The organism is Micromonospora sp. A200 (assembly GCF_029893845.1).
Classification (GTDB): Bacteria; Actinomycetota; Actinomycetes; order Mycobacteriales; family Micromonosporaceae; genus Micromonospora; species Micromonospora purpureochromogenes.
The window spans coordinates 1-112795 of the sequence record NZ_JARXXY010000005.1; the positions used below are offsets into that span (position 1 = coordinate 1).

A 112795-nucleotide genomic window follows, 5' to 3' on the forward strand; every position below is an offset into this window, starting at 1 on the left:
GGAATTCAGCAGGCCGGCCGCTGCGGTCTCCCGCACGCTCGCCCGGTTCCCTACCGGCGATGAACCATACCCGGTCGGCTCCGCCTCACCAAATCGACCCTCAGGCCAATCCGGGGCACCGCCCGGTCCAAGCTCACATGGGACTCAACCCATCCGACCCCGGAGTCATTCCCGCACTCCCACCGGCTTTCACAAACACCGGGAGAGCCCGGTCCAGGACCGTACCGGATAGCAACCCGGCCGACCCCCAGACCATTCCCGCGCCCGGCCTACCAGGTCTTTCGCCTGTTTCGTCCGTTCCGCGCTGGCAGAGAGAAAGTTACGCGCCCGGCGAGTTGATCGTCAACTCGGCCGGGCGCGTCCCCCGTCACACCATCAAGCGGCGACTATCCCCGCAGCTCAACCCCCGCGAACGACCGCTTGCCGCGGCGCAGCACCAGGTACCGGCCGTGCAGCAGGTCCTCCGGCGCGACCGTCGCGTCCACCTCGGTCACCCGGGTGTTGTTGACGTAGGCGCCGCCCTCGGCGATCACCCGCCTCGCCTCCTTGAGACTCGGCACCAGGCCGGAGTCGCGCAGCAGCCCGGCCACGTCGGGCAACGCGTCCAGGTGCACCAGGCCGGCCTCGGTCAGCGCGGCCCGCAGCGTCTCGGGCGTCAGCTCGTTGAGCGACCCCCGGCCGAAGAGCGCCTGGCTGGCGGCCACGGCCTGGGCCATCTCCCGCTCGCCGTGCACCAGGGTGGTCAGCTCCTCCGCGAGGGCCCGCTGGGCCGACCGGGCGGCCGGCCGCTCGGCGGTCTCCTTCTCCAGCGCCTCGATCTCCTCACGGGAGCGGAAGCTGAAGTAGCGCAGGTAGCGGGTGACGTCCCGGTCGTCGGCGTTGACCCAGAACTGGTAGAAGGCGTAGGGGCTAGTCATGTTGGGGTCGAGCCAGACCGCTCCGCCCTCGGTCTTGCCGAACTTCGTCCCGTCGGACCGGGTCACCAGCGGGGTGGTGAAGGCCTCCACCGGGCCGGCGCCCCGACGCCGCACGTAGTCGACGCCGGCGGTGATGTTGCCCCACTGGTCGGAGCCGCCGTACTGGAGCTGGCAGCCGTGCCGGCGGTGCAGTTCGAAGAAGTCGTTGGCCTGCAGCAGCTGGTAGCTGAACTCGGTGAAGCTGATGCCGGTCTCCAGCCGCGCCCGGACCACCTCCCGGGCCAGCATCTTGTTCACCGGGAAGTGCTTGCCGACGTCGCGGAGGAACTCGACCACCGACATCTCGCCGGTCCAGTCCAGGTTGTTGACCAGTTGCGCCGCGTTCTCCCCGGTGTACGACACGAAGGGCGAGAGCTGGTCGTGGATGCGCTGGACCCAGCCGGCGACCACCTCCGGCGGGTTGAGCGTCCGCTCGGCGCTCTCCTTCGGGTCGCCGATCTGCCCGGTCGCCCCGCCCACCAGCAGCAGCGGGCGGTGGCCGGCGAGCTGGAGCCGGCGGGCGGTGGTGACCTGCATGAGGTGGCCGATGTGCAGGCTGGGCGCGGTCGGATCGAAGCCCACATAGAAGGTGGCGCTCCCGCCGTCGAGCAGCTCGCGCAGCTCGTCGAGGCCGGTCGAGTCCTGGATCAGGCCCCGCCACCGCAGGTCTTCGGTCAGGGAGTCCCGCCCGTGCGGGAGGTTGCTGTCGGTCACGGTCACCGATTCTCCCCCATGCCGGGCACCGGACCGTACCGGGTTTGGTCGTTCCGGCGGTTGACTAGGCTGGCGGCTCCGCGAATCGAGGAGGAACGTCGTGGAGATGCCGGACCTGACGGGCGGGCTGGTCGCCCTGCTCGGGCTGAAGCTGGACGAGGTCGGCCCGGACCGGGTGGTCATCCGCTGGGAGGTCCGCCCCGAGCTGCACCAGCCGTTCGGCATCCAGCACGGCGGCGTGTACTGCGCGGTGGTGGAGACGGCGGCGAGCGTCGGCGGGTCGATCTGGCTCGGCGGGCGCGGCACGGTGGTCGGCGTGTCCAACCAGACGGACTTCCTCCGCGCGGTCCGCGACGGCGAGCTGACCGCCGTCGGCACCCCCGTGCACCGGGGTCGCAGCCAGCAGCTCTGGCAGGTGGAGATCACCGACGGGGAGGGCCGGCTGGTCTCGCGCGGCCAGGTCCGCCTGCAGAACCTGACCGCCGGCTGACCGACCGGGCCTGCCCGGTTTGCCGGGAAAGCGGGTCCGTGCGCCGCTATCGTCGGCCTCGATGACGCCGGCCGACGCGTACCCGAGGTGAAGAAGCTGCTGGCCGCCACGCTCGGCGTGCTGTCGGCCGTCGGCGGTTTCGTCGACATCGGCGACCTCGTGGCGGCGAGCCAGGCGGGCGCCCGCTTCGGCATGGGGCACGCCTGGGTGCTGGTGGCCGGGGTGGTCGGCATCTGCGCGTACGCGGAGATGGCCGGCCGGATCGCGGCGGTGAGCGGCCGGGCGGTGTTCGACCTGGTCCGGGAGCGGCTCGGCCCGCGCGTCGCGCTGCTCAACCTGGTCGCCTCCTACCTGGTCACGGTGCTCACCCTGGCCGCCGAGCTGGGCGGGGTGGCGCTCGCCCTGCACCTGGCCTCCCGGGTGAGCTACCTGCTGTGGGTGCCGGTGGCCGCGTTCGGGGTCTGGCTGGTGCTGTGGCGGATGCGCTTCCAGCTGATGGAGCGGGTCTTCGGGCTGGCCGGGCTGGCCCTGGTGGTGTTCGCGGTGGCGCTGTTCCGGCTGCCGACCGACTGGGGCGCGCTGGCCCGGGGCGCGCTGCACCCCGGCGCGGCCGGGCAGGGCTGGGCGGCGTACTGGTTCGTGGCGGTCGCGCTGTTCGCCTCCACGGTCAGCCCGTACGAGGTGTTCTTCTTCTCCTCGGGCGGGGTGGAGGAGAAGTGGAGCGCCGCCGACCTGGCCGACGCCCGGGCGAGCGTCCTGATCGGCTTCCCCGTGGGCGGGTTCCTCGCCCTGTCGCTGGTGGCCACCGCCGCGGTGGTCTTCCACCCGACGGGGACCACGCTGTCGACGCTCGACCAGGTGGCCGCGCCGGTGGTCATCGCGTTCGGCGGGGTGGGCCTGGCGATCGCCGCGCTGGCGTTCTTCGCGGTCACCTTCGGCGCCGCGCTGGAGACGGGGCTGTCGGCGGCGTACACGGCGGCGCAGTACTTCGGCTGGCAGTGGGGCAAGCGGGTCAGCCCCCGGGACGCGGCCCGCTTCCACAGCGTGCTGCTGGTCAGCGTGCTGCTCGGGGTGCTGGTGCTGTTCACCTCGGTCGACCCGGTGCGGCTGACCGAGTACATGCTGGTGGTGAGCGCGGTGGCGCTGCCCCTGACGTACCTGCCGATCCTGATCGTCGCCAACGACCGGACGTACCTGGGCGACCGGGTCAACGGGCCGCTGCTGAACCTGCTCGGCGCGGTGTTCCTGGTGGTGATCGTGGCGGCGTCGGTGGCCGCGATCCCGCTGGCCGTCACGACGGGGATGGGCCGATGAGGCTCCAGTTGGGCCGGCAGCTGCTGGACCGGCAGATCGTGGACCGCGACGGCCTGCTGGTCGGCAAGGTCGACGACGTGGAGTTCGCGGTCGACGCCGACAGCGTCCCGTACGTGGCCTTCCTGCTCACCGGCCAGGCAGCGCTCGCCCGGCGGATCGGCGGGCGGACGGGCCGGTTCCTGGTCGCGGTCGCCGACCGGTTCGCCGACGACCCGCCCGTGCGGCCGCTGCGGATCCCGTTCGCCCAGGTCGCCCGGATCGACAGCGCGGTACGGCTGCGCACCCGCGCGGACGAGTTGCCCCGGCCGCCGGCGGAGGCCTGGCTGCGCCGACACCTGATCGACCGGATCCCGGGAGCCGACCGTGCGAGCGGGTGAGCTGCTCGGCCGCGCCGCGTACGACCTGCACGGCCGGCGGCTCGGCCGGGTGGTGGACGTGGTGGTGCGCGGGGGCTTCCCGGACGGCCGGCTGCGGCTGACCGACGTGATCGTCACCCGGCACTGGTGGAGCCGGGTGGTGGGGCGGTTGATCGGGGCGGAGCGGCACCCGTCGGGGCCGTGGGCGATCCGGGTGGTGGCGCGGGCGCTGAGCCGCGGCAGCCGGCAGCTCCCCGCCGACCAGGTGCAGCTCCTGCCGCCGGTGCCCGGCTTCCCCTTCGGTGACCCGGCGCCCTGAGCCGGTCCGACCGGGCCCGGCCCGCGCGGGGCGGCCGTCGCCCGCGCCCCCACCCGGGTCGCCCGGCCGACGTGCTCGCGCGGCCCAGCCGGCGCCCACTCCCCGCCGTGCCGCCGGCCGGCGCGGACGGCCAGCGCGGACGGCCAGCGCGGACGGCCGGCGTGCCGGTGGACGCCCGGCCGCCGGTCGGGTCAGCTGCGGGCCTCGTCCAGGAGCTGTTCCTCCTGGTCGGTGGTCTCGTCGGCGGGCGGCGCGACGCGGCGCAGCCGGACCTGGGTGATCGCCCGGTGGTCGATCGCGCACACCTCCAGTTCCCAGGCGTCGATGGTGACGCTCTCCCCCGCGACGGTGGGAATGTGCCCGAGGCAGGCCAGCACCATGCCGGCGACGGTGGTGTAGTCGCCGGCCGGGCGGGCGGGCACCGCGACACCGATGTCGGGCAGGTCGTGCACGGGGAAGGTGCCGGGCAGCAGCAGCGCGCCGTCGGCCTCGGTGCGCACCGATCGGACGTCCCGGTCGGTCTCGTCGTAGATCTCCCCGACGATCTCCTCAAGGATGTCCTCCAGGGTGACGATCCCGTCGACGGCGCCGCGCTCGTCCACCACCAGGGCGATGTGCTGCCGCTCCGCCTTGAACTGGCGCAGCGCGTCCACCACCGGCAGCGAGTCGGGCAGCAGCATGGGCGGGCGGGCGCACTCGTCGACCGGGCGGTCGTCGGGGACGCCGACGAGGTCACGGAGGTGGATCACGCCGACGGCGTCGTCCAGGCCGCCGTGCCGGACCACCGGGGCCCGGGAGTGCCCGGTGGCGGCCAGCAGCAGCCGGGCGGCCTCCGCGGTGGTCCCGCTGTCGAGCGTGAAGACCTGCAACCGGGGTACGAGGACCGCCCGGAGCTGCCGGTCGGCGATCTCCACCGCGCCGGCGATGATGGTGCGCTGCTCCTTGGTGAAGCCGTGGTTGCCGGCGACGATGTCGCGCAGCTCGTCCGGGCCGATCTCCTCGGGCTGGTGCTTCGGGTTGAGCCCGACCAGGCGTACCACCAGGTCGCTGGTGGCGCCGAGGGCCCAGACGGCCGGCCGGGTGACGGTGGCCAGCACGTCCAGCGGGCGGGCCACCAGCAGTGCCCACCGCTCGGCGGACTGCATGGCGATCCGCTTCGGCGCCAGCTCGCCGAAGACCAGGGTGACGAAGGTCAGCGCCAGGGTGACCACCACGATGGCGACCGTCTCGGCGGCGCCGCCGAAGAACCCGAGCAGCGGCACCAGGGGCTTGGCCAGCGAGACCGCCGCGGCGGCGGAGGCCAGGAAACCGGCCAGCGTGATGCCGATCTGAATGGTGGCGAGGAACCGGTTCGGGTCCTTGGCGAGGCGGGCCAGCACCTGCCCGGCCCGGCTGGCGCGTTCCAGCCGCTGCACCTGGCTGTCGCGCAGCGACACCAGCGCCATCTCGCTGCCCGCGAAGATCGCGTTCAGGACCACCAGGACTCCGACCAGGGCCAGTTGGCTCCAGTAGCTCTGCACGCCCGGTTCTCTCCCTCACGCGACCGGCGCCGGCCGCCGTGGCCGACACCGCCGGACGGAGGACCCGACCGGCGTAGGCCTGTCAGTGCCCAGCGCGGACGCGGGTGAATCCTCCGGGCGGGTGCCGCCTACGCCGGGGTGGAGGTCGGCAGGTCCAGCACGTACGAGCCGCCCTCGGGGCGGAAACCGAGCCGGTGGTAGTAGGGGGCGACCATGCCGGGCGGGCTGACCACCCGGCGGAAGCCCCGGTCGGTGAAGAGGCTGCTGCGGCGGTAGACGAACTCCCCCGGGGTGAAGTCGCGGAACCGCTGGGTGACGTAGTCCAGGTCGATCTGGGCCACCCCGTCGGGCTCGGCGTGCGAGAGCACCACACCGACCACCTCGTCGGCGCGCACCACCAGGAACGCCGACCGCTCGGCGGCGGGCGCCGCCCACCGGAAGTCGGGGTTGAACCGGGCGATGTCGGCGGCGTGCACCCGCAGCGTGTGCGCCAGGAACTGGTCGTCCACGCCCACCTCGACCACCTGGTAGGTCTCCTCGTCGTGCCGGGTGGCCAGCATCTTCCGCAGGTACCACACGTTGATCACCGTGAGCACCACGTTCAGGCCGACCATGGGCCACACGTGCACGGCGGCGTTGTAGCCGATGAGGATCAGGCAGCCGACGAGGTTGAGCGCGCGCAGCCGCAGGATGCGCGTCTGCAGCAGGGACCAGACCAGCAGCGCGGAGCCGGCCCAGCCGACGAGTTCCAGCCAGTTCACCCCGGGGACACTAGTGGTTGCGCTGGTCAGCCGCCTCGGCGGGCAGCTCCAGCACCCATTCCTCCACCTCCGTGCCGCGGCCGGCGGCGTACCCGGAGTCCTCACCGACCACGACGAAGCCGCACTTGCGCAGCACCGCGAGGGAGGCGCGGTTGTCCTTGGCGGCGCGGGCGTGCACCGGCCGCTGCGGCAGCTCGCGCAGCAGCGCGGCGAGCGCGGCGGTGGCGTACCCCCGGCCCCAGCGGGTCGGGTCGATCCAGTAGCTGACCTCGGTGCGTTCCTCGACCGGGAAGGCGGTCACGTGCCCCACCACCTCGCCGGCGACGGTGGCGGCGCGCACCACGATCCGCGGGTCGGCGCGAATCCGCGACCAGTGCGCGTCGAAGGCCGCCCGGTCGGTCGGGTCGGCGGGGCCGAAGGCGGCCATCCAGTTCGCCTGCGGATCCTGCTGGTAACCGAAGAGCACGGGCAGGTCGTCGTCGCGCACCGGGCGCAGCTGGAGGTCGGCCGTCACGCCCCCGGACGATACGCACCCACTCCGACACTTCCGGACCGCCGGCCACACCGTCCGCTCCCACCGCCACCGCCTCCGGGGCCCCGGTGCTGGAGGCGACACTTTCCCGGACAGCGTGGCTGTCCGGGAAAGTGCACCCGGATCGGGCTGGCCCGCTCGGGGCGTTCGGCGTCCGGGGGTTCACCCGGCTGGTGGAGGTGTGGGTGGCCGCGGGGTGGCGCGGGTCGTTGGCGCGCAGGATCGGCACATGCGGGGGATGTGGGAGTGGCGGGGTCGACGGGGCGTCGCCGGTCCGCGCGTGGTCGGCGCGGTGGCGACCGGCGCGCTGGCGGTGGGTGCCCGGGCGATCGGCGCCGCGGCGATCGGTTCGCTGGCGGTGTCCGCGCTCGCCGGCGGGGCGACCGCGCTGGGCGTACTGGCGATCGGCCGGCTGGCGGTGCGCCGGGCCGTGCTCCGGGAGCTGCGCATCGGCCGGCTGGAGGTGGACGAGTTGATCGTGCACCGGCGCGCCGACCCGACGCGGGGCGGCGACGGATAACGGACAGTGCCCACCGTGGCACGCGTGGTCACCGCCCGCTACCAATGAGGCATGTCACCCAGACCCGTCGACGTCGACCGGACCGCCGCGCTCGCCCGTACCGTGGTCGCCCGCCTCGCTCCCGAGGAGCTGCCCGCCTTCGAGATCCTCGCCGCGCCGTACCTGACCGGGGTGGACACCTCCACCGACGGCGGCCGGCTGGAGTTCGGGGTGCTCGACGCGGTCGCCACCGTGACGCCGGTGGTGACGCTGGTCTGCGCGACCGTGACCGGGGCGCTGCTGCGCGGCGCGGAGGGCGAGCTGGAACAGCTCGGCGGCCGGGCCACCCGCGGCCTGTTCGGCGCGCTGCGCCGGCGACCGGCGCCGCCCCCGCCGGCCGAGTTCAGCCGGGAGCAGCTGGCCCGGGTACGGGCCGTGGCGTCCGCGCGGGCCACCGCGTTGGGGGCCGAACCGGCCCTCGCCGCGGCCATCGCCGACGCCGTGGTCGCGGCCCTGGTGCTCCACCCGGAGCCCGACCGGTGAGCGCGCCGACCCCGGTCTGGCGCGGACGGCCGGACGAGACCGGTTTCCTGCTGCTCCCGCTCGCCGCGCTGGTGTTCAGCTCGGCGGTGCTGCTCGCCGTCGTGTTCGGGCTGACCGTGCTCGCCCGGCCCGGCTGCGGCCTCGGGGACGTGCTCGATCACCCGTGCAGCGAGATGTTCGTGCGGATGTCGAACTTCTTCAACCTGCTGGCGGTACCCGGCGTGGTGCTCTTCGCCTGGCAGACCCGGCGGCAGCGGCGCCACACCCGGCCGCTGGAACCGGGCATGTTCCCCGCCGCCGAGGCGGTGATCGCCGAGGTGCTCGCCTCGGTCACCCTGCGCCGGCCGACCCCGGTGCTGCTCGGCACCCGGCTGGGACGGCGAGCCTTCACCGGCGGTACCGGCGACAGGCCGTACGTGGCGCTCGGGCCGGAGCTGCTCGCCACGGCGGCGAAGGGCCCGGAGGGCCGGGCGGTCTTCGAGGCGGTGCTCCGGCACGAGCTGGCCCACGTGCAGAACCACGACCTGCTGCGGCTGCGCTTCGCCACCGTGCTGCGGATCAGCACCCGGGCCACCGCGCTGGGCACCGGGCTGCTGATGCTCGCCCTGCTGATCTGGGTGCCGGGCTCGCCCACGGCGGGCGAGACGCTCGGGGTGCTGGTGCGGGCCACCGTGCTGGCCGTCCTCGCCGAGCTGACCACCCGGGCGTTCCTGCGGCTGCGGGAGCACCAGGCGGACGTCCGCGCCGCCGGCGGCGACCCGGACGGCATCCGGGTCGCCCTGCACCAGGGGCCCGAGGCGCCCCGGGGGCTGCCGGGCCGGCTGTGGGAGCGGCTGTGGGACCGGCACCCGAGCGTGGCCACCCGCCTCGCCGCGCTGGCCGACCCGACCGCCGCGCTGACCTTCCCGCTCGGGCAGCTCTTCGCCGGCGGCGTGTTCACCGCGGTCGCGCTGACCAACGCGCAGCTCCTCGTCGAGCTGATGGTCGCCGACGAGGTGCTGGCCGTGCCGGCCGGCGAGGAGGTGCTCTGGGGTGGGCTCGCCGTGCTGGCGCTCGCCGCGATCCAGCCGGCGATCTTCCTGGCCGACGGCGTCTGGCGCGACGTACGGGGACGGCAGCTCGCCGGGCGCCCGGAGCGGCCCGCCGCGCTCGGGGCGGTGTTCGCCGTGGGGCTGCTCGCCGGTACGTACCTCGCCCCGTACACCGGACTGGTCCACCAGCCACGGCCGGACGGTTGGCCGCTGCTGCCGAGCCTGGTCGTGCTCGCTGCGGCGGCCGTGCTGCTCTGCCGGTGGCTGACCGGGCTGGTGCGGCGTGCCGCCCCGACCACCTCCGTGGGTCGCCGGGTCCTGCTGCTGCCGGCGCTGCCGGTCGGGGTCGGCGTGCTGCTGCTGGCCTGGGAGACGCTGCTGTGGGTGGGCGGCTGGGCGTACGAGTGCGACCACTACGCGGTGGAGTGCGGACCGCTGGACACCGGGCGGCTGGCGCTGCGGGTGGCCGGCACGCCGTGGGCCGTCGCGGTGCTGTCGCTGGCCACCCTCGCGCTGCTGGTGGTGACGCCGCGCCGGAGCACCCGGCGTGCCCTGGTCACGGCGGCCGGGGCAGCGCTGTCGGGCGCGCTGCTCGTGCTGGCGCTGCCCCGGCTGGGGGTCGCCGACGCGGTGGCGCTCGGCGTCTGGACCTCGCTCGATCCCCGGCTCGGCACCCCGGTCGCCGCGCTCGCCCTCCAGGTGACGCTGTTGGTGGCGGTGCCGCTGGCGGTTCTGCTGCCCCGGGCGTCGGCCGGCCCGCTCGCCGCCGGGGCGGGGTGGCTGGTGCTGGCGGCGGGGCTGGACGCACAGTTGGCCGAGTGGGCCGACGGTCCCGTGGCGGCCCGGCCCGAGGACCTGACGTACGCGGTGGGGACCTTCCTCGGTCAGGCGCTCGCGGTCGTCCTGCTGGCCGTCGCGGTGGCGCTCGCCGCGCGTACCCTGATCGGCCGGCGGCGCGGGCGGGGGCCGGCCGGCGCGATGCCACGCGCCCGGCAGCGGAAGCGGACCTATCAGCTCGCCGACGACGTCGGGTAGCCGTACAGGTCCAGCAGCCGGCCCCGGGACGCCTGGAGCCGGTCCACCACCACGCTCATGAACCGGGTGGTGAGCTGCCGGCCGAGCGTGTCGTCGGAGTCCATCAACCGGCGCACCCCCGCGGCGGTGAACTCGACCGTCGTGGTGCGCCGCACGGCGACCGCGCCGAACTGCCAGCGGTACGGCGGGAAGAGCCAGGACCAGCCCAGCACCCCGCCCGGACCGATCAGCTCGATGCCGACGTCGCCCCGTCCGGGCACCGGGAAGTCCAGCGCCACCTCGCCGCCCCGGACCAGCCAGAACCGCTCCGCCGGCTGGCCGGCGCGGAACAGCCGGTGGCCGGGATGCCAGGCCACCGGCCGGGCGTACCCGGTCAGCCGGGGCAGCCACTCCGGCGGCAGCCCGGCCAGGAACGGGTGCTCACGCAGCATGTCCAGCGGGGTCATGGGCTGGTCCTCCTCACCTCGGCGGGGCCGGGGGACCTCGATGTCCTGACTCCATTGCACACCGCGCCGGCCGACGACGTCAGGGCCGATGGTCCCGGCCCCGGCGACCGAAAGGCCGCCACCGTCCGGCCGCCGCCTATCCACGGGCCCTGACGCCCGGGCGCCGACCATGGGTGGCGGCGCGCGGGTCGGCGCCGAATGCCCGTGCCGTGCGCCGGGTACGTCGACAATGAGTTGACGAGTCGTGGGGGTGCTGATGAACCGACCAGTCGTGGCGGGCGTCGACGGATCGCCGTCCAGCCTGGTCGCCGCCGAGCACGCGGCCCGCGCCGCCGCGCTGCGCCGCCGGCCGCTGCACCTGGTGCACGGCTACCTGCACCCGCTCGGGTACGGGGTGCCGCTCAACCCGTACGACCTGGGGTTGCCGGCGCCGACCGAGGAGTCGGGGAAGATGCTGGAGCGCACCGCTGCGGAGCTCGCCGACCGGTGGCCCGGACTGACCGTCGAGGTACGCCAGGTCGCCGGCGGCCCGGGCGCCACCCTCATCGAGGAGTCCCGCCGCGCCGAGCTGGTGGTGGTGGGCAGCCGGGGCCTGGGCGGCTTCGCCGGACTGCTGCTCGGCTCGGTCGGGGCCCAGGTCGCCGCGCACGCGCACTGCCCGGTGCTGGTGGTCCGCCCCGATGAGCAGCCGATCCCGGTGGACGGGCCGGTGGTGGTCGGGGTGGACGGCTCGGAGTCGGCCCGGCTGGCCGCCGGGTACGCCGCCGACGAGGCGGCCCGCCGCGACGTGCCGCTGGTGCTGGTGCACGTCGGCCCGCCCGACGGGGACCGTCCGGTGCCGGAGGAGGTCGAGGAGTCGCAGGCCGCGTACCAGGCGGAGGCGGTGCGGCTGCTCGCCGGGGCGTCCGCCGCCGTCCGGGCCGACCACCCGGACCTGGTGGTGCGCGAGCACCCGGTCCGGGCGGCCGGCGCGGCGCAGGGGCTCATCGAGGCGAGCGGTGCGGCCTCGATGCTGGCGATCGGCACCCGGGGCCGGGGCGGCTTCACCGGGCTGCTGCTCGGCTCCGTCAGCCAGACGGTCGTGCACCACGCGCACTGCCCGGTGCTGGTCGCCCACCCGTACGACCGGGCGGACTGACCCGCTCAGCCGTCCCGGCCGCCGAGCAGCTGCGCGAAGTCGGTGGTGAGGGCGAACGGGTCGACCGGACCGGTCGACGGCGGTCGCCGCTCCACCTGCTCGGCCAGCTCCGCGCCGGCACGCCGGATCCGGCCGCGCAGCGCGCCGTCGGCGGTGCCGCCCGACCAGTCCTCCGGGGCGGCGAAGACCGCCGTCGGGACGACCACGGCCCGCAGGTAGCTGAACATCGGGCGGAGGGCGTGCTCCAGGGCGAGCGAGTGCCGCGCGGTGCCGCCGGTGGCGGCGATCAGCACCGGCCGGTCGACCAGCGACCCGGCCTCCACCACGTCGAAGAAGGACTTGAACAGCCCGTTGTACGACGCGTTGAAGATCGGCGTGACCGCCACGACGCCGTCCGCGCCGGCCACCGTGTCCAGGGCCTCGCGCAGCGCCGCCGACGGGAACCCGGTGAGCATGTTGTTCACCACGTCGTGCGCGTGGTCGCGCAGCTCGACGGTGCGCAGCTCGACCTCGTGGCCGCGCCGGACCAGCTCGTCGCGGGCGGCCGCGGCGAGCTGGTCGGCGAGCAGTCGGGTCGAGGAGGGCTGGCCGAGGCCGGCCGAGACCACGGCCAGGGTGCGCCGGGTCATCGGGTCGTCTCCGTACCGGTCGGGCCGGCGGCGTCCCGGGCGGCGAGCAGCGAGGCGTGCGTGGGCGCCTCGGGCACACCGGCGGGGCGCAGCGCCTCGAACTCCTTGCGCAGCACCGGGACCACCTCCTCGCCGAGGATGTCGAGCTGCTCCAGGACGGTCTTCAGCGGCAGGCCCGCGTGGTCGAGAAGGAACAGCTGCCGCTGGTAGTCGCCGACGTACTCACGGAAGCCCAGGGTGCGGTCGATGACCTGCTGCGGGCTGCCCACGGTCAGCGGGGTCTCCCGACTGAACTCCTCCAGCGACGGGCCGTGCCCGTAGACCGGGGCGTTGTCGAAGTACGGCCGGAACTCCCGGACCGCGTCCTGCGAGTTCTTCCGGACGAACACCTGGCCGCCGAGGCCGACGATGGCCTGCTCCGGGCTGCCGTGCCCGTAGTGGGCGAAGCGCTGCCGGTAGAGCCCGACCATCCGCTGGGTGTGCTCCTTCGGCCAGAAGATGTGGTTGGCGAAGAAGCCGTCGCCGTAGTAGGCCGCCTGCTCGGCGATCTCCGGGCTGCGGATCGAGCCGTGCCAGACGAACGGCGGCACGCCGTCGAGCGGGCGCGGCGTCGAGGTGAACGACTGCAACGGGGTACGGAAGCGGCCCTGCCAGTCGACCACGTCCTCGCGCCAGAGCCGGCGCAGCAGGTCGTAGTTCTCGATGGCCAGCGGGATGCCGTTGCGGATGTCCTGGCCGAACCACGGGTAGACCGGCCCGGTGTTGCCGCGACCCATCATCAGGTCCACCCGGCCGTCGGCCAGGTGCTGGAGCATGGCGTAGTCCTCGGCGATCTTCACCGGGTCGTTGGTGGTGATCAGCGTGGTCGAGGTGGAGAGCAGCAGCCGCTCGGTACGGGCCGCGATGTAGCCGAGCATGGTGGTGGGCGACGACGGCACGAACGGCGGGTTGTGGTGCTCGCCGGTGGCGAAGACGTCGAGGCCGACCTCCTCGGCCTTCAGCGCGATGGCCACCATCGCCTTGATCCGCTCATGCTCGGTCGGTTCCCGACCGTTGGTCGGGTCGACCGTGACGTCACCGACGGTGAAGACTCCGAACTGCATGACCAGCTCCTCGCGTGGGAAGACCGGGGCCGCGGTGGCCACCCGGACGCTGCCCACAACATATTTGACGAGTCAACTATTCCACTGCCGAAGTGTCGTGGGGTGGCCCCGGTCACCGTGGGCGCCGCGCCTTCCGCCGGACGTCACCCGGACGCGCCGCTCGCCGGCTGCCGTTTGCGGTGTGTCGCGCCCTCCGGCGGCGAGGTCACCGCGACACGCCGCACAGCGCGCCGGCGGCGGGCCGGCGGCGGGCCGGCGGCGAGTAGTGCGACGTCAGCGGCAGTGCCCGGCTGATCGATGTTCCAGCGAGCGATATGCCGGTGAGGCATAAATATGCCGGGCAGGCATATCGCTCACCGCGAACCATCTCCCGGCGGCGACCACCCGTGCGGCGGCGTCGTGCGGCGGCCCTTGCGGACGAGCAGGACCACGCCGAGCACGACCAACCCGACGATCAGCAGCAGCGGGACGACGAGGCAGGCCAGCCGGCCCACGACGTAACCCGCCTGGTACGCGTCCATGCCGCCGCTCCCCTGTCCGTCGTCGGCGAGCGACGAATGCTAGCGGATCATGGACACGGCGGCTGCCCCGTCGGGCGTCAGCCGCCGGCCACCGAGGGCAGCACCTGCACCTCGGCCCCGTCGGCGACCGGCGCGGCCACTCCCCCGACGTGCCGGCAGTCCTCCCCGTCGACGTACACGTTGACGTACCGGCGCAGTTCGCCCCGCTCGTCGCGGATCCGACGGGCCAGTCGGGGCCAGGAGTCGGCGAGCGCGTCGAGGACGGCCCCGACCGACCCGGCGGCCTCCACGGTGAGCCGGCTCGCGCCGCCGGCCTCGCCGCGCAGCGGACCCGGCACCAGCACGGTGACCATCGTCAGACCTCCGCCGCCCGGACGCAGAGCACGTCCGGCAGGTGGGCGGCGACCAGCGACCAGGAGTCGCCGTCGTCGCGGCTGGCGTAGACCTCGCCGGAGCGGGTGCCGAAGTAGACGTCGCCCGCCCCGCCCGCGCACATCGCGTCGCGCAGCACCGAGGGGTGGAACGGCTCGTCCGGCAGGCCCACCGACAGCGGCTCCCACTTGTCGCCGGCGTCGGTCGAGCGGAACACCCGGCACCGGTGGTCGACCGGGTACCGCTGGGAGTCGGCGACCAGCGGGAACGTGAAGACCGTGCCGGGGCGCGACGGGTGGGCCACCATCGGGAAGCCGAAGTCGCTGGGTAGGCCATCGGCGATCGACGTCCAGGTGCGGCCGTCGTCGTCGGAGCGGTAGACGCCGTGGTGGTTCTGCGCGTAGAGCCGCTCCGGGTTGCCCGCGTCCCGGGCGACCTTGTGCACGCACTGGCCGAACTCGGGCCACTCGTCGGGCAGGAAGTAGGCCCGGATGCCGGTGTTGCCCGGCGACCAGCTCCGGCCGGCGTCCTCGGAGCGGTAGACCCCGCCGGTGGACATGGCGACCAGGATCCGGTCGGGGTCGCGCGGATGCGGCAGCACGGTGTGCACCGCCTGGCCGCCGAAGCCGGCGCCCCACTGCTCCCGGTGCGGGTGGTCCCAGAGCGAGCGGACCAGCGTGAAGCTGCGCCCGCCGTCGGTGGAGCGGAACAGCGCCGAGGGCTCCGTGCCCGCCCAGACCACCTCCGGCGCGTCCGCGCCGCCCGGGACGATCTGCCAGACCCGGCCGAGGCTGGCGCCGGTGTCGGCCGGGAAGGCCACCGGCGCCTGCTCCGGCTCGGCCCAGGAGGCACCGAGGTCGTCGCTGGTGGCGACGCTCGGCCCGAAGTGCGAGCTGGTCATCCCGACGAGCAGCCGGGGCGTGCCGGGGCGGGGGTCGACCGCGACCGCGTAGACCCCGGTCATCGGGAAGTGCGGGCCGCTCACCTCCCAGCCGCGCCCGCCCGGGCTGGTGGCGAGGAAGAGCCCCTTGGCGGTGCCGATCGCGAGCAGCGTGGGCATGACCGTCCTCCGATCAGTCGTGAGCGCGTGGCGTGATTATGGCCACACCCCCCGACAGAATCGCCCGGCCACGCCGGGAAGCTCAACCCCGCGCGCGCGGGACGTGCCGCCGATAGCTGCTCACCATCGGATCGCCGGTGATCCAGAATCGCCAGGGCACGTCGTGCGCCCCGGTCACCCCGACCCGGGGGCCGGCGGAGATCGCCGCCTCCGGCACCGGCGCCACCGCCGGCCGCAGCCGGACCGGGCCGTCGCCGAGCAGGTCCTGGCCATACGCCGAGCGGTCGATGCCGAGGGTCGCGCAGAGCCGTGCCGGGCCGCGTGCCAGGTCGACGTCCCGGCGTACGGCGGGTCGGCGGGCGCGGGCCGCTTCGAGGCCGTCGACCACCTCCGCGGCGCGCAGCAGCACCGCGGCGGCCTCGCCGTCGGGGCCGGTGACCACGTTCATGCACCAGTGCATGCCGTAGGTGAAGTAGACGTAGGCGTGGCCGGCCGGGCCGAACATGACCGCGTTGCGCGGGGTGCGCCCCCGGTGCGCGTGCGAGGCGGGGTCGCCGGCCGTCCCCGCGTACGCCTCGACCTCGGTGATCCGGACGGTGACGCCACCGGCGGAGAGCCGGCAGCCGAGCAGCCCGCGCGCGGCGGGCACCAGCGGCCCGGCCAGCAGGTCGGCCAGCGGCGAGAGGTCGGTGCGGGAGGAGGTCACGCGACCACGGTACCCAGCCGTGTGTCTCGCCACCTGCCCTTCTGATTAGGGTTGCCTCACCTTAGAGTGACCCCCGTGACGCACCCGCCTGACCTGCTGCCGGCCGTGCGCGCGGTGCCCTTCGCCCGCGACCTGGCCGACCACGGTGACCGCCCCGCCGTGGTCACCGCCGACGGCGTGCTGTCGTACGCCGAGCTCGCCGGCCGGGTCGCCGAGACCGCGCGCCGGCTGGGTCCGCGGCGGCGGCTGGTGCTCGTCACCGGCGCCAACACGGTCGACGCGCTGGTGGGCTACCTGGCCGGCCTGCACGGCGGGCACCCGGTCCTGCTGGTGCCCGGCGACGGCCCGGCCACGCGGGCGCTGACCGAGGCGTACGACCCGGACGTGGTGATCGGGCCGGTCGACGGGGTGTGGACGTTGCACGAGCGGCGGATCGGGTCGGCGCACGAGCTGCATCCCGACCTGGCGCTGCTGCTGAGCACGTCGGGGTCGACCGGCTCGCCGAAGCTGGTCCGGCTGTCGCACACCAACCTCCAGGCCAATGCCGAGTCGATCGCCGAGTACCTGGGGGTGCGGGAGACCGACCGGGCGGCGACCAGCCTGCCGCTGCACTACTGCTACGGCCTGTCGGTGGTGAACAGCCACCTGGCCCGGGGCGCCGCGCTGGTGCTGACCGACCGCTCGGTCGCCGACGACTGCTTCTGGGAGCTGTTCCGCCAGGCCCGGGCCACCAGTTTCGCCGGGGTGCCGTACACCTTCGACCTGCTGGACCGGGTCGGCTTCGCCGCGATGAACCTGCCGCACCTGCGCTACGTGACCGCCGCCGGCGGCCGGCTGGTGCCGGAGAAGGTGGTCCGCGTCGCCGAGCTGGGCCGGCGCAGCGGCTGGGACCTGTTCGTCATGTACGGGCAGACCGAGGCGACGGCCCGGATGGCGTACCTGCCGCCGGACCTGGCGGCCACCCGACCGGAGGCGATCGGTGTGCCGGTGCCGGGCGGCGAGTTCCGGCTCGCCGCGCTGCCGGAGCAGCCGGACGGCGTCGGCGAGCTGGTGTACGCCGGCCCGAACGTGATGCTCGGCTACGCCGAGCGCCCGGCCGACCTGGCGTCGGGGCGTACCGTGACCGAGCTGCACACCGGCGACCTGGCCCGCCGCGGCCCGGACGGCCTGTACGAGCTGGTGGGCCGGCGCAGCCGGTTCGCCAAGATCCTCGGCCTGCGGGTGGACCCGCAGCGGGTGGAGGCGCTGCTGGCCGCGCACGACGTGGACGCGGCCTGCCTGGGCGCGGACGACGAGCTGCTGGTGGCGGTGGCCGGCGAGATGGACCCGGCGCGGGTCCGCCGGCTCGTCGCCGGCGAGCTGGCCCTGCCACCCCGGGCGGTGCGGGTGCTGGCGCTGCCCCGGCTGCCCCGGCTGGCCACCGGCAAGGTGGACTACCCGGCGCTGCGCGAGTTGGCGGCCGGGCCGGTCGCCCCGCCCGCGCCGTCGGCCCCCTCCCCGGACGACGACCTGTGCCGGCTCTTCGCCGAGGTGCTGGACCGCACCGACGTGACCCCGGAACACAGCTTCGTCGACCTGGGCGGCGACTCGCTGTCGTACGTCGAGATGTCGGTCCGCCTGGAGCGGGTGCTCGGGCAGCTGCCGCCGAACTGGCACACCCTGCCGATCGGGGCGCTGCCCGCGCCGCGCGGCGGGCGGCCGCGCCGCCGGCGGGCGCTGGAGACCAGCGTGGCGCTGCGGGCCGTGGCGATCGTGCTGGTCGTCGGCTCGCACATCCCGATGTTCACCCTCACCGGCGGGGCGCACCTCCTGCTCGGGGTGGCCGGCTTCAACTTTGCCCGGTTCCTGCTCACCGACGCCGGACGGACCGACCGGCTGCGACAGGTCCGCTCCGCCCTGACCCGCATCGTGCTGCCCACCACCGCCTGGATCGCGGCGATGCTGGTCCTCACCGACCAGTACCGGTGGAGCAACCTGCTGCTGCTCAACAGCCTCGTCGGCCCGGACGACGGGCGCACCGAGTGGCACTTCTGGTTCGTCGAGGCGCTGGTCTACATCCTGGTCGCGGTGGCCGTGCTGCTGGCGGTGCCGGGGTTGGACCGGCTGGAACGCCGCCACCCGTTCGGCCTGCCGCTGACCCTCGCCGGGCTCGGGCTGCTCAGCCGCTACGACGTGTTCGGCCTGGACGCCCGGTACGACCTGCCGACGGCGATCGTGGCGTTCTGGCTGTTCGCGCTCGGGTGGGCGGCGGCCCGCGCCGACGGGGTACGGCAGCGGCTGCTGGTCACCGCCGCCGCGGCGGCCACCGTGCCGGGCTTCTTCGGCCAGCCGCAGCGGGAGGCGCTGATCGTGGCCGGGTTCGCGCTGCTGGTCTGGCTGCCGACCGTGCCGAGCCTGGGTCCGCTGAACCGGGTGGCCGGCGTGCTGGCGGGCAGCTCCCTGTACATCTACCTGACCCACTGGCAGGTCTACCCGCACCTGCGCGACCAGCCGCTGCTGGCCCTGGTGGCGTCACTGGCGCTGGGCGTCGGGTACGCCGCCCTGGTGCAGCGGGCCGGACCGATTATCAACAGGTCGTTGAAAAGATTCCGTTGACACGACGGGCTTGGTGGGGTCTGCTGGAGGCGTGACCGACGACGCCTTCACCGCTCCCGACGCGGCGCGCGCCCGCGCCCACCGCACCTACGCCGCGCTGGAACGGATCACCGCGCGGCACGCCGGCACCGAGGCGCGCCGCCGGCGCCACACCAACCCGTACCTGGCCGATCCGTACGAGGCGGTCGCGCTGGTGACCGCCCTCGCCGCCGGCGGGGCGGAGCGGGAGCCCGGCGAGGAACCGGTCGACGAGGCCGACCTGACGGCGGCGTTGACCCTCCTGCCCCACCTGCGCGCCGAGCTCGACACCCTGGAGGCCGGGCTGCTGACCCTCGCCCGCGGGCGCGGCATGACCTGGCAGGCGATCGCCTTCGGGCTGGGGCTGGGCAGCGCGCAGGCCGCCAAGCAGCGCTTCGAGCGGGTGTCCGCCCGCACCGCCGGCACCGACTGACCGGCGATCGCGCTCTCGCCGGCCCCCCGCAACGTCGAGGCGCCGGCTTCCCGACCGCCCGATCAGCGCCGCGGGGCCGGCTTCCCGACCGCCCGGTCGGCGCCGCGGGGCCGGCTTCCCGACCGCCCGGTCGGCGCGGAGGGGGCCCCGGGGCTGGACGGGTCGGAGAGACTGTGCCGGTGACCGCTGCCACCGGGAGGACGCGATGACGCGCGACGAGATGCTGGCGTACTGCCTCGGGAAGCCGGGCGCCCGGCTGGACCAGCCCTGGGAGGGCGACGAGGTGGTGAAGGTGGGGAGCCGGATCTTCGCCTTCCTCGGCTCGCCGGACGGGGACGCGCGGGTCGGCGTGAAGTGCGGCCCGAACCGGGAGGTCGCCGACGAGTGGCTCCACCGGTTCCCGGGCGACGCGAAGGCGTCGGCGTACATCGGGCGCTCGGGGTGGAACTCGCTGCGCCTCGACGGCGCGATCCCGGACGACGAGCTGATCGAGGCCGTCGACGGCTCGTACGAGGCGGTGGTGGCGAAGCTGCCGAAACGGGAGCGGCCGACGGTGTGAGGGTCGACGCGGCGTCGCGCCGCGCCGACCCGTCGACCTCAGCGGGGTACGACCCGCTCGCTGGCCCACTCCCGCCAGCCGGCCAACTTGTCGGCGGCGGCGGCGAGCTGGTCGGCCACCGGGCCGGGGCCGGTCGAGCCGGGCGTGGTCCGGGCGGCCAGCGCGGAGCGGACCGAGAGCACGTCGCGCACGCTCGGGTCCAGGTGCTCGCTGACCGTGGCGAGGTCGTCGTCGGAGACCTCGTCCAGGGCGCAGTCCCGGGCCACGCAGAGCGCGACGAGCTTGCCGGTGATCTCGTGCGCGTCGCGGAACGGCACGCCTTTGCGAACCAGCCAGTCGGCCACCTCGGTGGCCAGCGAGAAGCCCACCGGCGCGGCGGCGACCAGCCGGTCGACGCGTACCGTCATGGTGGAGATCATCCCGGCGAGCGCCGGCAGCAGCAGTTCCAGGGTGTCGACCGCGTCGAAGGCCGGCTCCTTGTCCTCCTGCATGTCCCGGTCGTAGGTCATCGGCAGGCCCTTGAGCATGGTGAGCACGGTCATCAGGCCGCCGACGAGGCGGCCGGACTTGCCTCGGGCCAGCTCGGCGATGTCCGCGTTCTTCTTCTGCGGCATGATCGACGAGCCGGTGGCGAAGGCGTCGTCGAGCTCCACCCAGCCGAACTCGTGCGAGGTCCAGAGCACCACCTCCTCGCCGAGGCGGGACAGGTGCACCCCGACCAGCGCGGTGACGAAGAGGAACTCGGCGACGAAGTCCCGGTCGGCGACGGCGTCCATCGAGTTGGCGAAGGACGTGCGGAAGCCCAGCTCCTTGGAGACGGCCACCGGGTCCAGCGGCAGGCCGGAGCCGGCCAGCGCGCCCGCCCCGAGCGGGCTGATCGCGGCCCGGTGGTCCCAGTCGCGCAGCCGCTCCAGGTCGCGCAGCAGCGGCTGCACGTGGGCGAGCAGCCAGTGCCCGAAGGTGACCGGCTGGGCGTGCTGGAGGTGGGTCATCCCGGGCGCGGCGGTGTCCACGTGCCGCTCGGCCTGCTCGACCAGCGCCTCGGCCAGCTCGACCAGCCGGCCGGCCACGCCCCGGGCGTGGTCGCGCAGGTAGAGCCGCAGGTCGGTGGCGACCTGGTCGTTGCGGGACCGCCCGGCGCGCAGCTTGCCGCCGAGGCTGCCGAGCCGCTCCAGCAGGCCGCGCTCCAGGGCGGTGTGCACGTCCTCGTCGTCGATGGTCGGGCGGAACTGCCCGGAGGCGCAGGCCGCCTCCAGGTCGTCCAGCGCGGCCAGGATGCGACCCAGCTCCTCCGGGTCGAGCAGGCCCGCGCCGGCCAGCACCCGGGCGTGCGCCCGGGAGCCGGCGATGTCGTACGGGGCGAGGCGCCAGTCGAACTGGACACTCACCGACAGCCGCGCGAGGGCTTCGGCGGGGCCGCCGGCGAACCGGCCACCCCACAGGCTCGTCCGGTTGGTGGCGGCGCTGTTCTCGGTCAGGCTCTTGTCGTCCACCGGGCCCATTGTGGCAGTGCTCACCTTTCGCTCCCGACTGCGGGACTCACTCGCTGCGCTCGTTCATTCCTCGCGCTCGCACCCACGGTTCCTAGCCGCCCAGCCGGGCGTCGCGTGCGGCGGCCATCTTGCTCGGCAGGCCCCACAGCTGCACGAAACCCTTCGCCAGGGACTGGTCGAAGGTGTCGCCGGTGTCGTAGGTGGCCATGCCGAAGTCGTAGAGGCTGGCCTCGGAGCGCCGGCCGGTGACGGTGGCCCGGCCGCCGTGCAGGGTGAGCCGCACCTCGCCGGAGACGTGCCGCTGGGCGTCGTCGATGAAGGCGTCCAGGCTGTCCTTGAGCGGCGAGAACCAGAGGCCGTCGTAGACCAGCTCGCCCCAGCGCTGGTCGACGCCGCGCTTGAACCGGGCCAGGTCGCGCTCGACGGTGACCGCCTCCAGCTCCTGGTGGGCGGTGATCAGCGCGATCGCGCCGGGGGCCTCGTACACCTCGCGGCTCTTGATGCCGACGAGGCGGTCCTCGACCATGTCGAGCCGGCCGACGCCCTGGGCGCCGGCGCGCCGGTTCAGCTCCAGGATCGCCTGGTACGGGGTGACGGTCTCGCCGTCGATGGCGACCGGGTTGCCGGCGTCGAAGGTGATCACGACCTCGTCGGCGTCGCGCGGCTCGGCCGGGTCGGCGGTGTAGGAGTACAGGTCCTCGATGGGACCGTTCCAGATGTCCTCCAGGAAGCCGGTCTCCACCGCGCGGCCCCAGAGGTTCTGGTCGATGGAGTACGGCGACTTGGCCGACACGTCGATCGGCAGGCCCTTCTCCTCGGCGAAGGCGATGGCCTTGTCCCGGGTCCAGGCGAAGTCCCGGGCCGGGGCGATGATCTTCAGGTCGGGGGCGAGGGCGCTCAGCCCGACCTCGAAGCGGACCTGGTCGTTGCCCTTGCCGGTGCAGCCGTGCGAGACGATCGTGCCGCCGTGCTTGCGGGCCGCGGCCACCAGGTGCTTGACGATCAGCGGCCGGGACAGCGCGGAGACCAGCGGGTAACGGTCCATGTAGAGGGCGTTGGCGCGCATCGCCGGCAGGCAGTAGTCGGCGGCGAACTCGTCGCGCGCGTCGACCACCTCGGACTCGACGGCGCCGCAGTCCAGCGCGCGCTGCCGGATGGCGTCGAGGTCCTCGCCGCCCTGTCCGACGTCGACGGCCACCGCGACGATCTCGGCGCCGGTCTGCTCGGCGAGGTACGGAATGGCCACGGAGGTGTCGAGACCTCCGGAGTAGGCAAGGACGACCCGCTCGGTCATGGTGTGGTGCTCCCTTCAACATTTTCTTCCCGGCGGGCCCACCCGGCGAGCTTGTCGCCGAGCGCGGCCCCGCCGACGGCCTCGCGGGCCACGACGAGGATGGTGTCGTCGCCGGCGATGGTGCCGACGATCTCGGGCAGGCCCGCTCGGTCCAACGCGCTGGCCAGGTAGTGGGCTGCGCCCGGCGGGGTGCGCAGTACGGCGATGTTGCCGCTGGCGTCGACCCCGTTGAGCAGCTCGCGCAGCAGCCGGACCAGCCGGGCCGGGGCGGCCTCGGCGTCGCGCAGCGGCCAGTGGCCATCCTCGGGGATCACGTACACGGCCCGCCCGTCACCGCCGCGGGCGGTGACCGCGCCGAGTTCCTTCAGGTCCCGCGACAGGGTGGCCTGGGTGACCTGGATCCCGTCGCTGGCGAGCAGGTCGGCCAGTTCGGTCTGCGACCGGACGGCCTTGTCGCGGATCAGCTCGACGATGCGGCCGTGCCGGGCGGCGCGGGTCAGCGGGGCGGTCATGTGGAGGCCTCCAGGAGATACGTCAGCAGCGCCTTCTGGGCGTGCAGGCGATTCTCCGCCTGGTCGAAGACCGCGCTGCGCGGTCCGTCCAGCACCTCGTCGGTGATCTCCTCGCCCCGGTGCGCGGGCAGGCAGTGCAGCACGATCACGTTGGCCGCGGCGTGGGCCAGCAACGCGTCGTTGACCTGGTACGGCAGGAACGGGGTGATCCGGTCCAGCCCGTCGTCCTCCTGGCCCATCGAGGTCCAGGTGTCGGTGGCGACCACGTCGGCCCCGCGGACCGCCTCGACCGGATCGACGAGCGCCCGGACCGATCCGCCGGTGCCGAGGGCGATCTTCTCGGCGCGGGCCACCAGGTCGGGGTCGGGCTGGAAACCGTCCGGGCCGGCGACCCGCACGTGCATCCCGGCGGTCGCCCCGGCGAGCAGGTAGGAGTGCGACAGGTTGTTGGCGGCATCCCCGACGTACGCCAGGGTCCGCCCCCGGGTGCCGCCGCAGTGCTCGCGGACGGTGAGCAGGTCGGCCAGCAGCTGGCAGGGGTGGTAGCCGTCGGTGAGGGCGTTGACCACCGGCACGGTGGCGTGCGAGGCGACCTCGGCGATCCGGTCGTCGCCGTGGGTACGCAGCACGATCGCGGCGACGTAGCGGGAGAGCACCCGCCCGGCGTCGGCGAGGGACTCGCCCCGCCCGAAGTGGGTGACCTGGGTGTCCACGACCAGGGGGTGACCGCCCAGCTCGGCGATGCCGGCGTCGAAGGAGATCCGGGTGCGCAGGCTCTGCTTGTCGAAGAGCACCGCCACCGACCGTGGCCCGGCCAGCGGCGTGTACGCGTACCGGTCGGCCTTCATCCGGGCGGCCAGGTCGAGCACGGTGGACTGCTCGGCGGGGGTCAGGTCGTCGTCGCGCAGGAAGTGCCGGATCATGCGTTGACCTCCGTGGCGCTGGTCGTGGTGGGGGCGGCGGCGGCCGGCGCGAGATCGGCGGGCGCCGCCGCGTCGAGGGCGGCGGGGAGGACGGCCAGGAAGGCGTCGACCTGGTCGGCGGTGAGGATCAGCGGCGGGGCGAGCCGGACCACGCCCGGCTGCACCGGGTTGACCAGGAAGCCAGCCTCGCGCAGCGCGGCGGTGACCGGGCCGGCGGCCGGGGCGGTGAGCACGATCCCGAGCAGCAGGCCGGCGCCCCGGACCTCGGCGACCAGCGGGTGACCGAGCGCCTCGACGCCCCGACGCAGCCGTTCGCCGGTCCGCTTGACGTGGTCGAGCAGCCCCTCGCTGGCGATGGTGGCGACCACCGCCAGGGCGGCCGCGCAGCTGACCGGGTTGCCGCCGAAGGTGGTGCCGTGCGAGCCGGGTGCGAGCAGCTCCCCGGCCCGGCCGAAGGCGAGGCAGGCCCCGATGGGCAGCCCGCCGCCCAGCCCCTTGGCCAGGGTCACCACGTCCGGCTCGATCCCGTCGGCCTGGTGGGCGAACCAGTGCCCGGTGCGGCCGATCCCGGTCTGCACCTCGTCCAGGACGAGCAGGGCGCCGTGCCGGGCGGTGATCCGCCGCGCGTCGGCCAGGTAGCCGGCGGGCGGCACGACGACGCCGTTCTCACCCTGGATCGGCTCCAGGATCACCATGGCGGTCGCGTCGCTGACGGCCGCGTCGAGGGCGGCGGTGTCGCCGTACGCCACGTGGGTGACGTCGCCGGGCAGCGGGCGGAACGGGTCGGCCTTGGCGGGCTGGCCGGTGAGCGCGAGCGCCCCCATGGTCCGGCCGTGGAAGCCGCCCCGGGCCGCCACCACGTGGCTGCGGCCGGTGAGCCGGGAGAGCTTGAACGCCGCCTCGTTGGCCTCCGCGCCGGAGTTGGCGAAGAACACCCGGCCCGGCCGGCCGGCGAGGGCCAGCAGCAGCTCCGCCAGGGCCACCGGCGGCTCGGCGACGAACAGGTTGGAGACGTGGCCCAGGGTGGCGACCTGCCGGGAGACGGCGGCCACCACGGCCGGGTGGGCGTGGCCGAGGGCGTTGACCGCGATGCCGCCGAGCAGGTCGACGTACTCCCGGCCGGCCTCGTCGACCACGACGGCGCCGGAGCCGGAGACCAGCGCCAGCGGCGGCGTGCCGTAGTTGTCCATCAGGGCCTGGCCCCAGCGTTGGACCAGCGTGCTCATGCGGGAACCGTGCCTTCCTCGTTCGCGACTGCGGGGCTCGCAAGCTCACTCCTCGCGCTCACCACCATCGTGCCGAATCCTTCCGAGGTGAAGACCTCCAGCAGCGTGGAGTGGGCGACCCGGCCGTCGACGACGTGCGCGGCGGGCACGCCCCCGCGCACCGCCCGCAGGCAGGCCTCCATCTTCGGGACCATCCCCGACTCCAGGGACGGCAGCAGCTTCGCCAGCTCGTCGTCGGTGATCTCGCTGACCAGGCTGGTGGTGTCCGGCCAGTCGGCGTAGAGGCCGGCCACGTCGGTGAGCACGACCAGCTTGCGGGCGTCGAGGGCGACGGCGAGCGCGGCGGCGGCGGTGTCGGCGTTGAGGTTGTGCAGCACGCCGTCGGCGTCCGGCGCGACGGTCGAGATGACCGGGATCCGGCCGGCCGCGATCAGGTCGGTCACCGCCGAGACGTCGACCGACTCCACGTCGCCGACCTGCCCGACGTCCACCGGCTGCCCGTCGACGTACGCGGACCGGCGGACGGCGGTGAACAGCCCGGCGTCCTCGCCGGAGAGGCCGACGGCGAACGGGCCGTGCGCGTTGATCAGCCCGACCAGTTCCCGGCCGACCTGCCCGACCAGCACCATCCGGACGACGTCCATCGCCTCGGGGGTGGTGACCCGCAGGCCGCCCCGGAACTCGCTGGCGATGCCGAGCCGCCCGAGCATGGCGGAGATCTGCGGGCCGCCGCCGTGCACGACGACCGGCTTGAGGCCGGCGTACCGGAGGAAGACCATGTCGGCGGCGAAGGCGCGCTGGAGCGCGGGTTCGACCATGGCGTTGCCGCCGTACTTGACCACGACGGTGGCGCCGGAGAAGCGGGCCAGCCAGGGCAGGGCCTCGATCAGCGTCTCGGCCTTGACCTGGGCCCGGGTGAGGTCGGCGGTGAGGCTCACGTCGAGTACGCCGAGTTCTCGTGCACGTACGCGTGCGACAGGTCGTTGGTCCAGATCGTCGCGGCCGAGGACCCGGCGTGCAGGTCGATCCGGATGGTGACGTCCCGGCCGGACAGGTCGACCTTGGCGCGGTCCTCGGCGGCGGCGCCGGAGCGGCACACCCAGATCCCGTTGACCGCGACGTCGACGCCGTCCGGTTCGAAGGCGGCGGCGGTGGTGCCCACGGCGGCGAGGATCCGCCCCCAGTTCGGGTCGTTGCCGAACAGCGCGGTCTTGACCAGGTTGTTCCGGGCCACCGACCGGCCCACCTCGACCGCGTCGGCCTCGGTGGCGGCGCCGACCACCTCGATCGCGATCTGCTTGGTCGCGCCCTCGGCGTCGGCGATGAGCTGCTGGGCCAGGTCGTGGCAGGCGGCGGTGACCGCGGCGGTCAGCTCGGCGTCGGTGGGCTCGACGCCGGAGGCGCCGCTGGAGAGCAGCAGCACGGTGTCGTTGGTCGACATGCAGCCGTCGGAGTCGATCCGGTCGAAGGTGACCCGGGTGGCGGCCCGCAGCGCGGCGTCGAGCGCCTCCGGCCCGGCGACCGCGTCGGTGGTGAGCACGCAGAGCATGGTCGCCATGGCCGGGGCGAGCATCCCCGCGCCCTTGGCCATGCCGCCGACGGTCCAGCCGCTGCCCTGGGCGACGGTGGTCTTGGGGCGGGTGTCGGTGGTCATGATCGCCTCGGCGGCCGCCGTGCCGCCGTCACGGCCGAGCCCCCGGATGGCGCTGCGCACGCCGGGCAGCAGCTTCTGCATCGGCAGCCGCTCGCCGATCAGGCCGGTGGAGCAGACCGCGACCTCGCCGGCGCCGAGCATCAGCCGGGGGCTGACCGAGGTCAGCGCGGCGGCGGTGTGCTCGGCGGTGGCGTGGGTGTCCTGGAAGCCGGCCGGGCCGGTGCAGGCGTTGGCGCCACCGGAGTTGAGCACCACGGCGCGGACCACGCCGCCCCGGACGACCTGCTGGGTCCAGAGCACCGGCGCGGCCTTGACCCGGTTGGCGGTGAAGACGCCGGCGATCCCGGCGTCGGGGCCGTCGTTGACGACGAGGGCGAGGTCGGCGGCGCCGCTGGTCTTGAGCCCGGCGGCGATCCCGGCCGCCCGGAATCCCCGTGGGGTGGTGACTGTCATGGCGCGACTCCGAAGACGGGAAGGCCGGTGGTCTCCGGCAGGCCGAGCATGAGGTTGGCGCACTGCACGGCCTGGCCGGCGGCGCCCTTGCCGAGGTTGTCGATCGCGCTGACCACGATCACCCGGCCGGAGTCGACGTCGACGCCTGCCTGGAGGTGGCAGGAGTTCGAGCCGGCCGTGGCGGCGGTGTGCGGCCAGGCGCCCTCGGGCAGGACGTGCACGAACGGCGCGTCCGCGTACGCCCGGGCCAGCACGTCGCGCGGGTCGGCGTCGCCGGTCGGCACCGCGGTGACGGTGGCGAGGATGCCGCGCGGCATGGGCGCGAGCACCGGGGTGAAGGAGAGGCTGGTCGCCCCGGTGGCCTGCTTGATCTCCGGCACGTGCTGGTGGGCGCCGACCTTGTAGGGCGACAGGTCGCCCATCACCTCGCTGCCGAGCAGGTGGGCCTTGGCGGCCCGGCCGGCGCCGGAGGTGCCGGAGGCGGCGACCACCACCACGTCGGCGGGGAAGACCGCGCCGGCGGCGATCAGCGGGGCCAGGGCGAGGGTGGTGGCCACGGCGTAGCAGCCGGTGCTGGCCACCCGGGTCGCGGCGGCGATCGCCGCCCGCTGGCCGGGCAGCTCGGGCAGGCCGTAGGTCCAGGCGCCGGCGTGCGGGCCGCCGTAGTAGCGGGCCCAGGCGTCGGCGTCGTGCAGCCGGTGGTCGGCGCCGAGATCGACCACCTTGACCGTCGCCGGCAGGGCGGCGGCGAGGGCCGCCGACTCGCCGTGCGGCAGGGCCAGGAAGACCAGGTCCGCGTCGGCCAGGGCCGCCGGGTCGGTCGCCGTGAGCGTCAGGTCGAGGCCGACGAGCTGCGGGTGTACGGCGCTGACGGGCTGACCGGCCTGGGAATGGGCGGTGGCGGCGGCGAGGTCGAGCTCGGGGTGCCCGGCGACCAGGCGCAGCAGCTCACCCCCGGCGTATCCGCTCGCCCCGGCGACCGCGACTCGGATGCCCATACTCACCTCCGCATGACTATGCAGAGAAGCCTAACGGTCCGAACCCCTCACTGCAAGTTCATACGTCCCACTGCATGGACATGTGAGCGTGACTCCGGTGACCGGGTAGCAATAGGCCCGGCCCGGGTCGCGGGACGCGAACCGGGCCGGGCGGGGCGGGGCGGGGCGGGGCGGGACGAGAATATCGACGACTAGGATGATCGACTGGCGGAAGTGTGGGCCGAGCGTTCGGCCCCGGGGGGCACACGCGGAGGGCACCCGGGCCGGGCCTTTCAGATCCTCGGTCCGGTGCGGGCACAGCGAAACGGTCGGGCGCGCGACTGCCCGCCGGGCGGCCGACGCGAGCGCGCCGGCCGCCACCAGCCATCCGAGGAGCGGCGCCGGTCAGGCGCCGCGCAGCGTGGCGCCGAACCGCTGCGCCGCGAGGGCGACGGCCGCGTCGCGGGCGGCCACCGCCTCCTCCACGGTCAGCGTCCGGTCCGGGGCCCGGAAGGTGAGCTTGTACGCCAGCGACCGGCGTCCCGCGCCGAGCTGCTCCGAGGCGTACACGTCGAAGAGCCGGACGCTCTCCAGCAGCTCGCCGGCGCCCTCGACCAGCGCCCGCTCCACCTGGGCCGCGGGCACCGACTCGTCCAGCACCAGCGCCACGTCGATCAGCGCCGGCGGGAAGCCGGACACGGTCGGCGCGGGCGCGACCGGCGGGGCCGGCAACGCGTCCAGGTCCAGCTCCATGGCGCTGGTGCGGCGGGGCAGCTCCAGTGCCGCCACCACGGCCGGGTGCAGCTCGCCGGCGTGACCGACGATCGCCCCGTCGACCAGCAGCTCCGCGCAGCGTCCCGGGTGCCAGGGCGCGTACTCGACGGCCCGCACCTCGATCCGGTCCGCGGGGATGTCGGCGGCGGCGAGCACCACCCGGCCGGCCTCGACCGCGTCCGCCCAGCCGGCCGCCCGACCCGGACCCCACCAGCCGGCCGGGTCGACGTCGCCGGCCAGCACGACCGCGACGTGCCGCGGCTGGAGCGGCACCACCGCGTCGGCGGCGGCGAACTCGGCCTCGGTGGGCCGCCGGTCCACGCCCATCGCCGGCGGGGTGCCGGCGCCGGGGCGCGGGTGGAAGACCGTCCCGATCTCGTAGATGGACAGGTCCCGCTGGCCCCGGCCCAGGTTGCGCTTGAGGATGCCGAGCAGCGGGCCGAGCAGCGTGGTCCGCAGCACCGGCTCCTCCTCGGAGAGCGGGTTGGCCAGCCGGACCGCCGCCCGGCGCGGGTCGTCGGCGAGCAGGCCGAGCTGGTCGGCGAGCTCCGGCGCGGTGAACGGGTGGGCCAGCACCTCGACGTGGCCGCGCTCGGCCAGCGCGCGGGCCACCGCCCGGCGGCGGCGCTGCTGCCAGGTGAGGCCACGCCCGGCGGGCGCGGTGGGCAGCACGGACGGCACCCGGTCGTACCCGTCGAGGCGGACCACTTCCTCGACCAGGTCGGCCGGGTCGGTGAGGTCGGGTCGCCAGGTCGGCGGGGTCACGGTGAGCACGTCGCCGGCGCCGGCCGCCACGCCGACCTCGCCCGGGTCCTCGGCCAGCCGGTCGGCGCCCCGGACGACGGTGCAGCCGACCTGCTCCAGCAGGGCGACCACCCGCTCCGGGGTGTACGCCACCCCGACCCGCCGGGACGGCAGGTCGGCCGGGAGGATGACCGGCCGCACCGGCCGGACGTGGTCGAGGTCCAGGATCTGCTCGCCGACGGTGCCACCGGCGTGCTCGGTGAGCAGCCGCACCGCCCGCTCCAGGGCGACCAGCGGCAGGGCCGGGTCGACGCCCCGCTCCCAGCGCTTCGCCGCCTCGCTGAACAGCCGGTGCCGGCGGGCGGTGCGCCCGACCATCACCGGGTCCCAGTGGGCGGCCTCGAAGAGCACGTCGGTGGTGCCGCCGATGACCTCGCTGGTCTCGCCGCCCATCACCGCGGCGAGCGAGATCGGCCCGGTGTCGTCGCAGATGACCATGTCCTCGGCGGTCAGGGTGCGGGCCACCCCGTCCAGGGTGGTCAGCTTCTCCCCCGCCTCGGCGCGGCGGACCACCAGCGGGCCGCTGATCCGCTCGGCGTCGAAGGCGTGCATCGGCTGGCCGAGTTCGAGCATCACGTAGTTGGTGATGTCGACCGGCAGCGAGATGCTGCGTACGCCGGCCACGGTGAGCCGGCGCGACATCCAGCCGGGCGTCTCGGCGGTGGGGTCGATGCCCCGCACCATCCGCGCGGCGAACCGGTCGCAGCCGACCGTGTCGCGAACCTCGACCGGGTACGCCGGCTCGGCGGTGCCGCCGGGCGCGGGCGTCAGACCCGGGTCGCGGAACGGTACGCCGAGGGCGTGCCCCAGCTCGCGGGCCAGGCCGCGCACGCTCAGCGCGTACCCCCGGTCGGGGGTGATGTCCAGCTCGACCACGACGTCGTCGAGGCCCACGACGGGGCGCGCGTCGTCGCCCGGCTTGGCCGGGGTGTCCGGCGGCAGCACGATGATGCCGGAGTGGTCGTCACCCAGGCCCAGCTCCTTCGCGGAGCAGATCATGCCGGCGGAGTTGCGCCCGTAGGTCTTGCGGGCGCCGATGACGAAGTCGCCCGGCAGCACCCCACCGGGGAGGATCACCACCACCCGGTCGCCCTGGGCGAAGTTGCGCGCCCCGCAGACGATCTCCTGCGGCTCGCCGGTGCCGTTGGCGGCGCCGACGTCGACCCGGCAGAACCGGATCGGCTTCTTGAAGCCGGTCAGCTCCTCGATCTCCAGGACCTCGCCGACCACCAGCGGACCGGTGACGGTCTCCCGCAGGTCCACCACGGAGTCGACCTCGATGCCGAGGTCGACCAGGGCCTGCTCCAGGTCGCCGGTGGGCAGGTCGGCGGGGAGGTCGACGTACTCCCGCAGCCAACTGACAGAAACTCGCATGACTTCAGACCACCGTTCCCGTGACTCGTACCCGCATCGCCTACGCCCCGACCCCGAACGCGCGGGTGAACCGCACGTCGCCCTCGGCCATGTCCCGCATGTCGCTGACCCCGTGCCGGAACATCACGGTGCGGTCGATGCCCATGCCGAACGCGAATCCGGAGTAGACCTCCGGGTCGATGCCGCAGGCGCGCAGCACCCGCGGGTTGACCATGCCGCAGCCGCCCCACTCCACCCAGCGCGGCCCGTCCCGGTGCTCCGGGAACCAGACGTCGAACTCGGCCGACGGCTCGGTGAATGGGAAGTAGTGCGGCCGGAAGCGGGTCTTCGCGCCCTCGCCGAACATCGCCCGGGCGAAGTGGTCGAGCGTGCCGCGCAGGTGCGCCATGGTGATGCCCTTGTCCACCACCAGGCCCTCGACCTGGTGGAAGACCGGCGCGTGGGTGGCGTCCAGCTCGTCGGTGCGGTAGACCCGGCCGGGCACGATCACGTAGATCGGCGGCTTGCGGGTGAGCATGGTGCGCGCCTGCACCGGCGAGGTGTGGGTGCGCAGCACCAGACCGGAGCCCTCGGCACCGGCCGGCGGTGCGATGTGGAAGGTGTCCATCAGCCCGCGGGCCGGGTGGTCGGCGGGGATGTTCAGCGCGTCGAAGTTGGTCCACTCCAGCTCGACCTCGGGACCCTCGGCCACCTCGTAGCCCATCCCGACGAACAGGTCGCTGATCTGCTCCATCAGGGTGCTCAACGGGTGGCGGGCGCCCCGGGGGTGCCGGTCGTACGGCATGGTCACGTCGACCCGCTCCTCGACCAGCACCCGGGCGGCCTGCTCGCGCTCCAGGACCTCCTGGCGGGCGGCGTAGGCGCTCTCGATCGCCCGGCGGGCCTCGTTGACCCGCTTGCCCGCGTCGGACTTCGCGGCCGGCGGCAGCGCGCCGATCTCCCGGCGCGCCAGCGAGACCGGGGCCCGGTCCCCGAGGTGCGCGGGGCGCAGCGCGGTCAGCGCGTCCGGGTCGGCGGCGGTGGCGAACGCCTTCTCGGCGGCGGCGACGGCCTCGGCCAGGGCGGCCGGGTCCAGCAGGGCGACCTGCTTCGGGTCGTACGGATCGTTGCGGTAGCTCATGGCGTACGGGCACTCCCTCACGGCGGCGCCAGCCCTCACGGGCGGCTAGGCGAGTCTACGGACGCGCGGCTGTGCCGCAGCCCGCCGGTGGGAGTTACGCGGGAGGAAGGGGTCAGGCCCGCCGCCCGCCGACACCGGCGGGCTGGCTAAACGAACGCCGTGACGCGTTCACCATGCGGACGACTCCCCTGTGCTCAGTAGCGCGCGTGACGAGGTCAGCGCAGTGCTCTGGCTGAAGCGTACAGGCAGACGGCGGCGGCCGCAGCCAGGTTCAGGCTCTCGGCGCGGCCGTGCAGCGGCACCCGGACCCGGGCGTCGGCGGCGGCGGTCAGCTCCTCGGGCAGCCCGTGCGCCTCGGAGCCGAAGATCCAGGCGGTGGGGGCGGCGAGCCGCCCGTAGTCGATGAGGTCGTCGAGGTCGCTGTCGCCGTACCCGGTGGTGGCGAGCACGGTGAGCCCGGCGGCCCGCAGCGCGGCGACCACGTCGAGGGGGTCGGCGGCGCGGACCACGTCGACGTGGAAGAGGCTGCCGGCGGAGGCCCGCACGCACTTGCCGTTGTACGGGTCGACGGCGTCGCCGGCGAAGATCACCGCGCCCGCGCCGGCCGCGTCCGCGGTGCGCAGCACGGTGCCGGCGTTGCCCGGGTCGCGGATCTCGGCGAGCACCGCGACCAGGCGCGGGCCGGCGCCCAGCGCCCGCTCCAGCGGCACGTCGAGGTGCCGGCAGACGGCGACCAGGCCCTGCGGGGCGACGGTCTCGGCGAGCGCCGCCAGGGCCTCGTCGGTCACCTCGGAGACTGCTACGTCGGCCCGGGCGGCGGCCGCCGCGAGGTCGGCGTACCGGTCGAGGGCGGCCGGCGTACCGAACAGCTCGGTGACCGTTCCGGCGCGCGCGAGGGCCTCGCGGACCGCCTGCGGGCCTTCGGCCAGGAACCGGCCGGTGGCCTCGCGGTCCCGGCGGCGGTGCAGCCGGCGGGCGGCGGCGACCCTGGGGGTACGCGGGGTGAACGGGCCGGAGACAGCGTCGAGGCGCCTCCCGCGCGATGGTGACTGCATGGGAGACGCCTCGATCTGCTGCGGGTGGATCAGGCGGCCTGGGCCGCGGCGCCACCGGTGCCCTCGGCCGCCACGGCGGCGCGGGCCAGCTCGACGATCGCGGCGAACGCCGCGGCGTCGTTGACGGCCAGGTCGGCCAGGATCTTGCGGTCGACCTCGATGCCGGCCAGGCGCAGGCCCTGGATCAGCCGGTTGTAGGTCATGCCGTTGGCCCGGGCACCAGCGTTGATGCGCTGGATCCAGAGCTGCCGGAAGTCGCCCTTGCGGTCACGACGGTCCCGGTAGGCGTACTGCATCGAGTGCAGCACCTGCTCCTTGGCCTTGCGGTACAGCCGGGAGCGCTGACCGCGGTAACCACTCGCGGTCTCCAGCAGGGTACGACGCTTCTTCTGGGCGTTCACAGCCCGCTTGACGCGTGCCATCTCAACTCCTCTTTCGGTTCAGGTGGCGCGCGTCAGCGGCCGAGCAGCTTCTTGATTCGCTTGACGTCGGCCTTGGCCAGCTCGACCGTGCCGGTCAGCCGCCGGGTCTGGCGGGAGGGCTTCTTCTCCAGGTTGTGGCGAAGGCCGGCCTGCTGGGCAACGATCTTGCCCTTGCCGGTCACCTTGACCCGCTTGCCCATACCCGTGTGGCTCTTCATCTTCGGCATGTGGAACGTCTCTCCCCTGTTACTCGCCGGTGTTGTCGGCGACTGCGCCGGTCTCGCCGGCTGCTGCGGTCTCGCCGGTCGCCGCGGCCTCACCGGCTTCCGGGGCGGACTCCTCCGCCCGATCCCGGGGCCCGCCACGGGACGCCGTGGCGGCGACCGCGGAGGCCTTGACGGCCCGGTGCGGAGCGAGAACCATGATCATGTTTCGGCCGTCCTGCTTCGGAGCGGCCTCGACGTAGCCCAGGTCCGTGATCTCGGATTCGAGCCGGCGCAGGAGCCGGTAACCCAGCTCCGGGCGGCTCTGCTCGCGACCGCGGAACATGATCGTCACCTTGACCTTGTCGCCCGCCTTGAGGAACCGCACCACGTGACCCTTCTTGGTCTCGTAGTCGTGCGGGTCGATCTTCGGCCGGAGCTTCATCTCCTTGATGACGGTCTGCTGCTGGTTACGCCGCGCTTCGCGCGCCTTCAGTGCGCTCTCGTACTTGAACTTGCCGAAGTCCATGAGCTTGCACACCGGCGGGCGCGCCATCGGCGCAACCTCGACCAGGTCCAGGTCGACGTCCGCGGCCAGCTGCAGGGCGCGCTCCAGCGGGACGATGCCCACCTGCTCACCCTCAGGGCCGACCAGTCGGACCTCACGTGCCCGGATCTGCTCGTTCACGCGTGGTTCGACGCTGATGGGGCCTCCTCGAGTCGAGTGTCCTGCGTGTGGCGACCCCGTGGGCCCCCGGGTGGGGGCCGCCGGAAAGCAGAAGGCCCTGGCGCATGCCAGGGCCCGCTCGACCGGTCGGCACGATCACATGATCGCGCATCCGGGACCGGGACGTGCCCGGAACCGGGGACCGGACCCGGCCACCGTCAGGGGCGACTCGGGTGGGAGCAGGCGCTCCGCTTCAAGACCACCCGCACGTCGGAACGGGGGCAGTCTGGTCGACTCGGCAACACTACACCCTCGCCCCAGGCACCCCCAAACCGGGCTCGCAGGTCAGCGCGGGTGTGACCGGGGGCTCAGCGGCTCGGCTGGCCGGCCGCCGACGCGGCCAGATGGGCCTGGTGCAGCCGGCGCAGCGCGCGGACGCCCTCGACCGCGATCTCCTCGTCGGCCGCCTGAAGGGCGACCATCGGGAGCAGGTCGTCGTCGTGCAGCTCCAGGCTGGCCCAGGGGGCGCCCCGGTCGAAACGCACCCTGCGGACGACCTCCCAGGGCAGCTCGTACGAGCCGATCACGTTGCGCACCCGCACGCCCCGGGCGTCCGCCTCGATCCGGGGGCGGGTGAAGAGCAGGATGGCCAGCGCGCCGAAGACGCCCAGGCCGACCATGGCGAGCTGGTCGCCGCGCTGGAAGGTGCCGTAGCCGTCGCCGGTGGAGCCGGTGAGCGAGGTCGCCACCAGGCTGAAGACCACCAGGACGGCGGCGGCCGAGGCCCAGCAGACCACCCGGATGCGACGGGGCTTGAGGCGGATCAGCTCGGTATCGCTCACCCCACCAGTCTGCCACCCGGTGGCGGGCGGTGGTCCGCCGCCACACGGCCGACGCCCACGTCGCCCGACCGCGCAGGCGGTGTCAGCCGGCCGGCGGAGCGGGCCGGTCGGCGTACGCGGAGCCCCGCCGCTGCCGTCCCGCCGGATCCTCCGGGGTCGACCGCACCACCGGCACCGACCAGCCGACGGCGGACGCCGAGGCCGTCCGGGCGGCCGGACGCCGCTGCCGGCCGGCGACCACCGACGCGACCAGCGTGAGCACCGCGCCGGCCAGGACCGGCCAGCGCAGCCCCGGCCCACCGGGCAGCAGCAGGTCCAGCAGCAGTCCCCCGCCGAGCTGGCCGGCGACCAACGCCAGACCGGTCCGCAGCACGCCCAGCGCCCGCACGCCGACCAGCAGGCTGGCCACGATGCCGACCCCGAGCAGTCCGCCGGTGTACAGGTACCAGGCGGGTGGCCAGTCGGGCCGGGCCACGGTGAACGCGCCGGCGAGCGCCGCGACGGCCAGCACGGCCGGCGTGCTGACGGCGAAGTTCATCGCGGTGCTGGCCGCGGCGGTGCCCGCCGCGGCCACCCGGCCGTTGAGCGCGGACTGCACGGCGACCGCCAGCCCGCCCACCACGGCGAGCAGGACCAGGCCGACGGCCAGTTCGCCCAGGGGCTGGCCGAGCTGGGCGAGCCCCACCGCCGCCGTGCCGAGCAGGGCGCCGGCCACCCGGGGTGGGGTGAGCGCGAGCCGGCCGACCGGGGCGAGCCCGGCCCGGTCCACCGCCAGGCCGCCGAGACTGCCCCCGGCGACCTGGGCGATGGTGAAGACGGCCACCCCGAGCACCGGCACGACGTACGTGCCGATCACGATGATCGCCGCCCCGCCGAGCCCGCCCAGGTAGCACCACCAGGGCAACCGGGACCGGCGCAGCACGGCGAGCCCGGTCCGCATCGACGGCAGCACCAGCAATCCGACCAGGACCAGCAGCGTGCCACCGGCGTTGTTGACCACCGCCCCGAGCACGGGACTGCCCACCCGGTCGCCCAGCTCGGCATTCGCCGCCCCCTGCGCGGCCGACGCCACGCCGCCGAGCACCACCAGGGCCAGCGCGGCGGTCGGCGGCAGCGGCCTCACAGCCGGCAGGCGTGGATGTTGGTGACCAGGATGGCGCGGGCGCCAAGGTCGTACAGCTCGTCCATGATCCGGTGCACGTCGTCGCGGAGCACCATCGCCTGCACGGCGACCCAGCCCTCCCGGTGCAGCGGCGACACGGTCGGCGACTCGATGCCCGGGGTCAGCGAGCTGGCCCGGTCCAGCAGGCCGGCCGGCACGTCGTAGGCGAGCATGACGTAGCGGCGGGCGACCAGCACCCCGTGCAGGCGGCGCAGCAACTGCTCGGCCTGCGGGTGGGTCGGGGCGCCGGTGCGGCGGACCAGCACCGCCGAGGAGCGCAGCAGCGGGTCACCGAAGACCACCAGGCCGGCCTGGCGCAGGGTGGCCCCGGTCTCCACCACGTCGGCGACCACGTCGGCGACGCCGAGCCGGATGGCGTTCTCCACCGCCCCGTCCAGCCGGATCACGTCGGCCTTGACCCCCAGCTCGCCGAGGTACCGATCGACCAGCCCCGGGTACGCGGTGGCGATCCGGTGCCCGCCCAACTCCTGCACGGAGTGGACGTCCTCCGGGCGGGCGGCGAAGCGGAAGGTGGCCCGGGCGAAGGCCAGGTCCATCACCTCCTCGGCCGGCGCGCCGGAGTCGATCAGCAGGTCGCGGCCGGTGATCCCGACGTCGAGGTCACCGGAGCCGACGTAGGTGGCGATGTCCTTGGGACGCAGGTAGAAGAACTCGATGTCGTTGGGCTCGTCCCGACTGACGAGGTCCTTGGGGTCGGTGCGCTGGCGGTAGCCCGCCTCGCGCAGCATCTCGGCGGCCTTCTCGGCCAGGGCGCCCTTGTTCGGTACGGCGACACGCAGCATGACGGAGTGCTCCTTCGATCAGTTGTGATCAACGACGGGGCGCACTCAGAGATGTCGGTAGACGTCCTTGAGCTCGAGACCGCTGGCGAGCATCAGCACCTGGACCTGGTAGAGCAGTTGGGAGATCTCCTCGGCGGTCCGCTCCGGCCCCTCGTGCTCGGCGGCCATCCACGACTCGGCCGCCTCCTCGACGACCTTCTTGCCGATGAAGTGCACGCCCTTCTCCAGGGCGGCGACCGTGCCCGAGCCCGGGGTGCCGGCCGCGGCCTTGGCCTGCAGCTCGGCGAACAACTCCTCGAACGTCTTCACGGGATCCGATTCTTCCAGTCATCGGGCGACACCTCGCGCACCGGGTCCGGCCGCGTCAAGTTCCGGGCAGATCCACTCCGAAACGCCGAGGTGGCGGTGTCCGAGGCATCCGGACACCGCCACCTCGGCGAAACGGAGTCGATCACGCCCGGGAGCGGGCGACGCGCGGACCAGGCCGAGGCCCGGGCGGGGGTCAGCGGCCGAAGCCGACCCGGTGGCCGTTGGCCGCTGCCACGTCCCGGATGGCCAGCGCGGCGTCGAGGGCCGCCACGGTGGCCGCCCACCCCTTGTCCTCCGCCGAGCCGGGCAGCCCGGCCCGGTCGCGGGCCTGCTCGATCGTCTCCACGGTGAGCACCCCGTGCGCCACCGGCTTCCCCTCGTCCAGGGCGACGCGGGTCAGGCCGTCGGTCACCGACCGGCAGACGTAGTCGAAGTGCGCGGTGGCACCCCGGACCACCACGCCGAGGGCGACCACCACGTCGCAGCGCCGGGCCAGGGCCTGGGCCACCACCGACAGCTCCACCGAGCCGGCCACCCGGGCGACCATCGACCGGGCGCCGCACGCCTCGGCCGCCGCCACCGCCCGGTCGAGCATGTGGTCGGTCAGGTCGGCGTGCCAGCGCGCGGCCACCACGCCCACGGTCAGCCCGGTGGCGTCCACCGTGGTCACCCCGGGCTCGCCGAATCCCGCCATGTCTACGCTCCGATCTCGTCGCCGGGGACCGGGCGGCCCATCGGGGCCTCGGTCACCTCGTCCAGTTCGTCCAGCAGGTGCCCCATCCGGTCCCGCTTGGTCCGCAGGTACCGCACGTTCTCCGGGTGCGGCCGGATCGGCAGCCCCTCGCGGCCGGTGATGGTCAGGCCGTACCCCTCCAGCCCGGCCCGCTTTGCCGGGTTGTTGGTCAGCAGCCGCATCGAGCGCACACCCAGGTCGTAGAGGATCTGCGCGCCGGTGCCGTAGTCGCGGGCGTCGGCGGGCAGCCCCAGGTCGAGGTTGGCGTCCACGGTGTCCCGGCCCAGGTCCTGGAGCTGGTACGCCTGGAGCTTGTGCAGCAGCCCGATGCCGCGCCCCTCGTGCCCGCGCACGTAGAGCACCACGCCCCGCCCCTCCCGGGCGACCCGGGCCAGGGACGCCTGGAGCTGCGGGCCGCAGTCGCAGCGCAGCGAGCCGAAGACGTCCCCGGTCAGGCACTCCGAGTGCACCCGCACCAGCACGTCCTGCCCGTCACCGATCTCCCCGTAGACCAGGGCGACGTGCTCGGCCGGGTCGTGCTCGGCGCGGTAGCCCAGCGCCCGGAACACCCCGTACGGGGTCGGCATCCGGGCGTCGGCGACCTGCTCCACCTGCTTCTCGTGCCGCCGCCGGTACGCCACGAGGTCGGCGATGGTCACCAGGGTCAGGGCATGCTCGGCGCAGAACTTCTCCAGGTCGGGCACCCGCATCATGGTGCCGTCCTCGTTGACCAGCTCGCAGAGCACGCCGGCGGGACGCAGCCCGGCCAGCCGGGTCAGGTCGACGGCCGCCTCGGTGTGCCCGGGGCGGCGCAGCACCCCGCCCTCGCGGGCGCGCAGCGGCACCACGTGCCCGGGGCGGGACAGGTCGGTCGGGTCGGTGCCCGGGTCGGCCAGCAGCCGGATGGTGTGCGACCGGTCGGCGGCCGAGATGCCGGTGCCGATCCCCTCCCGGGCGTCCACGGTCACCGTGTAGGCGGTGCCGCGCCGGTCCTGGTTGGTGTGGTGCATCGGCGGCAGGTCCAGCCGGTCGCACTCCGACTCGGTCAGCGACACGCAGATGTAGCCGGACGTCCAGCGGACCATGAACGCGACCAGCTCCGGCGTGGCCAGTTCGGCGGCGAAGATCAGGTCGCCCTCGTTCTCCCGGGACTCGTCGTCGACCACGACGACCGGCCGGCCGGCGGCGATGTCCGCCACCGCCTGCTCGATGCTGGCGAAGGTGCTCATGCGACGGCCTCCGAGTAGGTGGACGGGATCGGCGGGGCGGCCGACCGGGCGGCCCGCGAGGTCCGCCACCAGGCGGCGAGACCCCAGACGCAGAACGCGCCGTAGAACAGGTACATGGCCGCCGACGGGTAGAAGCCGCCGCGCAGCAGCAGCGGCACGCCGACGGCGTCGACGGCGATCCAGATCAGCCAGAACTCGACCCAGCCGCGGGCCATGCCGTACGTGGCGAGCAGGCTGCCGGTCAGGATCCAGGCGTCCGGCAGCGGGCCCCAGGAGCCGAGGGCGGCGAGCACCGGGTACCCGGCGGCGGTGCCGACGGCGGCGGCCAGCAGCAGGCCGAGCCGCTCCCGGCCGGTGGCCCAGCGCGGGCTGACCGCCGGGTGGTCGTCGCCCTGCCGGCGGTTGCGCGACCAGCGCCACCAGCCGTAGACGCTCACCGAGAAGAAGAAGACCTGCCGGCCGGCCTGGCCGTAGAGGTCGTGCGCCTGCGGGGTGGCGAAGACACCGCCGAGGAAGACGGTGAACAGCAGCGCGTTGCCGATCATGCCGACCGGCCAGGCCCAGAGCAGTCGGCGCAGCCCGAGCAGCGCGGAGGCCAGCCCGAAGACGTTGCCGACGATCTCGCGGACCAGCACCGGCGAGCCGGCGATCTCGAGCTGGGCCTCGAGCAGCCAGCCGAGCGGGCCCATCAGCGCCCACCCCCCGCGGGCGCGCCGGGCAGGCCGCCGCCGGCGAGGCGGTCGCCGAGCAGGCGCTCGACGTACTTGGCCAGCACGTCGACCTCCAGGTTGACCGGGTCGCCGACGCCCTTGCCGCCGAGCGTGGTCAGCTTCAGGGTGGTGGGGATCAGCCCGACGGCGAACCAGTCGTCGCCGACCGCGGCCACGGTCAGCGAGACGCCGTCGATGGTGATCGAGCCCTTCTCCACCACGTACCGGGCGAGGTCGGCGGGGAGCCGGAAGCGGACCGTCTCCCACTGCGCGGCGGGCTCCCGGGCGACGATCTCGCCCACCCCGTCGACGTGGCCCTGCACGATGTGCCCGCCGAGCCGGCTGTTCAGCGCGGCGGCCCGCTCCAGGTTGACCGGGTCGCCCACCCGCAGCGCGCCGAGCGCGGAGCGGCGCAGCGTCTCCCCCATCACGTCGGCGGTGAAGACGCCCTCCTCGACGTCGACGACCGTGAGACAGACGCCGTTGACCGCGATGGAGTCGCCGTGCCGGGCGTCGGAGGTGACCAGCGGGCCGCGGACGGCGACCAGCGCGGAGTCACCCCCGGTGTCCGTGACGCGGACGACCTCGCCCAGCTCCTCGACGATGCCGGTGAACATGTCAGGCCTCCCTCTTTCGGGGCAGCGCGGTGATCCGCAGGTCGGGACCGATCTGCGTAACGTCGGTGATCTCCAGGTCGATGGCATCGGCGATGGTCGTCACGCCGGCGTCGACCAGCGCGGTCCGGCCCGCGCCGAGCAGCTTCGGCGCGACGTACCCGACGACCTTGTCGACCAGGCCGGCGGCGAGGAACGCGCCGGCCAGCCGGGGGCCGCCCTCCAGCAGCGCGGCCCGCACGCCGCGGTGGTGCAGCTCGGCCAGCAGCGCCGGCAGGTCGACCCGGCCGTCCGGGCCGGCCCCGACCTCCGCTGCGGTGGCGATCCACGTCCGGGCGGCGCCGTCGCGGACCCGGGCCCCGGCCGGGGTACGCCCGGAGCTGTCCACCACCACCCGCAGCGGCTGCCGGATGGCCAGGGTGCCGTCGCGCAGGTTGCGGGCGGTGAGCCGGGGGTCGTCGGCGAGCACGGTGCCCACCCCGGCGAGCACCGCGTCGACCGTGCCGCGCAGCGCGTGCACGTCGATGCGGGCCGCCTCGGCGGTGATCCACATGCTGGTGCCGTCGGCCGCCGCCGACCGGCCGTCGAGCGTGGCGGCGAACTTCCAGATGACGTACGGCCAGCCGCGGCGCATCGAGGTCAGCCAGGCGACGTTGCCGGCCTCGGCCTCCTGCGCGCGTACCCCGAACTCGACCTGGATACCGGCGGCCCGCAGGGTGGCGGCGCCGCCGGTGGCGACCGGGTTGGGGTCGGGCACGGCGATCACCACCCGGGCCACGCCGGCCTGGACCAGCGCGAGGCTGCAGGGGCCGGTGCGGCCGATGTGGTCGCACGGTTCGAGGGTGACCACCGCGGTGCCGCCGCGGGCGCGCTCACCGGCCTGGGCGAGCGCGACGATCTCGGCGTGCGGTCCGCCCGCGTACGCGTGGAATCCCTCCCCGACGACCGTGCCGTCCGGATCGAGCAGGACGCAGCCGACGACCGGGTTGGGGCTGGTGGTGCCGAGGCCACGGGCCGCCAGCGTGACGGCGCGACGCATCGCGTCGTCGACGGAAACGCCGGCCATGCCTCTGCCCTCTCACTCGCCGGGCCGCGCGCGGGCGGTACGGGAGGAGCCGCGGGCAGGCGGCGGCGGATCCGGGAACGGCACGGCCGCCCCCGGGGAGCCCACGCGATGGCTGGATGCAGCGACCCACGCAGGCCCGCCCCGTCCCGCGCGCTGTCTCCCATCCGGACTTTCTGGGTGCGGAACGTTCCCCGCTCCCAACCGTCGGCCCCGGATTCTCACCAGGTCCACCGGGCGGCCTGAGCCGTCCGGGTCGCGGGCTTACCACGGTCGTACCGTGGATCACCGCCGGTTCGGAATTTCACCGAGCCCCGCCAGCGCGTGGTGGGTACATGGGAAGTCTTACACGTTCCACCGGCCGGTACGCCACTGCACGCGGGCTACCTCACACCCCGTCGGCGCGCCGCCGGTCCACCGCCACGTACGAACCGGGCTGGCTTTTGGCGACGGTTTTCATCTCCGAGGCGACCGCGATCGCGGAGAGCGGGTCGGTGAAGCGCTTCCGGGCGTCGGAGAGGGAGACCCCGATGGAGAGGGTGACCAGGTGCGCCTTGCGCACGTTGCCCCGGCGGTCCTTCAGCTCGACGTAGCCGCGCTCGGCGTCGGCCGGGTCGTAGAGCTTGTCGGCGGCCTTCTCGAAGTCCTCCACCGCGCGGAAGGTCAACGGCCGGACCTGTTCCGGGGTGCAGACGACGACGAAGTCGTCGCCGCCGACGTGGCCGAGGAAGGCCGGCGGCAGCCCGATCGAGACCACCGCCCGGTGCAGGCTGCGGGCCAGCGCGGAGATGAACTCGTCGCCGCGGACGAAGCCGTACCGGTCGTTGACGCTCTTGAACCGGTCGATGTCGATGTAGCCGACGGCGTAGTCGACGCCGCTGCGGACCCGGTCGCTGATCTCCCGGCGGATCCGGCTGTTGCCGGGCAGCCCGGTCAACGGGGAGACCTCCCGGAACTCCTTGTTGCGGCGCAGCGTGGAGCTGACCCGGGCCACCAGCTCGGCGGTGTCGAAGGGCTTGACCAGGTAGTCGTCGGCGCCGGCGCTGAGGCCGTGCACCTTGTCCACGGTCATCCCCTTGGCGGTCAACATGATCACCGGCAGGGCGGAGGTCATCGGGTCGGCGCGCAGCCGGCGGGTCAGCTCCAACCCGTCGATCCGGGGCATCATCAGGTCCACCACGGCCAGGTCGGGCCGGTGCCGCTCGATCATCTCGAGCGCCTCCTGGCCGTCGCCGGCGTGGAGCACCTCGAAGCCGTGCAGCCGCAGGTTGAACTCGACGAAGCGGGCGATGTCCTCGTCGTCGTCGACGACCAGGATGACGTCGGGTCGGTCGCCGGCCGGGTCCACGTCAGGCTCCGGGAACCGCGCGCTCCGCGAGCCCCCGCAGGCGACGCACCGCCTCGGCCGGGTCGGCCGCCCCGTAGACGGCGGTGCCGGCGACGAAGGCGTCCGCGCCGGCCGCCGCGGCCTGCTCGATGGTGTCGGCGGCGATCCCACCGTCGACCTCGATGCGCAGCTCCAGGTGGCCGGTGTCGACGTGCCGGCGGGCCGCGCGGACCTTCTCCAGCAGCTGCGGGATGAACCGCTGCCCGCCGAAGCCGGCCTTGATCGTCATGATCAGCAGGGTGTCGAAACTGGGCAGCAGCTCCAGGTACGGCTCGATCGGAGTGTCCCGGTCGATGGCCAGCCCGGCCTTGGCGCCGGCCGAGCGGAGGTCCTTGGCCAGCGCGACCGGGTCGTCGCAGGCCTCGGCGTGGAAGGTGACGTTGTACGCGCCGGCGTCGGCGTAACCAGGGGCCCACCGACGTGGATCCTCGATCATGAGGTGCACGTCGAACGGGATCCGGGTCACCGCGCGCAGGCTCTGCACCACGGGCAGGCCGATGGTCAGGTTGGGCACGAAGTGGTTGTCCATCACGTCGACGTGCAGCCAGTCCGCGGCGTTCTCCACGGCACGGACCTCGTCGGCGAGGCGGGCGAAATCGGCGGCGAGGATGCTGGGCGCGACGATCGGCGGCGGTACGGTCACGGGGTCAGTGTACGAATGCGGCCACCCGCCGCGGGCATCGCGGCCCCACGGGAACGCCCTGTGACCCAGGAGTGACCGCTGGTGCAAGATTGGGCTCCACGGAACGCAAAACCGGACGGACCGCCAGCCGCGACTGGCCGCCCGACGGAAAGGCGGCAACACTCCATCAGAGACGGTCAGCCGTGCTGCACGTCCCGCGGAACCGCAACTCCGCGCGGGCCGCAACGACCGGCCGTCATTTCCCGGAAAGGGCGGACGATGCGACGGTGGCTCGTGGCGCTGGCGCTGGCCGGCGCGGCGACGATGGCGATGAGCGGCTGCGTCCCGCAGCACCGGCCCGACGGCGACCTGGCCGACGACTGGCCGGACCTGCCCGCACCGCGGATGTTCGTGCCCGCCACGGACGCCTGCCTGCCCCGGATCACGGCGGTGGTCCAGGCGGGCACGTACGACACGGTGGACTGCGCCCGCAGCCACCTGGCCGAGGCGATCCACGTCGGGACCTTCACCGGCGACGCGGCGGCCGGGCCGCGCCCCGAGCCGGGCTCCCCGGCGCTGCGCCCCGCCCGCGCCGAGTGCGACCAGCGGGCCCGCGAGGTGCTCGGGGGCGACTGGCACTCGGCCCGGCTCACCATGAACATCGCGCTGCCCTCCGTGCCGGCGTGGAACGGCGGCGCCCGCTGGTTCCGCTGCGACCTGAGCGAGACCGACAGCATCGACAACACCCGCCCGGTCAACCGCACCGGCAGCCTGCGCGGCGCGATGATCGGCGACAACCCGCTCACCCACCGCTGCTTCGACCCCAAGCTGATCGGCGACAACCTCAACTACATGGCGCCGGTGCTCTGCTCCGAGCCGCACCGGGCCGAGTTCGTCGGGGTCTACCTCGAGCGGGACATGACCTGGGCGGAGTTCGGCCGGGCCAACCAGGAGGTGCACCGGCGCTGCATGGCACTGATCGCCAACTTCGCCGCCGTGCCGAACAACTCCGACCTGCCGTACCGGGCCGGGTCGATCTTCTACCCGCCGTCGCAGCGGGAGTGGGAGGAGGGCGACCGTGGCATCCGCTGTTTCCTGTGGAGTGACGACCGGAAGCTGACCCGCTCGATGCGCGGCGCCGGCCCGAAGGGACTCCCCGCCATCTGAGGCCCGGTGCCGTAAGCTGCCGCACCGTGACACCCGCTCGGCGGGCGCCACGGTCACGGTCGGCGAAAGGTCGGGTGCGATGCGGCGGTGGTGGACGGCGGTCGCCGTGGGCGGCGCGGCGTTGCTGGCGCTGACCGGGTGCGGCACCCCCGCCGGGGTGGACGCGGACCTCGCCGACGACTGGCCGGCCCTCGCCGCGCCGCAGGGCTTCGTCCCCGCCGCCGGGGTCTGCCACGCCGGGGTGCAGGACGTGGGCTACCTCAGCGGCTACCACCCGGTCGACTGCGCCCGGTCACACCGGGCCGAGACGATGCACGTGGGCACCGTCACCGGCGCCGACGCCCGGCGCTCCACTCCCCCGGCCGGCGGCACCGGCGCCATGCTCGCCGCCCGCGCCGAGTGTGACCGGGAGGTCCGGCGGGCGGTGGGCGCCGACTGGCGCTCCGGCCGACTCGGCCTCGCCGTCGTCTTCCCCGCACCGGAGGCCTGGACGGGAGGGGCCCGCTGGTTCCGCTGCGACCTGACCGAGGTCGAGAGCGTCGACGAGGCGCGGGCCACCCCCCGCACCGGCAGCCTGAAGGGCGCCCTGACCCGCGACACCGACCTGCGGCTGCGCTGCTTCGAACCGGAGGTCGACGGCGACGACGTCGAGGCGATGAAGCCGGTCTCCTGCACCGCCCGGCACCACGCCGAATTCGTCGGCGTCTGGCCGGCCACCGGCCTCAGCTACGCCCAGGTCACCAAGGGCGACGGGCGGGTCCACAAGGGCTGCCTCGGCGTGCTGGCGAAGTACACCGGGGTGCCGAACGACGGCAACCTGCGGTTCCGCGCCGGCTCGATCTTCTACCACCCGCTGGAGCGGGAGTGGCGCGACGGCAACCGCGGGGTGCAGTGCTTCGTGTGGGTCAGCGACCGCACCCTCACCCGCTCGCTCAAGGGCGTCGGCACCCGGGGCCTGCCGGTCCGCTGAGCCGGCGGCGGGGCGGCCCTGTGCTCCGCCCCGCCGGCGTTCCGCTGCGCTGCCCGCCGCTCAGCCGCGACGCAGCACCGCGAGGAACATCGCGTCCGTGCCGTGCCGGTGCGGCCAGAGCTGCACCGTCGGGCCGTCGCCCAGGCCGGGCATGCCGGCCGGCAGCAGCGTACGGGCGTCGACGAAGTCCGCCGGCACCTCGGCGCGCCGGGCCGCCTCGGTCACCGTCACGTGCGTCTCCACCACGTGCGGGGAGCAGGTGACGTACGCGACCAGGCCGCCGGGACGGGCCGCGCGCAGGGCCGCGGTGAGCAGTTCGCGCTGCAACCGGGTCAGCGGCGGCAGGTCCGACGGCTGACGCCGCCAGCGCGACTCCGGCCGGCGGCGCAGCGAGCCCAGGCCGGTGCACGGGGCGTCCACCAGCACCCGGTCGAAGTGCCCCTCCGGCAGCTCCGGGTCCGCGCCGACCGTGCGGCCGTCGGTGTGCAGCACGTCCACCGGCAGGCCCCGGGTGGCCTGCTCGACCAGCCGGGCGCGGTGCTCGGAGACCTCCACGGCGGTCAGCCGGGCGCCGCGCTGCGCGGCGAGCGCGCCGAGCAGGCCGGACTTGCCGCCGGGGCCGGCGCACAGGTCGAGCCAGCGCCCGTCCGGGCCGTCCAGCGGCGCGACGGCCAGCGCGTTCGCCACCAGCTGCGAGCCCTCGTCCTGCACGTGCGCGCGCCCCTGCGCCAGCGCCGGCAGGTCACCCGGCGCGCCCCCGGAGAGGTACACCGCGTACGGCGAGAAGGCGCCGGGCGCGCCGCCCACCTCGTCGGCCAGCTCCACCGGGTCGGCCAGGCCGGGCCGGGCGCACAGGTGCACCGGAGGTCGCTCGTTGTCCTCGATCAGCAGGCGGGCGGTCTCCCCGAGGTCCCCGCCGAGCGCCTCGGCGAAGGCCCGCACGATCCACTGCGGATGGCTGTACGCCAGCGCCAGGTGACCGACCGGGTCGGTCTCCATCGGCGGGGCGAGCTTGGCCACCCAGGCGTCGGCGTCCCGGCCGGCGATCTCCCGCAGCACCGCGTTGGCGAAGCCGGCGGCGCCCGGCACGACCGAGCGGACCAGGTCGACGGTCGAGGAGACCGCCGCGTGCGCCGGCACCCGGGTGTGCAGCAGCTGGTACGCCCCGAGCCGCAGGGCGTCGCGGGCCGGCGGGTCGATCCGCTCGATTTCCCGCCCGGCGGCATCGGTGATGATCGCGTCCAGGGTGCCGGTGTGGCGCAGCGTGCCGTAGGTCAGCTCGGTGGCGAAGGCGGCGTCCCGGCCGACCAGCCCCTCCTCGCGCAGGATCGACGGGAGCACCAGGTTGGCGTACGCGTCGTCCCGGTGCACGGCCGCGACGGCCTGGTAGGCGGCGTACCGGGGCAGGTCGACGGCCGGGCGGGCGGGACGGCCGCCGCGCCGGTCGAAGCCGGGACGGCCACCACCGGGGCGGTCGCCGCGGTAACCGCCGCCGGTCGGGCGGTCGCCGCGGTAACCGCCGGTCGGGCGGTCGCCGCGCGGCGCGTCGGAGCGGCGGGGTGCGGACCGGTCGAACCGGTCACTGCGGGGGCCGTCCGCGCGACCGGCGGACCGGTCGCCGCGGGGACTGTCGGAACGGGAGCTGTCGGGACGGTCCGAGGGGGTGCTCACGCGAGCACCTCGCCGGCGCCGACCCGGACGCCGCGCGCCCAGTCGGTCGCCGGCATGGCCTTCTTGCCCGCCGCGCGCACCTCACCGAGCTGCACCGGCACGGTCGCGGTGCCGGCCAGCACCCGGGACTTCTCCACCAGCAGTTCTCCCGGCCTTAACTCGGGGCCGTTGCCGACCAGGGTCACCGGGCCGAGCTTGACCCGGTCGCCGCGGAAGGTCGTCCACGGCCCGGGGGCCGGCGTGCAGGCCCGGATCCGCCGGTCGACGGCGAAGGCGGGATCGGTCCAGCGCACCCGGGCGTCCTCCACGGTCAGCTTCGGGGCCAGGGACACCCCGTCGGCCGGCTGCGGCTCGGCCCGGGCCGTCCCGGCCTCGATCGCGTCGAGGACGGCCACCAGCAGGCCCGCGCCGGACTGGGCGAGGCGCTCCAGCAGGTCGCCGGAGGTGTCGGTCGGCCGGATCTCGTCGGTGAGCGTGCCGTAGACCGGGCCGGTGTCCAGGCCCTGTTCGAGCTGGAAGACGCTCGCGCCGGTCAGCTCGTCGCCGTGCAGCACGGCCTGCTGCACCGGGGCCGCGCCACGCCAGGCGGGCAGCAGCGAGAAGTGCAGGTTGATCCAGCCGTGCCGGGGGATCTCCAGGGCCACCGGCGGCACCAGCGCGCCGTACGCGACCACGGGCACGCAGTCCGGCGCCAGCTCGCGCAGCCGGTCGAGGAACTCCGGCTCGCGGGGCTTCGCCGGGGTCAGCACCTCGATCCCGCGCTCGTCGGCCCAGGCGCCGACCGGCGAGCGGACCAGGCCGCGACCGCGCCCGGCCGGGGCGTCGGGGCGGGTGACCACGGCCAGCAGCTCGTGCCCGGAGGCGGCGACAGCGTCCAGGGCGGGAACGGCGACGGCCGGCGTGCCGGCGAAGATCAGACGCATCCGCCTCACCGCCCCAGACCGAAGGGGCTGCCGGAGGCGTGCGGGTTGAGCTTGACCGTGGGCGGCGCGGCCGGGTCGTACCACTCGGCCTGGCGGATGGCCTTCATGGCCTCCTTGCGCCCGGCCGGGTCCAGCCGGTCGACGAAGAGCACCCCGTCGAGGTGGTCGGTCTCGTGCTGCACGCAGCGGGCCATCAGCCCGGTGCCGACGATCTGCATCGGGTCGCCGTAGCCGTTGAAGCCCTTGGCGATGACGTTCTGCCGGCGCTTGGTGTCGAAGTAGAGCCCGGGGATGGACAGGCAGCCCTCCGGGCCGTCCTGCTCCTCCTCGTCGGGGAACTCCAGCACCGGGTTGACCAGGTGCCCGAGCACGTCGTCCACGTCGAAGGTGAACACCCGCAGGCCCACACCGAGCTGGGGCGCGGCCAGGCCGGCGCCGCTCTGCTCCCGCATCGTGTCGGTGAGGTCGGCGATGAGCCTACGCAGCTCGGTGTCGAAGTCGACGACCGGATCGGCCGGCGTGCGCAGCACCGGGTCCCCGAACAGACGGATGGGCTGGACGGTCACGCGGTGTGGCTCCTTCGGCTGTACGGACGGGTGCCGTACCAGTCTACGGAGTGCCGGGGGCCGCCCCGGCCGGCGTACCGCGATGCGCCGCCGCCGGCTCCGTGTCGATGATCACCGGCAGGGTCTCGTAGCCGCGCAGGGTGAGCCGGGTCCGGTGCCGGGGCCGGCCGGCCAGGGCGAGGCCGGGCAGCCGGCGCAGCAGCAGCGGGAAGGCGACCTGCGCCTCCAGCCGGGCCAGCCCGGCGCCGAGGCAGTAGTGCGGCCCGGCCCCGAACGACAGCGGGTGGACCTGCGGGCGCCACGGGTCGAACCGCTGCGGCTCCGGGTAGCGCCGGGGGTCCCGGTTGGCCGCGCCGAGCAGCAGCAACGCCCAGCTGCCCGCCGGCAGCTCGACCCCGCCGCAGCGCACCGGCGCCTCGTTGATCCGGGTGGTGAGCTGCACCGGCGAGTCGTAGCGCAGCAACTCGTCGACGTACCCGGGGGCGAAGTCGGGATGCTCGCCCAGCGCGTCGGCCGCGCGCGGGTGGTCCAGCAGCACCACGAGGCCGTTGCCGAGCAGGTTGGTGGTGGTCTCGAAGCCGGCGACCAGCAGCACCACCAGGTTGGCCAGCAGCTCCTCGCCGGAGAGCCGGTCGCCGTCGGCGTCGTGCACCTGGACCAGGGCGGTGGTCAGGTCGTCGGCGGGCGCGGCGCGGCGGGCCCGGACCAGCGCGGCGAAGTAGTCGCGCAGCTCGGTGGCGCCCCGGTCGGCGACGGCCAGCTCCTCGGTGGTGATCTCCGGCTCCAGCACCCCGGTCAGGTCGGCGGCCCACCGCCGGAACAGCGGCCGGTCGGCCGCCGGCACGCCGAGCAGCGCGCAGATCACCCGCACCGGCAGCGGGTACGCGAACTCGGCCAGGAAGTCGACGGGCTCACCGTCGCGGGCCCGCTCCAGCATCGCGTCGACCAGCTCGTCGGCCTGCGCCTCGACCACGTCGCGCATGGCGGCGATCCGGCGCGGGGTGAAGGCGCCGGCCGCGAGTCGCCGCATCCGGCTGTGGTCGGGCGGGTTGGTGCGCAGCATCGACCGGGAGATCGACGCGACGGCCGGGCTGTCCCGCCAGCCGGGGAGGAACTGGTCGCGCAGCGCGTCGTCCAGCACCCCGAAGCGGGAGTCGCGCAGGATCTCGTCGGCCTCGGCGTACCCGGTGACCACGTAGAACACCGGCCCGGCCTGGACCACCGGCCCGTACCGGCGCAGCCGCTCGTACGTGGGGTACGGGTCGATGCGCCCCTGCGGCGACATGAGCAGGGCGAGCGCCTCGGCTGCGTCCATGACCGGCCTCCCGCGTCGATGCGTCGGAGGCTCCATCATGCGCGTCCGGGCGTCGCCCGGCGACCCCGCGCGACCGACCGCCGCCACGGCGCGCGGTCGCGACGGCGGGCAGCGGGGCCGGCCCGCCGGCGATCGTGGCGACGCTCAGGCGCCGGCGCCGGGCTCCCCCGCCAGCACCGCGGCGCCGCCGAGCAGGGCGTGCTCGGGCAGCGGGAGCTGGATGCCGTGCGCGGCCTCCCAGTCGTAGACGGTGCTCGGCCGGACCTGGGCGGCGAAGAAGTCCACCGCGCTCATCCCGCCGACGACCGGCTCGTCCACCTCGGCGACCAGCTGGGCGGGAACCAGGTTGAAGCCGTTCTGCAGGGCGGCGCTGAGCCGGCGGTGGCCCTCGACGACGAAGAAGTACTCGCCGGTGTAGCCGATCCGCAGCGGCTCCAGGGCCTCGTCGCCGGCCCCGGCCACGTCGCCGACGAACTCCGAGTCCCAGAGCCCGCGCAGGGTGGTGATGTCCTCGGTCGGGTAGACCCGGGCCGGGTCGAGCAGCAGCAGCGGCGGGGCGTCGCGCAGCACCTCGGCGCCGAGCCGGCCCTCGTACGCGTCGACGATGTGCTCGATCACCTCGGGCGCCGAGGCCCGGGTGGTGTCGCAGACCATGTCGTAGTTGCGCAGCCGGGCCTTGTCCACGCCGTAGCGGAGGATGAACCGGTTCCGCTCGCTCTCGCTGCGCTCGCGGAGCTTGGCCTTGGCCTCCTCCAGCGAGGTGTAGCTCTCGGCCGGGCCGGAGGGACGCAGCAGCACCCGGCGGGCCGCCTCGCCCGGCTCGGTGATCATGTGCACCTTGAGTGCGTCGGTGAAGAAGTGCCAGGCCAGCCGGGAGTCCATGACCAGCGACTCGCCGGAGGCGGCGATGTCCCGCTGGAGCTGGTCGACGTAGCCGTCCACGGCCTGGTCCAGCTCGGCGTGCAGGTTGAGCTGGAGGGCGGTCATCTGCCGCTCCTGCGCCATCTGCCGGTAGAGGTCGCCGACGCTGACCCGGCGCAGCCCCAGCCGCTTGGCGATCTCGACGGAGACGGTGCTCTTGCCGCTGCCGAGGTCCCCGTTGAAGACGATCGATTGACGAACGGTCACGACTGGTCCACCCCTGATCACCGGCTGATTGACATCATCGATATGGCGTCGGATCGACGCGCTCCGCCATCGTCGCGCCATCCGTGCGCCCGGGCATGACGGGCGATGTTATCACTTCGCCGCCACCGGTTTGCCGGACGAGGAGTGCGACGGTACCCGCTCCGGGCCGGGTCGCGCCCGGCCGGTGCCGCGGATCACGGCCGGTCAGAAGAGGCTGAGCGGGTCGACCTGGAGGCGCACCGGGTCGGCGGCCTTGCGGGCGCTGCGCACCCCGGCGGCGGTGTGCAGCGCCTCGGCGAGGGCGGCGGCCCGGGCCCGGGGCACCCGCACCAGCATCCGCTCCCGGTCGCCGTCGGCCGGGACCGGGCCGAGCACCTCCGCACCGTCGGGCAGCCGGGCCTCCGCCAGCAGGTCGGCCACCGCGACCGCCGGGCCGGTCACGCTGGCCATCTTCGTCGCCGGCGGGAAGCCCAGCTCCCGCCGCTCGGCCAGCTCCCGGGCGGCGAACCAGGCCGGGTCCCAGCGCAGCAGGGCCTGCACCGGCGCCAGCGCGCCGTCGGCGACCACCACCACGCGCCCGCCCGCCGACGCCGGCCGGGCCAGCGCGGCCGCGCTCAGCCAGCGGCGCAGCGTCTCCTCGCCGGCGCGCAGGTCGGCCCGGGTGAGCAGGGCCCAGGAGTCCAGCAGCAGCACCGCGCCGTAGCCCCCTTCGGCCAGCGGCTCCGCGCCCGGGGTGGCGATCACCAGGCCCGCGCCGCCGGGCACGCTGGCCAGCACCTCCTCCCGGCCGGAGGTGCGTACCGGCACGCCGGGAAAGGCGCGGCCCAGCTCCTCGGCGGTGCGCCGGGCGCCGGTGACCGCCGCGCGCAGCCGCCGACCGCCGCACTCCGGGCAGGCGTACGCGGCGGCGACCCGGCCGCACCAGCGGCAGGCGGGGATGCCCTCGGCGGAGGGCAGCGCCAGCGGGCCGGCGCAGTGCGGACAGCGGGCCGGGGTGCGGCAGTCCGCGCAGGAGATCGAGGGCAGGTAGCCCCGGCGCGGCACCTGCACCAGCACCGGGGCGTCCACCCGCAGGGTGTCCCGGGCGGTGGTCCAGGCCAGGCTGGGCAGCCGGGCCGTCGCCGCGCCGGGGTCGCGGGCCAGCTGGGGGTCGTCGCCGGTCGGCGCGATGCTCGGGGTACGCGCCCGCAGGGTCGCCCGGTCGGCGACCACCTCGCGGGCCCAGCCGGTCTCCACGAGCAACTGCGCCTCGGCGGTTCGGGTGTACCCGCCGACCAGCGCGGCGGCCCCGGCGAGCTGGGCCCGGGTGAGCAGCACGTCCCGGGCGTGCGGGTACGGGGCGCGGGGCTCGGCGTGCAGGTCGTCGCCGTCGTCCCAGATCGCCACCAGGCCGAGCCGGTCGACCGGGGCGAACATCGCCGCCCGGGTGCCGATCACCACGGGTGCCGCGCCGCGCCGGGCGGTGAGGAAGGCCCGGTACCGGCGGGCCGGTCCGAGCGCGGCGGAGAGGCAGACGTGCCGGTCCGGGCCGAGCGTGCCGGTCAGCGCGGCGTCCAGCCGGTCCAGGTCCCGCGCGTCGGCGACCACGACGACGGCGCCCCGACCCCCGGCCACGGTCGCGGCGACGGCGTCGGCGTACCGGGCGGCCCAGTCCTCCCCGGCCAGCGCCGACCAGACGGCGCGGGGCGGGCGGCCCTCGGCGAGCGCGCGCAGGAACGCCGGGCCGGCCGGATAGTCCCGCCAGCCGCGCGGGTCGACGGCGGGCGGGGCCGGTGCGCCGCTCGGCTCGGACGCGTCCGGCGCGGCGCCGGCCCGGGTCGGGTCGGGTGCGGCGGCGACCCCGGCCGGCCCGGTCGGGTGCGACGCGGCGGCGACTCCGGTCGGCCCGGACGCCTCCGACGCGGCACCGACGCCGGCGGACGGGGACGGCGCGGCGGCGACCCCGTGCGTCGGCGGCGTGTCGGGGGTCGGGGACGTGCTGACCTCGTCGGGCGTCGTGGCGGTGTCGGCGGCGGAGGTGTCCGCGTCCACCGTCGCGGCCTGGGCGCGCAGGTCCTTCTCGACCCGGGCGTGGCGGGGCGGGACGGCGAGCCGGAGCACGTCGGCCAGGCTGCCGGCGTACCGGTCGGCGACGGCCCGGGCCAGCCGGGCGATCTCCGGCGCCAGCACCGGCTCCGGGGAGACCACCTTCTCCACGTACGCCAGCCGGCCGGTGTGCCCGGAGTCGTCGGCGCGGTCCAGCAGCCAGCCGTCGACCAGTTGCCCGGCGAAGCGCACCTTCACCCGCACCCCGGGCACGGCGTCAGCGTCCAGCTCGGCGGGGACCAGGTAGTCGAACGGGCGGTCGAGGTGCGGCAGCGGCACGTCGACGCAGACACGAGCGACCGGCGACCCCTCAGCGGGTCGCCGGTCGCTGCGCCTGGTGCCGGTCAGGCTCCCGCTACCGACTTGAGGTCGGCGGCCCGGTCGGTGCTCTCCCAGGTCAGGTCCGGCAGCTCGCGGCCGAAGTGGCCGTACGCGGCGGTCTGCTGGTAGATCGGGCGGAGCAGGTTGAGGTCCCGGATGATGGCGGCCGGGCGGAGGTCGAAGACCTCGGTGACGGCCTTCTCGATCGAGGCGACCGGCACGGTCTCGGTGCCGAAGGTCTCGATGAACAGGCTGACCGGGTGGGCCTTGCCGATCGCGTAGGCGACCTGCGCCTCGCAGCGCTCGGCGAGGCCGGCGGCCACCACGTTCTTGGCCACCCAGCGCATCGCGTACGCGGCCGACCGGTCCACCTTCGACGGGTCCTTGCCGGAGAACGCGCCGCCGCCGTGCCGGGCGTACCCGCCGTAGGTGTCGACGATGATCTTGCGGCCGGTGAGGCCGGCGTCGCCCATCGGGCCACCGATCTCGAACCGGCCCGTGGGGTTGACCAGCAGCCGGTAGCCCTCGGTGTCCAGGCCGAGGCTCTCCAGCTCGGGGGCGATGACGTGCTCGCGCACGTCCGGGGTGAGCAGCGAGTCCAGCGAGATGTCCGCAGCGTGCTGGCTGGACACGACCACGGTGTTGAGCCGGACCGGACGCAGGCCGTCGTACTCGATGGTGACCTGGGTCTTGCCGTCGGGCCGCAGGTAGGGGATGGTGCCGTCCTTGCGCACGGCGGCCAGCCGGCGGGCCAGCCGGTGCGCCAGCGCGATCGGCAGCGGCATCAGCTCGGGGGTCTCCGAGCAGGCGAAGCCGAACATCATGCCCTGGTCGCCGGCGCCCTGCGCGTCGAGCGCGCTCTCCGACGCACCGGTACGCAGCTCGAAGGCGTTGTCCACACCCTGGGCGATGTCGGCGGACTGGCCGCCGATCGAGACGCTGACGCCGCAGGAGGCGCCGTCGAAGCCCTTCTTCGACGAGTCGTACCCGATCCCGAGGATGGTCTCCCGGACGATCGTCGGGATGTCGGCGTACGCCTTGGTCGTCACCTCGCCCGCGACGTGCACCTGCCCGGTGGTGATCAGGGTCTCCACCGCGACACGGCTGTGCGGGTCCTTGGCCAGCAGGGCGTCCAGGATGCCGTCGCTGATCTGGTCGGCGATCTTGTCCGGGTGGCCCTCCGTGACCGATTCGGACGTGAAAAGACGTGTCACGGCACTCCTAAGCACTTGAGTCTCTCTGGAAAGGTCGCTCCGCGGCAGTTTAGTCATCCGGTTCCAGGGTGCCGCAGCCAACGCGAAAGTGACCAGCGTTCAGGACAACGCGGGCAGCCGGGTCACCACGAGGTCCCAGACCCGGTCGGCCAGGTCTTCCTTGGACTGTTCGGGAAGGGTGGTCACGCTGCCGTCCGCGCCCACCACGGTCGCCGCGTTGGTCTCGGCCCCGAAGACCTTGTCCACGCCCACCTCGTTGATGACGATCAGGTCGGCCCGCTTGCGGGCGAGCTTGGCCCGGCCGTTGGCCTCGGCGTCGCCGGTCTCGGCGGCGAAGACCACCAGCAGCTGCTCCGGGCGGCGCTGCCGCCCCAGCTCGGCGGCGATGTCGGGGTTGGTGACCAGCGCGATGGTCGGCGCGCTGCCGTCCTCCGACTTCTTGATCTTGCCGGGGGCGTAGGTCGCCGGCCGGAAGTCGGCGGGCGCGGCGGCCATCACCACCACGTCGGCGTCGGCGGCGGCCTCCAGGGTGGCCTTGCGCAGTTCTTCTGTGGTGCCCACCCGGACCAGGTCGACCCCGGCCGGGTCGGGCAGGGCGACGTTCGCGGCGATCAGGGTGACGCGGGCGCCCCGGGCGACGGCCGCGCGGGCGAAGGCGTACCCCTGCTTGCCGGAGGAGCGGTTGCCGAGGAAGCGGACCGGGTCCAGCGGTTCGCGGGTGCCGCCGGCGGTCACCACGACGTGCCGGCCGGCCAGGTCGGCGGGGGCGTCCAGGCCCCGGGCCAGGGCCCGGCGGGCGACGGCGAAGATCTCGGCCGGGTCGGGCAGCCGCCCCTTGCCGGTGTCGGCGCCGGTGAGCCGGCCGACCGCCGGTTCGATCACCCGTACGCCGCGCGAGCGCAGCGTCGCGACGTTGGCGACGGTGGCCGGGTGCTCCCACATCTCGGTGTGCATCGCCGGGGCGAGCACCACCGGGCAGCGCGCGGTGAGCAGCGTGTTGCTGAGCAGGTCGTCGGCGAGGCCGTGGGCCGCCTTGGCGAGCAGGTCGGCCGTCGCCGGGGCGACCACCACCAGGTCGGCCCGCTGGCCGAGCCGGACGTGCGGCACCTCGTGCACGTCGGACCAGACGTCGTCGGCGACCGGCTGGCCGGAGAGCGCCGCCCAGGTCGGCGCCCCGACGAAACGGAGCGCCGACGCGGTCGGCACGACCCGGACCCGGTGGCCCGACTCGGTGAAGAGCCGCAGCAGCTCACACGCCTTGTAGGCGGCGATGCCGCCGCCGACCCCGAGGACGATCTCGGCGGGCATCGGCGGAGCGGGTGTTACGGCTGGTCGGTCGGTTCGGCGGTGAGCAGGCCCGCGTTGATCTCACGCATCGCGATCGAGAGCGGCTTCTCCTGCGGGGTGGTCTCCACGAGCGGGCCGACGTACTCCAGCAGGCCCTCACCGAGCTGGCTGTAGTAGGCGTTGACCTGGCGGGCACGCTTGGCGGCGAAGATCACCAGCGCGTACTTCGAGGTGGTCTTCTCGAGGAGCTCGTCGATCGGCGGGTTGGTGATGCCCTCGGGGTTGGCGATGGATCCCACGAAATACCCTCTGCGTCTGAAGTGTCCGCGCGAGCGCGGCTGGTCGCTCAACCGCGCAGTCGCGGCTGGGCGGGAGCCAGATAGGAAGAACCGAGCAAGCCTACCAGTTCGGCCACGACCCGCTCGGTGAGGTCGTGGACCACGGTGTGTCCGACGGCCGCGAGGACCGCCGGGTCCGGACGGTGGCCCGGAGGCGTCAGCAGGACCAGCCGGATGTCCGGCAGAGCCTCCCGGACGGCCAGCGCGCCGGGCAGGTCGAGCGGGAGCAGCACCGGCCGGCCGTCGGCCAGCCGGGACCGCAGCGGCTCGCGGGGCGTGCCGCGGCGGTGCCCGCCGATCCGCGACCACTCCAGCAGCTCGCCGGCGGCGACCATCCGGTCGAAGCCGACCGGGTCCACGAAGTGCCGGTCGACGCCGTCGACCTCGTCGGGGCGACGGGGCCGGGTGGTCACCGGCACCGGCACCCACACGGACGGAGAACGCGCCCGGACCAACTCGACGACACTCTCCCGCGCGGCGCCCGAGGGCCCCGCCAGGACAGTGAGCCGAGCCGCCGGGCGCGCCTCGTCATCCGTGCTCACCGCTTGTTTCTACACGTTGCGGCGTTCAGTTGGCGGCGAACTCTCCAAGCAGAGCCTTGCGCTGCTGCTCGCCGAGCCCGCGCAGGCGACGGCTGTCGGCGATCTTGAGCTTCTCCATGATCTGGGTAGCCCGGATCTTGCCGATGCCCGGCATCGCCTGCAGGACGGCCGAAACCTTCAGCTTGCCGACGACGTCGTCGGACTCGGCCCGCTCGAGGACGGCGGCAAGGGTGGTCTTGCCCTGCTTGAGCTGCTCCTTCAGCTCAGCACGGGCCTTGCGGATCTCCGCGGCCTTCTCCAGCGCGGCAGCGCGCTGCTCGGGGGTCAGTGACGGGAGCGGCACCAGTTCTCCTCAGGTCCCTATCGCGGCGGGCGGGGCGCACCGCCGCTCTGTGAAACGTGGTGTCGCTGGCAACCAAAGGGGTCCGTGGTTCCCAGCGCGGGGAAAACTAGCGGTCGCGGGCGGTTTCGGCAACGTGGGCGCGCCAAGATCGGAAAAAGTGACCGAGCCGTCAGTCAGCCAGAACGTCCCGACAGTCGGCCAGCACGCGGTCCACGGCGGCCCGCAGAGCGGCCTCGTCCGGGCCGGCGTTCAGCACCTCGCGGGAGTACGACGGCAGCACCGACGACAGGCTGGAGCCGAAGACCGTCCGCAGGTCCGCGGCCGTCGCACCCTGGGCGCCGAGGCCCGGGGCGAGCAGCGGCCCGTTCACCTTGGACAGGTCGTGACCGGTGTCGCCGATCGTCGCGCCGACCACCAGCCCGAAGCTGCCGAGCGGCTCCGCACCGCTGTTGAGCTGGGAAATCTCGTCGATGACGGTCTGCGCGACGGTGCGCCCGTCAGCCGTCCGGGCGCGCTGGACCGCGGCACCCTCCGGGTTGGAGGTGAGCGCCAGCACGAAGACGCCGCCGCCGTGGGTGGCCGCCAGCTCGAACATCGGGGCCAGCGATCCGACCCCCAGGTAGGGGCTCGCGGTGATCGCGTCGACGTGCAGCGGACCGGACGGGTCGAGGTAGGCCGAGGCGTACGCGGCGACGGTCGAGCCGATGTCGCCGCGCTTCACATCCAGGAGAACGAGCGCGCCACAATCTCGTAACTGTCGGATAGTTGACTCAAGAATTCCGACACCTCGGGCACCGAACCGCTCGAAAAAGGCCGACTGGGGCTTGACCACGGCGACCCGGTCCGCAAGCGCTCCCACGACGGTGCGCGCGAACCGGTCCAACCCGTCGACGTCGTCCGGCAACCCCCAGCGGGCCAGCAGCCCGGGATGCGGGTCGATGCCCACACAGAGCGGCCCCCGCTCGGCGACGGCGCGGTGCAGCCGGGTCCCGAAACTCTCCATCGGCGTTCCTCTCCTCACGCTCGCGCTCGGTGGCCGGCCCGTGCCGGCCCCGTCCTGCCCGCCGGCCCGTGCCGGCCCCGTCCTGCCCGCCGACTCAGCCGGCCTTCACCGCCGCGCCGATCCCGGCCGCGATCCGGGCCAGGTCGGCGTCGTCGGTCACGTACGGCGGCATGGTGTAGACCAGGTCGCGGAACGGGCGCAGCCAGACGCCCTGCGCCACGGCGGCGGCGGTGGCCGCCGCGATGTCCACCTCGTGGTCGAGCTGCACCACGCCGATCGCGCCCAGCACCCGCACGTCGGCCACCCCGGGCGCGCCGCGCAGCGGCTCCAGGCCGGCCCGCAGGCCCGCGCCCACCCGGGCGACCTCGGTGGCCCAGTCACCGGCTCGCAGCAGCTCCAGGGACGCGTTGGCGACCGCGCAGGCCAGCGGGTTGCCCATGAAGGTGGGCCCGTGCGCCAGCACCCCGTCGGCGGAGATGCCCCGGGCGACCCGCGGGGTGCACAGCGCGGCGGCCAGGGTGAGGTACCCGCCGGTCAGCGCCTTGCCGACGCAGAGCACGTCCGGGCTCACCCCGGCGTGCTCGGCGGCGAACATGACGCCGGTACGGCCGAAGCCGGTGGCGATCTCGTCGAAGACCAGCAGCACCCCGTGCGCCCGGGTCACCTCGCGCAGCACCCGCAGGTACTCCGGGTGGTGGAAGCGCATCCCGCCCGCGCCCTGCACCACCGGCTCGACGATGACCGCGGCCAGCTCGTCGGCGTGCCGCTCCACCGCGTCGGTCAGCGCCGCCACGTACGCCGGGTCGGGCGGGTCGTCGAAGCCACCGGGCGGGACCGGCGCGAAGACCTGCCGGGGCAGCACGTCGCCCCAGAGGTGGTGCATGCCGCCCTCCGGGTCGCAGACGCTCATCGGGTGGAACGTGTCGCCGTGGTAGCCGCCCCGCCAGGTGGCCAGCCGGCGGCGTTCCGGGCGGCCGGTGGCCCGCTGGTACTGCAGGCACATCTTGACGGCGACCTCGACGCTGACCGAGCCGGAGTCGGCCAGGAAGACGTGTTCCAGCCCGTCCGGGGCCAGCTCGACCAGCGTCCGCGCCAGGCGCACGGCGGGCTCGTGGGTGAGCCCGCCGAACATCACGTGGCTCATCCGGCCGAGCTGGTCGGTGACCGCCGCGTCCAGGACCGGGTGCCGGTAGCCGTGGATCGCCGCCCACCAGGACGACATCCCGTCGACCAGTTCCCGGCCGTCGGCCAGCCGCAGCCGGACGCCCTGGGCGCTCTGGACCACGTACGGCGGGTGGGCCGGGGGCAGCGCCGCGTACGGGTGCCAGACGTGGGCCCGGTCGGCGGCCAGGATCTCCTCGGGCGTCACACGCTCTCCTTCGTACCGTCGAGGGTTGCCCGGCCGGGAGGTGTCACCCGGCCGGCACCGGCGCGGTGGCGCCCGCCGACGCGCGGGCCGCGGCCCGGACCAGGCCGGGGCCCCGGTAGATGAAGCCGGTGTAGAGCTGGATCAGGCTGGCCCCGGCGTCGAACATCCGGGCGGCGTCGTCCGGGTCGAGGATGCCGCCGACGCCGACCACCGGCAGCCGGCCGCCGGTCTCCCGGTGCACGAAGGCGACCACCTCGCGGGCCCGGGTGGCGAGCGGGCGGCCGGACAGCCCACCGGTCTCCGCGCCCCGGCCGGCGTCGGCCGGGGCGAGCCCGTCGCGGGCGAGGGTGGTGTTGGTGGCGATCACACCGGCCGCGCCGCGGGCCAGGCAGACCTCCAGCAGCTCGGCGATGGCCGGCTCGGTCAGGTCCGGGGCGATCTTCACCAGCACCGGCTTCTCCCCCACCAGCGCCGCCAGCAGCGCGTCCAGGTGCGACTTGTCCTGCAGGGAGCGCAGGCCGGGGGTGTTCGGCGAGGAGACGTTGACCGCGAAGTAGTCGCCGTGCGCCCGCAGCGCCCGGTACGAGGCCAGGTAGTCCTCGACCGCGTCGGCCAGCGGGGTCACCTTGGACTTGCCCAGCGAGATGCCCAGCGGCGCCCCGATCGGGCGGGGCAGCGCCGCCAGCCGGGCCGCCAGGGCCTCGGCGCCGGCGTTGTTGAAGCCCATCCGGTTGACCACGGCCTCGCTGTCGCGCAGCCGGAACAGCCGGGGCCGGGGGTTGCCCGGCTGGGCGTGCGCGGTGACCGTGCCGACCTCGACGAAGCCGAAGCCCAGCGCCGGCCAGGCCGGCAGGGCCACGCCGTTCTTGTCCATCCCCGCGGCCAGCCCCACCGGGTTGGGGAACTGCACCCCGAACACCGTGCGCGGCGCCCGCACCTGGTACCGGGCCCGCAGCGCCGCGAGCGCCGCCGGCCGCCGGGAGAGCGCCGCCAGCCGCCGCAACGTCCACTCGTGCGCCGCCTCGGCGTCCCCGCCCCCCACCCGGAACAGCTGAGGCCGCACCACCTTCTCGAAGATCACGCCCCGGCTCCCGCCGGCTCGGTGATCATGAAGTTGTCGCCATGTCCAGCGGCGGGTCGGGGCGACAACTTCATGATCGACGCGGGGATGGCGCGGGTCACTCGCCGGCTCGCAGGGCGGCGTGGAGCTCCTGGAGGGGGCGGACCTGCATGTCGCCGCGGATGCGGGCCTCGATGCCCATGACCGCGGCGGCGGCGCCGGGGACGGTGGTGATGCAGGGGATGTCGGCGGTCACGGCGGCGCTGCGGATCTCGTAGCCGTCCGAGCGGGCGCTCGCGCCGGAGCCCTGTGGCGTGTTCACCACCAGCGCCACGTCGCCGCCGAGGATCATCGACACCGCGTCCTCGCCCTCGCCGGACTCGTAGTGCTTGCGGATCTGCTCGCAGGCGATGCCGTGCCGGCGCAGCACCTCCGCGGTGCCGGTGGTGGCGACGATCTCGAAGCCCAGGTCCGCCAGCCGCTTGATCGGGAAGATCATGCCGCGCTTGTCCCGGTTGGCCACCGAGACGAAGATCCGGCCGCCGGTGGGCAGCGACCCGTACGCGGCCGACTGGCTCTTGGCGAAGGCGTGCCCGAAGTTGGTGTCGATGCCCATCACCTCGCCGGTGGACTTCATCTCCGGGCCGAGCAGCGAGTCGATGCCCTTGCCGGACCGGGTGCGGAACCGCTTGAACGGCAGCACCGCCTCCTTGACCGCGATCGGGGCGTCCGCCGGCATCACGCCGCCGTCCCCGGTCGGCGGCAGCAGCCCCTCGGCGCGCAGCTCGGCGATGGTGGCGCCGAGCGCGATCCGGGCCGCCGCCTTGGCCAGCGGCACCGCCGTGGCCTTGGAGACGAACGGGACCGTCCGGGACGCCCGGGGGTTGGCCTCCAGCACGTAGAGCATGTCGTCCTTGAGGGCGTACTGGACGTTGAGCAGGCCCTTGACGCCCACCCCCCGGGCGATCGCCTCGGTGTAGCGGCGCACCTGGGTCAGGTGCGAGCTGGCCAGGGTGATCGGCGGCAGCGCGCAGGACGAGTCGCCGGAGTGGATGCCAGCCTCCTCGATGTGCTCCATCACGCCGCCGAGGTAGACCTCGCCGTCGGCGTCGCAGAGCGCGTCCACGTCGATCTCGATGGCGTCGTCGAGGAAGCGGTCCACCAGCACCGGGTGGTCCGGGGAGATGTCGGTGGCCCGGCCGATGTAGTCGCGCAGCGTGGCGTCGTCGTAGACGATCTCCATGCCCCGCCCGCCCAGCACGTACGACGGCCGGACCAGCACCGGGTAGCCGATCTCGTCGGCGATCGCCTTCGCCTCGTCGTACGAGGTGGCCATACCGTGCGCCGGGGCGCGCAGCCCGGCCCGGGCCAGCACCGCGCCGAACGCGCCGCGCTCCTCGGCGAGGTGGATCGACTCCGGGGAGGTGCCGACGACCGGCACGCCGGCGTTCTTGAGCCGCTGCGCCAGCCCCAGCGGGGTCTGCCCGCCGAGCTGCACGATCACGCCGACCACACCCGGGCCGCCGGCCGCCCGGCCGGAGGAGTCCTCCGCGTGCCAGACCTCCAGCACGTCCTCGAAGGTCAGCGGCTCGAAGTAGAGCCGGTCGGCGGTGTCGTAGTCGGTGGAGACCGTCTCCGGGTTGCAGTTGACCATGACGGTCTCGTACCCGACCGCGCGCAGGGCCATCACCGCGTGCACGCAGGAGTAGTCGAACTCGATGCCCTGGCCGATCCGGTTCGGCCCGGAGCCCAGGATGAGCACCTTGGGCCGGTCCGAGGGCGCGACCTCGGTCTCGGAGTCGTAGGTGGAGTAGTGGTACGGCGTGGTCGCCTCGAACTCGGCCGCGCAGGTGTCCACCGTCTTGTAGACCGGCCGCACGTCGAGCCGGTGCCGCAGGGTGCGTACGCCGTCCTCGGCGGCCAGCTCCGGGCGCAGCGCGGCCAGCTGCCGGTCGGACAGGCCGGCCCGCTTGGCCCGGCGCAGCAGCTCGGCGTCGAGCACCGGGGCGTCCACGATCTCCGCGCGCAGCTCGACCAGGCCGGCGATCTGGTCCAGGAACCAGGGGTCCATCCCGCCGGACGCCGCGGCGGCCTCCGCGATGGTGGCGCCCAGCCGCAGCGCCCGCTCCACCGTGTAGAGCCGGCCGTCGTGCGGCATCCGCAGCGCGGCAAGGGTGTTCTCCCTGGTCGCGCCCGCCGGATCGGGCTCGGTCCAGAAGCCAGCGCCCTTCGTTTCCATCGAGCGCATCGCCTTGTTGAGCGCCTCGGTGAAGTTCCGGCCGAGGCTCATCGCCTCGCCGACCGACTTCATGGTGGTGGTCAGCTCCGGGTCGGCGCCGGGGAACTTCTCGAACGCGAACCGGGGGATCTTCACCACCACGTAGTCCAGCGTCGGCTCGAACGCCGCCGGGGTCTTCAGGGTGATGTCGTTGGGGATCTCGTCCAGGGTGTAGCCGATGGCCAGCTTCGCGGCGATCTTCGCGATCGGGAAGCCGGTGGCCTTGGAGGCCAGCGCCGAGGAGCGGGACACCCGGGGGTTCATCTCGATCACGACGATCCGGCCGTCGGCCGGGTTGACCGCGAACTGGATGTTGCAGCCGCCGGTGTCCACGCCGACCTCGCGCAGCACCGCGATGCCCAGGTCGCGCAGGCGCTGGTACTCCCGGTCGGTGAGCGTCATGGCCGGCGCGACGGTGACGCTGTCGCCGGTGTGCACGCCCATCGGGTCGACGTTCTCGATCGAGCAGACCACCACCACGTTGTCGTGGCGGTCGCGCATCAGTTCGAGTTCGTACTCCTTCCAGCCGAGCACGCTCTCCTCGATGAGCACCTCGTGCACCGGGCTGGCGGCCAGGCCGGACCCGGCGATGCGGTGCAGGTCCTCGTCGGTGTGCGCCATGCCGGAGCCCAGGCCGCCCATGGTGAACGACGGCCGGATCACCACCGGCAGGCCCAGCTCGGCGACGGTGGCCTCGACCTCGGCCATCGAGTGGCAGACCCGGGAGCGGGGCACCAGGTTGGTCGGATCCTCCAGCCCGATGCGTACGCCGGCCTTGGCGACGATGTCCTTGAACAGCTGCCGGTCCTCGCCGCGGTTGATCGCGTCGATGTTGGCACCGATCAGCTCCACGCCGTACTTGTCCAGCACGCCGGCCTCGTGCAGGGCGACCGCGGTGTTCAGCGCGGTCTGCCCGCCGAGGGTGGGCAGCAGGGCGTCCGGGCGCTCCTTGGCGATGACCAGCTCGACGAACTCCGGGGTGATCGGCTCGACGTACGTGGCGTCGGCGAACTCGGGGTCCGTCATGATCGTCGCCGGGTTGGAGTTGACCAGGCTGACCCGGATGCCCTCGCTGCGCAGCACCCGGCACGCCTGGGTGCCGGAGTAGTCGAACTCGCAGGCCTGCCCGATGACGATCGGCCCGGAGCCGATCACCAGGATGTGCTTGAGGTCGGTGCGCTTAGGCATTCTTCCCGCCTTCGATGAGCTCGGCGAAGCGGTCGAACAGGTAGTCCGCGTCGTGCGGGCCGGCCGCCGCCTCCGGGTGGTACTGGACGGTGAAGGCGGGCACGTCCCTGGCCCGCAGCCCCTCGACCACGTTGTCATTGAGGCAGACGTGCGACACCTGGACGCCCCCGAACTCGGTCTCGATCACCTGGTCGGGGACCACCGCGCCCTGCCCGGCCCCCGGCACCTGCACGGCGAAGCCGTGGTTGTGGCTGGTCACCTCGACCTTGCCGGTGGCCCGGTCGAGCACCGGCTGGTTGATGCCGCGGTGGCCGTAGCCGAGCTTGTAGGTGCCGAAGCCCAGCGCCCGGCCGAGGATCTGGCTGCCGAAGCAGATGCCGAACAGCGGCACCTCGCGGCGCAGCACCTCCCGGGCCAGCGCGACCGGCCCCTCGGCGGTGGCCGGGTCGCCCGGGCCGGGCGAGAGGAAGACCGCGTCCGCGCCGGTGGCCAGCAGGTCGTCGATGGTGGAGCCGGCCGGCAGCACGTGGGTGGTGACCCCGCGCGCGGCGAGCCGCCGCGGCACGTTGCGCTTGATGCCCAGGTCGAGCGCGGCCACGGTGAACCGGTGCGGGCCGACCGCCTCGACGACGTACGGCTCGGCGGTGGTCACCTCGGCGGAGAGGTCCGCGCCGACCATCTGCGGCGACTGGCGGACCCGGGCCAGCAGGGCGCGCGGGTCGTCGTCGACGCTGGAGATGCCGACCCGCATCGCGCCGCGCTCGCGCAGGTGCCGGGTCAGCGCCCGGGTGTCCACGCCGGCGATGCCGACCACACCCTCGGCGGCGAGCCGGTCCTCCAGCCCGCCGGTGGCGCGCCAGTTGGAGCCGATCCGGGCCGGGTCACGCACCACGTACCCGGCGACCCAGATCCGGCCGGACTCGTCGTCCTCGGCGTTGACGCCGGTGTTGCCGATGTGCGGCGCGGTCTGCACCACCACCTGCCGGTGGTACGAGGGGTCGGTCAGGGTCTCCTGGTAACCGGTCATGCCGGTGTTGAAGACCGCCTCGCCGAAGGTCTCCCCGACGCTGCCGTACGCCTCGCCGTGGAACGTGCGCCCGTCCTCGAGAACGAGGATCGCGGGCCTGCGCTTAGCCATTACTGTGCCGGCCTTTCGTTCGCGACTGCGGGACTCCGCTGCGCTGCATTCCTCGCGCTCACCTGACAGCCTTTCCGTCCAGGACCGTCGGCTCGCCGCGCAGGAAGGTCGCCACGATGCGACCCGGCAGCGTCATGCGGGCGTACGGGGTGTTACGACTGCGGCTGGCCAGCTCCGCGGGCTCGATCACCCGACGGGCGGCCGGGTCGACCAGGGTGAGGTTGGCCGGCACGCCGGGCGCCGGGTCGATGCCGTGCCCGTCGAGCCCGGCGATCCGGGCCGGGGTACGCGACATCCGCTCGGCGATCAGGTCCCACTGCGGCCCGAACACCTCCAGGGCGATCGAGAGCGCCGTCTCCAGGCCGAGCATCCCCGGCCGGGCGTACGCCCACTCGCACTCCTTGTCCTCCACCGCGTGCGGGGCGTGGTCGGTGGCGACGACGTCGATGACGCCCTCGGCCAGCGCGGCCCGCAGCGCGGCGATGTCGGTGGCCGTGCGCAGCGGCGGGTTGACCTTGTAGACCGGGTCGTACGTCTCGGCGTGCCCGTCGGTGAGCAGCAGGTGGTGCGGGGTCACCTCGGCGGTGACCCGCACCCCGCGCGCCTTGGCCTGGCGCAGCACCTCGACGCTGCCGGCGGTGGAGACGTGGCAGACGTGCAGCCGGCTGCCGACGTGCTCGGCCAGCAGCACGTCCCGGGCGATGATCGCCTCCTCGGCGACCGCCGGCCAGCCGGTGAGCCCGAGCCGGGTGGAGACCTCACCCTCGTGCATCTGCGCGCCCTCGGTGAGCCGCGGCTCCTCGGCGTGCTGGGCGACGACCCCGTCGAACGCCTTGACGTACTCCAGGGCCCGGCGCATCAGCTTGGGGTCGGCGACGCAGAACCCGTCGTCGGAGAAGATCCGGACCCGGGCGGCGGAGTCGGCCATCGCGCCCAGCTCGGCCAGCCGCTCGCCGGCCAGCCCGACGGTGACCGCGCCGATCGGCTGCACGTCGACCAGCCCGGCCTCGCGGCCCAGCCGCCAGACCTGCTCGACCACGCCGGCGGTGTCGGCGACCGGGGAGGTGTTGGCCATCGCGCAGACGGCGGTGTAGCCGCCGAGCGCGGCCGCGCGGGAACCGGACTCGACCGTCTCGGCGTCCTCCCGGCCCGGCTCGCGCAGGTGGGTGTGCAGGTCGACCAGGCCGGGCAGGGCGACCAGCCCGGTGCCGTCGACGACGGTGGCCTCCGGCGCGGTCAGCCCGGCGCCGGTCTCGGCGACGACGCCGTCGCGGATCAGCAGGTCGGTCGGCGCGGCGCCGACGACGCTCACGTTGCGGATCAGGTACGAGCTCACAGGTTGTTCCCCCCGAGCAGCAGGTAGAGGACGGCCATCCGCACGGAGACCCCGTTGGCGACCTGTTCGACGATGGTGGAGCGGGGCGAGTCGGCGACCTCGGGCGTGATCTCCATGCCCCGGTTCATCGGGCCCGGGTGCATGACGATCGCGTGCTCGGGCAGCCGGCGCATGCGCGGGCCGTCCAGGCCGTAGCGGCGGGCGTACTCGCGGGCGGAGGGGAAGTAGGAGTCGTTCATCCGCTCCCGCTGCACCCGCAGCATCATCACCACGTCCGACTGCGGCAGCACCGCGTCCAGGTCGTAGGAGACGTCGGTGCCGGGCGCGAGCGCCTGGCCGATGTGCACCGGGATCAGCGTCGGCGGGCCGACCAGGGTGACCTTGGCGCCGAGGGTGGAGAGCAGCAGCACGTTGGAGCGGGCCACCCGGGAGTGCAGCACGTCCCCGACCACCGCGACGTGCAGGCCGGCGAGCCGACCCAGCCGGGAGCGCATCGTGTACGCGTCGAGCAGCGCCTGGGTGGGGTGCTCGTGGGTGCCGTCGCCGGCGTTGACCACCGACCCGTCCACCCAGTTGGCCAGCCGGTGCGGCGCGCCCGAGGCGGGGTGGCGGACGACCACCGCGTCGGCCCCCATCGCCTGGAGGGTGAGCGCGGTGTCCTTCAGGCTCTCCCCCTTGGCCACGCTGGAGCCCTTGGCCGAGAAGTTGATCACGTCGGCGCTGAGCCGCTTGGCGGCCGCCTCGAAGGAGATCCGGGTCCGGGTGGAGTCCTCGTAGAAGAGGTTCACCACGGTCCGGCCGCGCAGCGCGGGGAGCTTCTTGACCTCCCGGCCGGCGACGGTGGCCATCTCGGCGGCGGTGTCGAGGATCTGGGTGGCGGTGGCCGCGTCCAGGTCGGCCCCGGAGAGCAGGTGCCGGATCATGAGGTAGTACCCCCGAAGAGCTTGACCTCGTCGGCACCGTCGGTCTCGGCGAGGGTGACCTTGACGCTCTCGGTGAGCGCGGTCGGGATGTTCTTGCCGACGTAGTCGGCGCGGATCGGCAGCTCGCGGTGGCCGCGGTCGACCAGGACGGCGAGCTGCACGCTGGCCGGGCGGCCGACGTCGTTGAGCGCGTCGAGCGCGGCCCGGACGGTGCGGCCGGAGAAGAGCACGTCGTCGACGAGGATGACCCGCTTGCCGTCGATGCCGCCTGGCGGGAGCTGGGTCGGGCCGACCGCGCGGGTGGCGTGCCGGCGCAGGTCGTCGCGGTAGAGTGTGATGTCGAGCACCCCGACCGGGACGTCGACGTCCTCGAAGGTGCTGATCCGGGCGGCGAGCCGCCGCGCGAGCGGGGCGCCCCGGGTGGGTATGCCGAGCAGAACGGTGTCGGCGGCGCCCTGGGTCTTCTCCAGGATCTGGTGGGCGATCCGGTCGACGACGCGCTGGACGTCGGCACTGGCGAGGATCACCTTCACCGAGGGTTGTCGCGGCGGCGACGACTGGGCAGCCGGTGGGCAGGCCACGGCGGACCTCCTTCCCCGCCTCACGGGACGGGTCGTTAAAGGACGTCTGGGAGCTCCGGTCGGATCGCGTACGGCCCGGACCGGGGCTTCGTGCCACGTTACCAGCGGTCACCGGCACGATCGCCGGCACCCACTGATCCCCGGATCAGGTCGGTGAAATGGGGATAAGTCTCCCCGCGCTCTCCAACTGTAAGGACACGACCACTTGACCGCGTGTCGCAATCCCCGTACCGTCACGCTCCGTAGCGATCGCTGGGAGAACCCCAAAGCAGCACTGGGAGTGTCCGAATGCCCTCTGAATACGCCAAGTCGCTGGGCGCCCGCCTGCGCTCCATCCGCCAGCAGCAGGGCCTGTCCCTGCAGGGTGTGGAGGAGAAGTCGAACGGGCGGTGGAAGGCCGTGGTGGTCGGCTCGTACGAGCGCGGCGACCGGGCCGTCACCGTGTCCCGCCTGGCGGAGCTGGCCGACTTCTACCGCGTTCCCGTCTCGGAGCTGCTGCCCGACGGCAGCGGGGTGCGGCACGAGCCCACCAGCAAGATTGTCCTGGACCTGGAGCGGCTCTACGACGAGGCCTCCGAGGACCTCGCCTACGTCGCCCGGTACGCCCGCGCCATCCAGCAGCAGCGTGGCGACTACAACGGCCGGGTGCTCTCCATCCGCGCCGACGACCTGCGCGCCCTCGCCATCGTGTACGACGCCTCGCCGTCGGGCCTGATCGAGCGGCTCACCGAGCACGGTGTGCTGGTCGCCGACCCGCGGGCGTTCTTCGCGTCCTGATCCACTGTTCGCAGCAGGGGCCCGTGCCGTCCGGCACGGGCCCCTGCTGCGTGAACTGGTGATCGGGTGCGGTCGGCGGCGGAGCGCCGGCGCGTCGGATCAGCGGGTGGCGTACTCGGCGATCCGGCCGAGGATGCCGTTGAGGAAGCGCGGCGAGTCGTCGGTCGACATCTGCCGGGCCAGCTCCACCGCCTCGCTGATCGCCACCGCGTCGTCGATCTCGTCGACGTAGAGCAGCTCGTAGACCGCGATGCGGGCGAGGTTGCGGTCGACCACCGGCATCCGGTCCAGCGTCCACCCCTCGGCGTAGCTGGCGATCACCTCGTCGATCCGGTCGAGGTGGGCGGCGACCCCCTCGACCAGGCCGACCGCGTAGCCCAGGTGCTCCGGCCGGGGCTTCTCGATCCGCTCGACGTAGCCGGCGAGCACCTCGACCGGGGGCCGGTCACGCAGGTCGGCCTCGTAGAGCACGTCCAGCGCCCGCTTGCGCGCCTTGCGGCGCGACGGCATCTGCTGTTTGGGACCCTCGGCCATCAGGCTCGGCCGAGGTAACGGCCGTCGCGGGTGTCGACCTTGATCTTCTCGCCGGTAGTGATGAAGAGCGGCACCGGCACGGTCGCGCCGGTCTCGACGGTGGCCGGCTTGTTGCCGCCGGTCGACCTGTCGCCCTGCAGACCCGGCTCGGTGTAGGTGACCTCGAGCACGACCGAGGTCGGCAGCTCGATGTAGAGCGGGACACCCTCGTGGGTGGCGACGGTCGCCTCGGCCTCGGGGAGGAGGTAGTTGGCCGCCTCGCCGACGGTGCCGCCGGGGACGGTGATCTGGTCGAACGTCTCCAGATCCATGAAGACGTAGTCCTCGCCGTCGGCGTACAGGTACTGCATGGTGCGCTTGTCGACGGTCGCGGTCTCGACCTTGGTGCCCGCGTTGAAGGTCTTGTCGACGACCTTGCCGGACAGCACGTTCTTCAGCGTCGTGCGGACGAACGCCCCACCCTTACCGGGCTTGACGTGCTGGAACTCGACGACGGCCCAGAGCTCCCCGTCGAGGTTGAGTACCAGGCCGTTCTTGAGGTCGTTGGTGGATGCCATTTCCTGCCTTGATCATCAATTGGCGGACAGACCTGGCAAGTCTACTAGTTGTGTCCAACCGGCGACTCCGCCTCCGGCCGGCCCGCTCCCGGCCCGACCGACGCCGCCCTCCTGATCACCGCGCGTCACCGACAGGGCCACCCCCGGGGACCTTCACCCCCTCCTTGCTCTGCTGCCCCGGACGCAACAGTCACCGAACGTGTCCGCGCCCGAAGACGGGGTCGATCGCACGACGATCCATCTGAGCAGCTCACGCCCCGTGTCGCCGGGAGGGCAGCAGAGCAAAGGCGTCAGGGGAGGCGGGCGGCGGGGAGCCGCACATCACCGAGTGTTGAAGGACTCGCCCACCACTCACGGTGATCGACTGCGACGGCACGCCGGGGCGGCGTGCCCGGCCGTCGACGGCGATCGTGCCGCCGGTCAGGCGGTGGCCCGGCACCGCGACGGTGGCGTGCGGCGCCGCTTGCCGGGGACGGCCGGCCGGTCGGGCGCCCTGCGGCGGCGACCGCTCAGCCGGTCGCGCCGAGGACGGTGGCCAGGTGGCGCAGGGCGAGGCGGTAGCCGTCGACGCCCAGGCCGCAGATCACCCCGGTCGCCACGGCGGAGACCACGGAGTGGTGCCGGAACTCCTCCCGGGCGTGAATGTTGGAGATGTGCACCTCCACCAGCGGCCCACGCAGCATCGCGCAGGCGTCCCGGACGGCGATCGAGTAGTGCGACCAGGCGGCCGGGTTGAGCACCACCGCCGCCTGCTCGTCGGCCGCCTGGTGCAGCCAGCCCAGCAGCTCGTGCTCGGCGTCGGTCTGCCGGACGACCACGTCCAGCCCCAACTCGCGACCGGTGTCCACACAGAGCGTCACCAGGTCGGCGTAGCTGGTCACGCCGTACACGTCGACCTGCCGGGTGCCGAGCCGGCCCAGGTTCGGCCCGTTCAGCACGTACACCCTCACGAGGCGATCTCCCGGTAGGCGGCGTGCAGCAGCTCGTCGTCCGGCCCCTCCAGGATCGCCGGCCGGGCCAGGGCGTCGAGCACCACGAAGCGCAGGGTGCTGCCCCGGGCCTTCTTGTCCACCCGCATCGCGGCCAGCAGGTCGGGCCAGGCGTCGGCCGGGTAGCTGGTGGGCAGGCCGAGCGCGGCCATCACCGTGCGGTGCCGTTCGGCGGTGGCGGCGTCGAGCCGGCCGGCCAGCCGGGCCAGGGCGCCGGCGAAGACGGTGCCCACCGCGACGGCGTGCCCGTGCCGCCAGCGGTAGCCCTCCACCTTCTCGATCGCGTGCGCCAGGGTGTGGCCGTAGTTGAGCACCTCGCGCACCCCGGACTCGCGCAGGTCGCCGGAGACCACGTCGGCCTTCACCCGGATCGCCCGCTCGATCAGCTCGCGGGCCACCGGGCCGGTCGGGTCGACGGCGGCGGCCGGATCCCGCTCGACCAGGTCGAGGATCACCGGGTCGGCGATGAAGCCGCACTTGACCACCTCGGCCATCCCGGCGGCCAGGTCGGCCGGGGGCAGGCTGTCCAGCGTCGCCAGGTCGCAGAGCACGCCGGCCGGTGGGTGGAACGCGCCGACCAGGTTCTTGCCGGCGGCGGTGTTCACGCCGGTCTTGCCACCGACCGCCGCGTCGACCATGCCGAGCAGCGAGGTCGCCACCGGCACCCACCGCACTCCGCGCAGCCAGCAGGCGGCGACGAAGCCGGCCAGGTCGGTCACCGCGCCCCCGCCCACGCCGACCACCGCATCGGTACGGGTGAACCCGGCCGCGCCGAGCCGCTCCCAGCAGTCGGCGGCCACCTCGATCCGCTTGCCCGCCTCGGCGTCGGGCACCTCGATCGGCAGCGGGGTCACGCCGACCGCGCGCAGCCGCTCGGCCAGCGTGTCGGCCAGCTCCTTGAGCGGCGGCGCGAACAGCAGCGCGACCCGCTCGGCGCCGGGCAGCAGCCGCGGCGGCGGATCGAGCAGGTCGCGTCCCACGAGCACGTCGTACGGCCGCTCGCCGCCGACCGGAATCCGGGTCACCTCGTCCATCGCAGGGGAGCCTAGTGCAGCGGACACCGCCGCGACGGGGCTCGTCCACCTGGTGGCAAGCGACATTGCCGGCCACGGGGTACGTTCGGCTCGTAAGGGCCGGAGGTAGGGCGAAGCGGATCGGACCCACGACGGCGGAGGTTCCCCATGGCCACCACGACCATCGACGGCGCCGACATCCGGCTGCCCGCCACCATCCTCGGCGTCGGGCTCGGCGGCTTCGCCGACGGCATCGTCCTGCACCAGGTGCTCCAGTGGCACCACCTGCTCAGCAGCACCGACACCGACAACGTCGGGATCCGCGCGTACCCGGTGGACACCGTTTCCGGGCTGCAGATGAACACCCTCTGGGACGGCATCTTCCACGTGGTCACCTGGGTGGCGGTGCTCACCGGGCTGGCCCTGCTCTACGCCCGGGTGACCCGGTCCCGCGGCCGGCTCTGGCGCTCCCCGGCGCTGTGGGGCTGGGCGCTGGTGGGCTGGGGCCTGTTCAACCTGGTCGAGGGGCTCGTCGACCACCACCTGCTGGGCATCCACCACGTGCACGGCGGCCCCCACCAGACGGCCTGGGACGTCGGCTTCCTGCTGTTCGGCGCGGCGCTGATCGCCGTGGGCTGGGCGGTGCAGCGCCGCGCCGGCACGGTGGACACCTGCGCCGACCGGCGATGACCGGGCAGCACGGCGACGGGGTCGGCCCGCTGCTGCTCGTACCGCTGCTGGTCTTCTGGGTCTACCTGGCCGCGGCGCTGCGCCAGCGCGACCCGGGGCGCGGCGGCTGGAGCCACTGTCGGACCGCGAGCTTCGGTGCGGGCACCGCGCTGCTCGCGGTGGCCGCGGTGCTGCCCGGCCACGACCTGGTCGGGCACATGTGGCGGCACCTGCTGGTCGGGATGCTGGCGCCGCTCGGGCTGGTGCTCGGCGCGCCCGCCACCCTCGCGCTGCGCACGGTACGTCGCGACGTCGGCCGGGCGGCGCTGCGGGTGCTGCGCCATCCCGTCCTGCGGGTGGCCGCCCACCCGGTCACCGGCCTGCTGTTCACCGCCGGCGGGCTCTACCTGCTGCACCTGACACCGCTCTACCGGGCCACCCTGGCCCACCCGGGGCTGCACGGCCTGGTGCTGCTGCACTTCCTGGCCAGCGGGTACCTCTTCACCTGGGCGATCGCCGGCCCCGACCCGGGGCCGCACCGCCCCGGGGTGCCGCTGCGGCTGGTCGTGCTGGGGCTGTCGGTGGCCGCGCACGCCACCCTCGCCCAGCTCATGCACGCCGGCCTGGTCGACGCGGCCGCGCCGGTGGCGCAGCTGCGGGCGGCGGCGACGCTGATGTACTACGGCGGCGACCTGGCCGAGATCCTGCTCGCCCTCGCCCTGCTGGTCACCTGGCGGCCGGCGGCCCGGCGCGCCCGGTCCGAGCCGGCGCCGTCACCCGCCTGAACCGGGAACCCGTCCGCCGGTCCCGGCCGGGGCGGCCGTCGGTCCCGGCCGCCGCCGGTCCTGCCGGCGCCACCGGTCCCGGCCGGGCGCGGGCTTCGGCGGGGCCCGGTTCGTCAGTCGGACGGTGGGGCCTCGCCGGGACGGTCGGCCCAGCCGGCCAGTCGCGTCGCGTGGGCGCGGACGGCGTCGCGCAGCGCGTCCGGGCGGAGCACGGTGAACGGCCAGCCGAGCCCGGCGAGCAGCTGCGCCATCCCGTCGAGGTGCTCGGCGCGGGTCCGCAGCAGCACCCCGTCGGCAACCTCGGTCAGCTCGCCGACGCTGGGCGGGACGCGGCGTCGGGCGGCGACCAGATCGGTCTCCAGCAGCACCTCGACGGAGTGCGCGTACGGCACGCCGGCCAGCGAGCGGGTCACCTGGGCCACCGGGTCGAAGTCGTCCGGCACGGCGAACGTCTCCGGGCCGGTGCTGACCGCCCCGATCCGGTCCAGCCGGAAGGTGCGTACCTCGTCCCGGAGGTGGTCGTAACCGGTGACGTACCAGCGGCCGGAGTGGAAGACCAGCCCGTACGGGTCGAGCTGCCGCCGCGACGGGTCACCCCGCCAGGAGCGGTAGTCCAGCGTCACCCGGCGCCGCTGCCGAGCCGCCGCGCCGAGGGCGAGCAGCGTGCCGGTCGCCGGGCGCAGCGCCGGGTCGGCGCGGCGCAGCGTGAAGCCGAGGTGGTCCTGGACGGCGGCGAGCCGCTCCGCGAGGGGAGCCGGCAGCACCCGCCGGATCTTGGCCAGGGCGGTGGCGGTGGCCGGCTCCTCGGTGCCCAGCCCCAGCCGTTCCGCCGCGACCAGGCCGAGCAGCACCGCGACCGCCTCGTCGTCGGTGAGCATCAGCGGCGGCAGCTTGTAGCCGGGGCGCAGCCGGTAGCCGCCGTACCGGCCCCGCTCGGCGGTGACCGGGATGCCGAGGTCGACCAGGGTGGCGGCGTACCGGCGCACGGTGCGCTCGTCGACCCGCAGCCGGTCGGCCAGCTCGACGCCGGTGAGCCGATGGTGGCTCTGGAGCAGTTCGAGCATCGCGAGCACCCGACCGGCAGGATGTGACACGGGCCACCTCGCAATACCGGGCGGAAACTGTCCGGATTCGAGCTTACGGTGTCCATGGACATCGAGACGAGGGAGATCCGAGATGGCGACGTTCGTGCTGGTGCCGGGGTTCTGGCTGGGCGGCTGGGCGTGGCGGGAGGTGACCGCCGACCTGCGCGGGCGCGGCCACGACGTGTACGCGGTGACGCTGACCGGGGTGGCCGACCGGGCCCACCTGGCCGGCCCGGAGGTCGGCCTGGAGACGCACACCACCGACCTCACCGCGCTCATCGAGGCGGAGGAGCTGCGCGACGTGGTGCTGGTCGGGCACTCCGGCGGCGGGATGCCGGTGACCCAGGCGGCCGACCGGATGCCGGACCGGATCGCCCGGGTGGTCTACGTGGAGAGCGGGCCGCTGCCCGACGGCATGTCCCAGTTCGACGTCAACCCGCCGGAGGAGCAGGAGCGGCTGCGCGCGCAGATCGGCGACGGGCACCTGCTGCCGCCGCCCGCCTGGGAACCGGCCGAGGACCCGCAGAACCTGGCCGGCCTGGACGACGGCGCGCTGGCGCTGCTGCGGCGCCGGTCCACCGGGCACCCGCTGGGCGCGGCGACCGAGCCGGTGCGTCGTACCGGGGGGCGGCCGGTGCCGACCGCGCTGGTGGCGTGCACCTTCCCGGTGGAGGTGGCCGCCGCGATGATCGCCGAGGGCCACCCGTTCTTCGCCGGTCTCGCCGGCGCCGAGCTGCACGGGCTGCCGACCGGCCACTGGCCGATGCTGAGCGAGCCGAAGGCCCTCGCCGACCTGCTCGACACCATCGCCCGGGGCTGACCGCCGGCCGGGTCAGGGCTTGAGCAGGGCGACGATCTCCGCGGCCAACTCCGGTGGGGTACGCCCGTCGGTCACCACCGTCGCGGTCGCCACCTCGGCGTAGAGCGGGCGGCGCTGGTCCATCAGATGCTTGAGGGTGGCCCGCGGGTTGATCGCGAGCAGCGGCCGGCCGGCGCCGAGCCCGACCCGCTTCACCGCGTCGGGCAGCTCCACCGACAGGTGCACCACGGTGTGCCCGACCAGCGCGGCGCGGTTCTCGTCGGCGAGGACCGCGCCGCCGCCGAGGGCGAGCACCCCGCCGTGCGAGGCCAGCGCCGCCGCCACCGCCGCCCGTTCGAGGGTACGGAAGTGCGCCTCCCCCTCGTCGATGAAGATCTCCGGGATCGGCTTGCCGGCCAGGCGCTCGATGTCGGCGTCGGTGTCCCGGAAGTCGACCCCGAGCAGCGCCGCCAACTCCTCGCCGACGGTGGTCTTGCCGGAGCCGGGCGCCCCGACCAGCACGCAGAGCGGCTTCGTCACCGGAGCACGCTCCGTCCCGCCGCCGCCCGGCCGGTCACCGGATCACCAGCGCGTCGAGGTACCCGGCGAGGTTGCGGCGGATCTCCGCCACCGAGTCGCCGCCGAACTTCTCGGTGGCCGCCTCGGCCAGCACCAGCGCCACCATCGCCTCGGCGACCACGGCCGCGGCCGGCACGGCGCAGACGTCGGAGCGCTGGTTGATGGCGGTGGCCGGCTCACCGGTGGTCACGTCGACCGTGGCGAGGGCCCGGTTCAGCGAGGAGATCGGCTTCATCGCGGCCTTGACCCGCAGCGGCTCACCGGTGGTGATCCCGCCCTCCAGGCCGCCGGCCCGGTCGGTGACCCGGCGGACGCCGGTGGCGGTGGGCATGATCTCGTCGTGCGCCTCGGAGCCGCGGGAGCGGGCTTGCTGCCAGCCGTCGCCGATCTCCACGCCCTTGATGGCCTGGATGGACATCAGCGCGGTGGCCAGCCGGGCATCGAGCTTGCGGTCCCACTGCACGTGGCTGCCCAGGCCCGGCGGCACCCCGTACGCCAGCACCTCGACCACGCCGCCGAGGGTGTCGGCGGCCTTCTTCGCGGCGTCGACCTCGGCGACCATCCGGGCGCTCGCCTCCGGGTCGAGGCAGCGCAGCGGGTCGGCGTCGATCCGCTCGGCGTCCTCCGGCCGGGGCCGCAGGCCCGGCTTGGCGGCGACCGGGCCGAGCTCCACCACGTGCGAGACGATCTCGATGCCGAGGGCCTGCTTCACCAGCGCCTTCGCCACCGTGCCGACGGCCACCCGGGCGGCGGTCTCCCGCGCGCTGGCCCGCTCCAGGATCGGCCGCGCGTCGGTGTGACCGTACTTCTGCATGCCGGCCAGGTCGGCGTGGCCGGGCCGGGGGCGGGTCAGCGGGGCGTTGCGGGCCTGCCGGGCCAGCTCGTCGGGGTCCACCGGGTCGGCGGCCATCACGGTCTGCCACTTCGGCCACTCGGAGTTGCCGACCCGGATGGCGACCGGGCTGCCCAGCGTGACGCCGTGCCGCAGGCCACCGATGACCTCGACCTCGTCCCGCTCGAACGACATCCGGGCGCCCCGGCCGTAGCCGAGCCGGCGACGGGCCAGCTCGTCGGAGATCTCCCGGGTGGTCACCTCGATCCCGGCGGGCACCCCCTCGAGCATCGCGACGAGGGCGGGTCCGTGGGATTCACCTGCAGTCAGCCAGCGCAACACAGCGCTCAGTCTGTCACGGTCGGTCGCCGCCCCGACGTGCCGCCCGGCGCGTCCCGCCCTGCGGACGCGGGTGCCCGGCAGGCGGCCGCTCCCCGCACCTATGGCCAACAACCCGTACAGTCGTGGCCGCTCGACGGGAAGTCCGGTCGGCACGGGCCACCGGTTGACGGTGATCACGATCGGTAGAGAGCTCCGTCAGTCCGTCAGGACCAGTCGAAGCGCATCCGTAGGCGCTCCGACAGGGCTTCGTTGTGCGGTGCGAAGTAGGCGCTCAGCTCTGCTCGCACGTCGGGGTCCATGGCCCTGCTGCGCCGGTGGTTGTGGGCCTCGTACGCCTTCAGTTGGTGCGGCGGAAGCCCCAGGAAAGCGAGCACCTGGGCGTGACTTGCCGCCGGCTCGGCGTACAGCTTCTCGCTGGGCAGGATGAGCATCTGCGCGGGATCGAAGCGGGCCAGCCAGGGCTCCAGGTGCTCCAGGTAGCGGCCCCGCGCCCGGTACGTGTACCAGTCGTACGCCTCGCTGAAATAGGTCGGGTCGGCGATCAGCCTCTCCCGCTCCCCCGCCGTCCGCTCCTCCTCGCGCGCCAACGCCTCGGCGAAGTCCAGCGGTTCCTTGCCCTCGGTGCGCCGCTCCTTCCAGTGCGAGTACGCGCGCTCCACCGGGTCACGCAGCAGGAAGATCAGCCGTACGTCCGGCAGCAGGTCGGCCACCCGCTGCGGAACGAGCGGGTGGAACATGTACAGCGGCGCCGCCTCGCCGACCCGGACGGGCCCACCGTGCCGCCGTTCCAGCGCCCGGCGCTGACGCTCGGTGGGGAAGTGCGAGCGGTACCACGCCTCGCCGCGTCCCCATTTCTCCTCGAAGTAGTGCGAGGTCTTGGTGTTCCAGGCGGGGAAGAGCCGGGGCACCAGGGGGTGTTCCAGCAGGTAGCGCCAGAGCGAGGTGGTGCCGCCACGCTTCGTGCCAGCGATCAGGAAGTCCGGCAGCGGCCGCCGGTCGGCGGTGCGTTCGCCGTACCGAACCAGTGAGCTGCGCACCTGGTGGGTGACCTGGTGCGGCACCACACCCTTGAGCCGGTCGCGGATCGTCATGATTTCCTCTCGTCACGCCGGTCTCGGCCTGAGCATCGTCACGGCGGCACGGGCCGCACGACGGACTCGCCGATCCAGCAGCAGCGCGGCGGCAGCGACCGCCAGCATCGCCAAGGCAAGGGCAAGGCCTGGTACGCCCCTTCCGGCCAGCAGTGCGCTCGCCACCGCGACCACCCCCGCACCGCCGCCGGCGCCGAGCGCCGCCCACCCCAAGGACCGGGTGAAGAGCGGCTCGCCGACGACGGATCGGGCAGCCGCTGCGGCCAGCAGGTTCTCCACGACGATCCCGGCACCCCAGGCGCAGGCGGCGCCGAGCGCGCCGTGGTCGGGAATCAGCAGCACGCCGAGGCCGACGGTGAGCGCCAGACCAACCAGGGTGGCGTAGAGGTGTCGGCGGCTGTTGCCGCTCATCAACAGCATCGTCTGGACGATGCCGACCCCGGAGTTCACCATCATGGCCACAGCGAGGACCACCAGTGGGGTGACGCCGGCGGAGAATTCGTGGCCGAAGAGACTGAGGAAGCCCGGCGCGAAGACCGCGAGGAGCAGGTAGGCGGGCCAGGACAGGATGATCACCACGACCGTCACCCGTCGGTAGACCAACGCCGCGTCCGCGTTGCGTCTCTGCCCGAGCAGCCGGGACAGCTGTGGCGCGACGGCCACCCGGAGCCCTTGCATGACGAGCAGCCCGGCGAGGGCGTAACGGCCTACGGCACTGAACACGCCGGATTCGGTCGCGCCGGCCAGCGCCGACGTGAGCAGGACACCCACCCACATGCTGCTCGCGTCGATCGCCGCTGACGCCGCCCGAGGCAACGCGAAACCCCAGAATGCACGCCAGTCCGTGGTGGTCGGGCGCAGCCGGACGCCGGCCGACAGCCCGAGGGGGCGTACCAGCAGGACTCCGGCGGCCACCACGGCCAGGGCGATCGGCAGTAGCCAGGCGCCGAAGCCAGCCACCACGCCGGCCCCGGTCGCCACTGTCGCCACCAACAGCACGGGGCGGGCAAGGGGCACCAGTACGTACTGGATGCCCACCACCGCGACCACCGGCCGCACGGCGCGGACGGCCGCAAGCAGCACTGTCATCGCGGCGATGACCGGCAACGCCACGAAGGCAAGGCGCAGCAGTGCCGGACCATCCGCTCCTTCAAAGAAGACTGGGGCGAGGTGGTCGACTGCGAGTTCCCCGACCACGGCAAGGACCCCGGTAAGCAGCAGCACGGGCAGCAATGCCACCGGCAGCAGCCGGGCCGCGTCGCCATCCGCCCCGGCCCTGCGTCGCGGCAGCGCCCAGACCAATGCGGTGTCGGCGCCCGCGCAGCAGACCGCGCTCAGGATGGCAACCACGCCGATGGCGGTGAACATCGCGCCGGAACCGGCCGGCCCCAACCCACGGACGATCACCACGGTCAGCACGAAGCCCAGCAGACCGTTGACCGCCGCGCCGGCCAGGCCGACCATCCCGCTGCGCGTGCTGCGGCGTACCTCCCGCTCGCCGGCCGACCCACCGGCGTCCGCGACGGCCGTGGCGGCCGCGCCGGTCGGCCGCGTACCCGGATCGGTCATGCCGTCCCTCCGTGGCGTGGCGCATCCGCGACCGGCCGGTCCGGCTCGGACGCCGGCGGCCGGGCCGCCTCGACCGCCGCCGGCACGGCCGGGGCCGGCGCGGGAGGCGGGGTGGTCGCGGCCCGCGGCGCGGGCACGGCGGTCCCGGCCGGCATGGTCGACGCAGGGGGCGGCGCGGTCGCGGCCCGGGGCGCGGGCAGGGCGGCCGTGACCTCCGCGGCCGGCATGGCCGGCGCAGGGGGCGGGGTGGTCGCGGCACGGGGCGTAGGCACGCCAGTCGTGGCTGAGGCCGCCGTCGACGGCGGGGCGGTCGACGCAGGCGGGGCGGTCGCGGATCGCGGCGCCGGCACGACCGGCGCGGCATTCGGGGCCGGAACCGGCGCGGGCGGCGTGGCCGGCGCCGACCGCGGTGCCGGGACCGTCGCGGGAGGCGGGGCCGACTGGGCCGGCGCGGGCGGCGGTTCCGGCATGCGTAGCGGGACGGCGGCCACCCCGGTCGCCGGCGGCGGCGCGGGCGGGGGCACCGGCGGCGGGGGCACCGGCGGCGGGGGCACCGGCGGCGCGGGCACCGCGGCCCGGCCGACCCCCCGGGTACGCCAGGGCGCCAGCGGCACCGGTTGGGCCATGGTGGACGGGCCGGTCGGCGCCCGGTTGACCGGCCCGCTGACCGCCGCCAGCCCGGCCCCCACCGCAAAGAAGATCACCGACAGGTTCGGGTCGATGTAGGCGTAGACCGGGATGACCACCAGCGCGATCACCGGGAGGGTGCTCAGCCAGTGCCCGGCCGGGGAGACCGCGGCGGCCAGCCGCCGGGCCACCAGCACCAGCCAGCCGAGGAAGACCACCAGCGCGGGGATGCCGTGGCTGTAGAGGATCTGCCAGATCAGGCCCTGGGTGCCCAGCGGCTCCTCGGCGAGGGTGGTGTCCACGCTCTTCGGCGCCCCGTACCCGAGCAGCGGCGAACGCTCCACGGCCTGCCAGGTCCGTACGTAGAGGTCCATCCGGTCGACGTTGGTGTCGGTGCTGCTGACCCGGGCGTCGATCATCTCCTGCACCGGCACGACCAGGCTGACCACCCACACCAGCACGACCAGCCCGGCGATCGAGACGATCAGCCGGGCGTTGCCCCGGACCAGCGCGCGTAGGCCCAGGTAGAGCAGGCCGGCGCCGAGGCCGACGAACATGCCCCGGTTGAGCGTCAGGAACGCCGGCACCACCGACAGCGGCAGCGACACCCACAGCGCCACCCGGAACCGACCGGTACGCACCGAGGTCAGGTACGCCAGCACGCAGGGCACCAGCAAGGCATACGCGGTGCCCCAGTTGTTGGTGTACGGGTACGGCGCGGCGGTGCGGTAGATCGGCGAGCGGGACTGCGGGTTGAACTCATTGGCCCGCACGTGGGTCAGCGCCTGGATGAAGCGCTTCGCCGAGATGTCGTCCGGCAACGCCATCTCCACCGGAGTGGTCAGGGCGAAAGTGGGCGCGAGCACGGCCAGCCAGCCCAGCGCCACCAGGCCCAGCCAGTACCAGCCCAGCGGGCGCAGCACCCGGTCCCAGCGGGTGCCCTCGCGGACCAGGGTGTAGACGTACACGCAGACCACCAGGGCGGTCACCAGGAAGCCGAAGCGCAGCCCGAAGGTGAGGTAGGCGGTGGCCCGGTCCAACCGGCTGGCGCTGAGCAGCACCAGGGTGAGGAAGACCAGCCAGGCGACGCTGCCGGGGGGCAGTGCGAGGCGCCCGCGGGCGACCAGGAGGGCGAGCAGCACCACCCCGAAGACCGACCAGCCGAGGTAGAACGCGCCCAGCGCCCACCAGAGCGGCACCAGGGCGAACATGGCCGTCAGCGGCCAGACGGGCAGCGGCGGCGCGGTCGCCCCGGGCCGCCGGTCAGACACCCCGGCCCCGGCGCTGGGCCAGCCGGAGCACCCGCTCCCCGGAGAGCAGGCCGAGCACCACCGGCACGGTCACCAGCACCCGCTTCTCGCGGGGGTTGAGCCGGACCACCCGGCCCAGCTCGCGCAGCGCCTCCCGGCGCCGCCGCCCGGAGGCGAGCGCGAAGGCGATCTGGCCGTGCAGCCGGGCCAGCCCGGTCCGGCTGCCGGCCAGCTCCGGGTGCTTGGCGAGCAGGTAGCGGGTGGCCTCGACGATCATCGCCCAGCGGCCGAAGAAGAACGACCCGCCGTGCCAGTCCACCACCACCAACACCTCCGGCACGATCACCACCGGCCCGTGCGCGGCCACCCGCAGCAGCCACTCGTAGTCCTCGCCGTAGCCGCCCGGCAGCTCCTCGTCGACCGGGCCGACCGCGTCCCAGGTGGACCGCCGCACCAGGATGGTGCTGGAGTGCACCTCCATCACCCGGTCCTCGATGAAGTCGGGCAGGCCGACCTCGGCGGTGTCCAGGCGCCGCTCCTTGGCGATGCCCGGGCCCTCCAGCCGGATGCCGCAGCTCGCGGCGGCGGCGTCGGGGCGGGCCGCCAGCAGCTCCACCTGCCGGGCGAGCTTGGTCGGCAGCCAGAAGTCGTCGTCGTCGCAGAACGCGATGAGGTCGCTGGTCGCCTCGTCCGCGCCGGTGTTCCGGCCGCCGGGCAGCCCGCGCCGGTGCGTGTTGGTGGCGTACCGCAGGGTGCGCCCGGCCGGTACGGCCAGGTCGAGCGGGCGGATCTCGGTGTGGTCGTACACCACGATGCACTCGACCGGCCCCGGGTAGTCCTGGTCGAGCACCGCCCGCACGGCCCGCTCCAGCAGCCCCGGCCGGTCCCGGGTGGCCACCACGACGGTCACCGGGGGGTACGCCGGCGCGGCGCCCGGCTGGTCGCGGTCAGTCACGGCCGTCTCCCGTCAGCACGAATCCGACCGGCTCGACCCCGACGGCGCGCAGCCGGTCCACCAGCTGGGTCAGCTGGCCCGTCCGGGTCCGGTCCCGGGCCGCGACCAGCAGCGCCCGGCCCTCCCGGGCGGCCCGGACCCCGCGCTCGTCGTGCAACGCGGGCGGCGCGTCCAGCACGGTGAGCCCCTCCGAGGCGGCGCCGTCCAGGTCGACGAGGCGGACCTTGCCGGTGCCGATCCGCAGCTCCTGCCCGTCGGTCGCCGCGCCGTCGGCAGCCGGCCGGGCGGTCGGGATGATCTCCGTCCTGTCCGCCGGGGTGGTGGTGGAGCGGTACACCGCGCCGTTCTTCGCCTCGGCGGGGGTGGGGAAGGGTCGGGGCTTGCGGACCGCCGGGATCACGGCGGTGTCCTCCGGCCCGGCGGCCGTCATCGCCGGGGTGGTGGCGGGCACCGGGCGGGGACGGGGCAGCGGGCGGGAGCGGGCCGGCTCCACCGGCGGGTTGCGGCGCTGCGCGTCCAGCATCAGCGGGCGGATCCGGTCCAGGCTCTCCGGCGTGACACCGAGGCGTACGTCGTGGCCGGCGGCGGCCAGCACCGCGGCGAGCCCGGCGGTGACCTGCTCGCGGCCCTCGTCGGTCGCTGAGGAGAGCACCACCAGCGGGGTCCGCTGCGGCCCGTCGACCCAGCGGCCCAGGGCCAGCACGAGGTAGCGCAGGTCCGACTCGTCCGGCTGGCCGCCCCGGCGGCACCGCACCGTGCCGAGCAGCGGCGCGCCGATCGTCGCGGCGGCCTCGGCGGCGGTGCGCACCCGGCGGTCCAGGGACTCCCGGACGAAGGCCACCAGCCCGCCGAGGAGCAGACCGCCGAGCAGGCCGGCGACCAGGAGCAGCGGCGCCGCGTCCCGGCTGGAGGGCACCGGGGTACGGGCGGCGCTGGTCACCGAGCCGGGGCTCAGGTCGGCGGAGGCCACCTTGGACCGCTGCTCGGCGAGGGTGGCGAGCTGGTCGTTGAGCGCCCGCAGCTGGTCCAGCAGGGCGCTGGTGCGGGGGGACGGGTTGCTGGAGCTCTGGTTGGCCGGCAGCGACCGCTGCGTCGTCGTGCGCTGGGCGGTGACCAGGTCGATCGTGTCGTCGTACGACTTGAGCACCGCGGCGCGCTGGTTCTCGTACATGCCCTTGCGCAGTTCCAGGTACGACTCGGCGGCGCCGTTCGCGCCGTCCACCGCCTCGCGCTCGCTGTGCCCGGCGTAGCTGAAGCGCATCACCTGCCCACCGACCGGGGTCTCCACCTCCAGGGCGTCGGCCACCTCCTTGGTGTCCCGCCCGGTGATGCCGGCGACCTTGTCGATGACGTCGTTGCTGGTGGCGATCCCGCTCTCGGCCGTCATGTTCACCGCGCGGTCGGCGCCGCCGGACGGCACCGAGAACGGGTCGGTCACCACCGGCCGGACCACCACGGCCGTGGTCCCGGTGTAGGTGGCCGGCAGCACGAACAGGTAGGCCAGCACGGCCGCCAGCACCAGCGCCGCGGAGGCGAGCACGATCCGCCACCGCCGCAGCGGGATGCGGGCCAGCTCGACGAGGCCGACCGGGCGTTGCCGGGCGGAAGCGACGTCGGTCACGTCCATCAGGTCAGGTCCTTGCGCGATGAGGAAGGGGTGGCCGGCACCGGCCGGTGACGACCGCGCCGGGGCCGGTGGGTCGTCTCATTGTCGCCGACCGTTCACCCGCGGTCGACAGCCGACCGGCCCCCTGCGGTACGGGCGGTCCGCCGGTGTCACGGGGACACCGGCGGACCGCCCGGAACCCGGATCGGGTCAGGAGGTGGCGAAGAACAGCGTCCGGCTGGACCAGTTCACGCCGGCCGAGGCGGGCGCGAGCTGGACCGAGGTGGTGCCGTCGACGGCCGTCTCGTCGAACGGGACGGCCCGCAGCGAGCCGTCGGCGTTGCCGTACACGATCTTGCCGTTCACCCAGGCCATGCCCCGGACGTTGCCCCAGGCGAGGTTCAGGCTGGGCAGCGTGAACTCGGTGCAGCCGACGATGTAGCCGTCCGGCTCCAGGTAGCGGTAGAACAACCTGTTCGTGCCGGACTTGGTGTAGTACATCCGGCCGTCGAGGTAGAACGCCCCGCTCATGGTGGCGGCCTTGAACCAGTTGTTGTAGCCGCTGCTGATCCAGGGCGCGCCCACCGAGCCGCCCGAGAAGATCGACACGTCCAGGTAGCTGCCGTTCGGCGCGGTCGCGTCGGTCTTGGACCAGTAGAGCTTGTTGCCGACGGAGAACGCCGCGCCCGCCGCGGTGAGGTTCGGCTGGCTGCTGGCCACCGGGGTGCCCAGCGTGGTGCCGTCGAACGGCACCTTGGTGGCCTGGCCGTTGGCGGTGCCGACGTAGAGGTAGCCCGAGGCGGCCGACGGCGCGTTGACCGCCGGGACCGTCCGGCCACCGGCCAGCGGGAACAGCCCCATCCGGCCGTGGTACTCGTTGCCGAGGCCGTCGTTGTCGAAGCCGGCGAGCAGACCGTTGCTGCCGCGCCACAACTCCCACAGGATCGGGCCCCAGTCGGTGGTGCCGGCCGGCGCGCCCGAGCGGGTCGGGTTCCACACCAGCGGCATGCCGTTGCTCGGGTCGAGCGCGCCCAGGCCGTACCGGTTGATGGCACCCGCGCCCGCGGAGTCGTTGCCGTTGGCGTTGTTCAGCCAGCGGAAGTGACCGCCGACGTAGACCACGTTGTCGGCCGCCTCGATCGAGGTCACCGAGTCGTGGCCGGTGTCGTCCACCCAGGTGCCGTCGATGGCCGCGCCCCGGGTGGCGGTCTCGAACCGGGCAATCGTGTCGCAGTACGCCCCGGCGGCCCGACCGCCGTCCGCAGCGATCACGAAATAGCTGCCGTCGTCGGAGAAGTCGACGTCGCGGGCGTAGAACGGGAAGCCGGCGCCGCACTGGGCCACGTACCGCTGGGTGCTCCAGTTCGCGACGGCCGGCGTACCGGTCAGGTTCTCGACGACCACGACCTGGTTGCGCGCCTGCCCGTTGACCTGGGTGAAGTTGCCCACCGCGACCAGCGTCTTCCCGTCCGGCGCGACGGCGAGGCCCCAGACCAGCTCGGCACTGCTGCGCGCGACGCTGGCGTCGATCTGGAAGGTCGGATCGATGCCGCCGGTGGTGGCGTCCAGCCGGGCCAGCAGCGAGTGCTGGGTGCCGTTGACCCAGTGGAAGGCCCCGGCGATGTAGAGCTTGTTGCCCAGCACGACGGTGCGCCGGACGAGCCCGCCGTCGCTGCGGCCGACCCAGGAGGCGACGGTGGCGCCGGTGGTCGGGTCCAGCTCGACCAGGTTCTTGCGGGCCACGCCGTTGACCGTGCCGAACGCGCCGCCGACGATGAGCTTGCCGTCCGGGCTGGCGGCCAGCGCGTGCACCGCGCCGTCCAGCGCCGGCGCGAAGCCCGCCTTCAGCGCCCCGCTTACCCGGTCGTACGCGAACAGGTAGCTGCGGGCCGTCCAGCTCGCGGCGCCGGCCGCCTTGATCGAGGTGAACGAGCCACCGACGTAGACCGTGGTGCCGATCTCGGCGAAGGCCTTCACGTCGCCGTTCTGCGCGTGCGGGATGTTGTCGGCCGGGTTCGCCGAGGTGAGGGTCATGGGCACCGGCGGCAGGCCGTCCGCCCGGGCGGGCGCCGCCAGCAGGCCGACGGCCAGCACCGGTACGGCGAGCGCGGCGAGCCACCGCCGCAGCGCCGGCCCCCGGCGCGATCGAGACGACGTTCTGAGAAGCACGGGCGCCCCCAATGATGAAGTGAGATCCTGCGTAGCTTGCTGCGTTCCGATTTGTCGCACCATCAACCGACCGGTCCGCTTCGACGGCGGCTCGGTCCGGTCCCGTCGTCCGGGACGCGGCGGCACCGCCCACGGTGGACGACGGTCGCGCCTCGACCGGTGGGCGTACCGGCCGGGCCGGGCGTCACGTCGTCCACCGGAACGGTGCCGGCGCGCCGCTCGCGCCGACCGTCCACGATGCCGCCTCGGCCAGGTCGTCGACGGTGATCTCGTCGGCCTCCCGGGCCAGCACCAACCTCCGGCGGTCGAGTTCCCGGGCCATCGCGACCTGGTGGTCGTCGACGTGCTCGCCGTGCCGGCGGCGGCGGGGCACGTAGACCGCGCGGTGCCCGGCGCGCATCGCGGCCAGCGCCGAGCCGACCCCGGCGTGCGTGACGACGACGTCCGCCTCCCGCATGGCCTGCTGCATCTCGGCGTAGGGAACCTGGCGGCGGGCGCCGGCGGGCATCTTCGGCACGACCGTCGAGCCGACCTGCCAGAGGACCTCCGCCTCCGGCGGGAGGACGTCGACCAGGCGACGCAGCAACCGGGGGAACCCGAACCGGTCGTGGGTGCCGAGGGCGACCACGATCCGCGACACCGGCCGGGGCGCCGCCCGCCGGGTGGCGACGTATCCGTCGAAGATGGAGCCGCCGTAGGTCCACCGGCCGGCGGCCCAGCCCGGGTACTGGGTGTAGAGCCGGGTGCGGGGCACCCGGGCGACCAGCCGTCCGGTGAGCGAGGGCCCCTCGGTGCGGGTGGCGCTCTCGATGTAGTGGCAGGCCACGCCGTGGCGGACGGCGGGCAGGAAGAACGACATGGCGACGCTGGCGCCGGTGCTGATCACCTGCCGGAACCGTCCGCCGCCGAGCACCCGGCGGGCCGCGAGCAGGTCGCGCAGGGCGCCCACCGCGTCCCGGGTGGTGGCCGGCGGCACGTGGATGACCTCCTGGCCGTCGAGCAGTGACCGGCTCTGCGGCGAGTCGAAGGTGGCCCAGACGCAGTCGTCCTGTACACCGAGCCGGGGGGCCAGGTCGTGCAGTTCGGCGAGGTGTCCACCGGTGGAGGCGACGAGAAGGGTGGTCACGTCGGTGCCAGCTTCCGTGGTGAGGAGTGGTCGATTGGGCGTCCCGGCCGCCGCGGAACGGATGCGGCGTCGGGGCTGGTGCTCAGGTGGCGGTCGTGACGCGGTCGCGGGTCGCCGGGGTGGTCATGTCGGAGGGTGCCGGCGGCCGGACCCGACCCTCGGCGACGAGCACCGCCAGCGCCGTCACCGCGAACAGCAGGGCGGCGAAGATCCAGCCGCCGAGGACGTCGGTCAGCCAGTGCTTCTCGGCGTAGATCCGCGTGTAGCCCTCCAGGCTGACCAGCGTCACCACCAGGGTCATCAGGGCCACCCGGACGCCGCGCGGCAGGCGCCAGGTCAGCATCGCCAGCACGGCGATGGTGCCGAAGGTCATCATGATCCGCGCGCACCCGCCCGACGGGTAGGTCCCCAGGTCGGTCGGGGGGTGGCCCCGGTCGACCATCGTCGCCAGAATGGCCTGGACGTACTGCTCGACGATGAACTGCAGGGGCAGCACGAGCAGCGGAACCCACCACCGGCGGCGCCGCCACAGGACGACGAAGACCAGCGTCGCCACGCCGGTGACCCACTTCAGCGGATAGCGGTCACCGAGCGCGGTGTAGAAGGAGTTCAGCTCCGCCCAGGTGTCGACCCGTCGGGCGTGCACGTAGTCGAAGACCGGATGGTCGACGTGCGGTTCGAGGCGGGACAGCGCCTCCCCCAGCGGCCAGCAGATCGCCACCACCGCGGCGCAGCCGGCGAGCAGCACGACCAGCGCCGCCCCGGTCCGGCCGAACGCGTCGGTCAGCCCGGCCACCGCCACCCGCAGCCGGTGCGCCGCCCGACCGCCGCGGACCACCGGCGCCCAGCGGGTCGCCGCCACCGGCGTCAGCACCGCGGGCACCAGCACCGCCAGCAGCCCCAGCGCGTAGATGAGCGTCATCGTCGGTCGCCGCCGTTCCGTCGGCCGGTCGACCCGCCGACCACCGTCCGCCGGGCGGCCCCGCGCCCGACGTCACCTGCCGTTGCCATCCGTCCCCCTGCCACGCCGGCCCACCGCCGGCCGCTCCACACCGGAGCCCGGCGGCGCCCCCACGCCGGGCAGGATCGACCACGCCGTCGCCGGCAGGTGGTGATCGAGTGGTGACACCCTAGAGGACCGGTTCCGATGAGCGGTAGTGAGCAGTTGGTTCACGCGGCTTTTTCCCGGGTTTGCCGGTCGCCTCCCCGACGGTCGCCGTCCCGATCAGCCAGACCCGTCGGGCAGCCGTCCGGCGAGGACGTGCAGCAGCGCGGGGTGCAGCCGGTCGCTCCAGCCGCCGCCCCCGGCGGCCAGCTCCGCCGTGCGCAGCCACAGCTCGACGAGGTACGCGTCGGCGACGAGCCGCCGGCGGGTCGCGTCCAGCCCGAACGCCTCGCCGTGCCGCTGGAGCACCACGACCATCTCGGCGGCCGCCGCCGGCACCGGCCGGCCGCCCAGCGACAGCGCGCTCTGGAACCCCTGGTGGGCCAGGTCGAACCCGACCGGGCGGTGCGCGCCGCTGTTCTCCCAGTCCCAGGCGACCAACCGGCCGCCGTGCCGGCCGAGGTTCCAGGGCACCCAGTCGCCGTGCCAGTGGCCGAACTCCAACGTGGTGTCGCCGTCGCGGGCGACGAGCGCGGCGACCGCGTCGACGACCGGGCCGCCGGCCCGTTCGGCGCGCGCGCCGAGGTCGGCCAGGAACGGCGAGCCGCGCAGCGGGCGAGGCGCCGCCGCCGGGCCACCCCGGCGGGCCACCGCCAGCATCGCGGCCACCTCGGGACGCTCCGGGTGCGACAGCCGGCGGACCCGGGCGGGCATCGGCTCGACCAGGGTCACCGCCAGGTCGCCCCAGCGCAGCTCGCGCAGCACCCGGGGGACGTCCGGGAAGTCGCCGCCGTCGCGGGGCAGCTCGCGCAGCGCGACCGCCTCCGCCGCCACCATCGCCCGGGTCGCGTCGTTCCAGCCGATCTTCGCGTACCCGCGGGCCGCGCCCCGGTCGTCGAAGAGTTGCAAGGTCGGCTTGTGGTGCGGGTCGGGCGGCCGGATGCCGATCGCCGCGTGCAGCCGGCGGCCGGCCAGCCGGCCCAGGTGCGCGGCCAGCAGCAGCTCGGTCTCCTCGACCCCGTCCGGCACGGCGACCGTCAGCACCGGCATCCGGGCCAGCCCGGTGGCGCCGAGCCCGGCCAGCACGCCGACGGCGAGCCGGTTGGCCCGTACCCGGCGCGGCCGCAGCGCGTTGTACGCCAGCGTCGACCCGGCCCCGACCCGCCGGGACGCCAGCGGCAGCAGGAACTTCGCCCGCGCCACCGACGGCACCACCGCGTAGCTGGCGGCGACGCGGTGACCCGGCGGGGGCGGGGCGGCGGAGACGTCCAGCCACAACCGGGGGTCGCCGAAGATCGCCCGGCTCACCCAGCCGATGCCGTCGGAGCGTTCGCGGGGATCGTCCGCCCGGTGCGCCGCCATGCCGTCTCCCGTCCGCCCGGACCTGCCACCGGTCCGCGCTGGCGGACACGATAGGGCCCGGGGGCAATGAACCGCCCGACGGGCCGGAGCCCGGCGGGCGGCGTGGTGCCGGTGGCGCGTTCAGCGCTGCCAGACGCGGACGTGGTCGACCCGGAAGTCGGCCGGGAAGCGGGTCGCCGCGTCCGGGTCGCCCAGCCAGCCGCCCACCTGGAAGTTCAACCGCAGGTTGTACGGCTTGTGGAAGACCTCGTCGAACCAGGGCGTGGTCGCCCGGTCGCGCTGCCAGACCAGCCGGCCGTCGACGTACCAGCGGATCGCGTCCGGCTCCCACTCGGTGGTGTACGTGTGGAAGCCGTCGCCCGGGTAGCCGGTCGGGAACGGGTACCGCTGGTCCTGCTTGACCGGGGTGTAGTCGTAGAAGATGCCGAAGGTGGCGGCCTGGTAGAACGCGCCGCCGCCGGGCAGCTCCACCACGTCGATCTCGCCCCGGCCGCCGTCGTCCGGGCGCAGCCAGAACGCCGGCCACAGGCCCTTCGAGTCGGTGGGCCCGTTGGGCGACTGGGCGCGCACCTCGAACCGGCCGTACCGGAACGACGCCCGGCCGATGGTGTCCAGGTAGCTCTGCGTGTATTCGCGGGTCTGCGAGCTGCACACCGCGGTCTCCCGCTGGGCGCGCAGGGTCAGCACGCCGCCGGCGACGAAGGTGTTGTCCGGGTCGTCCACGTTGCAGCCCCGGTCGATGTCGCGTCCCTCGTCGTCGCGCAGGTTCCACTTCGACCGGTCGACGCCGGCGCCGTCGAACTCGTCGGACCAGACCAGCCGCCAGCCGGGCACCTGGCCGGGCGGGGTGGTCGGCGACGGGGCGGGCGCGGTGGTGCTCGGCGCCGGGGTCGGGGCGGTCCGGCTCGGGGTGGGCGACGCGTTACGGCTCGGCGACGGCGCGGGGGCGGCGGTGGTCGCGATCGGGCTGGGCGCCGCGGTCGTCCGGGTCGGCGCGGGCCGGCCGCCGCGTCCGTAGCGCAGCACCAGCTGCGGCCGGATGGCCACCTTGACGTTCTCCCGGGAGGCCCAGTAGATCCGAGTGTTCCAGGTCTCCTGGGTCAGGGCGAAGACGAATCGGCCGTTGCCGGCGACCGAGCCGGACACGTCCCACTCGTTGAAGCCCTGGCCGACCCGTTCGACGCTGGACAGCGCCGGCCCGAGCTCCGGCCGCAGCGACCAGGCGCCGGTGCCGGCGGCGGAGCCGAAGGCCCGGTGGGCGTGCACCCGGGAGGAGAACGGCTGCCAGGCGTGCACCCGCAGGGTGGCGCGGACGTCGACCGCGTCGGCCGGCAGGTCGCGCACCGCGAACTCGACCAGCGCGTTCCGCTCGCCGGTGCGGTTGCCGTCGCAGAGCCGGGGGCAGCTGGCCAGGGTGGTCTTGACGCCGTTGTCCCCGTCCTGCGGGACCTGGGTGGCGGTGGTGTCCGCCGCCGCGGCCACAACGAGCGGGGGCACCTCCGCCGCCACCAGCGGCATCATCGTGGCCACCACGCCGGCGACCATGCCCGCGCCGAGGACACCCAGGACGACGGCCTTGCGGCGCGCGCCGAGGCGGGATGCTGCGCGGTGGAGTCCGTGCCGGCTCAAGGGACACTCCCCGTGTGGGCGACGATTACCGGCAGCAGCGTATCGACGCCTGACGCTCGTCGTCCGTCGGACATCCGGTTGCCGCGCCGAATTAACCGCCAGCTAAGAGAGCCCGGTCCGGTGCGCGGCCAGCGCCCGGGCCATCTCCGCCCGGGGGGCGGGCACGCCGGTGAACTGCTCGAACTGGCCCACCGCCTGGGCCAGCAGCAGGTCCAGCCCGGAGACCACCCGGGCACCGGCGGCGAGCGCCGACGCGGCCAGCGGGGTCGGCCAGGGGTCGTAGAGGGCGTCGAACAGCACCGTCGAGGGCCGCCAGCGGAGCTCGCCCGCCAGCGGGTCGGCGACGCCCTTCGGCACGGTGGAGACGACCACGTCGGCCCCGGCGTGCGCGGTGGCGTCCGCCCAGTCGGCGCCGGTCAGGGCCACCCCCACCGCGCCGGCGACCGGTCGCAGCTCGTCGACCGCCGCCGCCCGGCGGGCCACCACGGTCACCGAGGCCGCGCCGAGCCGGGCCGCCGCGGCCAGCGCCGCGCGGGCGGTGCCGCCGGCGCCGAGCACGGTCACCGTGCCGCCCGGGGTCACCCCGGCGGAGGTCAGCACCTCGACCATGCCGCTGACGTCGGTGTTGTCGGCGTACCAGGAGCCGTCGGGACGGCGTACCAGGGTGTTGGCGGCACCGACGGCGGCGGCGACCGGCGAGACGGCGTCGGCCACCGCGAGCGCCGCCTCCTTGCCGGGCATGGTCACCGACAACCCGGCCCACTCCGGGCCGAGGCCGGCGACCAGGGCCGGCAGCTCCGCGGCCGCGCACTCCACCCGGGTGTACGACCACCCGGTGAGCCCGGCGGCGGCGTAGCCGGCGTTGTGGATCACCGGGGAGAGCGAGTGCGCGATGGGCTTGCCGAGCACCGCGGCTCTGTGCACCGTCACGTCACTCCCCCCGCTCACCACCTCGCCGCTCAGAGGACGCCGTTCTCCTTCGCCTTCGCGATGTTGCGCTCGTGCTCGGCGTTGGTCGAGGCGAAGGCGGAGTGCCCCTTGTGGTCGATGGCGACGAAGAAGAGCCAGCCGCCCTCCGGCGGGTCCATCGCCCCCTGCAACGCCTGCTTGCCCGGATTGTTGATCGGGGTCGGGGTCAGGCCGGGGTGGGCGTGGGTGCTGTACGGGTTCTTCGGGTCGCGGATCTCCGCGGTGGTCATGTCCTTCGACGCCTTGGTCTTCTTGCCGGTGAGCTGCCAGTAGTAGTTCACCGACACGTCGAACTCCAGGCAGCTGCACGGGAACTTGCCCGTGTAGGCACGGTTGTACGCGACCCGGGCGATCTTGCCGAGGTCGTCGGCGTTGCCCGCCTCCGCCTGGGCCATCGAGGCGACGATCAACGCCTCGTACGGGCTGATCCCGCCCCGCTTCTCCTGCACCTGCTCGGCGAACTTCATCCCACCGGTGACGCTGAGGAAGTTGTCGACCATGTCCTTGAGCAGACCCTCGGCGGTCGCCTTCGGCGCGATCTCATAGGTGTCCGGGTAGAGGAAGCCCTCGATCGACTTGGTGACCTTCTTGCCGTCCTTGCGGACGAACCACCAGTCCGGCACGCCGAGCGCCTCCGGGTCCTTGGCGGCGGCCTCGAACTCCTGGACCGGGATCTTGGTCTTGTCGGAGAGCAGCTTGTACGTGTCCTTGGCGGTACGCCCCTCCGGGATGGTCACCTGGTTGGTGACCTTGTTCTTCCGGTCGAGCAGCATGGCGAGCGCCTTCTCCGCGCTCATCTGCTTGCGCACCTTGTACAGGCCGGGCTGGATGTTCTTGCTGAGCGCGTTCGCCTCGGCCGCCTCGATGAAGGCCTTGGTGCTCTTCACCACGTCGGCGGCGACGAGGGTGTCGCCGATCTCGGCGATCAGCGCGCCCTGCTTCACCTCGACCATCGCCTCGCCGGTGCCGGCGCCGTCGTAGTCGGGGGTGACGAAGTAGTTCTGGACCCGGTCGAAGCCGTAGAAGGCGCCGCCGCCGATGCCACCCAACAGGACGAGCGCCATCAGCAGGGCGAAGATGGTCTTCCCCCGGCCGCCGGACCTGCCTTTACGTCGCTCGACGAAGCCGCGTCGGTGCCGGCCCTTCTCACCCCTCTCAGGCTCGTCGAACCCGAGGTCCAGATCGTCGATCATTCCGTCCGCCTCCGCTGCGCTTCCAGCCAGCTCTGCAGGATCTCGACCGCGGCGGCCTGGTCCACCACCGCGCGTTGGCGCTTTCCCCGGACGCCTCGCTCCGCCAGCCTACGAGACGCGACGACGGTCGACATCCTCTCGTCGGTGAGCGTCACCGGAACCGGCGCTATTACATCGGCCAAACGGTCCGCGTACGCCGTCACGTGGTGCGCCGCCGGACCGAGCTTACCGGCGAGGTTGACCGGAAGGCCGAGTACCACCTCCACCGCCTCGTGCTCGGCGACCAGCTGCGCCAGTTGCGTCATGTCGCTGGGCACCGCGTCGGGCGCCGCCGTCAGGTCCCGGGCGAGGGTGACCAGCGGGGTGGCCAGGATGCCGTGCGGGTCCGACCGGGCGACCCCGACCCGGACCTGCCCCACGTCCACGCCGAGCCGGACGCCCCGGGTCAACTCACCCACGGCGGACCACCTCCCCGGCGGAACGGGCCAGGGCGGACCGGGTCGGTCCGCCCTGGGTTCCGTGGTGCGTGATCACGCCTCGGCGATCGCCTTCTCGACCGTGAGCAGCAGGTTCGGCGCTTCCGCCGCCGGCAGGCCGCCCCCCTGGGCGACGTCCGGGCTGCCCCCGCCGCGGCCGGAGAACGCCGCCTTGACCAGGTCGTTGGCCGCCAGCCCGCGACCCCGGGCCGCCGCGTTCACGGCCACCACCAGGGACGCCTTGCCGCTGGCACGGGCCGCCACGGCCACCACCGCCGGCCGGGCCGGGTCGATCTTGCCGCGGATCTCCTGGGCCAGGGTCCGCACGTCGTTGCCGGCCGCGCCCTCCGGCGCCTCGGTGCCGACGTACGCCACGCCCCGGACGTCCTTCGCCTGCCCGGCGAGCGCCGCGGCGCCGCCCAGCACCAGCTGGGCCCGGAGCTTGTCCAGCTCCTTCTCGGCGTCGCGCAGCTGCGTCACGGTCTGCTCGACCCGGTCGGCCACCTGGTCGCCGGGCACCCGGAACAGCTCCGCCAGCCGGGAGACCAGCAGGTGCTCGCGGGCCAGGAAGCCGAACGCGTCCATGCCGACCAGCGCCTCGATCCGGCGCACGCCCGAGCCCACCGACGCCTCGGAGAGGATCTTGACGAGGCCGAGCTGCGCCGAGCGAGCCACGTGGGTGCCGCCGCACAGCTCCCGGGCGTAGTCGCCGACCTCGACGACCCGGACCCGCTCGCCGTACTTCTCGCCGAAGAGCGCCATCGCGCCGATCCGGCGCGCCTCCTCCTGCGTGGTGATGAAGGCGTGCACCTCCAGGTCCGCCTGGAGCACCTCGTTGACCTGCTGCTCCACGTCGTGCAGCACGCTCGGCGTCACCCCGGTCGGGGTGTTGAAGTCGAACCGCAGCCGGCCCGGCGCGTTCAGCGAACCCGCCTGGGTCGCCGACTCGCCGAGGAAGTTGCGCATCGTCTGGTGCACCAGGTGGGTCGCGGTGTGCGAGCGGGAGATCGCCCGCCGCCGGCTCACGTCGATCTCCGCATACCCGGTCTCCCCGGCGCGCACCTCGCCGCGCAGCACCCTGGCCCGGTGCACGATCAGCCCCGGCACCGGCTGCTGCACGTCGAAGACCTCGACCTGGCCGCCACCCACGGTGATCAGGCCCTGGTCCGGCTGCTGGCCACCGCCCTCGGCGTAGAACGGGGTGGTGTCCAGTACCAGCTCGATGGTGTCGCCCTCGACCGCCGCGCCCACCTGGGCACCGTCGGCGAGCACCGCGCGGACCCGGGACTCCCGGTTCAGCTCGGTGTAGCCGGTGAACTCGACCGCCCCGCCCGCGTCCAGCACCGACCGGTACGCCGACACGTCGGTGTGCCCGGTCTTGCGGGCCTGCGCGTCGGCCTTGGCCCGGTTGCGCTGGTCGGCCATCAGCCGGCGGAAGCCCTCGGCGTCCACCTGCAGGCCCTGCTCGCCGGCGATCTCCAGGGTCAGGTCGATCGGGAACCCGTAGGTGTCGTGCAGCTGGAACGCCTTGTCGCCGGAGAGGGCCGGCTTGCCGGCCGACTTCGTCTCGGCGATGGCGGTGTCCAGGATCGTGGTGCCGGCGCGCAGCGTGGCCAGGAAGGCGTCCTCCTCGGCGTAGGCGTACTGGGAGATCCGGTCGAACTCCTCCGCCAGCTCCGGGTACGACGGGGCCATGCAGTCCCGGGCCACCGGCAGCAGCTCGGGCAGCGCCCGGTCCTGGTAGCCCAGCAGGCGCACCGCCCGGATCGCCCGACGCATGATGCGGCGCAGCACGTAGCCGCGCCCCTCGTTGCTCGGGGTCACCCCGTCGCCGATCAGCATCAGCGCGGTCCGCACGTGGTCGGCGACCACCCGCAGGCGCACGTCGTCGGGGTGCGACTCGCTGGCCACGTGCCCGGACTGGGCGCCGTACCGCTTGCCGGTCAGCTCGGCGGCCCGATCGAGGATCGGCCGGACCTCGTCGATCTCGTAGAGGTTGTCGACGCCCTGGAGGATGGACGCCATCCGCTCCAGGCCCATGCCGGTGTCGATGTTCTTCGCCGGCAGGTCGCCCAGGATCGGGAAGTTCTCCTTGCCGGTGCCCGGGCCCCGCTCGTACTGCATGAAGACGAGGTTCCAGAACTCCATGTAGCGGTCCTCGTCGACCGCCGGGCCGCCCTCGCGCCCGTACTCCGGGCCGCGGTCGTAGAACAGCTCGGAGCAGGGGCCGCACGGGCCGGGAATGCCCATCGACCAGAAGTTGTCGGCCTTGCCCCGCCGGACGATCCGTTCGGCCGGCACGCCCACCGAGCGCCAGATCTGGAACGCCTCGTCGTCGTCGAGGTAGACCGTCGGCCAGATCCGCTCCGGGTCCAGCCCGTAGCCGCCCTCGGCGACCGGCTTGGTGACCAGCTCCCAGGCGAGCGGGATCGCCCCGTCCTTGAAGTAGTCACCGAAGGAGAAGTTGCCGTTCATCTGGAAGAACGTGCCGTGCCGGCTGGTCTTGCCGACCTCGTCGATGTCCGGGGTGCGGATGCACTTCTGCACGCTGACCGCCCGCCGGTACGACGGGGTCTGCTGCCCGAGGAAGTAGGGGACGAACTGCACCATGCCGGCGTTGACGAACAGCAGGTTCGGGTCGCTGATGGCGGGCAGCGGAGCGGACGGCACCACCGTGTGGCCGTTCGCCTCGAAGTGGGCGAGGTACCGCCGCTTGATCTCCGCCGTCTTCATCGCTGGTGTTCCTCCGGAAAGATTTCTCGGTCGCCGATGCGCGGGTCCTCCCGCAGCTCGGCGAACTGGTCGTCGAACGCCTCGCCCCGGGCGAACGCCTCGTGGATCTCCTGCTCGCGCTCGGCCATCCCGACCCGTACGTCCTCCACGAAGCTACGCAGCGACTCGACCAGGCTGCCAGCGGATTCGGACAGCCCGCTCGCGATTCCGGCCGGCGTGTACGCCTGCGCGGTGCGGGTCGCCTTGCGGACCACCACCACGCCCACGGCCAGGCCGATGCCCAGCCAGAACAGTCGCCTCATGCTCTCATCCCTCCGGCTCGTCGCCGACCCGGCTCAGCGGTTGTCGCGCCGCGCGGCACGGCGCTGCTGCTTGATGGTGTCGCGCACCTCACGCTCGGTCTCGGCGTGCCGGCGGGCCGAGGCGGCCCGGCGTACGCCGTACCCGAAGGCGGCCACCTTGACCAGAGGGTTGGCGGCGGCGGCGGAGACGACGGTCGCCAGGTTCGCCACGTTGGCGGTGACGTTCTGCGCGTGGCTGGTCATGGTGTCGACCTTGGCGAGCTGGAGGTTCACCCCGTCCAGTGAGGTCTGCACCTGCTCGAGGGCGGTGTTGACGTTCTTCACCGTGGTGTTCACGTCCCCCAGCAGCGGGGTGGTCTGCTCGTTGATGTCGTTGATCATCCGGGTCGTGGCGTCCACGGTGTGCCGCAGGCGCAGGATCGGCACCGCCAGCACGAGCACCAGCATCAGGAACGCGCCGGCCGCGATCAGCGCAGCGATCTGTCCACCATCCACGCATGTCCTCCTCAAGCAGAGTTCCGGAACGAACGTCCGGAACGCGCGACCGTCTCCGGGCTCGCCGTCGCTCCGCGCCCACGAGGGGCCGGCGGGAGCGGGCGGGCACGCCAGCCCCAGACCCTACCGTCCGTGATGAAAACCGGCTCAGGACGGTGAGCGTGTCAGTTCCTCGAGCGGATCCTCCGTGAACGTCGGGAAGGGATCCTCACCGGTCAGCGACGGGTCCGTGCTCGGCTGCGGCCGGGTCCGTTCGTCGTCGATCGCGTTGCGGACCTTCACCGACACCAACGAGCCGGCACACGTCCCCGCAGCGGGCGACGCCTCGGTGGACGGCGGGACCGCCGACGCCCCGGCGGCCGGCGGCGCCGCGCAGGTCGGTTCGCGTACCCACAGGTCGAGGGTGAGCTCGTCGCGACGCCAGCAGGTGTACCGGCCCTTCTCCTTCTGCTCCGGGCAGCGGCTGACCTGCCAGGGCTCCCAGCCGTCCCGGCGCAGCGCCGCCTCGTACACCCCGGCGGTCTCCTCCGGCGCGCGCTCCGACTCCACGGTGCGTTCCCGCAGCCGGCAGTCCTGCAGGCACCAGCGGCTGCCGCTGACGTTGTCGACCGTCTGCGCCGACGCCCAGCCGGGCACGTCCAGCTCGTCGAGGGTGTCGAAGACCGGATCGCGGCTGAGCGTACGGATGCCGAAATAGAGCGGGATCGCGCCGAGCAGCACCACGCTGACCAGCACCAGGATGCCCAGCCGGAGCCGGCGCCGCTCGCGCATCTGCCGGCGCAGCTCGGAGCGGGCGCCCGGCAGCCCGCCGGCGGGCTCCTCCTCGTCGGGCCGGCCCGGACCGCCGACCGCTTCGGTGGCCGGTCGCGGACCGGCCGGCGGCACCACCGCCGCCGCGCGGGCGACGCCCACCGGCTCGCCCGGGCGCGGCGCGGCGGACCCGGTGCCGCCGGGCTCCGGCCGAGCGGGCTGCCGCTGCGGCCCGGTGGCCCGGTCGGGGTGCTCGTCGGGGCGCAGGCCCGGGGCGGCCGCGCGGGCCACCGCCGGTTGGCCCGGGGCCCCGGCACGCGGCCCGGCCTCGGACTGGGGACCGCCCCGACGGGGGTCGTCGCCCGGCGGTCGGGCGACGCCCGGACCGGCGCCGTCCGGGCGCACCGCCGCGCGGGCCGGCCCGCCGGGGCGCGCCCCGGGCTGCTGCTCGGGAGCGGCGGGACGGGGGCCGGACACCGCGCCGGTGCCGGCCGAGGACGCGCCGGGGCGTCCGCCCTGGATGGGGGCGGCCCCCCGGGCAGCGGCCTCCGGGCCGGCGGGACGCGCCCCCCGGCCGGGGTGCGGGCCGTCGCCACGAGGGCCCCGGACGGGTGCGGCGCCCTCGGCCCGGGCACCCGCGGTGGGGTGCGGACCGTCGGCCCGCGGACCCGCCGTCGGGTGCGGACCGTCGGCACGCGGGCCCCGGGCGGAGGTGGAGCCGTCGGAGTGGGCCCCGTCCGGCCGGGCGGCAACCGGGCCGGACACCGGCGGGACCCCGCCCGGCCGGGCCGCTCCCCGCGCCGGACCCGGTTGACCGGGTACGCCCTCGCGGGGCGGGGCGGGTGGCTCGGCACCGGGGCGGGCCCGACCCGCCGGGGCGGGGCCACCACGACGGCCGGGAGCCGGCGTGCCCGGGGGCACGGCGGTACGGCCGGCCGGGGTCGAGCGGTCGAGAGTCGGCAGCGCGGGATCGGTGTGCGAGGTCCGGCCCGCCTGGCGCAGCCAGTCCGCCGGCCGTTCCGGCCGGTCGCCGCGGGGCGTACCGCCGGGCGGGGTGGCCCGACGTCCGGTGCCGGGTTCGTCGGCGCGCGGCCGGCGTCGGCCGTCGGAGTCCCGTCCGGCGGGCACGGGGCCGGGCGGGGTGGCGCCGGCGCCCGAGACGGGGGCGGTCGGCGGGACGGGTGGGGCGTTGCCGGTCATCGGCACGGACGGGTCCGGTTCGGCGGCGCGGCGTCGACCGGTGGCCCGCTCCGGGGCCGCGCCCCGGCCGCCTCGGCGCGCGGCGGTACCCGGGTCCTCGCCGCCGGTCGGCTCCGCCGCGGCGCGGCGCCCCCGGCCGGCACGCGGCTCGGGGGCCGCCGGGTCCGGGCGGGGTGGGCCGCTGACCGTCGGGGGACGGGGCCCGCCGCTCACCGGCGTCTGGTCGGGGCGCGAGCCGCCGCTGACCGGGTTCGGGTAGGCCGGGTCCGGCGCGAAGGCCGGCCCGCGACGAGCCGGGTCGGTGGCGTCGGCCGGGCGGCGGGCGCCCTCGCGGGGCACGGTGCGGCGTCCGGAGGCGGGGCCTGCGGCTCGGGGGGCGGGTGCCGACGCCTCGGGGCCGGGAGCCGGCCAGCCGGACGGTGACTGCCCGGACGGTGACTGCCCGGCACCGGCGGCCCGGGGCGCCTGGGCGCGGGCCGCCGCGCCGCCACCGGCACCGGCACCGGAGACGGGGGCGCCGGCGGCATCCGGCTGGGGTCGCTCCGGCCCCCGCTGGCCGGGGCGCGCCGCGGCTGCCGGGCCGGGCCAGGCACCCTCGCCGGGACGGGGACGCTGTTCGGGGGCGGCGGGCCAGCCGCCGCGTACCGGCGGGGTGGCCTGCGGAACGCCCGCATGCGACGCGGGCGGCCCGTCGGCGCGCGCCGGGCGGGGGGCGTCCGGGCCCGGACCGACGACCGGGCCGGGACGGACCGGCCCGCCGTCCGGGCGCGGCCCGGCGGACCCGGGACGCGGGGCAGCGGGTGCGGCAGGCGCGTCGGCGCGCGGGCCGGCGGCACGGCCGGGTGGCGGCGCGTCGGGGCGCGGCGCGGCGGCACGGCCAGGTGGCGACGCGTCGGGGCGCGGCGCGGCGGCACGGCCAGGTGGCGGCGCGTCGGGGCGCGGCGCGGCGGCACGGCCGGGCGGCGGCGCGTCGGTCCGCGGCCCGCGGGCGGGCGGCGGGCCGTCCGGGCTGGGTACGCCCGGCCCCGGCCGGGGACCGGCGGGCGGCGTGGCCGGGCCACGGCCGCCGGCGGGCGCGGGCGGCGTCGGGCGGGGTGGCTCACCGTCCGGGCCGAGCTCGCCCCGCTGCTGCTTGGCGCTACGCAGGTCGTCGATCCAGCCGAACTCCTCGCCGGCCGGCTCCGGCGGCGGCTCCTCGGCCCGGCCCCGGCCCCAGCGGCGTCCCTTGGCGCGGGAGTCACGCCGCTCGTCGGGACCGTCCTCCGGTCGCTCCCCACCACGCGATGTCACTGCTGACCCTCCCCGACGACGGCGTCGCCGTCTTCATCCGCCCCACCGGCGTGCCCCGTACCCGACGGGTGGCGGCCGTTGACCGCCACCGGCGTCGGTTCGTCGGGGCGCGGCGCCGGGGCGGACAGCCCCCGGACGATCCGGCGCAGCAGCGGCAGCCGGGCGGCCACCGACCGCTCCGCACCGTGCCCGCTGGGCCGGTAGTAGTCGGTCCCGACGAGATCGTCGGGAGCGTACTGCTGAGTGACCACTCCGCGCTGGTCGTCGTGCGGGTAGCGGTATCCCGTGCCGTGCCCGAGCCCCCGCGCGCCGGCGTAGTGGGCGTCGCGCAGTCCGCGCGGCACCGGGCCACCCCGGCCGGCCCGCACGTCGGCGATGGCCGCGCCGATGGCGGTGGTGGCCGAGTTCGACTTCGCGGCCGTGGCCAGGTGGATCACCGCCTGGGCCAGGTTGAGCTGGGCCTCGGGCAGGCCGACGTACTCCACGGCGTGGGCGGCGGCGGTGGCCACGCCCAGCGCGGTCGGATCGGCCATCCCGACGTCCTCGCTGGCGAAGATCACCAACCGGCGGGCGATGAACCGGGCGTCCTCGCCGGCGACCAGCATCCGGGCCAGCCAGTGCAGCGCCGCGTCCACGTCCGAGCCGCGCATGCTCTTGATGAAGGCGCTGGTCACGTCGTAGTGGGCGTCGCCGTCCCGGTCGTAGCGGACCGCCGCCACGTCGACCGCCTGCTCGGTGGTGGCCAGGTCGATCCGGCCGGTGCCGGTGGCCACCGCCGAGGCCGCCGCGGCCTCCAGCGCGGTCAGCGCCTTGCGGACGTCGCCGCCGGCGAGGCGTACCAGGTGGTCCTCGGCCTCGGTGTCGAGGGCGAGCGCGCCGCCCAGGCCGCGCTGGTCGGCGACCGCGCGGCGCAGCAGGCCGCGCACGGCCGCGTCGTCCAGCGGCTGGAGGGTGAGCAGCACGCAGCGCGACAGCAGCGGGGAGATGACCGAGAAGTACGGGTTCTCCGTGGTCGCCGCGAGCAGGGTGACCGTCCGGTCCTCCACCGCGGCGAGCAGGGAGTCCTGCTGGGTCTTGCTGAACCGGTGCACCTCGTCGATGAAGAGCACGGTCTGCGGTCCGCCGGCGCGGCGCTGCCGGCGGGCGGTCTCGATGACCGCCCGGACGTCCTTGACCCCGGCGGAGAGCGCCGACATGGCGACGAACCGGCGGTCGGTGGCCCGGGCCACCAGGTGCGCGATGGTGGTCTTGCCGCTGCCCGGCGGCCCCCAGAGGATGACCGACATCGGGGCCGCGCCGCCGACCAGCTGGCGCAGCGGCGCACCGGGCGCGAGCAGGTGGTCCTGCCCGACCAGCTCGTCGATGCTGGCGGGGCGCATCCGGACGGGCAGGGGCGAATCCTCCCCGACCGCCGTGAAGCCATCGACACCGCTCGGACCCGCGGGGGCGCTGGGCGCCGCGGCGGGTTCACCGAGGGAGAAGAGGGCGTCGGAGTCCATCACGAAGACAGTACCGGGCTCGGTCCGCTGCGCCGGAATCGCGCCGCGGGCCGAGCCCGTCCTGATCCGTTGCGGTCAGCCGCGACCCGGCCGCCGACCGCGGTACCAGCGGCCGCCGCCGCCACCGCCCGGGCCGCGGCCGACCCCGGCGAGGTAGAGGGAGAGCAGCAGCAGGCCCAGCATCAGCAGGGTGTGCACGTTGAAGAGGTCGGGGGCGCCGAAGTTGGTGTCCAGCAGGTCGATCAGCAGCGCGAAGCCGAATACGATCGCGGCGAGAATGGCGAGCATCGTTGTCCTCCGGTGGGGGTTCCCAGTAGGTCGGGGCGGGATGTACCCAATCGGTCGGCTCGTCAATCTCCACCGTGGAACGAGCTGCACCGGGCCGCGTTCTAGGCTGGGCGAGTGATCATGGCCGACCAGGAGTTGACGGGCCGCGCGGCCCTCCTCGCCGCCGCCGACCACCACCCGTACGCACGGCACGCGCTGTGGCGGGGCGCGGAGCCCCGGGGCTGGCGACGCGACGGCGCGGTGGTCTGGCTGCTGCCGTCCGGGCCGGGACCGGCGGGCGGCGCGATCGGGGCGCCGGGGCCGGCGGTGGAGGTCTTCACCGACCTCGTCGCCGCCGGCGTGGTCGGCGCCGGGCAGTGGCTGCACCTGCCCCGGACCGGTCCGGAAGCCCTCGCCGGCCGGCTGACCGTGGCCCGGCACGACGAGTGGGACTTCCTCTGGACCACCACCGCCCCGCCGCGCCAGCCCGAGGAGGACCGGGTGGTACGCCTCGGCGAGGCCGACCACCCGGCGCTGAACGCGCTGATCGAGGCGTCCTTCCCCAGCACCACCTCGCGCCCCGGCGACCCGCGCATCGTCGACTGGTACGGCGTCCGCGACGGCGACCGACTCGTCGCCTGCGGCGCGGACCGCAGCCGGGGCGACGTCGGCTTCCTGGCCGGGCTGACCGTGGCGCCGGAGCGGCGGGGGCGGGGCCTCGGCGCGGCGCTGACCGCCGGGATGACGCGGGCGCTGGCCGCCCGCCACGACCACGTGGCGCTCGGCGTCTACACCGACAACGTGGGGGCGATCCGGCTCTACCGGCGGCTCGGCTTCACCGGCACCCTCGCCCGCAGTTCGGTGCACCTGGCCTGAACCGGCGCGCCGGCGGCCCGCTGCTCCGGTCTGCGCTGGAGCCGACCGCCCCGGTCCGCACTGGAGGCGGCCGCCGGGTCCGCACTGGAGGCGCCCCCGGTCGGCACCGGAGGCGGCCGCTCCGGTCGGCCTGATACCTCAGAGGCATCAAGATGCCTCTGAGGTATCAGGCTCGGACGGAGGTCCGCCGCGACCGCGGCCGGCGCGGCGACCGGTCAGCGGACGGGCGCCACCTCCCCGCCCCCGGATCCGGCCGCCGGGACCGGCGCCCCACCGCCGGACGCCGGGCCGAAGTCGGCGGTCGGCCCGACCACACCGGGCTCGGCGGTGGGACCGACCGCGCTCGACCCGGCCGTCGACCCGACGACGTCCGGCCCGGCCGGGCCGGGGTCGGCCGCCGCGCCTGCCGTGCGCCCGGCACGCCAGGCCGGCAGGTAGAGCGGGGCGGCCACGGCCAGCACCACGCCGCCCACCACCATGGCCGTGGTGACGCTGCGGGTGTCGGCGAGGGCGGTGAGCAGCACCGCGCCGATGGCGAAGCCGGGCTGCCCGACCATCGAGTTCAGCGAGAGCACGCTGGTCCGGTACGGGCCGTCGACCTGCCGGTGCAGCAGGCCCGTGTGCAGCGGGTTCGAGGCGCCGTGCACGGTGTAGCAGGCCAGGTAGGCGACCAGCACACCGACCGGGCCGGCGAACAGCCCCATGCCGACGACGGTCACGCCCTGGACGATCCGCAGCAGCGCGGCGCTCGGCGCGGCGCCCAGCCAGCGCAGCAGCAGCGGGGTCAGCGCCGCGCCCGCCGCCGCGGCGAGCCACGCCGCCGAGCTGGCCGGCCCGAGCAGCGCCGCCGCCCGCTCGGGATTTCCGACCACCTCGGCGAGGCGGACCGGCAGCAGCGACTCGAACGTCACCATGCCGAAGCCCCAGAACAGCTCGACGGCGACCAGGGCGAGCAGCACCCGGGAGCGGCGCAGCAGGCCGAAGGCCTGGCCCACCATCCGGGGCGCCTCGACGACCGAGGCGCGCAGCGCGCCGGCCCCCTTGGCCGGGCCGGTCTCGACCAGCAGGAGCAGCAGGGCCACCAGGGCCGCCGCCTGGAGGGCGATGGCGAACAGGACCGGCACGGTGAGGGCGCTGACCGGCCCGACCGGGCCGAGGGCGATCAGGCCACCGCTGAGCAGCGCCCCGGCCGCGATGGTCACGCCGGAGACGGTGCCGGCGAAGCCGAGGCCGGCCTCGTACCCGGCCTTGGGGTCGGCGGCGAGGGTGGCGTCGACGTACCAGGACTCCAGGGGGCCGCTGTCGAGCGCCCGGTAGACGCCCTGCAGGGCCCAGACCAGGAAGAACAGCGCGAAGGAGTCGGCTACCGCGAAGAGCCCAAGCGAGACCAGGCTCAGCGTCCAGGCGGCGACCAGGACGGGCTTACGGCCGAGAGCGTCGGCCAGGCCGCCGGTGGGCAGCTCCAGCGCGAGCACCACCAGCCCCTGCGCGATGGAGACCAGGCCGATCTCGGACAGCGACAGGCCGCGCTCCTGCATCAGCAGGATCATCACCGGGATCATCAGACCGGTGGGCAGCCAGCGCAGGCCGTAGAGGGTGAGGTAGCGGAACCGGACCTGGCGTACGGACAGGATGCTCACCGCCGGCCCTCCAGCATCGGGTAGCCGGCGAGGAAGAGGTGCACCGGCTCGGCGCCCGGCGCGGCCGGGTCCGCCTCGTCGTGGTACCGCTGCATGACCTGCCACACCTCGGCCTTCAGCGCCTCCATCCGGTCCGGCGGGATGACCATGAAGATGTCACCCATGCCGAAGGCGTCCCGCCAGGCCGGCGACCACTCGTGCTCGACGGCCAGCCACTGCTCGGCCCGCTCGACCAGCAGGCGTACCTGGTCGCCGTGGATCCACTGGATGGCCGCCCGGGCGTCCGGGTCGTCGTCGAAGTCAGTCGGCTCCCAGCTGGTGACGTCGTGCGCGGCCTGCCACCAGCGCTGCCGCCCACTGCCCCGGTCGGGGTCCTCGGCGACCAGCCCGACCTCGGCGAGCTGGCGCAGGTGGTAGCTGGTCGCGCCGGTGTTGGTGTCGAGCAGCTCGGCCAGCGCCGTGGCGGTGGCGGGCCCCTTCGTGCGCAGCGCCCCGAGCAGTCGCATCCGCAGCGGGTGCGCCAGCACCCGGACCTGCCGATGGTCGAGCCGGACCTCACGCGGTGTCGCGGCGTTCTCGTCGTTCCCCATGACTGCACAATATCTGTGCACACTTTCTCTGCACAATAGTTATGCAGAGAAAGTGTGCGTGAGCGTGGCGGGAGCGGGTCGGGGTCAGGCCGCGAGGAGTTCGGTGACGCCGCGCAGCCGGGTCCGCAGCAGCGCGGCGGCGCGCGAGGAGTCCAGCCGTACGTCGGTGGGGCGGACCACCCCGGCGGCCGCGCCCGTGGTGGTCTTCATCCCGGCCGGGTCCAGCCCGTACCGGCGGGCCACCAGCAGCCCGAGCCCGGCCCGGCTGACCGCCTCCGGACCGGCGACGTTGAGCGGGCCGGCGTAGTCGCCGTCGACCAGTTCGAGGACGGCGTCGGCCAGGTCGGTGACGTCGACCGGGCAGCGCAGTTCGTCGGTGAAGAGGGTGGCCCGGCCGGCGAGCGCGTCCCGGCAGAGCTGGATCTGCTTGCTCCCCTCCCCCACGATCAGCGAGGTCCGCACCAGCACGGCGCTCGGGTCGATCGCCCGCACGGCGGTCTCCGCCGCCGCCTTCGCCGCTCCGTACGGGTAGATCGGGGTGGGCGGCTCGTCGTCCAGATAGGGCGTCGGGCGCCCGGTGTGCAGCGCGTCGCTGGACAGGTGCACCAGCCGCGCCCCCGCCTCGGCCGCCGCGTACGCGATGTGCGCCGCGCCGTCGGCGGTGACCGCCCAGTCGTCGTACCGGTAGGGGGTGCCGACCACGGCGGTCGGCCGGACCGCCGCGACCAGCCGGCGCACCGCCTCCCGGTCGGTCACGTCGAGCTGTCGGGTCGCCAGGCCGGGCAGCGCGACCGGGTTGCCGTGCCAGGTCCCCACCACCGGCCGGCCCGCCGCGACCGCGCGCCGGCAGATCTCCCCGCCCAGGAAGCCACCGGCTCCCACCACGAGCAGCGTCATCGCGTCCCCCCGTCTCCCCGGCCCCGCCGACCGTCGCCCGCTAGCGGCGGCGGCGAAACGACCGAGAGGTCCACGCCATCATGGCGCAGACCTCTCGGTGACGGGGGTCGGGTCAGACCGGGTCGGCCACCGGGGCGGCCGGGCCGGCGGTGCCGGCGTGCACGCCCGTCGGCGCCTTGGGCTTGGCGTCGATGCCGGCCTCGGTGCGCTGCTGGGCGGTGATCGGCGTCGGCGCGCCGGTCAGCGGGTCGAAGCCGCCCCGGGTCTTCGGGAAGGCGATGACCTCGCGGATGGAGTCCGCGCCGGCGAGCAGCATGCAGACCCGGTCCCAGCCGAACGCGATGCCGCCGTGCGGCGGGGCGCCGTACTTGAACGCCTCCAGCAGAAAGCCGAACTTGTCCTGCGCCTCCTCCGGGGTGATGCCGAGCAGGTCGAAGACCCGCTTCTGCACGTCGCCCCGGTGGATACGGATCGAGCCGCCACCGATCTCGTTGCCGTTGCAGACGATGTCGTACGCGTAGGCCAGCGCCCGGTCCGGCGCCTCCTCGAATCGGTCCACCCAGTCGGCGTTCGGCGAGGTGAACGGGTGGTGCACGGCCGTCCAGCCACCCTCGTCCGTCTTCTCGAACATCGGCGCGTCGACCACCCAGCAGAACGCCCAGGCGCTCTCGTCGATCAGGCCGGCCCGCTTGGCGATCTCGATCCGGGCCGCGCCGAGCAGCTCCTGCGCCTCGCGGGTGTTGGCGCTGGCGGCGAAGAAGACCGCGTCGCCCGGCTTGGCGCCGACCGCGTCGGCGAGGCCGCCCAGGTGCTCGGCGGAGAGGTTCTTCGCCACCGGGCCGCGCGCCTCGCCGGTCTCGGCGTCGAGCACCACGTACGCCAGGCCCCGCGCGCCGCGCGCCTTGGCCCAGTCCTGCCAGCCGTCCAGCTCCTTGCGGCTCTGCGCGGCGCCGCCCGGCATGACCACCGCGCCGACGTACCCGCCGGCGTCGATGGCACCGGCGAAGACCCGGAACTCGGTGCCGCGCAGGTAGTCGGTCAGCTCGGTCAGCTCGACGCCGTAGCGCAGGTCCGGCTTGTCGGAGCCGTACCGGGCCATCGCGTCGTGCCAGGTGATCCGGGGGATCGGCCGGGAGATCTCGTGCCCGGCCAGGTCCTTCCAGAGCGCCGACACGATCGCCTCGCCGAGGTCGATCACGTCGTCCTCGGTGACGAAGGACATCTCGATGTCGAGCTGGGTGAACTCCGGCTGCCGGTCGGCGCGGAAGTCCTCGTCGCGGTAGCAGCGGGCGATCTGGTAGTACCGCTCCATGCCGCCGACCATCAGCAGCTGCTTGAACAGCTGCGGCGACTGCGGCAGCGCGTACCAGCTGCCGGGCTGGAGCCGGACCGGCACCAGGAAGTCGCGGGCACCCTCGGGGGTGGACCGGGTCAGCGTGGGGGTCTCGATCTCCAGGAAGTCCCGCTCGTGCAGCACACCCCGGGCGAGCTGGTTGGCGCGCGAACGCAGCCGCATCGCGTTCGCCGGGCCGCTGCGCCGCAGGTCCAGGTAGCGGTACTTGAGCCGGATGTCGTCGCCGGCCTCGACCTGGTCGTCGACGGGCAGCGGCAGCGGGGCCGCCTCGGAGAGCACCTCCAGCTCCGCGGCGGTCACCTCGATCTCGCCGGTGGGCAGCTCCGGGTTCTCGTTGCCCTCGGGCCGGCGGGTCACCTCGCCGGTGACCCGGACGCAGAACTCGTTGCGCAGCGCGTGCGCGACCTCCTCGCGGAACACCACCTGGACCACGCCGGAGCTGTCGCGCAGGTCGACGAAGATGACACCGCCGTGGTCGCGCCGGCGGGCCACCCACCCGGCGAGCGTCACCGTGGTGCCGGCGTCCGTCGCGCGCAGGCTGCCGGCGTCATGGGTACGGATCACGACTTGCGTCTCCTCATCTGCGGTACACCTCTGCCCTCCGCATTCTGTCAGGCGGCCCAGTCCGCCGATGCCACCGGGCGCGGTTGCCACCACCGGCGGCACCGGCGGTCGCGGTGCCGCCCGCGTACGGTGTGCCGGGTGCGCGTCGTACCCGGTTGGGCCCTGCTCTCCTCCGCCGCCGCCCCGGTCCTGCTGGTCGGCGGCTGGACCCTGGCGGCGACGCGCCAGCCCGGCGGCTTCGACCAGGTCGCCGGCACCATCAGCGCGCTGGCGGCCCGGGACGCCACGGATCGCTGGATCATGACGGTCGGCCTGCTGGGGCTGGGGTTGTGCCACTGCCTGACCGCGGCCGGGCTGCGCCCGCTGCGGCCGGCCGGCCGGCTGCTGCTCGCCCTCGGCGGGCTCGCCACCCTCGCCGTGGCGGCCTTTCCGCTGCCGGCGCAGCAGGGATCGTCCACCCCGCACGGCCTCAGCGCCGCGGTGGCGTTCGGCGCGCTCGCGCTCTGGCCGGCCCTCGCCGCGCACCCGCGCCGGGCGCCCGTCGGCGCCACCGCCCTGACCGCCCGCCGGGGTACGGCCGCCGCGGCGCTGCTGCTGGCCCTGGTCGGCTGGTTCGTGGTGGAGCTGACCACCGGCGGCGCCCGGATCGGGCTGGCCGAGCGGGTGGCCGCCGGCGCGGAGGCGCTCTGCCCGCTGCTGGTGGTGCTGGCGCTCACCCGGCGGACGGCAGGTGGCGCACCCGCACCGCGCTGAGCCCGGCGGCCGGTACGCGAAGCGGGCCGCCGGTCGCCCGGCGGCCCGCTCACGAGGGGTCGATCAGTAGACGCTGACGCCGTAGCGGCTCAGCACCTCGGGGACCGGCTGGAAGAAGGTGGTGCCGCCGGAGGAGCAGTTGCCGCTGCCGCCGGAGGTGAGGCCCAGCGCGGTGCTGCCGGCGAAGAGCGAGCCGCCGCTGTCGCCCGGCTCGGCGCAGACGTTGGTACGGATCAGGCCGGAGACGCTGCCCTCGGCGTAGTTGACCGTGGCGTTGAGGGCGGTCACCGAGCCGCTGCGCAGGCCGGTGGTGCTGCCGCTGCGCCGGACGCTCTGGCCGACGAACGCGTTGCCGGCGGCGGTGATGTCCTGGTAGCTGCCGTTGTAGAGGTAGACGTTGCCCGGCTGGGTGGTGGTCTGGTTGCTGTAGCGCACGATGCCGTAGTCGTTGCCCGGGAAGCTGGTGCCGGACCGGCTGCCCAGCAGGCTGGTCTGCGCGGAGTTGCTGTACCAGCTCGACGAGATGTTGGTGCAGTGCCCGGCGGTGATGAAGTACTTCACGCCCGAGCTGTTGCGCACGTTGAAGCCGAGCGAGCAGCGTCCGCCGCCGCCGGCGTAGATCGCCTGGCCGCCGGAGATCCGCGTGCTCAGCACGCCGGCCTCGGCCTCGATCCGGACCGCGCCACCGGTGCGGGCGGCGGCGGCCTTGACCTTGTCCAGCTTGGCGCCGGTGACGGTGCTGTCAACCGAGACCACGACCTGGTTGGTGGCGGGGTCGGTCCACCAGGCGGTGCCGGGGATCTTCGCGGACCGCTCCAGTTCGGCGGTGGCGGCCTTCAGGGTGGCGGCGCCCCGGGTGACGAGCTTGGGGGTGGCGCCGGCGGCGCGGACCTGACGGGCGGCGGCGGCGTCGGTGACGGCGACGACCATGGTGCCGCTGGCGTCGGCGTACGTGCCGGCGGCGCGGTCGCCGAGGCGGTCGGCCAGACCGGCCGCGGCGTCGGGGGAGGCGGGCGAGGCGGGTGCCGCCTGGGCGGGGGCGCCGAGCAGCGCGCCGGTGACCAGGGTGCCGGCCATGGCGACGGCGGCGATGTGGCGGAGCGATGACCTCGTGGGTCGCATGTAACAACCTCCGGAAGAGGGTGACGGGTCGCGTCACGTCGACGCGCCCGGGGACAACCCGGCCGACCTGGGGAAACCGGCCGAGTGACTGAAGTATTCACATATTTAAGATCGTAAGCAAGACATGGCTTTGCCCGAATTCACCCCGCCGCCCCATGTAACCCTGAAGCAACATTGTGGACACAGAAAGTCGTCTATACGATCTGGCCACCGCAGCACGCCGGCACCCGTGATCCGGAGGCCATCATGACCCTCGCCCGACGCGCGCTGGCGGCTCTCGCCGGCGCCACCGCCCTCGTCCTGCTCGCCGCGACCCCCGCCGTCGCCGATCCCGGCCCGCCGCCCAGCGCGATGGCCAGCCTCGGCGACTCCATCACCCGCGGCTTCAACGCCTGCGGCTGGTACGTCGACTGCACCTCACGGTCGTTCAGCACCGGCGACAACTCCACGGTGAACAGTCACTACCTGCGTATCCGCGCGGTCAACCCGAACATCCAGGGCCGCAACCTCAACGACGCCCGCAGCGGCGCCAAGTCCGCCGACATGTACGGCCAGGCCGGCACCGCGGTCAGCCAGGGCGTCGGGTACGTCACGATGCTGATCGGCGCCAACGACGCCTGCACCAGCTCGGAGTCGACGATGACTCCGGTGGCCACCTACCGGGCGAACATCGACAGCGCGCTCGCCCGGCTCAAGGCGGGGCTGCCCAACGCCAGGGTCCTGGTGATCAGCATCCCGGACATCCAGCGGCTCTGGTCGGTCGGCAAGGGCAGCGGCAGCGCCCGGACCGCCTGGTCGGCCTTCGGCATCTGCCAGTCGATGCTGGCCAACCCGACCTCCACCGCACAGGCCGACGTCGACCGCCGGACCCGGGTCCGGCAGCGGGTGGTCGACTTCAACACCCAGCTCGCCCAGGCCTGCGCCGCGTACGGCCCGAACTGCGACTTCGACGACAACGCGGTGTTCAACTACCCGTTCGCGCTGAGCCAGGTCTCCACCTGGGACTACTTCCACCCCAACACCAGCGGCCAGGCGGTGCTTGCCAGCGTCTCGTACGCCAACGGCTTCGGCTGGTAGCACCGGTGTCCCGGCGCGCGGGCGGCCCGGCCGTCCGCGCGCCGAGACGCGCCCGACGCGGGCCCGACGGCACGCTACCCGGCGGCGGGTCAGTCGACGCGGCGGCGGGCGCCCGGACCCGGCCGGGGCAGCACATCGCGCGGGTCGACCACCTCGTGCCCCTCGGCGCAGTGCAGCTCGACCCGGACCTCCGCCCCGCAGTCGCGGTGCCCGACGCCGAGCGGAGGGCCCTCCGGGTCGGCCAGGTAACGGTCCCCCCAGCCGAGCACCGCCACCAGCACCGGCCACAGGTCGAGGCCCTTCTCGGTCAGCCGGTACTCGTGGCGCAGCCGGCTGCCCGGCTCCCGGTACGGCTCGCGACGCAGCACACCCTGCTCGACCAGGGTGGCCAGCCGGGTGGTCAGCACCTGCCGGGGGATGCCGGTACGGACCCGCATGTCGTCGAAGCGGCGGACGCCGTTGAAGACCTCGCGGAGC

General features: G+C 74.5%; 107 protein-coding genes and 1 riboswitch (1 of these 108 cut by a window edge). Of the genes, 20 read left to right on the forward strand and 87 right to left on the reverse strand.

Annotated features, from left to right (window positions below):
* Positions 1–386: 386 nt before the first annotated feature.
* Positions 387–1670 (reverse strand): tyrosine--tRNA ligase, encoded by a 1284-nt coding sequence (gene tyrS, locus M2302_RS06620; protein ID WP_280837244.1) that lies wholly within the window; start codon positions 1668–1670, stop codon positions 387–389.
* A 106-nt stretch (positions 1671–1776) separates the two neighbouring features.
* Here tyrS and M2302_RS06625 point away from each other — a divergent pair, with 106 nt between their 5' ends.
* The 4 genes from M2302_RS06625 to M2302_RS06640 all read left to right on the forward strand — a co-directional run bounded on the left by M2302_RS06625 (position 1777) and on the right by M2302_RS06640 (position 4149).
* Positions 1777–2160, forward strand: a complete 384-nt coding sequence (locus tag M2302_RS06625; protein ID WP_172894699.1) for a PaaI family thioesterase — start codon at positions 1777–1779, stop codon at positions 2158–2160.
* Between the two features lie 87 nt (positions 2161–2247).
* Positions 2248–3474, forward strand: coding sequence for a divalent metal cation transporter (locus M2302_RS06630; RefSeq protein ID WP_280837056.1), 1227 nt, complete (start codon positions 2248–2250; stop codon positions 3472–3474).
* Entirely contained in the window at positions 3471–3851 is a 381-nt protein-coding gene (locus M2302_RS06635) for a hypothetical protein (RefSeq protein ID WP_280837057.1), read from the forward strand. The genes M2302_RS06630 and M2302_RS06635 overlap by 4 nt, the downstream gene beginning before the upstream one ends.
* On the forward strand, positions 3838–4149 hold the full coding sequence (locus tag M2302_RS06640) for a PRC-barrel domain containing protein (protein ID WP_280837058.1): 312 nt from the start codon (positions 3838–3840) through the stop codon (positions 4147–4149). The genes M2302_RS06635 and M2302_RS06640 overlap by 14 nt, the downstream gene beginning before the upstream one ends.
* Positions 4150–4340: 191 nt before the next feature.
* Here the strand turns inward: M2302_RS06640 and M2302_RS06645 are convergent, their stop codons facing one another.
* From M2302_RS06645 to M2302_RS06655, 3 genes are all read right to left on the reverse strand, one after another.
* Positions 4341–5669, reverse strand: a complete 1329-nt coding sequence (locus M2302_RS06645; protein WP_280837059.1) for a hemolysin family protein — start codon at positions 5667–5669, stop codon at positions 4341–4343.
* A gap of 128 nt (positions 5670–5797) precedes the next feature.
* A complete protein-coding gene (locus tag M2302_RS06650) occupies positions 5798–6430 on the reverse strand; it encodes a YgjV family protein (RefSeq protein WP_238450274.1) in 633 nt (210 codons plus the stop codon).
* Between the two features lie 10 nt (positions 6431–6440).
* Positions 6441–6944: a GNAT family N-acetyltransferase gene (locus M2302_RS06655; RefSeq protein WP_280837060.1), complete on the reverse strand. Its 504-nt coding sequence runs from the start codon at positions 6942–6944 to the stop codon at positions 6441–6443.
* A 247-nt stretch (positions 6945–7191) separates the two neighbouring features.
* On the opposite strand from M2302_RS06655, the gene M2302_RS06660 reads away from it, so the two are divergent.
* From M2302_RS06660 to M2302_RS06670, 3 genes are read left to right on the forward strand one after another with little or no spacing between them, the layout of a single operon-like run.
* Positions 7192–7482, forward strand: coding sequence for a hypothetical protein (locus M2302_RS06660; protein ID WP_280837061.1), 291 nt, complete (start codon positions 7192–7194; stop codon positions 7480–7482).
* A 51-nt stretch (positions 7483–7533) separates the two neighbouring features.
* Positions 7534–8004: a hypothetical protein gene (locus M2302_RS06665; RefSeq protein ID WP_280837062.1), complete on the forward strand. Its 471-nt coding sequence runs from the start codon at positions 7534–7536 to the stop codon at positions 8002–8004.
* Positions 8001–10070, forward strand: a complete 2070-nt coding sequence (locus M2302_RS06670) for a M48 family metalloprotease (RefSeq protein WP_280837063.1) — start codon at positions 8001–8003, stop codon at positions 10068–10070. Before M2302_RS06665 ends, M2302_RS06670 begins: the two co-directional genes overlap by 4 nt.
* Here the strand turns inward: M2302_RS06670 and M2302_RS06675 are convergent.
* On the reverse strand, positions 10046–10516 hold the full coding sequence (locus M2302_RS06675) for a cyclic nucleotide-binding domain-containing protein (RefSeq protein ID WP_280837064.1): 471 nt from the start codon (positions 10514–10516) through the stop codon (positions 10046–10048). The two genes, M2302_RS06670 and M2302_RS06675, sit on opposite strands and share 25 nt — an antisense overlap.
* 250 nt (positions 10517–10766) lie before the next feature.
* On the opposite strand from M2302_RS06675, the gene M2302_RS06680 reads away from it, so the two are divergent.
* A complete protein-coding gene (locus M2302_RS06680; RefSeq protein WP_280837065.1) occupies positions 10767–11654 on the forward strand; it encodes a universal stress protein in 888 nt (295 codons plus the stop codon).
* A 5-nt stretch (positions 11655–11659) separates the two neighbouring features.
* Here the strand turns inward: M2302_RS06680 and M2302_RS06685 are convergent, their stop codons facing one another.
* From M2302_RS06685 to M2302_RS06710, 6 genes are all read right to left on the reverse strand, one after another.
* On the reverse strand, positions 11660–12283 hold the full coding sequence (locus tag M2302_RS06685; RefSeq protein WP_280837066.1) for an FMN reductase: 624 nt from the start codon (positions 12281–12283) through the stop codon (positions 11660–11662).
* A complete protein-coding gene (locus M2302_RS06690; RefSeq protein WP_280837067.1) occupies positions 12280–13386 on the reverse strand; it encodes an LLM class flavin-dependent oxidoreductase in 1107 nt (368 codons plus the stop codon). The genes M2302_RS06685 and M2302_RS06690 overlap by 4 nt, the downstream gene beginning before the upstream one ends.
* A 353-nt stretch (positions 13387–13739) precedes the next feature.
* The gene (locus tag M2302_RS06695) at positions 13740–13907 is read right to left on the reverse strand and encodes a hypothetical protein (protein WP_280837068.1); all 168 of its coding nucleotides are present in this window, start codon (positions 13905–13907) and stop codon (positions 13740–13742) included.
* A gap of 77 nt (positions 13908–13984) precedes the next feature.
* The gene (locus tag M2302_RS06700) at positions 13985–14260 is read right to left on the reverse strand and encodes a ubiquitin-like small modifier protein 1 (RefSeq protein ID WP_280837069.1); all 276 of its coding nucleotides are present in this window, start codon (positions 14258–14260) and stop codon (positions 13985–13987) included.
* Positions 14261–14262: 2 nt separating this feature from the next.
* Complete coding sequence (locus M2302_RS06705) at positions 14263–15339, reverse strand: exo-alpha-sialidase (protein WP_280837070.1); 1077 nt, start codon at positions 15337–15339, stop codon at positions 14263–14265.
* 82 nt (positions 15340–15421) lie between these two features.
* Entirely contained in the window at positions 15422–16045 is a 624-nt protein-coding gene (locus M2302_RS06710) for a DNA-3-methyladenine glycosylase (RefSeq protein WP_280837071.1), read from the reverse strand.
* 75 nt (positions 16046–16120) lie between these two features.
* Here M2302_RS06710 and M2302_RS06715 point away from each other — a divergent pair, with 75 nt between their 5' ends.
* The 3 genes from M2302_RS06715 to M2302_RS06725 all read left to right on the forward strand — a co-directional run bounded on the left by M2302_RS06715 (position 16121) and on the right by M2302_RS06725 (position 19650).
* Positions 16121–18640 carry an AMP-binding protein gene (locus tag M2302_RS06715; protein ID WP_280837072.1) on the forward strand — a complete coding sequence of 840 codons (2520 nt, stop codon included), beginning with the start codon at positions 16121–16123 and terminating at the stop codon, positions 18638–18640.
* Between the two features lie 31 nt (positions 18641–18671).
* On the forward strand, positions 18672–19091 hold the full coding sequence (locus M2302_RS06720) for a DNA-binding protein (protein ID WP_238450360.1): 420 nt from the start codon (positions 18672–18674) through the stop codon (positions 19089–19091).
* Positions 19092–19296: 205 nt separating this feature from the next.
* A complete protein-coding gene (locus M2302_RS06725; protein WP_280837073.1) occupies positions 19297–19650 on the forward strand; it encodes an MmcQ/YjbR family DNA-binding protein in 354 nt (117 codons plus the stop codon).
* Positions 19651–19688: 38 nt separating this feature from the next.
* Here the strand turns inward: M2302_RS06725 and argH are convergent, their stop codons facing one another.
* The 25 genes from argH to rpe all read right to left on the reverse strand — a co-directional run bounded on the left by argH (position 19689) and on the right by rpe (position 44096).
* Complete coding sequence (gene argH, locus M2302_RS06730; RefSeq protein ID WP_280837245.1) at positions 19689–21152, reverse strand: argininosuccinate lyase; 1464 nt, start codon at positions 21150–21152, stop codon at positions 19689–19691.
* An 82-nt stretch (positions 21153–21234) separates the two neighbouring features.
* Positions 21235–22437, reverse strand: coding sequence for an argininosuccinate synthase (locus M2302_RS06735; protein WP_088962688.1), 1203 nt, complete (start codon positions 22435–22437; stop codon positions 21235–21237).
* The gene (locus M2302_RS06740) at positions 22434–22949 is read right to left on the reverse strand and encodes an arginine repressor (protein WP_280837074.1); all 516 of its coding nucleotides are present in this window, start codon (positions 22947–22949) and stop codon (positions 22434–22436) included. The genes M2302_RS06735 and M2302_RS06740 overlap by 4 nt, the downstream gene beginning before the upstream one ends.
* Positions 22946–23872: an ornithine carbamoyltransferase gene (argF, locus tag M2302_RS06745; RefSeq protein WP_280837075.1), complete on the reverse strand. Its 927-nt coding sequence runs from the start codon at positions 23870–23872 to the stop codon at positions 22946–22948. Before argF ends, M2302_RS06740 begins: the two co-directional genes overlap by 4 nt.
* The gene (locus tag M2302_RS06750) at positions 23869–25098 is read right to left on the reverse strand and encodes an acetylornithine transaminase (RefSeq protein WP_280837076.1); all 1230 of its coding nucleotides are present in this window, start codon (positions 25096–25098) and stop codon (positions 23869–23871) included. Before M2302_RS06750 ends, argF begins: the two co-directional genes overlap by 4 nt.
* On the reverse strand, positions 25095–26036 hold the full coding sequence (gene argB / locus M2302_RS06755; protein ID WP_280837077.1) for an acetylglutamate kinase: 942 nt from the start codon (positions 26034–26036) through the stop codon (positions 25095–25097). The genes M2302_RS06750 and argB overlap by 4 nt, the downstream gene beginning before the upstream one ends.
* A complete protein-coding gene (gene argJ, locus M2302_RS06760; protein ID WP_280837078.1) occupies positions 26033–27205 on the reverse strand; it encodes a bifunctional glutamate N-acetyltransferase/amino-acid acetyltransferase ArgJ in 1173 nt (390 codons plus the stop codon). The genes argB and argJ overlap by 4 nt, the downstream gene beginning before the upstream one ends.
* A complete protein-coding gene (argC, locus tag M2302_RS06765) occupies positions 27202–28203 on the reverse strand; it encodes an N-acetyl-gamma-glutamyl-phosphate reductase (RefSeq protein ID WP_280837079.1) in 1002 nt (333 codons plus the stop codon). The genes argJ and argC overlap by 4 nt, the downstream gene beginning before the upstream one ends.
* Before the next feature lie 384 nt (positions 28204–28587).
* The gene (pheT, locus tag M2302_RS06770) at positions 28588–31134 is read right to left on the reverse strand and encodes a phenylalanine--tRNA ligase subunit beta (RefSeq protein WP_280837080.1); all 2547 of its coding nucleotides are present in this window, start codon (positions 31132–31134) and stop codon (positions 28588–28590) included.
* Between the two features lie 40 nt (positions 31135–31174).
* Positions 31175–32254: a phenylalanine--tRNA ligase subunit alpha gene (pheS, locus tag M2302_RS06775; RefSeq protein WP_280837081.1), complete on the reverse strand. Its 1080-nt coding sequence runs from the start codon at positions 32252–32254 to the stop codon at positions 31175–31177.
* Between the two features lie 215 nt (positions 32255–32469).
* Positions 32470–33309: an RNA methyltransferase gene (locus M2302_RS06780; protein WP_280837082.1), complete on the reverse strand. Its 840-nt coding sequence runs from the start codon at positions 33307–33309 to the stop codon at positions 32470–32472.
* A gap of 29 nt (positions 33310–33338) precedes the next feature.
* Positions 33339–33731, reverse strand: a complete 393-nt coding sequence (gene rplT / locus M2302_RS06785) for a 50S ribosomal protein L20 (RefSeq protein WP_030335718.1) — start codon at positions 33729–33731, stop codon at positions 33339–33341.
* Between the two features lie 32 nt (positions 33732–33763).
* Positions 33764–33958 carry a 50S ribosomal protein L35 gene (gene rpmI, locus M2302_RS06790; RefSeq protein ID WP_280837083.1) on the reverse strand — a complete coding sequence of 65 codons (195 nt, stop codon included), beginning with the start codon at positions 33956–33958 and terminating at the stop codon, positions 33764–33766.
* A 19-nt stretch (positions 33959–33977) separates the two neighbouring features.
* Entirely contained in the window at positions 33978–34622 is a 645-nt protein-coding gene (infC, locus tag M2302_RS06795) for a translation initiation factor IF-3 (protein WP_280837084.1), read from the reverse strand.
* 347 nt (positions 34623–34969) lie between these two features.
* On the reverse strand, positions 34970–35443 hold the full coding sequence (locus tag M2302_RS06800) for a PH domain-containing protein (protein WP_280837085.1): 474 nt from the start codon (positions 35441–35443) through the stop codon (positions 34970–34972).
* Between the two features lie 82 nt (positions 35444–35525).
* On the reverse strand, positions 35526–36566 hold the full coding sequence (locus M2302_RS06805) for a DMT family transporter (protein WP_280837086.1): 1041 nt from the start codon (positions 36564–36566) through the stop codon (positions 35526–35528).
* Entirely contained in the window at positions 36563–37408 is an 846-nt protein-coding gene (hisG, locus tag M2302_RS06810) for an ATP phosphoribosyltransferase (protein WP_088962703.1), read from the reverse strand. The genes M2302_RS06805 and hisG overlap by 4 nt, the downstream gene beginning before the upstream one ends.
* 45 nt (positions 37409–37453) lie before the next feature.
* Positions 37454–37717: a phosphoribosyl-ATP diphosphatase gene (locus M2302_RS06815; RefSeq protein ID WP_013732805.1), complete on the reverse strand. Its 264-nt coding sequence runs from the start codon at positions 37715–37717 to the stop codon at positions 37454–37456.
* 193 nt (positions 37718–37910) lie between these two features.
* Positions 37911–38411 carry a 6,7-dimethyl-8-ribityllumazine synthase gene (gene ribH, locus M2302_RS06820; protein WP_280837087.1) on the reverse strand — a complete coding sequence of 167 codons (501 nt, stop codon included), beginning with the start codon at positions 38409–38411 and terminating at the stop codon, positions 37911–37913.
* A gap of 2 nt (positions 38412–38413) precedes the next feature.
* Positions 38414–39679 carry a bifunctional 3,4-dihydroxy-2-butanone-4-phosphate synthase/GTP cyclohydrolase II gene (locus M2302_RS06825; protein WP_280837088.1) on the reverse strand — a complete coding sequence of 422 codons (1266 nt, stop codon included), beginning with the start codon at positions 39677–39679 and terminating at the stop codon, positions 38414–38416.
* A complete protein-coding gene (gene pnuC / locus M2302_RS06830; RefSeq protein ID WP_280837089.1) occupies positions 39676–40368 on the reverse strand; it encodes a nicotinamide riboside transporter PnuC in 693 nt (230 codons plus the stop codon). Before pnuC ends, M2302_RS06825 begins: the two co-directional genes overlap by 4 nt.
* Positions 40368–41006, reverse strand: a complete 639-nt coding sequence (locus tag M2302_RS06835; RefSeq protein ID WP_154938030.1) for a riboflavin synthase — start codon at positions 41004–41006, stop codon at positions 40368–40370. The genes pnuC and M2302_RS06835 overlap by 1 nt, the downstream gene beginning before the upstream one ends.
* Before the next feature lies 1 nt (position 41007).
* Positions 41008–42069: a bifunctional diaminohydroxyphosphoribosylaminopyrimidine deaminase/5-amino-6-(5-phosphoribosylamino)uracil reductase RibD gene (gene ribD / locus M2302_RS06840; RefSeq protein WP_280837090.1), complete on the reverse strand. Its 1062-nt coding sequence runs from the start codon at positions 42067–42069 to the stop codon at positions 41008–41010.
* Positions 42070–42217: 148 nt separating this feature from the next.
* Positions 42218–42392, reverse strand: a riboswitch (FMN riboswitch).
* Between the two features lie 62 nt (positions 42393–42454).
* Positions 42455–43414, reverse strand: a complete 960-nt coding sequence (locus M2302_RS06845; protein ID WP_280837091.1) for a response regulator — start codon at positions 43412–43414, stop codon at positions 42455–42457.
* A gap of 1 nt (position 43415) precedes the next feature.
* Complete coding sequence (gene rpe / locus M2302_RS06850) at positions 43416–44096, reverse strand: ribulose-phosphate 3-epimerase (protein WP_154938036.1); 681 nt, start codon at positions 44094–44096, stop codon at positions 43416–43418.
* 258 nt (positions 44097–44354) lie between these two features.
* Here rpe and M2302_RS06855 point away from each other — a divergent pair, with 258 nt between their 5' ends.
* On the forward strand, positions 44355–45242 hold the full coding sequence (locus M2302_RS06855) for a septum formation family protein (RefSeq protein ID WP_154938038.1): 888 nt from the start codon (positions 44355–44357) through the stop codon (positions 45240–45242).
* Positions 45243–45321: 79 nt separating this feature from the next.
* Positions 45322–46212, forward strand: coding sequence for a septum formation family protein (locus M2302_RS06860; RefSeq protein ID WP_280837092.1), 891 nt, complete (start codon positions 45322–45324; stop codon positions 46210–46212).
* A gap of 60 nt (positions 46213–46272) precedes the next feature.
* Here the strand turns inward: M2302_RS06860 and M2302_RS06865 are convergent, their stop codons facing one another.
* The 19 genes from M2302_RS06865 to pyrR form a co-directional block, all read right to left on the reverse strand.
* A complete protein-coding gene (locus tag M2302_RS06865; protein WP_280837093.1) occupies positions 46273–47883 on the reverse strand; it encodes a transcription antitermination factor NusB in 1611 nt (536 codons plus the stop codon).
* On the reverse strand, positions 47880–48806 hold the full coding sequence (gene fmt, locus M2302_RS06870; protein WP_280837094.1) for a methionyl-tRNA formyltransferase: 927 nt from the start codon (positions 48804–48806) through the stop codon (positions 47880–47882). Before fmt ends, M2302_RS06865 begins: the two co-directional genes overlap by 4 nt.
* Positions 48807–48811: 5 nt before the next feature.
* Positions 48812–49372: a peptide deformylase gene (gene def / locus M2302_RS06875; protein WP_280837095.1), complete on the reverse strand. Its 561-nt coding sequence runs from the start codon at positions 49370–49372 to the stop codon at positions 48812–48814.
* A gap of 43 nt (positions 49373–49415) precedes the next feature.
* The gene (locus M2302_RS06880; RefSeq protein ID WP_280837096.1) at positions 49416–50687 is read right to left on the reverse strand and encodes a cytochrome P450; all 1272 of its coding nucleotides are present in this window, start codon (positions 50685–50687) and stop codon (positions 49416–49418) included.
* Between the two features lie 144 nt (positions 50688–50831).
* Complete coding sequence (locus M2302_RS06885) at positions 50832–51815, reverse strand: AAA family ATPase (RefSeq protein WP_280837097.1); 984 nt, start codon at positions 51813–51815, stop codon at positions 50832–50834.
* A gap of 204 nt (positions 51816–52019) precedes the next feature.
* Positions 52020–54179 carry a primosome assembly protein PriA gene (locus M2302_RS06890; RefSeq protein WP_280837098.1) on the reverse strand — a complete coding sequence of 720 codons (2160 nt, stop codon included), beginning with the start codon at positions 54177–54179 and terminating at the stop codon, positions 52020–52022.
* A 65-nt stretch (positions 54180–54244) separates the two neighbouring features.
* Positions 54245–55435: a methionine adenosyltransferase gene (gene metK, locus M2302_RS06895; protein WP_280837099.1), complete on the reverse strand. Its 1191-nt coding sequence runs from the start codon at positions 55433–55435 to the stop codon at positions 54245–54247.
* 99 nt (positions 55436–55534) lie between these two features.
* Entirely contained in the window at positions 55535–56743 is a 1209-nt protein-coding gene (gene coaBC / locus M2302_RS06900; RefSeq protein WP_280837100.1) for a bifunctional phosphopantothenoylcysteine decarboxylase/phosphopantothenate--cysteine ligase CoaBC, read from the reverse strand.
* Between the two features lie 14 nt (positions 56744–56757).
* Positions 56758–57021, reverse strand: a complete 264-nt coding sequence (gene rpoZ, locus M2302_RS06905; RefSeq protein ID WP_007075826.1) for a DNA-directed RNA polymerase subunit omega — start codon at positions 57019–57021, stop codon at positions 56758–56760.
* Positions 57022–57068: 47 nt separating this feature from the next.
* A complete protein-coding gene (locus M2302_RS06910) occupies positions 57069–57602 on the reverse strand; it encodes a guanylate kinase (RefSeq protein ID WP_280837101.1) in 534 nt (177 codons plus the stop codon).
* A gap of 25 nt (positions 57603–57627) precedes the next feature.
* Positions 57628–57945, reverse strand: a complete 318-nt coding sequence (gene mihF, locus M2302_RS06915) for an integration host factor, actinobacterial type (RefSeq protein ID WP_088962722.1) — start codon at positions 57943–57945, stop codon at positions 57628–57630.
* A gap of 169 nt (positions 57946–58114) precedes the next feature.
* Entirely contained in the window at positions 58115–58948 is an 834-nt protein-coding gene (gene pyrF / locus M2302_RS06920) for an orotidine-5'-phosphate decarboxylase (protein ID WP_280837102.1), read from the reverse strand.
* Between the two features lie 94 nt (positions 58949–59042).
* Complete coding sequence (locus tag M2302_RS06925) at positions 59043–60317, reverse strand: adenosylmethionine--8-amino-7-oxononanoate transaminase (protein ID WP_280837103.1); 1275 nt, start codon at positions 60315–60317, stop codon at positions 59043–59045.
* 43 nt (positions 60318–60360) lie between these two features.
* On the reverse strand, positions 60361–61398 hold the full coding sequence (locus M2302_RS06930; RefSeq protein WP_280837104.1) for a quinone-dependent dihydroorotate dehydrogenase: 1038 nt from the start codon (positions 61396–61398) through the stop codon (positions 60361–60363).
* Between the two features lie 97 nt (positions 61399–61495).
* Complete coding sequence (carB, locus tag M2302_RS06935; protein WP_280837105.1) at positions 61496–64843, reverse strand: carbamoyl-phosphate synthase large subunit; 3348 nt, start codon at positions 64841–64843, stop codon at positions 61496–61498.
* On the reverse strand, positions 64836–65981 hold the full coding sequence (gene carA, locus M2302_RS06940) for a glutamine-hydrolyzing carbamoyl-phosphate synthase small subunit (RefSeq protein WP_280837106.1): 1146 nt from the start codon (positions 65979–65981) through the stop codon (positions 64836–64838). Before carA ends, carB begins: the two co-directional genes overlap by 8 nt.
* 58 nt (positions 65982–66039) lie before the next feature.
* Complete coding sequence (locus M2302_RS06945; RefSeq protein WP_280837107.1) at positions 66040–67317, reverse strand: dihydroorotase; 1278 nt, start codon at positions 67315–67317, stop codon at positions 66040–66042.
* Positions 67314–68240 carry an aspartate carbamoyltransferase catalytic subunit gene (locus M2302_RS06950; RefSeq protein ID WP_154938070.1) on the reverse strand — a complete coding sequence of 309 codons (927 nt, stop codon included), beginning with the start codon at positions 68238–68240 and terminating at the stop codon, positions 67314–67316. The genes M2302_RS06945 and M2302_RS06950 overlap by 4 nt, the downstream gene beginning before the upstream one ends.
* Positions 68237–68821, reverse strand: a complete 585-nt coding sequence (gene pyrR, locus M2302_RS06955; protein ID WP_280837108.1) for a bifunctional pyr operon transcriptional regulator/uracil phosphoribosyltransferase PyrR — start codon at positions 68819–68821, stop codon at positions 68237–68239. The genes M2302_RS06950 and pyrR overlap by 4 nt, the downstream gene beginning before the upstream one ends.
* A 288-nt stretch (positions 68822–69109) precedes the next feature.
* Between pyrR and M2302_RS06960 the strand changes: the two genes are divergently transcribed.
* Positions 69110–69598, forward strand: coding sequence for a helix-turn-helix domain-containing protein (locus tag M2302_RS06960; protein WP_013285505.1), 489 nt, complete (start codon positions 69110–69112; stop codon positions 69596–69598).
* Between the two features lie 99 nt (positions 69599–69697).
* Here M2302_RS06960 and nusB read toward each other — a convergent pair whose 3' ends face one another.
* The 4 genes from nusB to aroB form a co-directional block, all read right to left on the reverse strand.
* Positions 69698–70108 carry a transcription antitermination factor NusB gene (gene nusB, locus M2302_RS06965; RefSeq protein WP_280837246.1) on the reverse strand — a complete coding sequence of 137 codons (411 nt, stop codon included), beginning with the start codon at positions 70106–70108 and terminating at the stop codon, positions 69698–69700.
* Positions 70109–70131: 23 nt separating this feature from the next.
* Positions 70132–70689, reverse strand: a complete 558-nt coding sequence (gene efp, locus M2302_RS06970; RefSeq protein WP_088962732.1) for an elongation factor P — start codon at positions 70687–70689, stop codon at positions 70132–70134.
* Between the two features lie 509 nt (positions 70690–71198).
* On the reverse strand, positions 71199–71639 hold the full coding sequence (aroQ, locus tag M2302_RS06975) for a type II 3-dehydroquinate dehydratase (protein ID WP_154938957.1): 441 nt from the start codon (positions 71637–71639) through the stop codon (positions 71199–71201).
* Positions 71636–72712 carry a 3-dehydroquinate synthase gene (gene aroB, locus M2302_RS06980; protein WP_280837109.1) on the reverse strand — a complete coding sequence of 359 codons (1077 nt, stop codon included), beginning with the start codon at positions 72710–72712 and terminating at the stop codon, positions 71636–71638. Before aroB ends, aroQ begins: the two co-directional genes overlap by 4 nt.
* Before the next feature lie 147 nt (positions 72713–72859).
* Between aroB and M2302_RS06985 the strand changes: the two genes are divergently transcribed.
* Both M2302_RS06985 and M2302_RS06990 read left to right on the forward strand, forming a co-directional pair.
* On the forward strand, positions 72860–73381 hold the full coding sequence (locus M2302_RS06985; RefSeq protein WP_280837110.1) for a DUF2243 domain-containing protein: 522 nt from the start codon (positions 72860–72862) through the stop codon (positions 73379–73381).
* A complete protein-coding gene (locus M2302_RS06990) occupies positions 73378–74145 on the forward strand; it encodes a cytochrome c oxidase assembly protein (protein WP_280837111.1) in 768 nt (255 codons plus the stop codon). Before M2302_RS06985 ends, M2302_RS06990 begins: the two co-directional genes overlap by 4 nt.
* Before the next feature lie 113 nt (positions 74146–74258).
* On the opposite strand, the gene M2302_RS06995 is transcribed toward M2302_RS06990, so the two are convergent.
* Positions 74259–75239, reverse strand: a complete 981-nt coding sequence (locus tag M2302_RS06995; protein ID WP_280837112.1) for a YafY family protein — start codon at positions 75237–75239, stop codon at positions 74259–74261.
* A gap of 82 nt (positions 75240–75321) precedes the next feature.
* Here M2302_RS06995 and M2302_RS07000 point away from each other — a divergent pair, with 82 nt between their 5' ends.
* Positions 75322–76050 carry an alpha/beta hydrolase gene (locus tag M2302_RS07000; protein WP_280837113.1) on the forward strand — a complete coding sequence of 243 codons (729 nt, stop codon included), beginning with the start codon at positions 75322–75324 and terminating at the stop codon, positions 76048–76050.
* A 12-nt stretch (positions 76051–76062) separates the two neighbouring features.
* Here the strand turns inward: M2302_RS07000 and M2302_RS07005 are convergent, their stop codons facing one another.
* The 21 genes from M2302_RS07005 to M2302_RS07105 all read right to left on the reverse strand — a co-directional run bounded on the left by M2302_RS07005 (position 76063) and on the right by M2302_RS07105 (position 103466).
* On the reverse strand, positions 76063–76569 hold the full coding sequence (locus M2302_RS07005; protein WP_280837114.1) for a shikimate kinase: 507 nt from the start codon (positions 76567–76569) through the stop codon (positions 76063–76065).
* A 34-nt stretch (positions 76570–76603) separates the two neighbouring features.
* Entirely contained in the window at positions 76604–77782 is a 1179-nt protein-coding gene (gene aroC, locus M2302_RS07010; RefSeq protein ID WP_088962740.1) for a chorismate synthase, read from the reverse strand.
* A 203-nt stretch (positions 77783–77985) separates the two neighbouring features.
* On the reverse strand, positions 77986–78876 hold the full coding sequence (locus M2302_RS07015) for a sulfotransferase domain-containing protein (protein WP_280837247.1): 891 nt from the start codon (positions 78874–78876) through the stop codon (positions 77986–77988).
* 9 nt (positions 78877–78885) lie between these two features.
* On the reverse strand, positions 78886–80337 hold the full coding sequence (locus M2302_RS07020; protein ID WP_280837115.1) for a polysaccharide biosynthesis C-terminal domain-containing protein: 1452 nt from the start codon (positions 80335–80337) through the stop codon (positions 78886–78888).
* Positions 80338–80438: 101 nt separating this feature from the next.
* Complete coding sequence (locus tag M2302_RS07025; RefSeq protein ID WP_280837116.1) at positions 80439–82340, reverse strand: O-antigen ligase family protein; 1902 nt, start codon at positions 82338–82340, stop codon at positions 80439–80441.
* Positions 82333–83274, reverse strand: coding sequence for a glycosyltransferase family A protein (locus tag M2302_RS07030; RefSeq protein WP_280837117.1), 942 nt, complete (start codon positions 83272–83274; stop codon positions 82333–82335). Before M2302_RS07030 ends, M2302_RS07025 begins: the two co-directional genes overlap by 8 nt.
* On the reverse strand, positions 83267–84901 hold the full coding sequence (locus M2302_RS07035) for a Wzz/FepE/Etk N-terminal domain-containing protein (protein ID WP_280837118.1): 1635 nt from the start codon (positions 84899–84901) through the stop codon (positions 83267–83269). Before M2302_RS07035 ends, M2302_RS07030 begins: the two co-directional genes overlap by 8 nt.
* Before the next feature lie 189 nt (positions 84902–85090).
* The gene (locus M2302_RS07040) at positions 85091–86914 is read right to left on the reverse strand and encodes a delta-60 repeat domain-containing protein (protein ID WP_280837248.1); all 1824 of its coding nucleotides are present in this window, start codon (positions 86912–86914) and stop codon (positions 85091–85093) included.
* Between the two features lie 319 nt (positions 86915–87233).
* Entirely contained in the window at positions 87234–88175 is a 942-nt protein-coding gene (locus M2302_RS07045; protein WP_280837119.1) for a glycosyltransferase, read from the reverse strand.
* Positions 88176–88257: 82 nt separating this feature from the next.
* Positions 88258–89097 carry a phosphatase PAP2 family protein gene (locus M2302_RS07050; protein WP_280837120.1) on the reverse strand — a complete coding sequence of 280 codons (840 nt, stop codon included), beginning with the start codon at positions 89095–89097 and terminating at the stop codon, positions 88258–88260.
* A gap of 303 nt (positions 89098–89400) precedes the next feature.
* Positions 89401–90642 carry a hypothetical protein gene (locus M2302_RS07055; protein ID WP_280837121.1) on the reverse strand — a complete coding sequence of 414 codons (1242 nt, stop codon included), beginning with the start codon at positions 90640–90642 and terminating at the stop codon, positions 89401–89403.
* Positions 90643–90762: 120 nt separating this feature from the next.
* Positions 90763–92271, reverse strand: a complete 1509-nt coding sequence (locus M2302_RS07060; RefSeq protein WP_280837122.1) for a glycoside hydrolase family 16 protein — start codon at positions 92269–92271, stop codon at positions 90763–90765.
* Between the two features lie 102 nt (positions 92272–92373).
* Positions 92374–93201 carry a shikimate dehydrogenase gene (locus M2302_RS07065; RefSeq protein ID WP_280837123.1) on the reverse strand — a complete coding sequence of 276 codons (828 nt, stop codon included), beginning with the start codon at positions 93199–93201 and terminating at the stop codon, positions 92374–92376.
* Positions 93202–93230: 29 nt separating this feature from the next.
* Positions 93231–94433 (reverse strand): endolytic transglycosylase MltG, encoded by a 1203-nt coding sequence (gene mltG / locus M2302_RS07070; RefSeq protein ID WP_280837124.1) that lies wholly within the window; start codon positions 94431–94433, stop codon positions 93231–93233.
* On the reverse strand, positions 94430–94891 hold the full coding sequence (gene ruvX / locus M2302_RS07075) for a Holliday junction resolvase RuvX (RefSeq protein ID WP_088962751.1): 462 nt from the start codon (positions 94889–94891) through the stop codon (positions 94430–94432). Before ruvX ends, mltG begins: the two co-directional genes overlap by 4 nt.
* Positions 94892–94963: 72 nt before the next feature.
* On the reverse strand, positions 94964–97642 hold the full coding sequence (alaS, locus tag M2302_RS07080) for an alanine--tRNA ligase (protein WP_280837125.1): 2679 nt from the start codon (positions 97640–97642) through the stop codon (positions 94964–94966).
* On the reverse strand, positions 97639–97944 hold the full coding sequence (locus tag M2302_RS07085) for a hypothetical protein (protein ID WP_154938113.1): 306 nt from the start codon (positions 97942–97944) through the stop codon (positions 97639–97641). Before M2302_RS07085 ends, alaS begins: the two co-directional genes overlap by 4 nt.
* A gap of 33 nt (positions 97945–97977) precedes the next feature.
* The gene (locus M2302_RS07090) at positions 97978–98439 is read right to left on the reverse strand and encodes a DUF948 domain-containing protein (protein ID WP_280837126.1); all 462 of its coding nucleotides are present in this window, start codon (positions 98437–98439) and stop codon (positions 97978–97980) included.
* Between the two features lie 147 nt (positions 98440–98586).
* Positions 98587–99210, reverse strand: coding sequence for a hypothetical protein (locus tag M2302_RS33070; RefSeq protein WP_348529408.1), 624 nt, complete (start codon positions 99208–99210; stop codon positions 98587–98589).
* Positions 99211–101675: 2465 nt separating this feature from the next.
* Positions 101676–103178 carry a replication-associated recombination protein A gene (locus M2302_RS07100; RefSeq protein ID WP_348529406.1) on the reverse strand — a complete coding sequence of 501 codons (1503 nt, stop codon included), beginning with the start codon at positions 103176–103178 and terminating at the stop codon, positions 101676–101678.
* A 75-nt stretch (positions 103179–103253) separates the two neighbouring features.
* Complete coding sequence (locus tag M2302_RS07105; protein ID WP_088962756.1) at positions 103254–103466, reverse strand: hypothetical protein; 213 nt, start codon at positions 103464–103466, stop codon at positions 103254–103256.
* A 120-nt stretch (positions 103467–103586) separates the two neighbouring features.
* Here M2302_RS07105 and M2302_RS07110 point away from each other — a divergent pair, with 120 nt between their 5' ends.
* A complete protein-coding gene (locus M2302_RS07110; protein WP_280837249.1) occupies positions 103587–104321 on the forward strand; it encodes a GNAT family N-acetyltransferase in 735 nt (244 codons plus the stop codon).
* Between the two features lie 215 nt (positions 104322–104536).
* Here the strand turns inward: M2302_RS07110 and M2302_RS07115 are convergent, their stop codons facing one another.
* The 4 genes from M2302_RS07115 to aspS form a co-directional block, all read right to left on the reverse strand.
* A complete protein-coding gene (locus tag M2302_RS07115) occupies positions 104537–105961 on the reverse strand; it encodes an MFS transporter (RefSeq protein ID WP_280837128.1) in 1425 nt (474 codons plus the stop codon).
* On the reverse strand, positions 105958–106551 hold the full coding sequence (locus tag M2302_RS07120) for a helix-turn-helix domain-containing protein (RefSeq protein ID WP_280837129.1): 594 nt from the start codon (positions 106549–106551) through the stop codon (positions 105958–105960). Before M2302_RS07120 ends, M2302_RS07115 begins: the two co-directional genes overlap by 4 nt.
* An 84-nt stretch (positions 106552–106635) precedes the next feature.
* The gene (locus M2302_RS07125) at positions 106636–107448 is read right to left on the reverse strand and encodes a sugar nucleotide-binding protein (protein WP_280837130.1); all 813 of its coding nucleotides are present in this window, start codon (positions 107446–107448) and stop codon (positions 106636–106638) included.
* 112 nt (positions 107449–107560) lie between these two features.
* Complete coding sequence (gene aspS, locus M2302_RS07130; RefSeq protein ID WP_280837131.1) at positions 107561–109366, reverse strand: aspartate--tRNA ligase; 1806 nt, start codon at positions 109364–109366, stop codon at positions 107561–107563.
* A 138-nt stretch (positions 109367–109504) separates the two neighbouring features.
* Here aspS and M2302_RS07135 point away from each other — a divergent pair, with 138 nt between their 5' ends.
* A complete protein-coding gene (locus M2302_RS07135) occupies positions 109505–110119 on the forward strand; it encodes a DUF998 domain-containing protein (RefSeq protein WP_280837132.1) in 615 nt (204 codons plus the stop codon).
* 63 nt (positions 110120–110182) lie between these two features.
* Here the strand turns inward: M2302_RS07135 and M2302_RS07140 are convergent, their stop codons facing one another.
* Positions 110183–111241, reverse strand: a complete 1059-nt coding sequence (locus M2302_RS07140; protein WP_280837133.1) for a S1 family peptidase — start codon at positions 111239–111241, stop codon at positions 110183–110185.
* A 246-nt stretch (positions 111242–111487) separates the two neighbouring features.
* Between M2302_RS07140 and M2302_RS07145 the strand changes: the two genes are divergently transcribed.
* Positions 111488–112318 carry an SGNH/GDSL hydrolase family protein gene (locus M2302_RS07145; protein WP_280837134.1) on the forward strand — a complete coding sequence of 277 codons (831 nt, stop codon included), beginning with the start codon at positions 111488–111490 and terminating at the stop codon, positions 112316–112318.
* Between the two features lie 89 nt (positions 112319–112407).
* On the opposite strand, the gene M2302_RS07150 is transcribed toward M2302_RS07145, so the two are convergent.
* A protein-coding gene (locus M2302_RS07150; protein ID WP_280837135.1) for a helix-turn-helix domain-containing protein crosses the window boundary here: on the reverse strand, positions 112408–112795 show its 3' portion. 89 nt of this gene lie beyond the right edge of the window; 388 of the gene's 477 nt are visible here — the last part of the coding sequence; its start codon lies off the right edge, out of view; the stop codon is at positions 112408–112410.

Bases quoted from the DNA above. Each gene is read 5' to 3' on its own strand.
- M2302_RS06625 (WP_172894699.1), top strand. From the start codon at position 1,777: ATGCCGGACCTGACGGGCGGGCTGGTCGCCCTGCTCGGGCTGAAGCTG.
- M2302_RS06635 (WP_280837057.1), top strand. From the start codon at position 3,471: ATGAGGCTCCAGTTGGGCCGGCAGCTGCTGGACCGGCAGATCGTGGAC.
- M2302_RS06660 (WP_280837061.1), top strand. From the start codon at position 7,192: ATGCGGGGGATGTGGGAGTGGCGGGGTCGACGGGGCGTCGCCGGTCCG.
- M2302_RS06665 (WP_280837062.1), top strand. From the start codon at position 7,534: ATGTCACCCAGACCCGTCGACGTCGACCGGACCGCCGCGCTCGCCCGT.
- M2302_RS06675 (WP_280837064.1), bottom strand. From the start codon at position 10,516: ATGACCCCGCTGGACATGCTGCGTGAGCACCCGTTCCTGGCCGGGCTG.
- M2302_RS06685 (WP_280837066.1), bottom strand. From the start codon at position 12,283: ATGACCCGGCGCACCCTGGCCGTGGTCTCGGCCGGCCTCGGCCAGCCC.
- M2302_RS06690 (WP_280837067.1), bottom strand. From the start codon at position 13,386: ATGCAGTTCGGAGTCTTCACCGTCGGTGACGTCACGGTCGACCCGACC.
- M2302_RS06695 (WP_280837068.1), bottom strand. From the start codon at position 13,907: ATGGACGCGTACCAGGCGGGTTACGTCGTGGGCCGGCTGGCCTGCCTC.
- M2302_RS06700 (WP_280837069.1), bottom strand. From the start codon at position 14,260: ATGGTCACCGTGCTGGTGCCGGGTCCGCTGCGCGGCGAGGCCGGCGGC.
- M2302_RS06705 (WP_280837070.1), bottom strand. From the start codon at position 15,339: ATGCCCACGCTGCTCGCGATCGGCACCGCCAAGGGGCTCTTCCTCGCC.
- M2302_RS06725 (WP_280837073.1), top strand. From the start codon at position 19,297: ATGACGCGCGACGAGATGCTGGCGTACTGCCTCGGGAAGCCGGGCGCC.
- argH (WP_280837245.1), bottom strand. From the start codon at position 21,152: ATGGGCCCGGTGGACGACAAGAGCCTGACCGAGAACAGCGCCGCCACC.
- M2302_RS06735 (WP_088962688.1), bottom strand. From the start codon at position 22,437: ATGACCGAGCGGGTCGTCCTTGCCTACTCCGGAGGTCTCGACACCTCC.
- M2302_RS06740 (WP_280837074.1), bottom strand. From the start codon at position 22,949: ATGACCGCCCCGCTGACCCGCGCCGCCCGGCACGGCCGCATCGTCGAG.
- argF (WP_280837075.1), bottom strand. From the start codon at position 23,872: ATGATCCGGCACTTCCTGCGCGACGACGACCTGACCCCCGCCGAGCAG.
- M2302_RS06750 (WP_280837076.1), bottom strand. From the start codon at position 25,098: ATGAGCACGCTGGTCCAACGCTGGGGCCAGGCCCTGATGGACAACTAC.
- argJ (WP_280837078.1), bottom strand. From the start codon at position 27,205: ATGACAGTCACCACCCCACGGGGATTCCGGGCGGCCGGGATCGCCGCC.
- argC (WP_280837079.1), bottom strand. From the start codon at position 28,203: ATGGGCATCCGAGTCGCGGTCGCCGGGGCGAGCGGATACGCCGGGGGT.
- pheT (WP_280837080.1), bottom strand. From the start codon at position 31,134: ATGCGAGTTTCTGTCAGTTGGCTGCGGGAGTACGTCGACCTCCCCGCC.
- pheS (WP_280837081.1), bottom strand. From the start codon at position 32,254: ATGAGCTACCGCAACGATCCGTACGACCCGAAGCAGGTCGCCCTGCTG.
- M2302_RS06780 (WP_280837082.1), bottom strand. From the start codon at position 33,309: ATGCAGTCACCATCGCGCGGGAGGCGCCTCGACGCTGTCTCCGGCCCG.
- rplT (WP_030335718.1), bottom strand. From the start codon at position 33,731: ATGGCACGCGTCAAGCGGGCTGTGAACGCCCAGAAGAAGCGTCGTACC.
- rpmI (WP_280837083.1), bottom strand. From the start codon at position 33,958: ATGCCGAAGATGAAGAGCCACACGGGTATGGGCAAGCGGGTCAAGGTG.
- hisG (WP_088962703.1), bottom strand. From the start codon at position 37,408: ATGCTGCGTGTCGCCGTACCGAACAAGGGCGCCCTGGCCGAGAAGGCC.
- ribH (WP_280837087.1), bottom strand. From the start codon at position 38,411: ATGGCGGGATTCGGCGAGCCCGGGGTGACCACGGTGGACGCCACCGGG.
- M2302_RS06825 (WP_280837088.1), bottom strand. From the start codon at position 39,679: ATGAGCACCTTCGCCAGCATCGAGCAGGCGGTGGCGGACATCGCCGCC.
- pnuC (WP_280837089.1), bottom strand. From the start codon at position 40,368: ATGGGCCCGCTCGGCTGGCTGCTCGAGGCCCAGCTCGAGATCGCCGGC.
- M2302_RS06835 (WP_154938030.1), bottom strand. From the start codon at position 41,006: ATGTTCACCGGCATCGTCGAGGAGCTGGGCGAGGTCGTCCGCGTCACG.
- ribD (WP_280837090.1), bottom strand. From the start codon at position 42,069: ATGGCCGGCGTTTCCGTCGACGACGCGATGCGTCGCGCCGTCACGCTG.
- M2302_RS06855 (WP_154938038.1), top strand. From the start codon at position 44,355: ATGCGACGGTGGCTCGTGGCGCTGGCGCTGGCCGGCGCGGCGACGATG.
- M2302_RS06860 (WP_280837092.1), top strand. From the start codon at position 45,322: ATGCGGCGGTGGTGGACGGCGGTCGCCGTGGGCGGCGCGGCGTTGCTG.
- fmt (WP_280837094.1), bottom strand. From the start codon at position 48,806: ATGCGTCTGATCTTCGCCGGCACGCCGGCCGTCGCCGTTCCCGCCCTG.
- M2302_RS06880 (WP_280837096.1), bottom strand. From the start codon at position 50,687: ATGGACGCAGCCGAGGCGCTCGCCCTGCTCATGTCGCCGCAGGGGCGC.
- coaBC (WP_280837100.1), bottom strand. From the start codon at position 56,743: ATGCCCGCCGAGATCGTCCTCGGGGTCGGCGGCGGCATCGCCGCCTAC.
- pyrF (WP_280837102.1), bottom strand. From the start codon at position 58,948: ATGGAGAGTTTCGGGACCCGGCTGCACCGCGCCGTCGCCGAGCGGGGG.
- carB (WP_280837105.1), bottom strand. From the start codon at position 64,843: ATGCCTAAGCGCACCGACCTCAAGCACATCCTGGTGATCGGCTCCGGG.
- carA (WP_280837106.1), bottom strand. From the start codon at position 65,981: ATGGCTAAGCGCAGGCCCGCGATCCTCGTTCTCGAGGACGGGCGCACG.
- M2302_RS06950 (WP_154938070.1), bottom strand. From the start codon at position 68,240: ATGATCCGGCACCTGCTCTCCGGGGCCGACCTGGACGCGGCCACCGCC.
- M2302_RS06960 (WP_013285505.1), top strand. From the start codon at position 69,110: ATGCCCTCTGAATACGCCAAGTCGCTGGGCGCCCGCCTGCGCTCCATC.
- nusB (WP_280837246.1), bottom strand. From the start codon at position 70,108: ATGCCGTCGCGCCGCAAGGCGCGCAAGCGGGCGCTGGACGTGCTCTAC.
- efp (WP_088962732.1), bottom strand. From the start codon at position 70,689: ATGGCATCCACCAACGACCTCAAGAACGGCCTGGTACTCAACCTCGAC.
- aroB (WP_280837109.1), bottom strand. From the start codon at position 72,712: ATGGACGAGGTGACCCGGATTCCGGTCGGCGGCGAGCGGCCGTACGAC.
- M2302_RS06985 (WP_280837110.1), top strand. From the start codon at position 72,860: ATGGCCACCACGACCATCGACGGCGCCGACATCCGGCTGCCCGCCACC.
- M2302_RS06990 (WP_280837111.1), top strand. From the start codon at position 73,378: ATGACCGGGCAGCACGGCGACGGGGTCGGCCCGCTGCTGCTCGTACCG.
- M2302_RS07000 (WP_280837113.1), top strand. From the start codon at position 75,322: ATGGCGACGTTCGTGCTGGTGCCGGGGTTCTGGCTGGGCGGCTGGGCG.
- M2302_RS07020 (WP_280837115.1), bottom strand. From the start codon at position 80,337: ATGGTCGGCCTGGCCGGCGCGGCGGTCAACGGTCTGCTGGGCTTCGTG.
- M2302_RS07035 (WP_280837118.1), bottom strand. From the start codon at position 84,901: ATGGACGTGACCGACGTCGCTTCCGCCCGGCAACGCCCGGTCGGCCTC.
- M2302_RS07040 (WP_280837248.1), bottom strand. From the start codon at position 86,914: ATGACCCTCACCTCGGCGAACCCGGCCGACAACATCCCGCACGCGCAG.
- M2302_RS07050 (WP_280837120.1), bottom strand. From the start codon at position 89,097: ATGACGCTCATCTACGCGCTGGGGCTGCTGGCGGTGCTGGTGCCCGCG.
- M2302_RS07055 (WP_280837121.1), bottom strand. From the start codon at position 90,642: ATGGCGGCGCACCGGGCGGACGATCCCCGCGAACGCTCCGACGGCATC.
- mltG (WP_280837124.1), bottom strand. From the start codon at position 94,433: ATGATCGACGATCTGGACCTCGGGTTCGACGAGCCTGAGAGGGGTGAG.
- alaS (WP_280837125.1), bottom strand. From the start codon at position 97,642: ATGAAGACGGCGGAGATCAAGCGGCGGTACCTCGCCCACTTCGAGGCG.
- M2302_RS07085 (WP_154938113.1), bottom strand. From the start codon at position 97,944: ATGAGGCGACTGTTCTGGCTGGGCATCGGCCTGGCCGTGGGCGTGGTG.
- M2302_RS33070 (WP_348529408.1), bottom strand. From the start codon at position 99,210: ATGCGCGAGCGGCGCCGGCTCCGGCTGGGCATCCTGGTGCTGGTCAGC.
- M2302_RS07100 (WP_348529406.1), bottom strand. From the start codon at position 103,178: ATGGACTCCGACGCCCTCTTCTCCCTCGGTGAACCCGCCGCGGCGCCC.
- M2302_RS07105 (WP_088962756.1), bottom strand. From the start codon at position 103,466: ATGCTCGCCATTCTCGCCGCGATCGTATTCGGCTTCGCGCTGCTGATC.
- M2302_RS07110 (WP_280837249.1), top strand. From the start codon at position 103,587: ATGGCCGACCAGGAGTTGACGGGCCGCGCGGCCCTCCTCGCCGCCGCC.
- M2302_RS07120 (WP_280837129.1), bottom strand. From the start codon at position 106,551: ATGGGGAACGACGAGAACGCCGCGACACCGCGTGAGGTCCGGCTCGAC.
- M2302_RS07125 (WP_280837130.1), bottom strand. From the start codon at position 107,448: ATGACGCTGCTCGTGGTGGGAGCCGGTGGCTTCCTGGGCGGGGAGATC.
- M2302_RS07140 (WP_280837133.1), bottom strand. From the start codon at position 111,241: ATGCGACCCACGAGGTCATCGCTCCGCCACATCGCCGCCGTCGCCATG.
- M2302_RS07145 (WP_280837134.1), top strand. From the start codon at position 111,488: ATGACCCTCGCCCGACGCGCGCTGGCGGCTCTCGCCGGCGCCACCGCC.